We start from the raw sequence: 115,343 nt of genomic DNA on the forward strand, positions 1-115,343 counted from the left end.
TTGGATAGCGATCAAGCGTAAGCCGCAATATGGCATCACTGTAGCTTTCCTGCTCGACTGGAAAAATAATAAAGCCTTTCACACCACTATGGCGAAAGCGCTCAATTGCCTTGCTTTCCTCAAGCGCTGACTCGCGTGATATACTGACTATTATATTCAGCTCAGACTTGCGGCAATAGTTTTCAATACCGTCCAGCAGCCTCTGATCAATCTTTGTTTTCATCGAAGGCAAGATAAGTGCTACAACATCAAGCATTGGCTTGTCCCGTTTCAAGCTGTCTGGTATAGCTGCAGGCTGTGTCTCCTTAACAAAGGTTCCTTTGCCACGCAGCCGTTCGACATACCCTTCCGCAGCAAGCAAATTCAATGCATGCTTAGACGTAATTTGGCTCACACCATAGCGCTGCGCCAAATCCTTCTCCGTTGCAATATAATCTCCCGCCTGTAATTTTCCTTCTTGTATTTGAGCAATAATATCCTGCTTAATACGCAAATACAATGCCTCGACCATTAATTAACCCTCATCTCATCCTGTTTATTGTATATTTAGTATATCTTAATTTTACAAGGTACGAAACGCTTAGCTATAATTAAGAGGGCTGCGAACGATCATAATTAAGAAGCCAGGTGCTGGGGGAGTGTGGTTGATCATGAAACGCCTAAAAATTATTATATTAGTCGTGCTGGGGATCATTTTCATATTAGCTGGAACGCTTTGGCTGCAATATAAAAAGCTGAACGCTTATCAACTATCTCCTGAGGAAGCGATGCAGGTAATGGAGCAATTTGTAGCCGAATCAGATTGGAGCAACGGGGAAAGCATTCTGCAAGAAAAGCTCTATCATCTAAACAATAAAGTGAATGCGTACCTGTTTGTTCATAAGGTGGCTGGAAATACGACGCAGTATGTCATTATTTCAGCTTCCAAAACGACCCCGCCTATACTTGAATACAGCGCTAATCTACCACCTGCAAAATCAGACCCAAGCTTGAAGGGCTTTTATATAGCACCAAATATCGTATATGAAAAGTCGGCATTCACTTTGATAAGCAAAAGAATCCATATGCTTCCTTTCTTGATTCCGCGCTTGTTTGAATGGAATATAGAAAAAAGAGCACAGAAGTACAAGCCCAACTGGGATTATTACTTAACGGTGGACAGTTGAGCTGAGCCACGACCTATAACGCAGCAACGATGTTCAAGCAAATGTCAATAATCCTTCAAGGTTTTGTGCTTTTTTTGCAGCAAATCGATATGTACAGTGCTGCGTCGTTACGTTAATCTTAAACATAATAGAATTGCCAAGGAAGGAATTGAAAGGGGAGAGAACAGTAAATATGGTAATGCCGATCATTTTAGTAGGATGCTTTATCGCTTCACTTGCCGTGCTTATGATCGCCGGAAAGCATATCATCGCTGAAGATGAAAAAGGCTAGCATGTTGCACAAGCAGCACTAAAGGCGGAGCCTGGAGAATACTCCTTGCTCCGCCTTTATGTTTATCGATTGAGTAAGCTGCCGACATAACGCAGCAGCTCATTGGCGCATACCGGGCAGTAGCTATGCTCGTCAATCAGTCTTGCTGACACTTCATTAATTCGCTTCAACTGGTTTTCATCAGGAGTTTTCGTGCTTGTCGTAATTTTAACGATATCCTTCAAATCAGCGAACAGCTTTTTCTCAACCGCTTCACGCAGCCGCTCATGGCTTGTAAAATCAAACTTTTTCCCTTTGCGCGAATACGATGAAATCCGAATCAATATTTCTTCACGAAACGCTTTTTTTGCATTTTCCGATACGCCGATCTGCTCTTCAATTGAACGCATAAGCCGTTCATCCGGCTCCATCTCTTCCCCGGTTAACGGATCTTTAATTTTCGCCCAATTGCAATACGCCTCGATATTGTCCAAGTAGTTTTCAAACAACGTTTTGGCAGATTCCTCGAACGAATATACGAACGCCTTCTGCACTTCTTTTTTCGCCAGATTATCATATTCCTTGCGGGCAATCGAAATAAAGTTCAAATAGCGCTCGCGCTCCTCCTTCGTAATCGAAGGATGCTGATCCAGCCCATCCTTAAGCGCGCGCAGCACATCGAGCGCATTGATGCAGGCCATATCTCCTTTAATAAGCGCACTGGAAATACGGTTAATGACATAGCGCGGATCGATGCCTGACATGCCTTCTTCCACATACTCATTTTGCATTTCCTTCAAATCCGCTTCCTTGAAGCCTTCGACCTCTTGCCCATCGTACATGCGCATTTTCTTTACGAGATCCATGCCTTGCTTTTTTGTTTCCTTCAAGCGCGTTAAAATCGAGAAAATCGCTGCGGCACGCAACGCATGTGGCGCAATATGCACATGCTTCATATCGCTTTGAGAAATAAGCTTGCTATATATTTTCTCTTCCTCTGTCACATTCAGATTATACGGAATCGGCATTACAATCATGCGCGACTGTAATGCTTCATTTTTTTTGTTGCTAATGAACGCCTTATATTCGGTTTCGTTCGTATGGGCTATGATCATCTCATCTGCTGAAATAAGCGCAAATCTGCCCGCTTTGAAATTACCTTCCTGTGTCAAGGATAGCAAGTTCCATAAAAATTTCTCATCACATTTCAGCATTTCCTGAAATTCCATAATGCCGCGATTGGCCTTATTCAGCTCGCCATCAAAGCGATAGGCGCGCGGGTCCGATTCGGAGCCATATTCAGTAATCGTGGAGAAATCAATGCTGCCTGTCAAATCAGCAATGTCCTGCGATTTCGGGTCAGATGGGCTGAAGGTACCGATTCCGACACGATTATCCTCGGAAATAAATACCCGCTCCACGCGCACCTCTTCAATGTTGCCATTGTACTGCTCTTTAAGGCGCATTTGGCAGCTCGGGCATAGATTGCCCTCTATGCGAACCCCCAGGCTTTCTTCAACCTCGCGCCGCAGCTCAGTTGGAATAAGGTGCAGCGGCTCCTCATGCATCGGACAGCCTTCAATCGCATACACGGCGCCTCTATTCGTCCGCGAGTAGCTTTCAAGGCCTCGCTTCAGCATCGTCACTAGCGTTGATTTGCCGCCGCTAACAGGGCCCATCAGCAGCAATATGCGCTTGCGCACATCCAGGCGTCTTGCAGCCGAATGAAAGTATTCCTCCACCAGCTTTTCAATGGCACGATCCAGTCCAAATATTTCCTGCTCGAAAAATTTGTACCGTTTCACTCCATTTTCTACTTCTACCCCGTGCGACTCGATCATCTCATAAATTCTTGCGTGTGCCGTCATGGCTGGAGAGACATCGCTTTTTAGCAGCTCCACGTACTCCTTAAAAGTACCTGACCAGGCTAATCGTTCACTCTCTGCCTGATACTCCGATATTCGTTTGAATATATCCATCCTTTGCCTCCTCCCAATCACATTAGACGCGATTCCTTCTATTATCTCCGCTTGAGAGATCGCTTTGCTGAACTTCTTAAAGAGCGCATTCTGGACTATGTTTAAAGTGTATGCTTCGTACAGGTGGATATTGCCCTTTTTTTTGAGAAATAGCGCGAGCTATCCAATACTGGGACAAGCTTTGCTATAATAGAAGGGAATGATTTAAGGTGGGAGTCGGAACATGGCCATTGATAAAGAAGCTCAACTATATGAGCCAATCAAATTATACTTTACGGCAAAAGGGTACGAGGTGAAGAGCGAGGTCAACCATTGCGATTTAGTTGGCGTTCATCAGCAAAGCGGCGAGGTTATTATCGTAGAAATGAAAAAAACGTTCAACCTGGCCCTGCTGCTGCAAGGAGTAGAACGTTTGCGTCTCGGCGCTACTGTTTATTTGGCGGTAGAGCGAAACCGAAAAAAATCGGGTGCGGTTAATCAGCGCTTCTCGGATCTGGCCGAGCTATGCCGCAGACTTGGCATCGGGCTGCTGACTGTTATTTTTTATGCGACCAAGGCTCCTGTTGTTGAGCTGCTCTGCGCCCCTGGAGATGCTCCAGTACGCGGCAACAGGCCGAGCAAGGGCAGACGGCTAATCTACGAGTTTAAGGAGCGCAGCGGCGATTATAATACCGGAGGCAGCCATGCGCAAAAGCTCGTCACCGCTTACCGCGAGCGCGCACTGCGCTGTGCCGAGGCGCTGTACCGTGTGGAGCAGGCCTCTCCATCCCAGCTCACGAGACTGACTGGAGTTCGCAGTGCGGGCAATATTTTGCGGGACAACCATTATCACTGGTTTAAGAAGCTTGAACGCGGCATTTACGGCTTGACTGATGAAGGCAAGCAGGCGTTGCAGGATTACAAAAATGTGATCGAGGGCTGGACTAGCTTCTCCCCGTAAACTCACCGATCAGCTCATCCAGCTCCTCAATAAATGTCTCGAGCTGCTGGTCAGCCAGACCGTGGACGTCCAGCTCCAGCTGCGCAGGCTGCTGCGCTGCTTCAGCCAACCGTTCAGCACTGAGCGCCTTATATGGCCGATCATTCCTTTGCAGAGCTCTTAATAATAGCGTGCTGGGCAGCGCCTCAGGCAGCTCTACCCAAAGCCGGGCATCCTGCTGTCTTAACGTCGTTATATGCTTGCTTTTGGCGCACGCTTGCTGCAGCTGACGATAGGTACGCTGATGTTGCTCATTTGCGACGCTTCGATTGGCTGCTGGCGATGAGGCCTGCGCCTGCTGCTGGTCTAATGGGACGGCTGCTTCCTTTTGAACTACAGCTTCGCCATTTTGTTTGCCGGCAGCTGCTGCTGGTTTGCTGGTCGCGGCTCGCCGTACTTGACGCTTGCGTGCAGCTGCAAGCTGCTGCTTCCTCTTTTGCTTAGCTTGATCCTTTTTTGCCAAGTTATTCACCTTCCTTTCCTTACTATACTCATATCCAAATCTATCCATAATGTTCTTACTTTTTGAAGTTTTCTTTTTGGAACACCTTGGTTATAATAAGGGTAGGTTATGGAGGTGCTAACAAAATGACGTTTTGGATTGTGATGACTGTTCTTGTTTTATTTTTGACCGCGATTCTTACGAGCTCTTATAATGATGATAAAACAAGCGGTCTGTAAGCCTTCATCGAGCAGCAGGGGGCTCCTTGCCCCCACGCTCTCACATTGGATGATGATCTCCCTCTAATATATGTATTTATGCGGCAAATAAGCATATATAAAAAAAGCAACGTCTCTTTGTTAGAAAAGAAACGTTGCTTTTTTTGTTGCCAGCCTAATTATGCCTGCTTCATCTGATCCAGTTCAGCCATGCAAACATTACATACATACTTTTCCTTGAATTCTGCAACCTCTGCCATAGAGCCGCAAAATACACATTTTGGGCGGTAGCGCTCCAAAATAATATGATCTCCTTGGACGAAAATCTCCACTGGATCTCCTTCGTTCATCAAATAGCGTTTACGAAGAGATTTAGGAAGAACGATCCGTCCTAGTTGATCTACCTTTCTAACCACTCCTGCTGGTTTCATCATGTCACCTCTCTTATGTCTCATTTTGCAAGTATTTCGAGGGAAAACCATGCTTTTTTCTTTTTCGACAAATATAAACAAAATCCTTCAAGTATATTAAAATAAGTTTTACCAAATTTTTATTTTAAATTATGAAATCCAGTTTGCCGCAGTGCCTCGTATAAAATCGCGCAGACGGAATTGGACAAATTCAAGGAGCGAACCGCATCCGTCATCGGCATTTTCATGCATGTATCGAGATTGCTGTAGATCAGCTCCTCCGGCAGCCCTTTCGTCTCCTTGCCAAACACTAAAAAATCTCCGTCCTTGTATGTGAAGTCGGAATAATATTTTTTGCCTTTCGTGCTGGCGTAATAATAGGTCGCATCTGGATATTTGCTTTGCAGCTCGGCAAATGAGTCATGGTACTCGATATGTACAGCATGCCAATAATCCAAACCAGCGCGCTTCAGCTGCTTGTCATCCGTGCTGAAGCCAAGCGGACGCACCAAGTGCAGATGGGCGCCGGTAGCCGCACAAGTCCGCGCAATGTTTCCTGTGTTAGCTGGTATTTCTGGTTCGACCAGAACAATATGAAATGCCATGTTCCATTCTCCTGTCTCTGTTCATATTCTCTTTACAATTCAAGCTTTTTTTACACTTACTTTACAGAACGTTAATTCTTAGCAGATTGTTATCCCTCATAATGACTAATAATACGTGTTTCATGTATCTTCAATAGTGTCAATGAAAGTTCATCCTCTTGGATGTAAAGGAGTGCTTCCCATGCAAAAAAAAATATTGATCGTGGATGACGAGCCTTCAATCTCCAAACTAATCGAATTTAACTTAAAGCTCGCTGGCTTTGAAGTCATGTGCGTAGAAGATGGAGAGGCTGTTTTTCGATCCTTGCGAACGTTTCGCCCTGATTTAATTATACTCGATTTAATGCTGCCAAAAATGAGCGGTATTGAAGTATGCCGCATGCTGCGCGACCAAAACAATGCTGTTCCCATTATTATGCTAACCGCTCTACACGACGTTGCCGACAAAATCAACGGATTAGATAACGGCGCTGACGATTATATGACAAAACCGTTTAGTCCGCAAGAGTTAATTTCACGAATTACGGCAATTTTCCGTCGTCTTGACACATTGCCAAGCTCAATTAAAGAAGAGCAGTATCAAATTGGCCAGCTTCTTATCCTTGCCGATCAGCGACAGGTCTATTTGAACAATGAAAGTGTTGAGCTGACGCCTAAAGAGTTTGAACTGCTGCTATTTTTATGCAAGCATGAAGGCAAGGTGCTAAGCCGTCAGCAGCTGCTGCATGGCGTATGGGACTATCATTTCTTAGGAGATACCCGAATTGTAGATGTCCATATTAGCCATTTGCGCGAAAAAATCGAGCGCAATGCACGCAACCCGGAATATATTACGACCATTCGCAACGTCGGCTACAAGCTGCAGCGGCCGCGCATCAATGCCAGCTCCATAAGCTGATTTCAAGTAAGCCAAGCACACAAAAGACCGCTTAGTCTCGATGAGATAAGCGGTCTTATTATATCATATCAACTTAGGCATTGCGTGCCTGGAATTCTTTCATAAATTTAGCTAGCGCCTCACAGCTTTCCAGCGGAACAGCATTATAGGTTGAAGCGCGCAAACCGCCAACATCTCGATGGCCTTTCAAGCCAACAAAGCCAGCAGCTTCGGATTCCTTAACAAATTTTTTCTCGAGCTCTTCGTTTTTGCCTTGAATGCGGAATGTAATATTCATAGGAGAGCGATCTTCTTTATTGGCACAGCCTTCATAGAAGCCGTTGCTTTCATCAATCACATCATAAATGAGCTTTGTTTTGTTAAGGTTGTATCGCTCAACTTCCGCCAAGCCGCCTTTAGCCTTAATCCATTTCAATACTAAGCCGACCATGTAAACCGCAAAGGAAGGCGGTGTGTTGTATAAAGAATTTGCTTTCGCGTGCGTGTCGTAACGAAGCATGGTTGGAATGCTCTTAGGACTTTCGGCGATTAGATCTTCACGTACAATAACTACAGTGACACCAGAAGGACCAAGATTTTTTTGTGCGCCTGCATAAATTAAGCCGAATTTGCTAACATCTACCGGACGGCTCAAAATATCGCTGGACATATCCGCAATTAGCGGTACATTGCCTAGCTCAGGGAATGCTTTATATTGCACGCCGCCAATCGTTTCATTGGATGTCACATGCACGTAGGCTGCATTTTCCGGAACAACAATTTCAGAAGCTTGCGGAACTCGCATGTAGCTGTCTTCTTTCGAAGAAGCCGCTATTACCGCCTCGCCGACCGTTTTAGCCTCTTTGATCGCTTTGCCAGCCCATGCGCCTGTATCGACATATGCGCCGACTTTACCCTCGGATAGAAAGTTCATTGGAATCATAGCAAATTGTGTGCTTGCTCCGCCTTGCAAAAATAAAATTTTATAATTGTCAGGAATGTTCATCAGCTCACGCAGCAGATCCTGCGCTTCTTGATTTACTTTTTCATACGTTGCACTGCGATGAGACATTTCCATCAATGCCATGCCAGCGCCATCGTAGTCGATGAATTCGGCCTGTGCCTGCTGAAGCACCTCTAGTGGTATTGCCGCAGGGCCAGCGTTAAAATTGTAAGCACGTGTCATTAACTTTCATCCTTTCTAAGTAACACCATCAATATCTTAAACTATATCAACTTTGCTTCGTTCCATCAAGTAGAAACGTCTCACTCTATCAAAAAAACTCGAACATATTTCGATAAAGTTGTGTAAATATTCGTGTTTTAACGTGAAATTATTCACATGTTTTAGTATAATACAGGAATGATGTTTTGTGAAGCGTTAATGTTGCGATATAGATCAAACGATGAAATGGCGTTATAAAAAGAAAAAGGGGCTGCCAAAAAAGCCAGTAAAGCTGACTGAGTTTCTTTATGATAGTATTCCATGACTGCATTCAATCGACTCATTGCCTTTTCCCGCTTTTCCCCTCTCGTTCCAGTCAATCTTTCTTAACAGATACTGTCACTGATGCTCTGTTTCGAGTCTCGCAGCACTTTCCAGTATCCTCTTCCGATTCATCTTTACATCAAACAAACATGAACTGCAAACGAATTTCCCGGAAAAGTATGACAGTTGATCGGTCGATTCACAAAACAAGCATTGCTGCGCTCGATATTTGCATAAGGCAATTATTTGCCGTTGTTCATCGACTAAAATTTCGACCGCATCTCCTTCCTGCACCCCTATGACACGTCGCAGTTCAATCGGCAAAACAATTCGCCCCAATTGATCAACTTTTCGGACAATGCCTGTGTTCTTCAATTCATATCCCTCCAAAATAACGAACAATTTTGACCCTATTATTAAGACGAGCCTTTTATAAGTTTCATAACGCTTTCCAAAAAATTTTTCTTTTTTTCATCTGCCACTGGATATGATTCATATTTGTCTTAATGCTCCGATTCCATTACTATGATAAGTAAGAAGGTTCCCAGCATTTTTATAAATTTACAATTTATTTCGGGTAATATTTTAGGGGGTACAAATGGAGGAACAATGGTGGCTATTATTTGAAACAGAATTCGATGCCTTAAGCTATGATCTTCAGCGTTATCTATACGATTCGTTTTTCCAATTTGCCTATAAAGAGATTATCTATTTGCTCAAAGATCATACACTTGCAGAAGACATCATCCAGGAAGCGTTTTTGAAAGCAACTGCCAAGCGCCACCAACTTAAAAATGCAGCTTCCGGCAAGCAATGGGTCCGGCGGATAATCCGTAACCAGATGCTCGATTCGATAAAAAGCAAAAAAAATCGTCATTGGACGAACCTGGAGGACGTCTATAAAGTAAATGTAAAAGATACTTCCACTTTGGAAGCAGCCGCCAGCGTCGAGAACGACGTTGAAGATGCATTGCGAAACCAAATGCTTCACGAGGCTATCATGGAGTTGAAGGAAGAGTATCGCACCCTACTTATAAAATACTATATGGAAGAAAAGCCATATAAGGAAATTGCCCTTGAATTAGGGATCAGCGAACAAGTCATTGCGCAGCGCCTATTCCGTGCCAGAAAAAAATTACTTGGCCAATTCTCAAAAAAATGGGGTGATAACGATGGAGAATGAAAAGTACGAAAAATTACTGCATGACCTGCAGCAAGACATTGAAGTTCCGGACAGTACACCATCATGGAATGCGCTCCAACCAAAACTAGAACGCCGGAAGCGTCGAAAGAGGCTTATCCGACGCATGAAAACTGTAACCGGACTTGTCTGTGCCTCTTTGATCGTCAGCGTATTGATTGGCGGCGGACCTCAACGGACATATGCCTACATTTCTGAGTTTTTTAACGATGTCATTCAGATTTTCTTGCAAAAGTCCGCTGATGATCCGGCTTCTGCCCTTACCGTGCCCCCACCAGCATTTGAAGAAAATCAGAGCGGCAGCGGCGACGCCGAATTAGCGAAGCCGGAGAAGGTTACATTGGAGGAAGCAAAGCAAAAGCTGGCCTTTCCCCTCCTGTTGCCGTCTTATGTGCCGGAACAGCTAGAGCTTTCAGACATCCGGATTTTCAAAGATACCGACGGCCAGTTCCGTGCAGCTTACCTGGAATATGCGAATGCGGCTGGAGCGTTAGTGAAAGTCAATCAACGCCTGATTACAAACAACAGCTCCATTATGATGGAGGTTCAGGAAGGGGCCGGAACGATTAAAGACGTTATGATTGGCGAGCAATACCCGGGCATTCTTGTCGAACTCTCCGATGGTTCAGTTTTTATGGAATGGATTGCATCGGACATAAAAATGCTCCTGTCCGGGCCATTAACCGAAACGGAAGCATTGCAGTGGGCCGAGGCCTTCCACTAGGGCGTGTAGGATACACGCCCTAGTAAAAAAGCCAAGCAGTTTATGACTGCTTGGCTTTCATTTATAGTGGAAGCAAGAGAGAACCAGAGTATCGCGTACCTGATTCGTACACATCACCATGAGTAATCCAGTGTGATGATTTTGTCCTGTAATAGTATCCCTTGGCCACCGAAGTGAGAATATGCGACTGGTACGTATAAGCCGAATCGCTATCGATAGCGGGCGTCCCACTAATGACATCGATCCATACCGATCCCGTCCATCGTTGCAGAGTCAATCCAACTCCGATTTCATCCACATGAACGGTAGCGGCCGTATCGCCCCAAATGTTTAACCTACCGTTGGATAGCTCCGATATGTATCCTGCCCCCCGTTCCAGATACGAAAAATTAGGATCAAATAGCGTCAATGGCTGAATTAGACCAGGCGGCGGAGCTGTTAAAGCTCCCGGCTCAATGTGTGAAGCAGCTTGGCCTTGGATCGGCAAAACGATCAGCCCTAGCAAAATAAGTGAAAGCCCTAGCATTGCAATCTTCTTCATAGGTCCATCCCCTTCTAAATTTCTTTCTATATATAGACGATGGATGAATCACGAATATGACTAAAACTAGAGAAAAAAAATGCTGAACGAGAAAATTTGGGTTTCCTCGTTCAGCATTTTTAATTACACGTTGAAGTAAAGGTTGAATTCATGCGGATGAATACGAATTGCAACTTGCTTCGCTTCATTGCGTTTGAATGCAATGTAGTTCGCGATGAAGTCTTCAGAGAATACGCCGCTTTCTGTCAAGAAGGCAGAATCGGACTCAAGCGCATCCAGTGCTTCTTCCAACGTACCAGGTACGCTGCGGATTTCTTTTTTCTCATCATCAGACAGCTCATAAATGTTTTTGTCGAATGGTCCGTAGCCAAGTGCAACTGGATCAAGACCTTTCTTAATTCCGTCAAGACCTGCTAACAGCATTGCAGCAAATGCAAGGTAAGGGTTAGCAGTAGAGTCTGGCGTACGGAACTCAATGCGGCAGCCTTTTGGCGAAACAGCAGCAATTGGAATACGTACTGCTGCAGAACGGTTGCCTTTAGAGAATACCAGGTTAACTGGAGCTTCATAGCCAGGAACCAGACGCTTGAAGGAGTTTGTACTTGGGTTAGTCAACGCAATTAGCGCTGGTGCATGGTAAAGAATACCGCCAATATAGTTCATTGCAAGCTTGCTCAGGTTGCCGTAAGCGCCTTTTTCGTAGAACAAAGGAGTGTCGCCATCGAAAATGGAGCTGTGAACGTGCATACCGCTGCCGTTGTCGCCAAATAGCGGCTTAGGCATAAATGTAGCAACCTTGCCCCATTGCTTCGCAACGTTTTGCACGATGTATTTATATTTAATAAGATTGTCAGCTGTTGTAGTCAATGTGCTGAAACGGAAGTTGATTTCAGCTTGGCCTGCAGTAGCAACCTCATGGTGATGACGCTCAACCTTAAGGCCCGTTTCTTCCATAATACGAACCATTTCAGAACGGATATCTTGCTGAGCATCAGTAGGTGCAACTGGCACATAACCGCCTTTAACAGCTACTTTGTAGCCAAGGTTTCCGCCTTCTTCTTTACGGCCAGTGTTCCAGGCAGCTTCCTCGGAATCAACAGAGTAGAAAGAAGAATTCATATTGTTTTCGAAACGAACATCATCAAAAATGAAGAACTCGGATTCTGGAGCGAAAAATGCTGCAGTACCTACGCCGGATTTTTGTAGATATTCTTCTGCTTTTTGTGCAATACTACGAGGGTCGCGGTCATAACGCTCACCAGCAGGTGTAAAAATATTACACATAATGTTAAGTGTTGGATGAAGCGTGAAAGGATCAACAAATGCAGATTCAGTATCAGGCATCATTACCATATCGGATTCTTCAATTCCACGGAATCCAGGGATCGAAGATCCGTCGAATGCTACACCGTTCTCGAACGTTTCTTCGTTAACCTCGCTAACTGGCAATGTGATGTGATGAACTCCGCCGTTAAGACCGATAAAACGGAAATCCACAAACATGATGCTGTTCTCTTCAATTGTTTTAAGAATTTGTTGAACTGACATAAATAAATCCTCCATTTCCGAACAATCAGATGTAAATTTTTAATAATGTTCAATTTCTCGTTTACTTATGTTGTCATTATAAAACTCTGAAAAAACATCGTCAATACTCATGTAAGGTATTTTTTACGCAGATGTTAGCTTTATTCACAAACCTAACATGGACAGAAAAATCCCGTAAAATCAACACTTTTCACGCTTTAACCCTCTTTGTAAGCGTTACCTTTCATTCCACTTTGCACAAAAAATATGTGTAAAAGTACAAACGAAAACGTATACATTAGACACTTAAAAATAGCAAACAAAAACGCTGTCTCCAGGAATCCCCGGAAACAGCGCTGCAAGCTCAGTCTAATTCTCTCTTAAATGGTTATTTTTGCTTTGTCTTTTCCTTGTGCGTAGTCAATCATTTCCTTATAATGACCACCAAGCTTCAGCAGCTCCTGATGCGTGCCTTGCTCGATGATTTCCCCTTTGCTCATTACAATAATTTGATCTGCGCCCATAATGGTAGATAAGCGATGGGCAATAACAATTGTCGTACGCCCTTGTGAAACAAAATCAAGCGCTCGACTAATTAATTGCTCAGTTTGCGAATCAAGATTAGCTGTAGCCTCATCCAAAATAAGAATGCGCGGCTGAAACACTAATATTCTTGCAAATGATATCAATTGCCGCTCGCCCGCTGACAAACCGCTACCCTTCTCTGACAGCCGCGTATCATAGCCCTCGCTCATACGCTCAATAATGAGATCTGCGCCAATAAAGCGGCAAGCTTCAATCACTTGCTCACGTGTTATTGATTCGTCAAAAAGCCGAACATTATCCAGCACGCTGCCTGTAAACAGATAGGGCTCCTGCTGCACCAGACCAACGATGCGATGCAGCTGCTGCTGCGGCAGCGATTTGATCGAAATTCCGTCAATTGTAATGTCCCCTTGCTGCACATCGTAGAAGCGGCAAAGCAAGCTGATTAGCGAGCTTTTGCCTGCGCCCGTCGAGCCCACGACACCAAGCATTTGTCCACCTTTAATCGTTAAGTTTAACCGCTTAATGACTGGCTCGCCTTCCTTATAGGCAAATGATACGTTGCGAAATTCAATTTCACCTTTAGCTGCCTGTTCGGATAACGGCTTAGCTGCTGCCGCATCCTTAATTTCAGGCTCAACCTCCAAAATGCTCCATATCCGCTGAATCGCGACAGTCGCGGCTTGCAGCGTATTCCATTGCTGCGTAATCGTATTAATAGGCTGAAAAAACATGCGGATATACGTAATAAAAGCATACAGCACACCAAAGGCCAGCGTCTCGCCTAAAACCGCTTGCCCGCCAAACCAGACAATGCATGCAATCGCAACATTGTTCAGCACCTCAAAGGTGCGGTTGAATAACACATTCGTGCGAATTTCCCGCAAATTGGCGCGAAAGTATGAATTATTTTTCTCGTTAAACTGCTTGCTTTGTTCACTTTGCTGATGAAATACTTGAATCAGCGGCATCCCTGCCAAATTTTCCGCTGTAAAGGCAACAAGGCGAGACAATCTCGTTCTGGCCAGCTGATACGTTTTGCGCATATAGGTCCGAAAAGCGATGGCGATTACCGCAATCACCGGCAACAGCAGCAAGCTGTACAGCGTCAGTGTCACATCCAGCTGAAACATCATCACCAAAATAAATACAAGGGTGAAGCCATCTCTAACAATGCTCTGCACGACTTGATGGAAAAACTGGTTAACCGCTTCCGTATCGCTCGACACATGTGTGATAAGGCTGCCGCTTGGCACACGGTCAAAATACGACATTGACAGCTTCGTAATATGCTTGAACAAGCGCTTGCGAATACTTGCCACAATGCTTTGACCTGCTTTTTGCAATAAATTGTTGGAAATATAAGAGAACAGCAGGCTCGTAATCGATAGCAGCAAGTAGAGACCGCCAATCAGCAGCAAGCTGCGAAATTCAGCTTGCCCTGCCATTAAATGATCGTCGATTGCCAGCTTTAGCAAATATGGCTGCAGCAGCTCGCCGCCAATTGCGATCAACGTACAGATCGTAAAAGCTAAAAAGGTATACTTGTGCTCCAGCATGTAGCTGGACAACACTCGAAAGCTGGAGCGGTATTTAGGCTTTTCCTTCGGCTCGTTCGCATCCGTCTTTTGATCCATTTGCCAATTACGAATCTCTTGTGCCATTACGCGTCCCCTCCTCCTGCAGCTCATACAGTGTACGATACAGCCCTTCCTGCTGCACAAGCTGCTCATGCTTGCCTTGCTGCACAATGGTTCCTTGATCGAGAACAATGATCTGGTCAGCCTGCTTCAACGCGCTGACCCGGTTGGCGATTATGATCGTCGTACGGCCTTTTCGCTGCTTGGCGAGATTATGCAAAATCTCGGCCTCCGTAATGGAATCCACTGCGCTGACACTATCATCAAGAATTAATAGCGGAGCCTTTTTAATCATCCCTCTCGCCAGGCTGGTGCGCTGGCGCTGCCCGCCAGACAGTGTAATGCCTCGCTCCCCTAGTGTCGTGTCAAAGCGCTTGGGAAACTCCATAATGTTATCGTAAATTTTCGCCTGCTTCGCCGCCTCGATTACCTCTTCCTGCTCGATGTCGCGCTTGGAAAAAGCGATATTTTCCCGAATGGTCGTACTAAACAAAAAGCCGTCCTGCGGCACGTAGCCGATATTTTCCCGCAAGCTGGACAGCTTGAGCTCGCGAATATCTTGCCCGCCATAAAATATCGTATTAGGCGGCGGGTCGTAGAGGCGCAGCAGCAGCTTCATCAGCGTCGTTTTCCCGCTTCCTGTCCGCCCGATAATGCCGAGCGTCGTGCCTGCTGGAATCGATAAGGCGATGTTGCGCAAAGCCATATGCCGATTGCCGGCATAGCTGCGCTCTTCATCATTCACTTCTTCCTCAGCAGCCAGCTCCTCATAGCTGAAGGACAGGCCGCGCAGCTCAATGCTCATATTGTCCAGCGGCAGCTCCTTCGCATCCTCAAGCTGTACAATTTCCTTCTTTTCAGCCAACAGCGCATTAAGCCGCTCAAGCGAGGCTCGCGCCCGCTGCACAACATTAATGACATTGCCCAGCTGCTGCAACGGCGTCATCAGCATTCGCACATAAAGCGTTAGCGCAACAAAGCTGCCGAGCGTAATCGTACCCTGCAGCGTCAAGTAACCGCCATATACCATCGCTACAATTAATGAGAGCGAGCCGAGAAAAGGAATCGTCGCTTGAAACAGCGACGACATTCTAACGAGCCGCAGCTGCCGATTGCGAATCGTATCGACCGTTTCGCCAAAGCGCTCATTCATGATCGATTCGACGGCAAAGGTCTTCGTAACCCGTATCCCGGCAAACTGCTCCTCGGCGCTTGCGGTCATCGCGCTTAGCGCTTCCTGTACCTTCATCGAACGGCGCTTGATGATCGGCCCGATCCATACAACAATAACCGGAATAAGCAGCAGCGGCACAATACAAATCATCACTAGGTAAAGCGGTACGTTGGACATCAGCAGCATCGTAATTGTTGAGATCAACAGCATCGTCGCATTCGCTGTCTGGTTGATACCTTGAGAAATCGATTCACGCACGGCAGTCACATCATTCATAAAATAGCTAAGCAGCTTGCCAACCCCGTGATTCGCATAAAAGCGCTCGCTTAAATCAAGAAAATGATGATACAGACGCCGGCGGTTCATAAACTCGAAATATCTGCCTGTGTACATGACCAAATACTGCGCAATGCCCCCGAGTACCGTAAAGCAAACTCCGATCAGCAGCAGCGCCCAGCCAGCCTGCACGATGCCCTCCCATGTCAGCTGTTTAAGCTGCAGCTGATCTGTAAACTCTCCCAGCACACGCGGAAACTGCACATGCACAAGGTTAGCCAGCCCATGCAATACAATCGAAATTACGTAGGCAAGCCATGTCTTCTTGAAAAACTGGGCAATTATGCCTTGAGAATCCAATTCTACATCACTTCCTAAGCTCGTATTGACATCCTATCTTAACTGGTTCGAGAAAGGTACGCACACTTCCTTCTCATATTTATTCATAGTTAAGTATATTTATTTCATACGAGTCTCATGATTGCAGCTCTTCCTGTACGGACACGTCAATCTCTATGCATGCTCCTTTGCATGATCTGTCGTATACAGCTGCTTCATTACGGCCTCGATTGGCAGCGCCTCGATCGCCATATCCAATATGCCGTAGCTTTCGTTAAAATGCGAAATAAACGGCTTAAGCGGCAGTACATCTGTATCAATTTCCAGCTCAAGCTCGAGCGGCCCGCTCCTTTGCAGCAGACGCAAGCCAGGCGGCAGCTCGTCTGGCACAGGCTGCTCGGTTGTAAGACGAACCGATTTTTTCGCTCCTAATCGGCTTCTCAGACCGCTCAGCGCATCATCCACGACAATTTTGCCATGATTAATAACCATGACGCGCTCGGCCAGCAATTCAACGTCCTCCAAATCATGAGTGGTCAAAATAAAGGTAATTTTCCGCTCGTTCATCCTTCGAATAAAGCTGCGAATGCTTTCCTTGGCGATCATATCCAGGCCAATCGTCGGCTCGTCCAGAAACACAAGCTCTGGCCGATGCAGCATCGCCATTATAAACTCGCATTTCATACGCTCGCCCAGCGACAGCTGCCGCGTCGGCTTTCTCATAATATCGCCAACCTGCAGCAGCTCGACCAGCTCATCCAGCGTCTCGTTATACTCCTTGTCCGGCACGCCGTAGATCGCCTTATTCATATAAAAGGCATCGGATGGCGGGATGTCCCAAATCAGCTGTGATTTCTGACCGAACACCGCGCCAACTCTGCGAACATATTGTCTGCGCTGCTTCCACGGCACCAAACCAAGGCAGGTGACCTCTCCTGCCGAAGGATGCAGTACGCCTGTCAACATTTTCAATGTTGTCGATTTGCCAGCGCCGTTGGGTCCCAAAAAAGCGACCATTTCCCCTTGCTCGATCGTAAAGGAAATATCGTCAACCGCTCGAATCTCCTTCATCGGACGATGGACGAGCGTTTTTACAACCTCGCGCAGCGTGTGACCGCGTTCAAAGGTTGTGTAGGTTTTACTCAAATGCTTTACTTCAATCATGTCAACACCCCGTGCCTTCCACAACTACGCACAAGCCGTCAGCCGCCTGCGCTCGTATAATTTTTCAGCATGCGATTCCAGTACCAGATCCCGACCAGCATAAGCAGCGCCGCTGATCCAAGCGCCCACAGCGACCCCCAGCCGCTTCTGCCAAGCAAGGCGCTGGCGGGAACAAAGGCGATCAAGCCAATTGGCAGCACATAGGTTAATATATTTTGCATCGTCTTGGAAAAAATCGTACCGGGATACATGCCAAAGCCCGTCATTGCATCAAAAATATCAAATACTCTGCTGCTGCCCACCCAGCGAAACAGCAAGCCGGATAGAAAGAGAGACATCGCGCATAAAATGGCAATTGATGCGATAAACAATAATGCAAATTGCAGCCAGGATGTCCAGTGAGGTACGACTACGCCGCTCAGCGCAAAGCCGAACAAAACGGCGCCGCTCAGCAGGCGGCCAAAGTCTTCGGGATCAAAGCCAAGCAGCATCGCCATAAGCATAGCAGGCCTTGGACGCAGCAGCAGCAAATCAAAGGTCCCTTCACGCACTTGAGAAAGCGTAGTGCCGATCATTCCGAAGAAGAAAGGAAAGGCAATCCCCTTCGCCAAAACAAAAACCGCCTGCACAAGCAGCGCTTCGTGCAATGACCAGCCCGGGAATGAAGCGCCAGAGCGATATACGAGCAGCGTTACGAGCGGCACAACCAGATCACCGATCACGAGCAGCAGTACGCTTAAGGCGAAATGGCTGCGATAAGCCATCTGCTCGGCCAGCTTGACGCGTATGACTGCAGCCCAGCAAGCCAACAATTCCTTCATACGCCAACCCCCGTAAACCGTTTTAATGCCGCATGGTACAATGCAAGCGTTAATCCGGCAGTAATTAGTACTGCGAGAGCCTGCAAGCCTACTGCCTCAGCCAGTGACAGCCGTATGCCTGCCAGCTCGTATTCGCCAATATAAACGCGCGTCGGCAAATAAGTAATAAATTGAAAAGGCAGGAAAAACAACAGCTTCTGCACCACCTCAGGAAAAAAGGAAAGCGGCAGAAAGACGCCAGCACAAACATCCTTCAGCAGCAGGAAGACGCGGCGAACGCCTTCTGCCCGTACAAGCCAGAAGGCCGTTAGCCCAACGCAGTAATTAATAAAAAAGTTCATGAAGAAGCTGAGAACAATAGATAGCAGCGCCCAGCCAGGCGAGGCTGGCATCAAATTAACCTGAAACAAAAATAGAAACAGCAGCAGCACCGGCAGCACCTCCACGCCAAGCGCCAACGAACGGTGGCCCAGCTTTTGCGCCAGTGCAAACAGCCAATGCGGCATCGGACGCAGCGCAAAGGTAACAAATTTGCCGCTGCGCACCAGCATCTGCAAGTTCCAGTCCGCAAAGTCAAAAGAAATATAATGAATGAGCGTGGAAACACCAAAGTATGTCAGCATTTGGGCAAAGGTCAGCCCGTTAATCGTTTCCTTGCCTTCAAACATCGCCTGCCATATAAACACCTGCACAAGAAACAATACAGGACCTACTAGCAAGGAAGCGAGCATATGCGAGCGGAAGGCTGCCCATTCTTTATAAGTGACAAACCCGATCGCACGAATCATCGCAAGCTGTCTTTTCAAAGCCACCCCGCCCCTATAATGTTCTGCGTGCCAATCATCGACTCCGGACACCAGTCTGTATTCGAAGGAACGAAAAACAAAATGACTGCATTGCGCCCTTGATCAAGCAGCAGAATGCAGCGGCCTGCTCCTTCGTGACCGAACGTATTCTCGGACAGCCATTCGCCTGCAGGTATGAGCAGCGGCCCAAGCCCGTACGTTTTATCCTTGATCTTGCCGCCCCAGCTAAAAGCATGAATCCCTTTGTCAAGCACGTTGCCGCTCATCTTCTCTACCGATTTGCGTGATAAAATGCGCACGCCATCCAGCTGCCCGCCGTTAAGCAGCATTTGCCCGAAGCGGAACAAGTCCCACAGCGTAGAATAAAGGCCACCGCCTGCGCGAGGTGCATCATAAGCGCCAAGCTTGCTTCGCTCCAGCCGTTTCATTTCATAGTCGTTAATGATGCAAACCTCATGCTGGAGCTCCTCCGGCACCTCGAAAAAGGTTCGCTTCATGCCAAGCGGCGCAACAATATGCTCCATCACATAATGCTCATAGCGCATGCCGCTCGCTCTTGCAATCACTTCTCCCAGCAATGTGTAGCCTGATGAGGAATAATTCCACTCCTCGCCTGGCCGTGAAAGCGGCTTGCCTGCAAGCAGCGCGCGAATCCACGACGTTTGCTTCTGCTTCTCCAGCTGCTCGGATGGAACTGCTGCGCCATCCTCACCCTCCTCCTCAGGCTCAAATGCAAAGCGAATTTGCCCCCAGCCTACTGGATAAGGCTCCAAATAATAAAAGGGGTCCGCCGCCAAGCCTGACGTATGGGTCAGCAAATGCATAATGCTGATTTGCTCAAACATAGGATGCTTGAACTCCTCGATCCAGTCCGCAACGGGCTGACGCAAAAACAGCTTGCCCTGCTCAATCAATTGAAAAATGGCTACAGCAGTAAACAGCTTTGTAATCGAGGCAATGCGGCGGATCGCATGCTGCTTAAACTGGCTGTCAGGCAGCTTGTAATGCAGCTGCCCGGCTGCTCCATCCGCAAATACTTGCCCATTGCGCGAGAGCAAGTAAGACGCACATTGAATTTTATCGCTCTCAATAAGCTTGGCGAAGTGCTGCTCCAGTCGCTGCACAACATCCTCTGAATATCCCGCTTCCTTGCAGCTGATCCTTGTCGGCTCTGCAGTTATCGTCATCGATAATCCCTCCAATAAAATGAATTAAAGTTCAAATAAGATCCACATATTGCGAGCAATGCCTTTTTTCAAGCTGCTGCTTAGAGCAGGCCTGACCAGACGATTGCGCGTGGCATCAGCACCGATTCATGCGTATAGCCTACAGGTGATGGAGCGAAAAAGACAAATACAAGCTCTTCTACTGGATCAATAAACAAACCGCAATGGCCGAAGCCTTCATGAGAGTACGTGCCCCGACTGCATAGGTCATAGTGCTCAAGTGACCAGCCTAAACCAAATGGATAATTTTTAATGCTGCTGCCCCAGCCCTGATGGGGAATATCGTGCAGATGGTTGGAGGTTTGCAGCTCAACTGCCCGTTTTGATAAAATACGCTTGCCGTTTAGTTCTCCGCCGTTCAGCATCATCTGACCAAATTTCCATAGGTCATCAAGTGTCGAGAATAAGCCGTTGCCGGCCTTTGGCGGAGCGTCACCATTAATGGGTTTGCCTAGCTGCTCAACCTCCCAGCTGTTCGTAGCGCACACTTCATCATGCAGCTCCTCAGGAACTACGAAAAAGCTTCGCTCCATGCCGAGCGGCAGCAAAATCTCATCCCGTACATAATCCTCATAGCTCTTGCCCGACAGCTTGGCGATAATCGCTCCAAGCAGTGCATAGGCACTTGTAGAGTAAATCCACTCCTTGCCGGGCATGCGCTGCAGCGGCCCAGACAATATTACTTTTATCCAGTTCATATCAGTGCCTTGCTTATCAAACTCGCGCACCATCCACTCAAACCAAGGCAGCGTATAAGGTTCATTATGAAAGCCTGGATCGCCGCGCAAGCCTGATGTGTGGGTCAGTAAATGGAAAATAGTAATCGCTCTGTGCTTATCTGTATCGAGCTCCGGCAAAATACTGGCAGCAGACTGGTGCAAAAACAGCAGCCCGCGGTCGATAAGCTGCCCTATGGCAACCGCTGTAAACGCTTTAGTAATAGAGTAGGTTTTACGAATCGAATCCGGCTTCAGCTCTTCACTGTTTTGATCCGGACGGAGCTTGCCCATCGAACAACGAGCAAATACTTGTCCTTTTCGAGAAATTAAGTAGCTGGCGCCTTGCAGCGTACCTCGATCAATCAGCTTGCTATAATGCTGATTCAGTGCTTCCAGCTTTTGTTCGTCATAGCCGACTTCCTCTGGCTTGACATCAATCCTGCCTTTTTGTATTGTAACGATGTTCGACATGCTTTGGCCTCCTTTAGACGAGCTTCGAGGTAGTTCTAAAAGCTGGACTTTGATGACGATGCGATGCTTCGCAGCGGATTCGACGGCGAATATGTCACGCTAGCGTTAAGATTATGCTTCCGAAGTATGTTTCCTGCGGAAACATTTGAGGTGCTCACGTAGCTTTTGCCTCGCTGCGCTCCTCGCTTTCTAGTATCGTGCCATCTTCTTGGTCCTGAAAGCCCTGCTTTTTGAACCTCGATTGGAAACAGTATTGGAATTACTTAGAAAGTATATGAAAATATATCCATTCTGTCCAGATTAATTTTTAAGTTAATTAATTAACATTTATATGCGAATAAAAAAGCTCCAACTCCACCTTAACGTGGAATTAGAGCTATTCTCAACCTTTTTTCACAAATTCAGACTTAAGCTTCATCGCTCCGAAGCCTTCAATTAGTTACTTCTTCCATGTTGCAAAAGCTTCCTGCGGTTGTTTCTCCGTGTTAAATTGCTTGCCTACGAGCGGAGCCAGCTTCTCCAAGTCCTTCAGCAATGCAGCGAATTGATCCGGGAACAGCGATTGAACACCATCGCCTGTCATTGAATTGTCCGGGTCAGTGTGCATTTCGATAATTAATCCATTCGCTCCGGCAGCCAGTGACGCTTTGGACATCGGCTCGACAAGCTCTCTCCGTCCGGTTCCGTGGCTAGGATCGGAAATAACCGGAAGATGGCTTAAGGATTGCAGCACAGGAATTGCAGATAAATCCAGTGTGTTGCGCGTATATGTTTCAAATGTGCGGATACCGCGCTCGCATAGCATAACATTCGGGTTGCCGCCTGCAAGAATGTATTCTGCCGCATTAAGGAACTCGTCGTATGTGGCGCTAAAGCCGCGCTTCAGCAGCACTGGTGTTTTAATTGTGCCCAGCTTGCGCAGCAAATCAAAGTTTTGCATATTGCGCGTACCAACCTGAAGAATATCTGCATATTCTGCACATACATCTACATATTCCGGTGTCATAACCTCAGTGATCGTTAACAAGCCGTGCTTTCTGCCCGCTTCCGCCATCATCACCAGGCCTTCCACCCCAACTCCTTGGAAGCTGTAAGGGCCTGTTCTTGGCTTGAAGGCGCCGCCGCGCAGCACCTGTCCGCCTGCCGCCTTAACGAGTCTGGCGATTTCATCAATTTGCTCCGGGCTTTCAACTGCGCATGGACCGCCCATTACAACGACGTTGCTGCCGCCAATTTTAACGCCTTTAATATCAATAATCGTATCATCCGGATGGAAATCACGGCTTGCCAGCTTATAGGATTTGGAGATTTTAATTACATTCTCAACTCCCTGCATCGACTTAAGCTGCTCGCCAAGCTGTGGATCAGCCTGACCGATAATGCCGATTACAGTGCGGTCGGTCCCTTTCGATATATGAGCCTGCATACCGTCACGGCGCTCGATGAACGCTACAATTTCATTCAATCTTTCTTCTGGCAAATTATTTTTAGTAATGACAATCATTTCAGTTCTCTCCTCACTTCTTCGCTTTGACGCTTATCCGCTTCGACGCTTTTATGCTTTTATTTGATAAAGTAATCATACTTCTTTTGCGCTTTAGTGTCAACCTCAATTTAATGGTTGCAACAAAAAAAAGGCTGCCAGAATCGTCAGTAAATCTGACAATCCGGCAAGCCTCTTGCAGTGCTATTGCTTTACTTTTATTTTCGGCAAAATTTTGTTCATACTGACGGAGCGCTCAATTGGCCAGGTGGACGGATCATTGTGATCGTACTGAGCCAAATAATCAATAACTTCCTTCGTCAATGCCGTAGGAGTGGAAGCTCCTGAGGTGACCGCTATACGGTCGATGCCTTGCAGCCATTCCTGCTTCAGCTCAGACAAATCAGCGATGCGATACGCTTTGACGCCAGCGATCTCCTCCGACACCTGCGCCAAGCGGTTGGAGTTGTTGCTGCGCGGATCGCCAACGACGATGCAGAGCTGCGCTTCACCCGCCTGATTGGCCACTGCTTCCTGGCGTACCTGAGTAGCCAGGCAAATTTCATTATGCACCTCAGCGTGCGGGAATTTTTCCTTCAGCTTTTCAATGATATGACGAATATCCCACTGCGACATCGTCGTTTGATTCGTAATCATGAGCGGCACATCTTCAGTGAAGCTCAAGCCTTCAATTTCATCTTCCTTCTCAATCAAATGAACCATCTCTGGCGCAACGCCGATCGCGCCCTCCGGCTCAGGATGACCCTTTTTGCCAATATAGATCGTATGATAGCCCTCGGCGCTTTTCTCGCGAATCAGATCATGCGTCTTGGTTACGTCAGGACATGTAGCATCCACCACCGTCAAGCCCTTTTCACGAGCTTTCCTGCGCACCTCTGGCGAGACGCCGTGCGCTGTAAAAATAACGGTACCAGAGTCAATTTTGTCTAATATGTCAAGTCGGTTCGGACCATCAAGTGTAATGACCCCTTCCGTCTCAAACGCCTGAGTTACATGCGCATTATGCACAATCATCCCTAAAATGTAAATAGGTCTCGGCAAATTTTCATTTTTCGCCGTTTGCAGAGCAAGCACCATAGCATCTACAACACCATAGCAATAGCCGCGCGGAGATATTTTCACGATTTCCATTCTTTGCACCTACTCTCTAATCATTGCATTGAACCCTCACTATATAAATCCAGCAACAGCATAAAACGCCCTTCCGCTTCAAGCTGTTCTATTCATTATAGACCATTGCAACGCTTAGGAAAAGTCTATCGGCAGCCAGACTATAAATGTCGAGCCTTTGCCTTCCTCTGTTGTTACCTCAACGCTGCCTTGATGCTCATCCAAAATCCACTTGGCTATCGCAAGCCCAAGGCCGGTTCCAGGCGTTACGCCACGCGATTCGTCAGCGCGGTAGAAGCGGTCAAAAATATGCGGAACCTGCTCTGGATTCATGCCAAGTCCCGTATCGCTAATTACCCATGCCATATGAGTATCAGTAGCCTGCACCGACAGTGTTACACTTCCTTGCGGCGTATACTTGAACGCATTTTCAATGAAAATGAACAACAGCTGCTGCAGGAAATCTTCATTGCCATACACATCGATGCCTTTCAATGCTGCAAGATCGCCCACCTCCCAGTCGGCTTGACGCGGCAACAGCTGCGCGCGGCGCACAACGGCTTCAGTTAGTGACAGCATGTCGACCTTGCTCTTATCCATTACATAACCAGCATCTGCGCGGGCAAGCGCCAGCAAATCATTGACCAGCGTTGACATCCGCTTCGCTTCCGCTGAAATATCCAGCATTGCTTCCTTCGATAGCTGGAAATGATCCTGAGAAAGCGGCACGATGCTCATTCCGTCCTGCTGCAAGCTTTGCTTGGTCTGCGACCACATTTTCTCCAGCAAATCGATATTGCCGCGAATCGTAGTCAGCGGCGTCCGCAGCTCATGCGAGGCATCAGAGACAAAGCGGCGCTGCGCCTTATAAGCCTCGTCCAGCTCGTTATACGCTTTTTCCAGCCGCGACAGCATCAGATTCAAGGTGTTGACCAGCGTGCCAATTTCGTCATTTACCGGAGATGTCGGGATACGTACACTAAGATCGGAGCCATGTTCAATTGTTTTGGTCGCGTCAATTACTTTTTCAATCGGGCGAAGCGCTTGTCTTGCAATGAGCATCCCAACAGAAAAGGCAATCAATACTGATAGCATCGCTGAAAGGATCAAGCTGTTAAGCAGCCCTTTTAGAAATTGCTCCTCATTGTATGGAATCGCCCCAACCTGCAGTAAGCCGACCAGCTCATTATTGCTTAAGACGATCGGACTTTGGTACATAATCATATTGTACTTTTTGGAGTCAATCGTAATCTGGGTTTCGACAAAGCCGGACTGTGGATAGGCTTCAGCCTCAGGATATGGCAAGTAAAGACCTTGATCAACAAGGTTAGTGGAGCGACGTATTTTCCCATTGCTGTAGTTGATTAATTGCACATACATATTTTTGCCTTCAATACGTGATTGACGATCCAGATTCAAGTCCAATGAATTAAACACAAGCGTCCCTGTAACACCGAGCTTTTCAGTCTGTGTACGAACCTCTTCCTTCAGCTCGGAATACGTATTCCAGCTAATAAACAAATACACGATAATACCGAATATTAATAATGCGCCAGCCAGCATTGCTGAATACCATAGCGTTAATCTTAGTCGCAGTGACAATGCTCTAACCCGCCTCTCCTTTAAAACATGTGGGCATAGCGAGAATCTTATTTAAGCACATAGCCGGTACCGCGCACTGTAACAATAATACGGCTTGCTCCGCCTTCCTCCAGCTTTTGGCGAAGCATGGCTATGTAAACCTCCAATACATTCGATTCCCCGCTAAAATCATAGCCCCAAATTTTCTCCATAATGGTATCGCGCGTCAAAACCCGCTTCGGATTTTGCATAAACAGCAGCAGCAGCTCGTATTCCTTAGAGGTCAGCTCGATTCTTCTGCCAGCCCGTATCGCTTCCCGCGCATCGAGATCGAGCACAAGATCCTCGAAGGTCAGCACGCTTTCCTGCTTGTTGCTTCGCTCTGCTTTGCGGCGGAACAAGGCGCGCGCTCTTGCTAACAGTTCCTCGAGCGCGAATGGTTTAACGACATAATCATCAGCACCGAGATCCAGGCCCTTGACACGATCATTAATTTCATCCTTTGCTGTCAGCATTAAAATCGGCACATCGCTGCCGCTTTCGCGAATGCGGCGACATACCTCCATGCCGTCTATATAAGGCATCATCACATCGAGAATAACGAGATCCGGCTCCTTGAGCATAAAGCTTTTCAAGCCATCCGCTCCATTATTGGCTATGCTGACCTCATAGCCCTCAAATGCTAGCGATCTTCTAAGCATCGACGTAATGCGATCATCATCATCTATAACTAATATAGAATGTCTCATCAAGCTCCCCCCTTAAACAAGGACGCAGAGATTACTCCCTGCGTCCTTACATTTTACATAAATTATAAGCCAAATTGGTTTTTGTCGCCAATTTCAATTGGCAGTGGAACCTTTTCACCGTCACGAATTACGGTAAGCTCGATAACATCGCCAACTGCCTTTTCTCCAATATAGCCCGTTATATCCGTTGTCTTTTTCATTTCCTTGCCGTCAATAGAGACAATCACATCATATTGCTTCATGCCGCCCTTATAAGCAGGCGAGTTGTAGTAAACATTGCGTACAATCGAGCCATCTGTGCTGTCGAGACCAAGCTGAGTTGCAAGGTTTTCAGTCAAGTCCTGCAGATCAACCCCAATAAACGGCGATGCGTCAACTGGAAGTGCTTCATTGTTTTTAAGCGATTCAAGCACCTCTGTAATCGTCGAGGTTGGAATCGCGAAACCAATGCCTTGCGCTGTAGAGCTTACTGCAGTATTAATGCCAATGACCTCGCCATTCATATTAAGCAGCGGTCCGCCAGAGTTGCCCGGGTTAATCGAAGCATCTGTTTGCAGCAGGTTTTGATAATGGCGCGTCCCTTCCGAGTCAGGAATATCAATCGGACGCTCCTTCGCACTAATGACCCCTACGGTCAGCGTATGGTCAAAACCATTAGGATTGCCGATTGCCAGTACCCAGTCGCCGATTTTAGTGTCATTAGAATTGCCAAGCGGTAATGTAGGGAATGCTTGATCGCCCTCGATTTTCAATACCGCCAAATCAAGCTCATAGCTTGAGCCTAGCTGAGTTGCAATAAATGGTTCCTCATAGCCTTCAACAATAACCCGAATTTCCTCTGCATCCGAGATAACATGCTGATTCGTCAAAATATAGCCGGATGATTCGAAGAAGAAACCGGTACCCATCCCTGTCTGCTGCAGCTCCTGCGAGTTTTCCTGCTCATTATTAGGTATGGAGTTGCCAAAAAACTGTCTGAAGAACGGATCGTTGAACAGAGAGTTTGCACTATTGCGTGCCGGCTTGGAGAAGGTTTCGATTTTTACAACCGCCGGGCTGGAAGCTGTAAACAGCTCGGATATATTGTCCGGGCGATCCATCGGCAAAGAGCTAGTTGTGCCTGTCGCAGTTCCGCCACTGGATGTTGAACCGCCGCCGCTGCTGCCACTGTTATAGGAATTGTTTTGCGAAACGACAGCTTCGTTGGAGAACCAGTTCTGCACATCAGCCGTATACATTAGCAGACCCACTACTACAACACCAGCCATAAAAGATAAAAACATTTTACCGAAGCCGCCAGAGCGGTTCTTCTCTTTTTTGGCAGATAACGGGTCTCCGCCGCCTGACGATGTGGTAAACGGACGGACCGGAGCAGCTATGGAAGCAGATTGCTGCGCTGCTGCGCTATAACCTGTACCATACTGAGCTGCTGCCCCTTGAACGTTCGCGGCGCCATTGTACGGGCTTGAGCTGTCATGTGCCGGATATGAAGGCTGCACCGTCTGCATCGGACGTGTCTGCCCATAAGAATAATAGGTTGGGCCTTGTGATTTTATAGGCTCTTGTTTTGGAACGCTGCTATTGTCAATTGGCGTATACTCGGCATCCTCAATACCAGGCTTGCTTGGCTCTGAATAGCTTGAGCTTGCTGGAGCATACGGCTTCGTATGTTCGTAGTTATCGCTAGATTGCTGCGTGCCTGACTCAGATTGACCGGCAGCATTGGTTTTACCTTGCTCATTTTCAAAAAACTTATCACGGTTATCGTTATTCATAGAATAACTCCTCCTGTCTATGTGAAACATGATCTCGTATTGGATAATTCTATCTTGCACAAACTACCTTAAAACAAACTTAAAAAATGATGAAAATCGAATAAAAAAGCGAAGGAACGCCCTGTACAGCAGCCGCAATTGATTACCCCAACAAGGTATTGCGTCACGTCTACACTAAACTAGGGCAACCATTCGCTCTGTAGAAACTATTATACCAATAAATTATCCATTTTTCTTCAAGATCCGTTTGCGAACAAAGACGAAGCCAAAGACAACCAGGCTTAATGCTAAAAGAATGTACACTACATTAGAATAAATGTCCATATAGCTTACAATTGATTCCCAGGATGCGCCAACTGCAGCGCCAATATAGACAAGCGCAATATTCCAGATTAAAGAGCCCAGCGTTGTAAGCATCAAAAAAGGGAGAAAGCTCATACGCGTACTCCCTGCCGGGATGGAAATCAGGCTGCGAATCAACGGCACCAAACGCCCAAAGAACACTGCCCTGGCACCATATTTATCAAACCAGGCATGGGCTTTCCGGATATCTTCAGGCTTCAGCCGCAAAATTTTGCCGTAGCTTGTAATAATCGTTTCCAGACGGGAGACAGACAGCATTCTTCCGACGCCATAGAGACAGATGGCACCAACAACCGAACCCGCTGTTGCAGCCAAAATGACCCCGATTATTGTCATGTTTGATGTAGTGGTCATAAATCCGCCAAACGTCAAAATAACCTCTGATGGAATTGGGGGAAACAGATTTTCCAACGCAATCAGCAAAAATATGCCTAAATACCCGTAAGTGTCCATAATCTCAGTAATCCAATGCTCCATTCGTAAACTCACCCCTTATCTTTTAAGAGAAATAGTTCTTAAGCTTTCTGTAAATAAATTTGTCCAATATTTTGTACAGAATCCGTAAAGCGATAAGACAAATGCCATAAACCGCAAAGACAGTTTCCAATATAAACAAATAGAGCGAGAATGAATTCGTAGCCTTCTCAATCAATATAAGGATTAGAACCGCTGCTAAGGACAAGGAGCCGTAGCCAAGCAAATAATGGTGACCATGGGATTCGAAAGGACTTGTATGCTTGGACATAGACAGGAACTCCTTGACTTTAAACTGATTAATCGCCTCCGTAGCGGCTTCCTCCTTGGTTTTCCCTTGCAATTCGAGATCGGCCGCAAAATCCTCCAAGTAATTCAACAGCTCTAGCTTGTCGTCCTTGCCTAATGCAAGCTGGTCAACATAGGCTTGAATATCCTTCTGCTTCCGATATAAGCTGTTGATTCGAAAATGCCCGACGTAATTCATCCCTCCCCAAATGGTTGCCAGCGCAAATGATGTGAAATAGGCAATAGATAACCAGAATTGGTCACTCGGATTAAAATGTTCGTCAACATAGAAGGTGAATATACATAGCATCGCGGAAATCAGCAATAGCCAGGCATATTTTAGCTCCTTCAAACTGAAGATTTTTCGCAGCAAATTCGTCATACTATCACCCCCATCAAATAAAACGATTTACGATCTCGGCTGTCTTTTCCCAATCCGCAATCATTTTTTTCAGCATGCTTTGACCTTCTTCTGTTACCGTATAATATTTGCGGCGTCCTCCATGGCTTTGATCTCCCCAGTAGGCCGAAATTGCCCCCTGCTTCTCCAGCCGTTTCAAGGAAAGATAAAGTGTAGCCTCCTGAATTTCGAACTCCCCTTCTGTTCGTTCCTTGATCGCTTTCGAAATTTCGTAACCGTAATTATCTCGCCGTACAAGCGCAGACAGAATGAGAAGATCGATCGTACCTTTCAGCATTTCAGCATTCAAAGACATTACCTCCAACTACTCAATTTAGTTGAGTACTTTGTTATCATAAGCTATATTACTTAATAATGCAAGGTACTAAATAAAATTACATTGTTTTCAATTAAATTTCTAGCATATAATAGCCAAAAGTTCATTTGACTCAAGGTAGGAGTGATCACCATTAGTTTGATGGATAGGATGCCAGATGAAGTAAAGAAAATGCTGCTCCGAAAAACGTTTAATGAAAACGAGACGATTCTTTTCGCAGAAAATGAAAACCATTATGTTTATTTTTTAATGGAGGGTAAAGCCGAAGCTTACGTGCCTAATCTGCATGGCACCTTTGTAAATATACATCTTTATGAACCAGGAAGTTTTTTTGGGGAGTTGGAACAATTCTATGTGGGCAGAAAGCCTGTAGAAATTTCTGCTATGACGCCTTGTGTGGCGTATGCGCTTCACAGAGAGGACTTTTTTGACTGGATGAAAAAAGATTTTGAGGTTACAAAGCTGATTATAAAGGAAATTGCATATAAGCTAATCACAAACAGTGAATACATAGAGGAGCTTTCACTTTTAACGGTCAAGGAGCGACTGTTGCGCTGTGCAGCTAACCATTATCGCCGAGGAGATATAGACAAGCTCACCAAGGAGCAATTAAAAAAGGAAATTAACGCTCCCATAAGAAGCATTAATCGGGTAATAGCAGAGTGTGACCGGCAAGGGATACTATCTTATAAAAATCAACAATTAAAAATTTTAGACATAGCAAAATTGCAAGCTTACTTGCGTTAAAGCTATATTGTTAATGCAAGCCTTCCAATAAGCCCATTGCTAGATACATGGACTCATTGGGAGGCTTGCTTTTGCAGCTGCTGTTAGTGGACTAAACTGTACATATAAGCATCAAGAAACTGCCCGTTCTTATACACAGATTTTCTCAATAATCCTTCCAATACAAAGCCGCATTTTTCTACGATTTTGCACTTAACAAAAGAAACCGATCCAGGCCGACTCCGCTTATTAAGCAACGTTCTTTTTTACTGCCGAGCATTTGGCCAATCCAATCAACAAATCCACCATCGCCAATCATCATTTTTTCATGCTCAGTCTCCATATATATTTGAAAATTGATGCCCTGATAATACTTGTTGTCTACATCGTCATAATCAAAGGAAAGCGGCGTATCAGGAAATGATGTTTGTACCACTTCAGTCATTTTGTCGAAAAAGCCATCACCGTCTGTATATCCGCCTCTTTTCCGTAAAACGATCGATAACGTTGCATTGAAGTGTTCTTTGAGCAACTCTTTGTAAAATTGCAAATGCTTCATAAGAAGCTGCTTCTCACAGCTGTAAGACCCTGTATCTTTCCCTGAAGATACCATGCAAAAAAGACCAAAATGAGCAAAAAAACCTTTGCCCGAAAACGCTTGTGCCCGAACAACTCTTCCTGTTGTAGCATAATGCACGGGGGGCGTATTACTCTCGATCCTCCGCTTTATTCTGTCAGCAATAATGATAGCCACCATATTGGAGGGGTCGGACAACGTTTCCGTTCCACGCAATGCGCTTACAACATTGTATTGGTCGACGCAGCCAAAAGCACTGCAACTGCCAAGAGGCGCAGAGGGTGAAAGCAGAACCGTTTGCATATTCATTTTCTGTGCTGCGGTCAATAGCTGTGCTTCTAACGCATGGAATTTGACAGGGTCAATATCACTGGGCTTAGAGAAACGGTTAACTTGATACGCTTTTAAGATATCCACAGGGGTCATCTTATCCGTTTGCTTTTCAAACAGTTCTAATAATAGCGAATTTAAGTCTGCCTTTGAAAGAGAAAGAAGCTTCTCTATCATTTTCTGATCGTCAATTTCCTGCAAAATTCTTTGCAAAATTTTACTCATGGGCACCACCTTCATTTCGGACTATAATTTGTATATTCAAAATTATAGTCCGTAAGGCGTGTACAGTTAAGGTCAAATGACCAAAGCATCCTTAGTGTGCCATTTTTTATTCCTTAAGCGCACCGATTAATACACCATGCACAAAGTACTTCTGAAGGAAAGGATAAATTAACAAGATCGGCAGTGTAGAGACAATGATCGTTGCATACTTAATCGTGACGCCTATATCTGCACGATCGCTAGTTGCAGCTCCAGTCATCATATTATCCGTGCTATTAGAAATTAATATTTCTCTAAGAATTAATTGAAGTGGAAACAGCTCTCGATCACGCAGGTAAATCAATGCGCTAAAATAGGAATTCCAATGTCCTACGGTATACCATAATATCATGACCGCAATAACCGGGAGAGACAACGGCAAAATAATTCTAGTCAGGATCACCCAATCATTCGCTCCATCTATCCGCGCGGACTCCTCTAAGCTAACCGGTATACCTTGAAAAGCGGTTCTCATAATAATTAAATTGAATGAATTGATCGCACCGGGCAACAGAAGTGCCCAAGCGGAATTCAAAAGTCCAAGACTATTTACAAGCAAGAAGGAGGGAATAAGACCTCCGTTAAACACCATCGTTATGACGATTAAAAACATTATAGGATTTTTAAGCAAAACGCCTTGTCGCGATAACGCATATGCACCCAGCGTAGTCATAACCAGGTTAATTGCTGTACCAATTACGACATAATAAAGTGTATTACGATAGCCTACCAGAATCATCGGGTTCTCCAATACCGCTTTGTACGCTTCTAAACTAAATCCTTTAGGAAATAATAACAAGCCGCGAAAACGAGCCATTTCCGTTGGATCGCTTAGAGAAGCGAATAGGATGTAGATGAACGGATATAATGTAACGGTACATAATAATAGCATGAAGCCGACATTAAACCATGAGAATATAGACTCGCCAACAGAACGTTTATAGGTCACTCTTCTGCTCCTTTCTTCTCCTTTACCACAGCTTATGATCACTTACAGCTTTACTAATCGTATTGGCTAACATAATTAGGATGAAGCTAACAATCGAATTGAATAATCCCACTGCAGCCGAATAACCAAAATCAGCACCTAAAATTCCTTTTCGATATACGTAAGTGGAGATGACATCAGCCGTTTCGTACGTTAACGGATTATACATTAGAATGATCTTCTCACTGCCTACAGACATCATCGAACCTATATTTAGGATAAGTAAAATAACGATCGTTGGCATTATTCCCGGGAGCGTGACGCTCAGTGTCTGCCGCCAGCGTCCTGCACCATCTATACGAGCAGCATCATAAAGAGAGGGATCGATCGTGGACATTGCTGCTAAATAAATAATCGATCCCCAACCAACACCTTGCCATACACCAGAGGATATATATAAGGAGCGAAACCATCCAGGCTCCTGCAAAAATGCAATTGGCTCCATGCCAAACATCGCTAAAATATTGTTAATGAGACCATCTCGTGCCACAAAATCTACAAGCATCCCAACAACAACGACGATGGATATGAAATGCGGTAAATAACTAATGGTCTGGACAACTCTTTTAAAGAATTTTAGGCGAAGCTCGTTAAGCAGCAACGCTAAAATAATCGGTGCAGGAAATGCAAACAGCAATTCGTACAGGTTAATTAATAGCGTATTGCGAATAAGACGCCAAAAAAAATGATTCTCAAAAAAACTTTGAAAGTGAGCAAAGCCAACCCATGGGCTGCCCCATACTCCATCTGCTAATCCATAATTTTTAAACGCAATTAGTAGTCCATACATCGGACCATAATGAAAAATAGCGTAATATACAATAACCGGCAGCAGCATAAGGTAAATGTAGCGATTGCGAATCAAATCTCTTCCCAACACGGTTAGCTTGCTGTCCTTCCGATCTCTCGCAAGTAACGATGCCCTGTTTTTGTTCAAGCTTGACATGAGGCGGCCCTCCAATTTCCCTCCAGAATAGCCAGCTTGATCACTACCTATTCTGGAATTGGTGATTCTATCTGTTGTTATAGCGTTCTAATGCTGCTTGCTGAATTTGTATAGCCTCTTCAATGCCAAGAGCCTTAATCGTCTCTACAAATTTATCGAAGTTATCCAATGATTCAGCACCCATAATGAACTTCAGGATCATCTCATCCTTGTACGTATTGATATCCGTCATTATCGAAGCAAATCTACTGCTATCCTCGATGGCAATGCTGACAGGAGGAATTCGTTTTTCATGCGTTGGACTAGACCATGCCTGCATCGCATCCTATTGCTCAGGCTTCGTCGTATATTGCATTGAATGGCGAATATCCTGAACGAATGGACCCGAAGTAGCTCCCATTATATGCTTTCTGAATGATTGAGAGATAGGTAATCCATCCGGGTTTTTCAACACCTGCTCCGTATAAACAGGCTCACCATCGACAAGTGTAAATGTTTCTCCCTCTCTGCCAAAATTCATAATAAGCTTTCCTTCGTCGCTGTATAGATAATCCAAAAACTTCACAGTTTCAACCACATTTTTATTACTTCCAGTTATCGTTGCAAAAATACCTGTCACCGGATTATCAATATGACCGAATACTGGCTGTACTCCCGCATTTAGAGTTGGATACGTTGTTCCTGCAAGCTTGAACTCTGGTTGTACGTCCGACATCAAATCCATGTATTTACCTATTCCGCCATTAAGAAATAACACTAATGAACCCATTTGATTGCCTGTAACCTTGGCATCTACCATCTTGCCGTCGTTCGTAGCAAAATCCCGATCAAGCAGCCCCTCGTTATACCATTGATTCATTGTAGCCAAATATTGCTTAAAGCCCGGCTCAATTGGGCCATATTTCACCGTATTATTTTCCTGGAAGAAATCATTTGGTGTACCAAAAGCACCCGCAAAGGCCAGCTCACCCGCTACAATATGAATCGGAATTTCATCTGCTTCACCGTTTCCGTTCGGATCCTGCTCCTTAAACGCTTTCAAAACATGGTACCACTCGTCAATCGTTGTAGGAGAAGACAGCTTAAGCTTATCTAGCCAGTCCTGGCGAATTGCAGGACCGAGAAATACTTGCTGCGTAACCTCCTCACGAATGAACGGGAAGCCGATAATATCGCCATCATCGGTGGACGACATTTTTCTCCATTCCGGATTTTCATCCAATAATCTCTTGAGATTAGGTGCGTAATCCAAGTAATCATTCAATGGAATGATCTTTTTGTCAGCAATTGCCTTCATAGCGCCACCAGGATAGGCATTCCAGCCATAGACAATAACATCCGGTAATTTATTCGAAGCGACCATCAAATTAAATTGTTCGCCAAGCTGACCTTGTGCGGGATGCTGGAACTCAATATCGACACCTGTTTTTTCTTGAATCACCTGCCATGCCGTCACTTCATCATAGCTTTTCATAATCGCAGCAGCATCTGGAAATAGCTCAATCCAAAACGATAGCTTTGTTAATGCTGGAGCATTTTCTGATGAATGCTGATCCCCTTCCTCCTGCTTATTAGTCGTGGCATTTCCCGAACTGCAACCGACAAGTGCTGTTAAAATGAGAGTCAAACAAATTGCGAAACCTGTAAACCTTTTAACGTTCATTAGTAGTGACATACAACACTTAACCTCCTATTTTTTCATGTAGGTCGTGAGGTAGCTCATTCCCCACGTCGATGAGTATATCGAGAAAGCTGATCTGCGAATATAATCTAAACTTTGACTGCATTGACTTTAGTTAAGATTAACGGCTAACCATTTTTAAATTGGGGTTACAATTTTTAAACTTGCTCCATTTACTTCGCTAATTTACGATATTCCGTTGGCGAGATGCCATTTCGTTTTTTGAACATCTTACTGAACTGATATACATCAGAATGACCGCAGTCAATTGCGATTTGCGATATCGGATCTCCTGTATGCTTAAGTCTGAGCAGTGCATGCTCATTTCTTAGATTTTCAAGATATTCCTTTGGGCTGCATCCATATCGTGCTGAAAAGCATCTCCGCAAATATACTGGTGAAAAGCCGGATTGCTGAGCTAATTTCGTTATTTTAGTATCGGAAGCAAAATGCTCATCCAACATGCTTTTAAACCAGCGTACAACTTCAGCAATTCCCTTTTCATTGCTGCGAACCTTGCGATCGTTGATAATCTCCTGTAGTTCAGCAATTAACCGGTACCACTCTGATTTTGTTTTTACCTCCTGGACGTGATCGCCTGGTACCCATTCCCGCTCTAATTGCTGAAACTTGCTGCTAATCACTCCAGCCTGATCCTGTTGAAGCGGTGTCAAAAATGGTAAATTCAATCGTTCTATCGTTTGGGGTGGCTCCCACCCATGCTCACTCTTTATAAGCGAGGCACAATCAAAAAACAGCATCGTCATGCGCAGTGGCAGAGCCTCCGATGATTTCATGTAAAGCTTCAAGCCTGGCCATAAATATACGAATGTATTACCTTCTACCTCGTATTCCTCGCCTTCGCAATAAAAAACACCCTTGCCGCTATGTATGTAATAAAACGTATGTCCAGATGTACTCTGTCGAATATCCTCCCAGCCAGGTATTGCTGGTTTGGCAATAATCCAGTCAATATGAACGGCCAAGCTTCCTAATGCGATTGTCATTCGTATCCCCCTCTACCATAGTATCATTTATGATAAATCTTTTAGATTGTTTTTGCCATTGTTCTACACTCAGGCAGGGTGATATACTCCGTGTCATAATCATTATATTATCTCAAATAACATTGAAGGAGTTGGTCAAAATGATTCGGGCATTTCAGCAGCATCTACTTCGTGATTGCCGTTTTCTGAATGAATTGTGGGATTTCGTTTTTGACAAAGATAATGTCGGATTAACTCAGGAATGGAATAAAAATTTCCCAAGCAGCTTCGATCGAATGCCAGTACCTGCATGCTGGAATAATGAGCTTGGCAAATACAACTATGAAGGAGTAGCTTGGTACCGCACTAATATTACACTAGAAAAGAGCAGTCATCTTCGTATCTTGCTTCATGCTGTGCTTGGTCATGCTGATGTATATTTGGACGGTGTTCATTTAGGATATCATTTCGGTGGCTACACTCCGTTTGACTTTGTTGTTTCTAATGTTGCTGAAGGCAGACATGAGCTGATTATTCGCACAGACAGTACGTTAGAGCACAACACAATTCCTACTCATGTTGTCGATTGGTTTCATTATGGCGGAATTATTAGACCAGTGGAGGTGCAGCTGCTACCGGATGTATCGATTGAAAGTATGAAGATGACTTACGAGATGACAGGGGAAACAAGCTCGAATGTAAAGATTAAGGTGAAGCTGCTTTCGATGGCTAAAGCTGCACTTGAAGTTCCTCTTGCCTTATACTGTGATGGACAATTGTTTTATGAAGACAAGATTATCGTTCAAGCCTCTGGACAGACAGAGGTTAGCATTGAACAAGCCTGGGACAATCTTGAACGCTGGGATGCTGAGAACCCTAAGCTTTATTATATTCGTGCAGCAACCGACCTGGATGATCGAACAGACCGTATCGGCTTCCGCACGATTGAAGTTAAGAACAAACGAATTTTGCTGAACGGTAAGGAGTTGTATCTACAGGGGGTAAATCGTCATGAGGAGCATCCGGAATGGGGCTTTGCATTTCCCAATAAGCTAATGACTAAAGACCTCGATATTATTCAACAGATGGGCTGCAACACCGTACGTGGTTCCCATTATCCGCAAAGCGAATACTGGCTCGACTTACTGGATGAAAGAGGAATTGTGTATTGGAGTGAAATTCCGATCTGGGGAGCATCGATTCCAGCTAAGGTTTTAGCAGACCCCATCTTTATTCAACGAGCAGTGACGATGATGGATGAGATGATTGAGCGCGATCTTCACCACCCTTCTATCTTGTTCTGGTCTGTCCACAATGAAATTGATACACGCTCCAAGGAAGCCTATGATCTTTCTCTTGAACTAATTAAGCTTGTGCGGAGCAAGGATCAATCACGGCTTGTTGTGTATGCAACGATGCATCCTATGTATGATATTTGTCTTGGATTATTTGACGTGAGCGGCATCAATTACTATGGCGGTTGGTATTTCGGCCATGTTGAATTTGATGAAATGCTTAACGTATTTCATGAACGCTGTAAGGAATACGGCGCAGAGAACATTCCTGTTTTGTTGACTGAATTCGGAGGAGCAGGCATATACGGGGACTCAGGCTGGGAGCCGCGTTTATTCAGTGAAGATTATCAAGCAGAGCTGCTAAGCAATGCATTAAAGCTATTTAGAGCTGACTCCAACATTAGCGGCACTTATGTATGGCAATTCGCCGATACACGAGCAGAACTGCATGGACCGCAGCCACATTTTAGAGATCGTGCACGCTCCTTTAATAATAAAGGAATCGTCAACGAGTACCGTAAGCCAAAGCTTGCTTATCGTGTAGTAAAGGATATTTATACGAACAACACTGACCCTTACTCGATGGGCTCTACGTTAAATTAATTGACAGCTGAAAAGTATGACTACTAAAGCTCAAAACCTCGAAACAACCAGTTTCTTTTATTTGTATCTGAGACTGGTTGTTTATTCCTTTTTACGAACAGTATAAGTTCCAAGAGGTGATGAATGTTGTTTTCGTTCATTCGCAGCATAAATGAAGAGCGCAGTCGTAGAAGTGTCTTCTTTAAGATGATTATTTCCAACTTCATTCTGCTTTTATTACCGCTCGCCTTATGGTTTGCGCTTTATTTAAATATCGAGAAGTACATGATTTCAGATGCGAAAAATTCAAATGCGGCGATGCTGGAGCAATTAAGGATCAATATGGATAACAATTTTGAAGAGGTAGCAAAGCTATCACAGCAAATCGTACTTAATCCAAAGCTGCATTACTTGCTGGAAAACGCAAGTAAAGAGTTATCGCAGCATTATAACCTTGTTGAATTTGCCAGGAATTACTTAAACCCTTATCCAAACGTGCTTCATAACAGCTTTATCTATGATTTTTACCTTTATTTAGATAACAGTGATTCGATTATGAAGCCTGGACTCGTAACCGATTCTCGCAGCTTCTATGAGTATTACTATCACTTTGACTATCTCACTTATGAACAATGGCGTGAGCAATTACGTACCTATCATGGTCAACACTATTATCCGACCTCCAATTTACGGATAAGTGATAATCCTAAGGACAAACCTGTAAAGGTCATCACCTTTTTGCAATCGCTTCCAATCGGAAATATAACGAACATTAAAGGCAGCCTTACGATATTGATAGATGAACAAAAAATTCATGAGATGACCAAGCACATTGAATTGGCCAATCAAAGTTCAATTTACCTCATTTCTCAAAGCCAAGATGTCATTAGCAGTACTGCTGCTGCACCACCTATACCAGCAGCACTATTTGATGAAATGAACGCAGATTCAGGCTTTTTCCGCTATAACTGGAATGACCAGAATGTAATTGTGTCCTATACGACCTCTAAACAGCTAGGCTGGTATTATCTCGCCGTTATTCCAGAAGAGCTATACTTAAAGGAAATGAAAGAAGTTAAGCGCTTCTCATTTGTGATCCTCGTCTTATTTCTTATGACAGGCAGCTTTGCTGCTTATAAAATTGCATACTACAACTACTCACCGATCAAGCGGGTGATTGAGACGATAACAGCAAGCAAAGCGAAGCCCCATCGAGTAGAGACGAATGAGCTGGACTTTATTATGGAAATGGTTAAAGTGTCATGGAATGAGGAAAAAGATATTAAAAATAAACTGAAGCAGCAATTACCCTTACTGCGTTCAAATTACTTGCACCGTTTAATTTACGGTTACATCGAGCCAATTCATCAAAAGAAGCAATCCTTTGAGTTTTTAGAGATAGATCTCCCTTATGCTAACTTTGCTGTTGTGTTGATTCAAATCGAGTCATTGAATAGATTCACCGCAAATCCAAGTGAAAAGCAGTGGGCATTGGCACGATTTATCATCTCGAATTTAGCCGTGGATGCTGCTTATGAGCAGCTAAGCATTTATGCAGTGGAGTTAGAGCGTGAGCGATTAGCGCTGATTGTGAATTTAGTGGAAGAGCCTATCGATGCTCAAACATCCCTTATTCAGAAATTCGTCTCGCAGCTGCAGCATTTACTGGAGAATCGTTTTAAATTAGATACCAGCTTTGCTGTTAGTCAGATACATTCAAGTATTGAACAGCTCTCGGAAGCTTATGTCGAGGCAACGGCTGCCATGGAATATAAGCTAGTCAATGCAAGCTTATCGATCTTCTACTTCCACTCTATACGGCATGAACAGCTGCTATATCAATATCCTGTCGAAACCGAATTTCAACTTATTAACTTCATTCGAAGTGGTGATCGTGATAAGGTTGTTCAGCTATTGACCGAATTGTTCGATAAAAATTTGCGTAATGAAACGGCTGCTCCCGAGCTGGTAAGATGCTTGTTATTCAGTCTGGCTGGAACATTACTGCGAATACTTAATGCAGACTCTGCTTCATTCAAAAAGTTTACGGAGATAGATGCGAATCCTGTTCAGCAGCTACTTTCCTGCCGCACAACAGATGATATGTACTACAAAACGAAAGAGCTGTACTTAATCGTGACGGATTCATTCAAATCAGAACGAAGTGGGCACAATGAGCAGCTGCTTAAACAAATTCAGAGCTATATCGATGATCATTATGCTAATCCCAATATGAGCTTGAATTTATTAGCCGAGCATCTGCAGATTACACCTCAATATATCTCTCAAATATTCAAGAAGATGAGTGGTTTTAATTTTAGCAGCTACTTAACAACTGTACGTTTAAACCATGCAAAAAAGCTTATGGAGGACCCACAGCTAACGAATAGTCAAATTGCAACCATGGTCGGTTATACAAGCGATGTCGTATTTATCCGCGTATTTAAGAAGGCCCAGGGCTGACTCCAGGAAAATATAGAGAGAGCATCGCTCAATGCTCCCATTGATGTGATCCAATTAATCCGATGCATAAGAAACAATGGCGTGGCAATAGCAAAAGGAGCTCATGCTGCAATCCCGAGCTCCTCAGTAATTTTATTATTTATTCGCCCAGCCTTTGCGATGAGCCAGCACCGCAAGCTGGGTGCGGTCCTCGAGCTCGCATTTCATAAGCAGATTGCTGACATGCGTCTTAACCGTTTTGATGCTAATATGCAGCTCATCGGCTATTTCCTTATTGGATAGCCCGTCTGCAACGAGCAGCAGCACTTCCCGCTCCCGTTCAGTAAAGGTTTCATCTCCCTGCTGCGTACGCTGAACGCGCAAGCCGCGTGTAAGAGATTGCGACACCTCAGTCGTCATGACCGGCATCCCCTTCAGCGCACCCTTTAAGGCAAAAATAAGCTCCTCAGCGGATACCGTTTTCAGCACATAGCTAATTGCCCCTGCTTCAATCGAATGATACACTTTTTCATCCTCAAGAAAACTTGTCAGCATAACGATTTTAACTGAAGGATGTGCGGCGCAAATCGCTTTCGTTGCCTCAATTCCGTTCATTTCCGGCATCATCAGATCCATCAATATTAAGTCTGGCAGCTTCTCACAGCCTTGCAAATACTGTATCGCCTCGCGTCCATTGCTTGCTTCTGCTACAACACGAAACGACGGCTCCAGCATAAGGTAGGTTTTAAGCCCCAGACGTACCATATCGTGATCATCAACGATCATAATCTCAATGACTTGCTCCATATTAAATCTTTGGCTCCTTTTCCAGCAATTTCGGAATCGTCACTTTTACGATCGTGCCTCTTCCTTCCTTGCTAATAATCTCGGTATCGCCACTCAGCTTCTGCGCACGCTCCTGCATCGTCGAAAGTCCATACGACTTCCGCGTCAATGCCTCCTGCTTGAATCCTACGCCATCGTCCTCAAGCGTAACGATAACGCGGTTTTCTGTCTCGTATAGTGTAAGCTGACAGCTAGTGCATTGCGCATGCTTGACAACATTGGCCATTGCTTCCTGAATAATAAGAAACAATTGATGCTCCTTTGCTTCTGACAGCGTAGACTGAATCAAGTAGTCAAGGCGACCCTGTATATTATTTTGTCGGCAATAGTCAGGATACCAGTGATGCAGCGCCTCGGACAGGCTGCGATTTTCCAGCTCCATAGGGCGCAAATGTGCAATAAATTTGCGCATCTGCTGCTGTGCGTTGCTCGACATTGTAACGAGCTGCTTCATAACCTCAAGCGCCTGCTGCGGGTTAATTTCCTGCAGCTTTTGCAAGGAAGAAGCGCTCATATGAATCGCAAACAGCTGCTGACTGACGCTGTCATGCAAATCGCGCGCCAAGCGCTTTCTTTCCTCAAATACGGCTGCCTCAACTGAAGCAGCCTCCTGCAATACCTTTGCCTCGCCCAACACCTGAATGTAGGCCAGCTTCTGCTCGGTCTGCTCAAGAAAATCATTGAACTGTCTGTACCATTCCTGGTACGGATCATTTTCATCATATTGCACACGCGCTGAATAATCACCGTTATATGCATCCTTAACTGCATATTCAAGCTTATCCAGCGCAGCCTTTTCATTGCGTATGAACAATTTTGCCAAAATCGCACTTATAATAATGCTGGTGAGCAGCAGGATAATGATGAGTGTAAGCCAATTCAAGTAAGGCTCCAGCACTACATAGAGCACAACCGAGCATGCTGCAGTCAATACTCCGAGCAATATAACGTTTATGTTATAGCTGATACCTGCAATTAACAACTTGTTTTTGCTCATCGTTACCCTACCCTTTTCACTTTTACATCACCAATAAAGGTCGACACTTGAAGAAGCACCTTGCGATCGCATTCATGGTAGTTTGGCGTGCTTAAATCGTAAGAGCCCATTAGCCCCGACTCCTTCTGATCGATCAGCTTCGTATCGCCAATGAACGCATTCATTTGAATGGAAACACCCAGCGTTACATCGTTTGGTATATACACCTTTACATCGCCTATAAAAGCTGAAATTTGAATGCGTGTCTCCCCGTACGGGATATGCGCCTTCGACAGGTCAATTTTCATATCGCCGATAAAGGCTGACAAATTCATTGGCTTAAGCTCCCAGTGCTGCTTGCCGTAATGAATGTCTCCGATAAAAACAGATCGGTCGATGCTGCCGCCTGACGAGCTGTGCTTGCCATAATTATAGTTGTTGTAATCGTATTGTTTCGATTTCGGCCCTGTCTCTTCACCAGGAGGAAAAGAGCTGCCGTATAAAGGACTTTGTGTAGAATTGGCACCCACACCGCTCTTGCCTGGATTTACAGAAGAAAACGGCTCATCCCCTGGTGGCGGTGGTGGTGGCGGCGCCATATTAGGATTGTAATGATCCCATTGCTGTTCTTCATCATTTTTATTGCCATTTTGCCGAATCATTCTTACGCCGTACATCACAATTGCGACACCAACAAGCACCAATATGATTTTGCCGAGACTGATTGATAAGCCGAACTGTCTGGCGATAAACCAGCCGCCGATTACAATGATAACAAGCGCAATGCCGTACTTATCAGAAAATGATTTTTTCATTGTAATGTTCTCCTTTGTTTCATCATTGTTATAGCTTATGTACAAAGTATAGCAAAGGAATGCAAGCTGCTCCCAGCGTCGTGCGATTGAAATTCATCTCGGTCTGCAGACTGAGAAAACCAATCGACGGACAAGAAAATAAGGTGGAAGCCTATTTCCACCTTATCCTCTATTCGTTATTATATTGCCCCATCGAAGATCTGGCAATTAGCTTCGTATAGTCAGATCAATGCCAAGCACGCCAATAATTGCGCCTGCATCGCTATAAATCGGTACAGATAGCGTTTGACATAGCTCCTTTGTAATCGCTGACACGTAGTAGCCTGATTGAAAGCTCTCTCCCGCCATTGCCTGCTTCCACCAATCTCTGCCCTTTGCGTTAAGCAGACCTGCATCTGGAATAGACACAATAAACGAGCCGTCAGCGTTGTTGGACCAGATCGCTTCAACCTCCAGCTGCTGTTTAAGCAGAGCAGTCAGTCTCTCGCGATGCAATTGCGGATCAAGCGACTTGATCGCTGCATCCTGCGCTACAGTCTTCAGCCAGCTCATAATCGATTCTGTACTGGAGTTGGACACCTTGGATACAATATCAATTTCGACAAGACTGATCGCCTGCTTCAAATCGTTGGACGATTTGCCCATATTGCTGCGTATGCGGTCCAGCTTTGTTATTTGATCTCGCTGAATTTGGTTCATTTTCAGTGTGTCCTCGACGGCAACAAGCGTGCTGTTCACATGCTCGACAGCCTTTTGCAGGCGCTCCGTCACATAGTTCGTTTGCTCGGTTTGATTGATGCTAGACTCGCGCATATCATGAACAAGCTGATCCACCTCTACGATTCTCTCCGCAATTATATCCATGCGCTCCCGATTGGCGCCCATCTCTGCAACGCCGCGATCCACCGAATCGCGCTCGCGCTCAACAGCTTCGGTTACAAGCTGCACACCCTGCTCAATTTGAGCAACCAGTTCAGTAGACTGCTTGACAGTCTCACCGCTTTGCTCCGCGAGACGGCGAATTTCATTGGCGACAACAGAAAAGCCGCGTCCAAATTCGCCAGCGTGAGCCGCTTCAATCGAAGCATTTAATGCGAGCAATGAGGTTTGAGAAACGATAGCTTGAATTAATTTGTTCATTTCATAAATTTTCGAGGTATGCTCAATTAAATCCTGTATATGCTTCGTCATGCTGTAATTGTTTTGCTTCAAGTGCTGCATCATTGCTTCCGTCTCCTGCAAGGATTGCTGCATGTCCAGCGTAACCTGCCTGGTCTCGGAGCTTTGCTCAGTCAAGTGCTTGGAAGCATGGCTGATTTGCTCGGCGGCAGCGGACACTTCCTGCAAGGAAGAAAATGCTTCAATAATTTTGCTTGTAGCCAGCTTGCTGTAGCTGGTCAAGGTTTGCTCCTGCTGCTGCGCTTGATCCGCAATTGTGCTGAGCTGAACCATCGTTTGATCCACTTCATCTACAGCCGCTACAAGCTGGTCGGAGATTACGATTGATTCATTATAAAGCCCTTTCATTTGTTCGACGTAACGCGTGTTCTCTTGCTCCGTCTCACGCTTCTTCGCCCATGAAAATACGCTTGCCATATGTAATCTTACCCCCCGCTCGTTGTGATATAAGGTCATTATATATAAATGAAGCGATTAAGAAAAGAGTTAACACTGCACTTTTTGTTATAATTATGTTATATTATCTAACTTAATTTTTGTGTTTTTTTACAATGTTACATGAATAGAACAATAATAAGCGACATCCTCGCAAGCCGATTCATTGCAAGAGATGCCGCCTATAATGGATGACAGGAAGTTAGGGAGCAAGTTCGGGAGAAACTTAAGAGAAGCTGCACCAGCCTATAGCGCATACTCACGCAATAGCTGCTCGGTTGTCAGCTCTTGCTGTTCTTGCCGTTCTAGCTGCTCGTGCAAAAGCTGATGGTCAGCCCAGCAAGCACGGCATTTTTCTTCTGTTTCACAGCCAATCGCTTGCTCGCAATGATAGCACATCGTTAATAAATATTTCGTTACTTCGGTTGTCATCGCAACCACCTCAGCTTCCTTTGTGATGAGTCCAGTATAGCGCATTATTAGCATTCGTTATGTGATTTATTTCACAATATATTCGAGGAGCTGTTGTATTTTATAATCCATCGTATGAAATACGCTTGATATGCAATGGCATCGCCCAGCTCCTCGTTGAAGGCTGGGCGATGGCTGCCTCTTCATGCCAAAGTGATATGAAGCATGTAGCATGAAACGCGCCTTTAGGTCGACTCTTTAGCTTTTGAATTATAATTCGTTTCCAGCTTGGTGTTGTCATTAGCCTTGTCCCACTTTATTACCGATTCCAATACGATCGCCAGCAGTACTCCCATCATAAAGCCATTGCTTACAAGCGGCTGCAAAAGAGATGGCAAGCTTGTAAACAGCTTCGGATCTGCCATCATAATGCTTACCCCAAACAGCACTGGCGCAGCAATCCGATGTATGGTAACAGAATCAAATACATATGGCCGTATATTTTTTAGCGCTGTACCGAACAATTGCAAATAGGCGACAAACAGCACTGCATTCCCCAATGTAATCGGCAGCCGTGACAGCATAATGGCGAGCGAAGGAAACACCCCTAAGGCTACAATCATCGCACCGCCCCAAAAAAATGGCTTTTTCTCATAAATTTGCGTGCTTTCCAAAAAGCCGATAGCCGAAGCAAAGGGAGCATATGCGACCAAACCGAACAGCGAAGCCACTATGCTGTAAGCCCCTGTAAGCATTAATGAGCTGCGATATTGGCGCTTCTCAGGCGTATGCTTGTAAATGCCTGATGCCGCTTGTATCGAAGCAAATGTATTGCAAGCAGGCACGCGATAAATGTAATAATAATAACGCCAAGCTGCAAATTAGGCTGTCCTAACGGAAACAGATGCAGCCCTCCGCTTGCCTCAGCTCCCGCCGCCAAGCCGGTATCGCGTTGAAACAGCAAGCTGTATATCGGCCAGCCTGCTGCAATGCCGATCAGCAGCGAAAAATTGCTTACAACTTTGCTTCCTTTAATTTTGAGCGTTGCAACCACTAGCACAATAACAAGCGAAAATGCTGTTACTGGCACATCCAGCGAGCCGTCCTCAGCAACTCCAAGCATCCCGTCAAAGAAAATGACCGCAAGCTGAACCGAGAGCAGCAGCAAAAATACATTCATCACCATCGGCTTGAAAATGCGCTGCACATAGGGCACCGCTCCACATAAAGCAAGCAGCAACGTAGTTGCGCCAGCTAGCAGCATTCCTGTAGCGATCCCCCCTCCGACCTCCAGCAGTGTCAAGCCAAGGCTAGGCGCTGATGTCCCCAATGTAAGCATCATTCCCCATATCATGCCTGACGGCCCTTCAAGCAGCGGATAGCGATGTCCGATCCAACCCTGCAGTATACAGGCTATTCCTGTGACAATCAGCGATGTGCGCAATATTGAAACGATTTCACTTGCTGGCAGCTCAAAGGCTGCACCTATCGAAATTGGTACAACGACTACATTGACAAAAATAAAAAACATCCACTGCAAAGCTGCAAAAAACGTAACCTTTCCACTTTGTTGCCCCATAATCACCAATCCTATGTTTTCCTGCAAAGCATAATCTGCTCCCTTCGGAGCTACATACACGCCTTGACTTTTTATCAATTCTCCTATCGTACCATAAACTAAAAATAAATCCATACGTCGCATTAAAAATGACTTCAGCAAAACATTAAAAAGGCGATCAGCCCTGTAACAGGTGATCGCCAATAAGTAACGAATTAACGTTGATTGTTATTTGTTTGCTTTTTGAAAGATTGCTTATCGTTTTGTTGCTGTTGTTGACCTAGCTCTTGAGCAAATTCCGCATCTTGAACAGTGTTGAATTGTTGATCTTGCTGTTGTTGGTTTTGCTGTTGTTGTTGCTTGTTGCGTTTAGCCATCGTAATCACCTCCCAAGCTTTAGTATGGTTTGTTTCAACCAACCTATGCGCACTGGGAGATGACCTTTATTTGGCATGTTTGTTCGGCGCTCCGGAGCAAAGCATCCTCCAGTCGCTTTTTAAAGCCTGATGCTACGTTTTTAGTCATAGGTTGCATCAGGCTTTAAAGGCGACACACTTTCGTTTTTCGGATGCTTTGCTCCTTCGCTGTAGCTTTTTTCGTTTTGAGTATGCTAAGATGCGACGCAGCGTCATCAAAGAAGTTTAGCATTTTCAGCGCTACAGAGCTAAGCATCCTCCAGTCGCTTTTTAAATCGTAATGCTCTTATTTGAATTTTTTAAGGTTGCATTACGATGTTAAAGGCGACCCTCTGCGTTTTTCGGATGCTTTGCTCCTTCGCTGTAGCTTTTTGAATGCAGACCAAGAAGATTGGCACGATACTAGAAGGCGAGGAGCGCAGCGTAGGCAATAAGCTACGTGAGCACCGGAGCCTTCGGTAGCGTGACATATTCGCCGTCGACTAAGCTACAACGCACTACATCGTCATCAAAGTCGGATTTTTAAGCTACAACTTCCAATAAGTGTTCAAAAAGCTGGGCTTTCAGGACCAAGAAGATGGCACGATACTAAAAGGCGAGGAGCGCAGCGTAGGCAATAAGCTACGTGAGCACCGGAGCCTTCGGTAGCGTGACATATTCGCCGTCGACTAAGCTACAACGCACTACATCGTCATCAAAGTCCTGCTTTTTGACTACCTCTTCCAATAAGAGTTTAAAAATTCGGCTTTCAGGACCAAGAAGATGGCACGATACTAGAAGGCGAGGAGCGCAGCGTAGGCAATAAGCTACGTGAGCACCGCAGCCTTCGGTAGCGTGACATATTCGCAGTCGAATATGCTACAGAGAAGTCACATCGTCATCAAAGTCGGATTTTTAAACCACCTCTACTGGGCTTTGGTTGCAATTTCCTTTTGCAGAAGACTAATAAACTCCCCAATTGGCATCGAGCCAATATCGCCTTCGCCGCGTTTACGCACTGATACAGTGCCGGCTTCTTTCTCGTTTTCGCCGACAACTAGCATGTACGGCGCTTTTTCGAGCTGTGCCTCACGAATTTTATAGCCAAGCTTTTCATTGCGCAGGTCGCTTTCTGCACGAATGCCTGCGTCAAGCAGCTGCTCGTTGATTTGGCTTGCATATTCCTCGTATACAGTTGAAACCGGAATGACCTTCGCTTGAACCGGTGAAAGCCATAACGGCAGCGCACCAGCAAAGTTCTCGATCAAATAAGCAGTCATCCGCTCCATTGTACTAATAATTCCGCGGTGGATTACGACCGGACGATGCTTTTTGCCGTCGTCACCGATATATTCAAGCTCAAAGCGCTCAGGAAGCAGGAAGTCAAGCTGAGCAGTAGACAGTGTTTCTTCCTTGCCTAGTGCAGTTTTAATTTGCACGTCCAGCTTTGGTCCGTAGAATGCTGCTTCACCTTCTGCCTCGAAGAATGGCAGCCCTAGCTCCTCAACAACCTCGCGCAGCATGCGTTGAGACATTTCCCACATCTCGTCGTTTTGGAAATATTTCTCTGTATCCTGCGGATCACGGTAAGAAAGACGGAAGCGATATTCCTTAATGCCGAAATCCTCGTATACCTTGCTAATCAAATTAATTACGCGGCTGAACTCTTCCTTGATTTGATCCGGGCGGCAGAAAATATGCGCGTCATTCAATGTCATCGCACGCACGCGATGCAGGCCAGTTAAAGCGCCAGACATCTCATAGCGGTGCATCGTTCCCATTTCTGCTATGCGGATTGGCAAGTCGCGGTAAGAGCGCATATCGCTCTTGTAGACCATCATATGGTGCGGACAGTTCATTGGACGAAGCACAAGCTCTTCGTTGTCCATTTGCATAAGCGGGAACATATCTTCGTTATAATGGTTCCAGTGTCCGGAAATTTTATAGAGCTCAACGTTGGCAAGCACAGGTGTATATACATGCTGGTAGCCTAGACGCTCTTCTATATCCACGATATAGCGTTCCATTGTGCGGCGAACCTTTGCTCCGTTAGGCAGCCATAGCGGCAAGCCTTGACCAACCTCACGCGAGAAAGTGAACATTTTAAGCTCTTTGCCAAGCTTGCGGTGATCGCGCTTTTTCGCTTCCTCAAGAAAATGCAAATGCTCGTCAAGCTCGGCTTTTTTCGCAAATGCAGTTCCGTAAATGCGCTGCAGCATTTTATTTTTTGAATCGCCGCGCCAGTAAGCACCCGCTACATTCAACAGCTTGAACGCTTTAATTCGGCCAGTGCTTGGCAAATGCGGTCCACGACATAGATCGAAAAACTCGCCTTGATCGTAAATTGTAATGACCGAATCCGCCGGCAAATCGTTGATCAACTCCAGCTTCAAGTTGTCATTGAACTCAGTATAAATCGCCAGCGCTTCCTCGCGCGAAACCTCGCGGCGGCGAATCGGCAGGTTTTCACCGATAATACGGTTCATTTCCTTCTCAATTTTCACAAGATCCTCTGGAGTCAGCGAATGATCCATATCAAGATCGTAATAGAAGCCATCTTCAATAACCGGACCGATGCCCAGCTTAACGTTAGCATCCTTATACAAGCGCTTGATCGCTTGCGCCATTAGATGCGCTGTACTGTGGCGATATACTTCGAGTCCGTCCTCGCTATCCACTGTAACAATTTCAACAGAAGCATCCGCTTCAATCGGTGTGTACACATCTACGACCTTGCCGTTAACTTTGCCTGCAATTGCATTTTTCTTTAATCCAGAGCTGATCGAAGCAGCGATTTCCTCAGTTGTTATCCCAACCGGATATTCGCGCACAGCGCCGTCTGGAAAAGTGATGTTAATACTGCTCATGTTCAATCTTCCTCCCTACTATTCTGCGTCAAGCAAAAGCTTTGGGAACGCAAAAAAGCACGCGTCCCAAAAAAAGGGACGAGTGCTTGTGATCTCGTGGTTCCACCCTACTTCAACTACATAATTGCAGTCCTCATAGCATCTGATAACGGAGATATCCGGTATTGCTTACTTGAATAAACCGTTCGGCAATACAGCTAGGAAGTGGTACAGCTATGTGCAATTTGGAAGGAACTTTCAGCCTGGATTCCTCTCTCTGAGCCAATGCGGCATAGATGCATGTCTTCGTCACAGCTTTTACATATCAAATAAGAGTCAAGCTCTTAGTATATTCAACATTATAGAGCGATCATTCGCGCGCGTCAAGCTCCTTTACCTGGCTTTAGGCGCGTTCTTTCTTTTAACTACATTCTGCTATTGAAAAGGAATAAGCTCATCGTGGCTTTGGCGGCACATTGGGCACGTGCTGCAAAACTGAGCACGATCGCCAAAAATGGCTTTAACGGTACGAACGACCTGATAGTCGCGATGCTTCGCATGTACGATAATTTTTTGAGGGGATGCGGAAATTAATGAACTGATTACAATATCCTCAATGTTGATTTCGGTTTCCAGCATTTCTGCAACGATTCGATCATGATCATGCTTAATCTCAAGCGGCTGCATCTTATCGTTACAGAGAATAAAGCTGCTGCCTTCCTGCTGCACCATATGAACGAGTTCTGTTTTCGTTTCCTGCAGCTGCACGAAATATTTTAGCAGCGTCATAAATTCTTCATACTGCTGATCCAGTACATATTCATCAATTGCGTATTCGATTACCTCTCGCAGCTCCTGCTTATAGCTTAGCATGCGAAATGTCATATAGCCGGATACATGTAAAACCGTATGCGTTTCAAAGTAATCCGTCAGCTCTTCAACTATTTTATTACGCCGCCGAGCACGGTCCTGCTCGGTAAACTTCTTGCCGAGCGGCTCCCATGGATCATTGTTCAAAATATTGTAGCAATAACGAACCACCTCATCCGGGATTAGTCCGGTATGGCGACAGCGCTGCTTAAGCAAGGCGTGTATAATATTGTTCTCCCATTGCTCAACAATAAATTGGCCAACTGTAAATGCTGCGGCTTCATAAACTGGCAAGCCGTGCTGCAGCAATTGAAACTGCGGCAGCGTGGGAACGATGACGATGCTGCTTGACTGGTCATGCTGCTCAACCTCAATTGGATAGGAAGCTGATTGCTGGCCAGGCTGATCCGGACGATCGTGATTATGTATATCGTCGATCAATTTTTGCTTAATTTGAGCTATATATGGCTTAAAGCAGGCATACTCTTTTTCTGAAAAATGAATCGTTAATAATTTCATCGAATCACTCCTTCCTCCCCTAAAGTATATGGTCAGTGGACACTGTATATACAATGAAGAGTTTGGCATACATGCTATAAATTATCGGGCTAGGTTTATTTGAACACGCACTTAAAACGAAAAAAGCTGTACCTTTGCTCGCCTGAGGCAAACAAACGTACAGCTTTTTGTGAATAAGATGAGCCTATTAATTTTGCAATGCAGCTACTTCCTGCATCGCAAACTTTAGAGCTTGGTCCAGATCTGCAATCAAGTCATCAACATGCTCAATGCCTACCGAGAAACGCAGCAAGCGATCGTCTACACCGATAGCCTGACGGATTTCCTCTGGAATATCAGCATGAGTTTGTACGGCTGGATAAGTCATTAGCGACTCCACACCGCCCAAGCTTTCTGCAAATGCTATTAGCTTGACGGAGCTCAAAATAGGCGCAACATAGCGCGCATCCTTCACTTTAAAGGAGAATATTCCTGTATTGCCGGAAGATTGACCTTGTTGAATGGAGTGACCTGGATGCTCAGGCAAAGCTGGATAAAATACCTCCGCAATCGCCTCATGCGTCTGCAAAAACTTGGCAATCGCTGTCGCATTGCTTTGGTGACGCTCCATGCGCAGCGCCAGCGTCTTCATACCGCGAGCGAGCAAAAAGGAATCCTGCGGCCCCAGCACCGCACCGATCGAATTATGCAAAAACGCCATTTCTGCAGAAAGCTCCTCGCCTTTAGTAATAATCAGGCCTGCAAGCACATCGTTATGTCCAGCAAGATATTTGCTTGCACTATGGATGACGATATCTGCACCTAGCTCAAGCGGACGCTGGAAATACGGCGTCAGCAGTGTATTGTCCACAATTGTCAGCAAGCCCTTGCTTTTTGCCCAGGTCGATACTTTGGCAATATCAGTAATCATCATAAGCGGGTTGGTTGGCGTCTCAATTAAAATTGCCTTCGTATTCGAGGTCAAGCTTGCACCAAGCTGATCCAAATCATTTGTATCCACATAGGTAGCTGTAACGCCAAAGCGCTTCATAATGCGCTCCAGCAGGCGGTAAGTGCCGCCATACAGGTCAAGCGATACAATCAAATGATCACCCGAGCTGAAATAAGCAAAAACCGTTTGCAGTGCAGCCATTCCCGAGCTACAGGCAAACGCTGCATCGCCGCTTTCAATTTCAGCAACCGCTTCCTCTAAAACAGCTCTTGTCGGACTTTTCGTACGAGCATAATCAAAGCCAGTGCTTTCACCAAGGCCAGGATGGCGAAATGCAGTAGCTTGATAAATGGGGAAGCTGACTGCTCCAGTTACAGTATCCTTCTGCGACCCAATTTGCGCTAAACGACTTTCAATTTTCATCACAAAGCTCTCTCCTATTCACCTATAATACATATTCACCGTCGAATCCGCTCCGAAGCAATCGCAGCGGCATCAGCGCTACGGAGCAAAGCATCCTCCAGTCGCTTTTTAAATCGTAATGCTCTTATTTGAATTTTTAAGGTTGCATTACGATGTTAAAGGCGACCCACTACGTTTTTCGGATGCTTTGCTCCTCCGCTGGTGCTTTTTTGAGTGCACGACCAAGAAGATGGCACGATACTAGAAAGCGAGGAGCGCAGCGTAGGCAAAAGCTACATGAGCACCTTCAATGTTTCCGCAAGAAACAAACTTCGGAAGCATTTGCCTTCGCGAGCGTTCAAGATTCGCCGCCGACTACGCTACAACGCAATCGCATCGTCATCAAAGTCCAGCTTTTTGAACTTCCGCTTCCAATAAAGGTTCAAAAAGCTCGGCTTTCAGGACCAAGAAGATGGCACGATACTAGAAAGTGAGGAGCGCAGCGTAGGCACAAGCTACGTGAGCACCGGAACTTTCGGTAGCGTGACATATTCGCCGTCGACTACGCTACAGAGAAGATACATCGTCATCAAAGTCGTGCTTTTTGAACTACCGCTAAATGCCGGCGCCTAGTTCGTATGGCGTTATTTGGTACACATAATAATTCAACCAGTTTGAGTAGAGCAGATTAGCATGCGCTCGCCAGGTTGACAATGGCAGCAAATTAGGATTATCGTTCGGGAAATAATTTTTCGGTACGTTGACGCGCAAGCCTTTGGCTTGATCGCGGTCGTATTCAAATTTTAACGTAGTCGGATCATATTCCGAATGGCCTGTTACAAAAATTTGCTTGCCCCCTTTGGAGGCTACAATATAAACGCCTGCTTCTTCAGACTCAGACCAAATTTCAAGATCGGCGATCTTTTCAATATCTTCCTTGCGCACCTCGGTATGACGAGATTGCGGCACATAAAACTGCTCATCAAAGCCGCGCAGCAACGGAATGTTGCGCTGGCTGAGCGTATGTGGAAATACGCCAAAAAGCTTATCCTCAAGCGGATGCTTTTCAATGCCATAGTGATGATAAAGTCCGGCTTGAGCCGCCCAGCATATGTGGAACGTGGACGTTACATGGGATTTGCTCCAGTCCATAATTTGCGTCAGCTCTTCCCAATAGTTCACCTCTTCAAACGGCAATTGCTCAACTGGTGCGCCAGTAATGATCATGCCATCGAAATATTGCGACTCGACTTCATCAAATGTTTGGTAAAAGCTCGATAGATGCTCGGCAGAAGTATTTTTCGATGTATGTGTCTTAGGATGCAATAGTACAGCCTCTACCTGCAGTGGTGTATTGCCAATTAAACGAAGCAATTGCGTTTCCGTTGTTTCTTTTGTCGGCATTAAATTAAGAATCAAAATTCTTAACGGACGAATATCCTGTTTGTAGGCGATGCTTTCATCCATTACGAAAATATTCTCGCTTGTCAATATTTCTTTGGCCGGCAAATGATCTGGAATTTTAATCGGCATAGTGCTCACTCCCTGTTCGTCGCGATTTTCAAATAAAAAAAGACCCTTCTGATGCGAGAAAAGGTCTATCTATCGTAACCTCTCTCATCTCTCAGAAACCATTGTTTCCGCAAGAATTAGCACCGTACATGGAATGCCGGTTGCCGGGCTTCATAGGGCTAGTCCCTCCGCCTGCTCTTGATAAGAAAGAAATGTATTTAGTTTTAGAGTCTTTATACCCTAACTTTATAGCATTTAGGGCTTGGCGTCAAGCGGGTTTCGCGCGTCTTTTAAGCTTTTGTATACGAGCAAATTAACTGTTGAATGATTCGGATACATCAGAGTATACTAGACAAGTGTTACCCGCAAAAGTATGCTTGAAAACGCTCAGGCCAAAATGAAGAAAAGGAGTGTGGGATCTAATGGGGGACGATCGACCGAGGACCTCAAAACAGCATATCGGGATGCTTCCAGATAGCTTGACTGATGAGCTTGACATAGCTCTCGGCCCACAGCTGCTTCATTTCTTCAAGAGCTGTAGGTCGCAAGCATAGTTACGCTAGACAGCATCCCTTCGAAATGGAAGGAGAAGCTAAGATGAAAATTAGACATGTGAATCAAGGAAATTTTACACTGATCGAGCATATTGAGCAGACGATTAATCCGCCTGCTGAGGGCTTTTACTGGATTGATGCCAATTTGGAAGATCTCGTTACACTGCAGCCTATTTTCCGCATGCATGATCTTGCTGTGGAGGACTGCTTGAATGAAGAAGAGCAGCGTCCGAAAATCGAGCTATATGAAGATCATTACTTTATCGTAGTCAACAGCATTCGCTTTGACGATGAAGAATTTTTTCTGCGCGCCTTGAACATTTTTCTCGGCAAGCATTATATTATTACCGTTACAAAGCAAAAAATTAATGAGCTGCGCCTGCTGAAGCCTATTTTATGGGAGCAGGAGGTAAGCAGACCGGATCAATTCCTATATTATTTGGTTGACCTTGTTATTGACAATTATGCTTTGGTTGGCGATCGGATCGAGCTTAAAATCGACCAGCTGGAAGAAGAAATTTTGCTGCATACCAAAAAAACGCATCTTAACGAAATTTACGGCTTGCGCTCGGAAATTTTATGGTTGAAAAAGGTGCTTGGACCACAGCGTGAGCTCGTCGCTCAACTGATGAAAAAAGAGCTGCGGCTAATTGATGACCAGCTGCAAAAGTATTTTAGCGACGTATACGAGAACGCGCTAAAAACATCGGAGTCATTTGATACGTATCGCGATTTGATGGGCAACTTGCGCGAGGCTTATCAATCGGCTGTAACAAGTCGCGCAAATGAAATTATGCGTGTATTTACTGCAATAACTACGATTTTCATGCCGCTCACCTTCATTACAGGCATTTACGGTATGAACTTCGATATTATTCCAGGCTTGCATTTTGAATATGGAGCCTACGTAGTGCTCGGGATCATGCTCGTGCTTGGCATAGGCATGTATATTATTTTCCGTAAAAAAGAGTGGCTCTAGGGCGTGTCTGAGAACTCCGAGGACAGCCCATTTTACCGAAGCTTCGTTCCGCAAGGATCGCATTTTTGCCCAGCTATAAATTAGCGTCGACTTCTCCTTGCCGGGAAGCGGCGCTTTTTTCTGCTCAACCGCATAATCGGCAAGCAATTGTTGAACTACGTGAGTTTTCTTTGCCCTGTGCGCCCAAGTTCGCTATAATTAACATTAGCTTCATCGGGCAATCCATTCGAAAAGGAGGTTTGACGAAATTGAATATTAGTCAGCTAGAAACCTTGCTAACGATTTCGAAAACGATGAGCTTTCGTAAAGCTGGCGAGCTGCTGAATTTAACGCAGCCTGCAGTATCAGCTCAAATAAAAAGCTTAGAGGAAGAATTCAATACGATTCTTATTGATCGCAATCAGCCCGTTACATTAACGGATCACGGTAAAGTATTTCTTGAGCACGCTGAGCAAATACTAGCCATTGTTGAGGAATTGAAGCAAAAAATGTCCGATCTGAATGACAACCCACAAGGTCATATCGTGCTGGGAACAACCGCTTCAATTGCTGTACAGGTGCTGCCGCGCGTCCTGTCATACTTTCAAAACCAATATCCGCTAATTAAAACAACGATTCATACGATGCCCTCCGCACAAGTCATGAGCGCCGTTGACAATGGAACTGTCGATATCGGCATCACCTATTTGAGTGAAAAATCACCAACGATCAGTTCGTCAACCCTTTATTACGATACCTTTGAGCTCATTGCGGCTCCAGAAAATCCATTGAGCCAGTTTGATTACATTACAATCGAGCAGCTGCAAAATATTCCGTTAATTATGCTTTCCCCTGATACACTTGGACGGCGTTTCGTCGAGCAAATTTTCCGTGAGCATCGTATTCAGCCGAATATCGTCATGGAGCTTTCCAGCAGTGAGGAAGTAAAGCGTATGGTCGAAATTAATTTGGGGGCGGCAATCGTTTCAAAGCTGTCGATTGAGCATGAATTGAAGCTTGGCACTCTTAAGATTATCCGTGTAGAGGATCTGCAGGCAACCCATCCTGTCGGCGTTGTTTATAAGTCGGGGCGATATTTGAATTCGGCAATGCAGCAATTTTTAAGCGATTTAAAAGGAATGCCGGAGTATCAATTTATGAGTACAGAATAATGCTATAGAGAATTATACGAAAGTTACATGAATTGTTTGAGGAGTGATCGTTATGACTACAGGGAACCACGCAATTAAATTCGACCTACATACTCACCATATCCGTTGCGGGCATGCTGATGGCGTTATTGAGGACTACATTCAAGCTGCAATTGAGAAAGGATTTCATGTCATTGGAATTTCTGATCATACTCCATATTTCGCCCATGAAGACGATCAACCATTTCCGGGCATTGCAATGGCGAGAAGCGAGTTCGCCAATTATGTGCAAGAGGTGCTGGAGCTAAAGAAAAAATATGAAGGTAAAATCGATGTGCTGCTTGGCGTTGAATCGGACTTTTTCCCTCAGCATTTCGAGGTGTATAAACAAACGCTGACGCAATATCCCTTTGACTACATAATCGGCTCGGTACATCAGGTGTCAGGCGTCAGCATTTTCAACAGAAACCGTTGGAAAGGCTTGACTGACGGCGAAAAAATTGCAACAAAAGAGCTATACTATGATCTAATTGCGCAATCTGCGCGCACGGGCTTATTTCAAGTATTAGGGCATATCGATGCGATGAAGGGCTACTATCCCGAATTTTCCGATATTCCTGCCCAGCAAAAAATAGACGAAACATTGCAAGTCATTGCCGACTGCAACGTCGCAATCGAAGTAAATACATCCGGCAGCACAAAGGACGCTGGAGGCTGGTACCCATCCCACGATATACTAGAGCGCGCCCATCATTACGGCGTCAAAATATCATTTGGCTCTGACGCGCACACACCGCGCCGCTTCGGAGAAGACTTCGACGAAGTAGCACAAACGTTGCGCGACATCGGGTTCAAGAGCTGGGTGTACTACAAAAACCTGCAAGAAGTCGTCGTGCCTCTATAACTGCATACAGAGCGAGAACAAGCCAAGCTCCCAATCTGCACTAAGCAGACAGGGAGCTTATTCATTTGCATCTATATGCTATACTGGATAAGCTGGTTTACCAAGACAATCAGAAATTACCGAGCGCAGCATAGACAGACCTACGTGAGCACCGGAATTTTCGCTAGCGTTCAAGCTTCGACGTCGACTAAGCTACAACGCAATATCATCGTCATCAAAGTCCAGTTTTTAAACTACCCTTCCAATGAGGTTTAAAAAGCTGGGCTTTCAGGACCAAGAAGCTTGGACGCTAGTAGAAAATGAGGAGCGCAGCGTAGATAATGACTACGTGAGCACCGGAATTTTCGCTAGCGTTCAAGATTCGCCGTCGAATTCACTACGAAGCAATTGCATCGTCATCAAAGTCCAGCTTTTTAAACTACCCTTCCAATGAGGTTTAAAAAGCTGGGCTTTCAGGACCAAGAAGATGACACGATACTAGAGGGCGAGGAGCGTAGCGTAGACAGACCTACGTGAGCACAGGAGCACTCGGTAGCGTGGCATATTCGCCGTCGACTATGCTACGGAGCCCAGCATCGTCATCAAAGTCCAGCTTTTTAAACTGCCTCTTCCAATGAGGTTTAAAAACTGGGCTTTCAGGACCAAGAAGCTTGGACGCTAGTAGAAAATGAGGAGCGCAGCGTAGATAATGACTACGTGAGCACCGGAATTTTCGCTAGCGTTCAAGCTTCGACGTCGACTAAGCTACAACGCAATATCATCGTCATCAAAGTCTAGTTTTTAAACTACCCTTCCAATGAGGTTTAAAAATTGGGCTTTCAGGACCAAGAAGCTTGGACGCTAGTAGAAAACGAGGAGCGCAGCGTAGGCACATGCTACGTGAGCACCGCAGTTTTCGCTAGCGTTCAAGATTCGCCGTCGAATCCGCTACAGAGAAGCTGCATCGTCATCAAAGTCCAGCTTTTTAAACAACCTCTAAGGGGGGAGAATATGTGGCTTAGCCTATCCATCACAAGCGCCCTCATCTTCGGCAGTGCGGGATGGTTCATGAAAATGTCACAAATGAAAAACGGCTCCGTTTCCGTGCTGCTTATTTGGCTCTATATTATAGGGACCATTGGCTTTGGCGTGCATGCCATTGTTGAAAAAAGCTACGCCCAGCTAGCTAACCCGTATATTTGGCTAGCCGGATTCATTATCGGAATCGGCTCTGCACTGGGCAATTATTTGTTTATGAAGGCGCTTGAGCTTGGCCCAGCCAGTCTTACCTCGCCGCTTTCTAACACGAATATTGTGCTCGTTGTGCTAATGGGCACGTGGATGTACAATGAGCCGCTAGGTATTATGCAAATAATCAGCATTGCGCTGCTGCTTATTGCAACTGTGCTAATTACTCAGAAAAAAGAAAGCAGGACGATCACCTCTAACTGGTGGTATGGCTTGCTCGCGCTTGCTGTTATTATGTTTGCTTTGCGCAATGGCGGCCTGAAGGTCACAGCGGAGCTAGGCTTTGAAGCGGCTCCTGTGCTGTTTGTCGCTTATCTGCTGTCCGTGCTGTTTTTCATCTTCCCTGCCCTGCAGGAGCAGCGCCAGACAGACGGTACATTAGCCAGTGCTTCCTTCGATCATCTGCAGCAAACAGCGCCAAGCGCAGTGAGAGCTAAAGCCGATTGGCGTGTTGGCATGCGCTACGGTATGATCAGCGGCCTATGCTCCTATGGCGGACTGCAGCTTTATGCGGTTGCTCTGCAAAACGGCCCTGCCAATTTGGTCGCTCCTATTTTCGCCACGAATGGATTGCTTGTATCGCTGCTCTCCATTCTAATTTATAAGGAGCGTTTGAATAAGCTGCAATGGCTCGCTTTTATCTTTCTACTGCTCGGCTTAGTTACGATTCGCATTACTGGGACGAATTAACCACACCAAATGACTGAACTAGCATTAATTTACAGCATAAGTACACACATACCATTGTGTTATGTACTTACCTTTATTAAGTCTATATGTTACAATAAGAGAATAAGGAAGGTGATTCGAATGGACTACTCAATTATGTGTCCAAGATTTGAATCAGCCACAGATATTCTTGGCAAAAAGTGGACAGGTAAAATTATACACGTACTTCTCGGAGGGCCTAAACGGTTCAAAGACATCAAGGAGCAAATTCCTGAAATGAGCGACAAAATGCTGACAGATCGCATGAAGGAGCTGGAAGCAGTCGGTATAGTAGTACGTAATGTGTACCCTGAAATGCCAGTACGTATTGAGTATGAGCTGACTAAGAAAGGACTTGATCTTGAGCCAGTCATCTGCTCGATTCAAGAGTGGGCTGAAAAATGGATAGATTAATGAAAAAATAGCGCGATTACCAGGAGCACGCCCCTTTCCTGATAATTGCGCTATTGCGTTATTGCAAGTTCAATAAAATAAAGCTACAACGCAATTGCATCGTCATCAAAGTCGTGCTTTTTGAACTTCCCTTTCAATAAACGTTCAAAAAGCCCGGCTTTCAGGACCAAGAAGCTTGGACGCTAGTAGAAAACGAGGAGCGCAGCGTAGAGCAATTGCTACGTGAGCACCTCCAATGTTTCCGCAGGAAACATACTTCGGAAGCATAATCTTTCGCTAGCGTTCAAGCTTCGCCGTCGGTTAAGCTACAACGCAATACATCGTCATCAAAGTCGTGCTTTTTGAACTTCCCTTTCAATAAACGTTCAAAAAGCTCGGCTTTCAGGACCAAGAAGCTTGGACGCTAGTAGAAAACGAGGAGCGCAGCGTAGAGCAATAGCTACGTGAGCACCGCAGTTTTCGCTAGCGTTCAAGATTCGCCGTCGACTAAGCTACAACGCCCATCATCGTCATCAAAGTCGTGCTTTTTGAACATCCTCTATAAAGGGAATACAATCGGTAGGGCTATAACCATCACCATTCCAAGCAGCAATTGTACAGGCATACCGACCTTAACATAGTCGATAAACTTGTATTTCCCTGCCGACATAACGAGTGCATTTGGCGGGGTTGAAAATGGTACAGCAAAGCACATGCTGGCACCAATGGAAACAGCAAACAGGTACGGAACCGGGTTGACGTCCATCGACAGCGCAGCAGCCAATGCGATTGGCGCAAACAAAACAGCACAAGCAGTATTACTTATAAATAAGGTCATAAGTGAAGTAGCGAAATAAATGCCTGCCAGCAGCGCAATCGGACCAAAGCCGCCAATGCTGTTAACAAGCCCCTCTGAAATCATTGCAGCTGCGCCAGTTTTCTCAATTGCGGTCGACATCGGTATCATCGCTCCGATAAGCACGATGCTTTCCCAGTTGACAGTCTTGTACGCTGCCTCCATATTAGGCAAGCAGCCTGTTGCTACCATAAGAATTGCGGCTACCATGACACATACGACAGCAGGAACTACATTAATGATCATCGCTGCAATCATCAAAATCATAATGATCGCTGCAAGCGGCGCCTTGTGGCTAAGCGGTATATTGGCTGCGGCTTCTGCCGGTTGCCCGACAACAACTACATCCTCATGCTCCTGTGCCAGCCTGGAAATATGCTTCCACTCGCCTTGAATTAACAGAGCATCTCCTGCCTTGATCTTTTCCTCCTTCAGCTCATGCAGCAAATATTTCCCCTTACGCTGAATGCCAAGAATATTAACATTGTAATTTTCACGAAAGCCAGAGTGCTTGACAAGTTGATTAATGTGCTTGGAGTTGGATGGAATAAGCACTTCTGCAATGCCGATTTGCGGCGTTGCCAGACTCTCCATTTTGCCATTGGCGTCTTTTTCTACAGCATTCTCTGCCAGCAGCTCAAGCATTTGATCCGCTGCAAAGCGCGCTACATCCTCAAATTCCCCAGTAACATATATGACATCATTGACATGGATCATCGTATTGGGTCCGGCAAATTCCGTATTAATCGTCTTGAAAAATGGATTTTTATTAGACTGACGTCTGCGAACCTCGTGAATATGAACGCGATATTCACTGGATATCGAAAGCTCCTTCAACGTTTTATTAATCATCGGAGAGTTGACGCTAACCTGCAGTCGATATAAATTATTTCCCAGGCTATATTGAGATGCCAGTTCATATAAGGAACGCTGCTTCTGACTTATATCGCCAGTCTGATCATTGCTTTTTAGCAACCATTTGCTAAACAGTGCAATTAGAAGCGTCCCAGCAACAAGGCAAATCAGGCCAATCGGTGTAAATGAGAAAAAGGTTAGCGGCTCGTATCCCGCCTTCTCCAGCGTTTCACTAATGACCATATTCGGTGGCGTGCCAATCAAGGTCAGCATGCCTCCCAAACTGCCGGCAAAGGCAAGCGGCATCAGCAAGCGACCAGTCTGAACGCCGGCGCTTGTAGCGAGGCTTACGACGACAGGCAGCATTACCGCAACTGTGCCTGTATTGCTGACGAAAGCACCAATAAGCGAGGCAGACAGCATCACGGTAAGCAGCAGCCGCGTTTCATTGCTTCCCGAAAGCTGCAGCAGCTTGCCGCTGGCGATTTTAGCCAGCCCTGTCTGAAATATTGCGCCTCCAACTACAAACAAGCCAATCATCATAATAACAACGGAGCTGGAAAATCCAGCAAGCGCCTCATTCGTATCGATTATGCCAAGCATAACGAGCAAGCTTAAGGCGCATACAGCAACAAGATCCGATCGCACCTTGCCGCTAACAAACAATACAGACGCCACTGCCAATATAATAAGCGTCCACAGCATATCGATGTTCATCTTATTCCTCCAATCCCGTAAAGCCTCTCTATGTATGTGCTGCAACTATCACGGTCTGCTAAAGTGCCAGACCATTGTTGATAGTGTAGCATAATTTTTCAAGCATCAGATGTGATTTTCTTTACATTGACAACCGATAAAACTTTAGGTAAACTACTATTGTGATGATGTTGATAATGATTATCAGTGATAATGATTTGATAATAACGAGTCTCAGGCACAAGATTAAGTTTGAATAAAAAAGCGCCAGAATAGAAATCTACTCTGACGCTGCTATTTCAGTCATTGTACTGACTTAACCTATTACACAGTTAGCCATTTTTTGAACAGCTGCTTTGTAGTATCGCGATTCATTGCCGCTATGGAAGTTGTTAGCGGAATGCCTTTCGGACAAGAGCGAACACAGTTTTGCGAGTTGCCGCAGCCTTCAATGCCGCCGTCTTCCATTAGCGCCTCAAGACGCTCTTCCTTGTTCATTTCACCTGTTGGATGGGCATTGAACAAGCGAACCTGAGAAATCGCCGCAGGTCCGATAAAGCTGTTGCGCTCGTTAACGTTCGGGCAGGATTCCAGACATACACCACAAGTCATGCATTTGGACAGCTCATACGCCCATTGGCGCTTCGATTCTGCCATACGCGGACCAGGCCCAAGATCATACGTACCATCGATCGGAATCCATGCTTTAACCTTTTTCAAGGCTGAAAACATGCGTTCGCGGTCAATGACAAGATCGCGCACTACCGGGAATGTACGCATTGGCTCCAAGCGAATTGGCTGCTCCAGCTGATCAATTAGTGCGCTGCATGCTTGACGCGGTTTGCCGTTAATGACCATCGAGCAAGCACCGCAAACTTCTTCCAAGCAGTTGGATTCCCAAACGACGGGCGTCGTTTTTTTGCCTTCAGCCGTTACAGGATTACGCTGAATTTCCATCAACGCGCTAATTACGTTCATATTAGGACGATATGGAACTTTAAATGTTTCCGAATACGCCTGCGATTCCGGCTTGTCCTGACGCGTAATGATAAAAGTAACCATTTTGCTTGCAACAGTTGTTTCAGCCATCGTTATTCTCCTTTCTTCTTGTCTGATGTGTAATCGCGCTTACGAGGAGGGATCAAGCTAACATCTACATCCTCATAAGAAATTTTAGGACCTTCTGGCGTCCAATCAGCGATTGTCGTTTTCAAGAACTGTTCGTCATCGCGATTAGGGAAATCTGGCTTATAGTGTGCGCCGCGAGATTCATTGCGCATTAATGCGCCCAGAGTCATAGCCTCGGACAGCTCAAGCATGTTCCATAGCTGACGTGTAAAGGCAACACCAGCGTTGTTCCATTGCGCTGTATCGTTAATATTAATTTGCTGATAGCGCTGCTTCAGCTCTTTAATTTTATCTATTGTTTGCTCCAGCTTGTCGTTAAAGCGAACGACCGTCATATTGTTCGTCATCCATTCGCCAAGCTCTTTATGCAGCACATATGCATTTTCAGTGCCGTTCATGCCGAGAATACGATCATACTTGGCTTGATGCTCTTTAGCAGCACGGTCAAATACCGATGAAGCAATATCTTCAGCTGATTTGTTCAAGCCTTTAATATACTCGACAGCCTTAGGTCCTGCTACCATGCCGCCGTAAATCGCAGACAGCAAGGAGTTTGCTCCAAGACGGTTCGCTCCGTGGTATTGGTATTCGCACTCGCCAGCTGCGAACAAACCAGGAATGTTCGTCATTTGGTTATAATCGACCCACATGCCGCCCATGGAATAGTGAACAGCAGGGAAAATTTTCATCGGAATTTTGCGCGGATCGTCACCCATGAATTTCTCATAGATTTCGATAATACCGCCAAGCTTAACGTCAAGCTCCTTTGGATCTTTGTGCGATAGATCCAGGTAAACCATGTTTTCACCGTTAATACCGAGCTTCTGATCGACACAAACGCTGAAAATTTCACGCGTTGCAATGTCGCGCGGTACAAGATTTCCGTAAGCCGGATATTTCTCCTCAAGGAAGTACCAAGGCTTACCGTCTTTATACGTCCAAATTCGTCCGCCTTCACCGCGTGCAGATTCACTCATCAGACGCAGCTTGTCATCGCCAGGAATGGCAGTCGGGTGAATTTGAATGAACTCGCCATTTGCGTACTTGACGCCTTGCTGATATACAGCGCTGGCTGCTGTTCCTGTATTAATAACGGAGTTCGTCGTTTTACCGAAAATAATGCCAGGTCCGCCGGAAGCCAAAATGACCGCATCACCGCGCATCGTTTGCACTTCCATTGAACGCAGATTTTGTGCTGCGATTCCGCGGCATACGCCATCATCGTCAATTACAGCGCCTAGAAACTCCCAATGCTCATATTTGGTAACCAAGCCGGCAGCTTCCCAGCGACGCACCTGCTCATCCAGCGCGTAAAGCAGCTGTTGACCAGTCGTCGCACCTGCGAACGCTGTACGGTGATGCTTTGTACCACCGAAGCGGCGGAAATCGAGCAAGCCCTCGGATGTACGGCTGAACATAACGCCCATACGGTCCATCAGGTGGATAATGCCTGGCGCAGCTTCACACATCGCTTTAACTGGAGGCTGATTGGCAAGAAAGTCTCCGCCATATACGGTGTCATCAAAATGCTCCCACGGAGAGTCGCCTTCACCCTTTGTATTTACAGCACCGTTGATCCCGCCTTGGGCGCAAACGGAATGAGAGCGTTTAACGGGAACGAGAGAAAACAAGTCGACATGCGTGCCAGCTTCTGCTGCTTTGACCGTTGCCATAAGCCCAGCTAGTCCGCCTCCGACTACAATAATTTTATTTTTAGCCATTATTATTCGCTCCTTGATTTATATTGCTTGTTCAAAAGCTCGGCTTTCAGCTCAGAGCTTCTTCATTAATATTAAAGCAGTGAGCGTACTGCCGTAACGGCATCAGCCACTTCTTTGAATTCGTCGCCTCTGAAAGCAACAAGCGATAAAATAAACAACGCCGAAACAAGTAAGAAAATCGCCATACAAATTTTAGAAGAAACACGCTGAGCACGTTCGCCTACTGTGATCCCCCAGCTAATCAGAAAGGCCCATAGTCCGTTCGCAAAGTGGAACGAAGCAGCGAGCACCCCGATTACATACAGTGTAAATACGAGCGGGCTGGAAGCAATATGATTCATTGTTGAACCTAGCTCTTCATGTGAGATATTGCCCATGTACACTTGAAAACGAGTCTGATAAACATGCCAGAATACAAAGACAAAGGTAATGACGCCAGTAACCCGCTGTGCTGTAAATGCCCAGTTGCGCCCGTACTTAAAGCGGCCTAGATTGGAATTGGATTGATAAGCTACATATAATCCGTAAATGCCATGGAACAGCAGCGGTATGTAGATCAAAACGAATTCCAGCACTGGCAGCAGCGGCAAGTTATTAATAAAATTTACCCCGTTTTGAAATCCTTCTGGTCCTCGCTCGAAAGCTTGGAAATTCGTCAAAGCGTGCACAATGAAAAAACCGCCCAGTGGAATAATACCGACTAGCGAGTGCAGCTTACGAGAGAAATAGCTATTTCCCTTCATTTTGTTGTTTTCTCCTTTCAAACTGTAAGTGCTTACTTATCCTTTTGAAACCAAACCAAATTTTACCCCACGCACCTAATCTCGTCAACTTCGTTCAAGGATACGTCAAGCATAAAACGACACAGTTCTGCCATAGTTTTATCCTACTCCTTTTTCGCTTATAATGGAATTGCATATTTATTATTAAAACTTATAACAATATAGCATAAGGAGATATGATGAACGAAGCTTATTCGATTTTTAAGTCTATTGTCGATCAATCAAGCATGAATAAAGCGGCACAGCTATTAAATTTGTCACAGCCGGCCTTGTCTCGAAAAATTAGCAAGCTGGAGCAGGAAATCGGCGCTCCGCTATTTCGGCGGGTCGGCAAGCGCCTTGAGCTGACGAGAATCGGCCAGCTTACTTACGATTACGCGATTTCTGCAGAAAAGCTTCATTTGCAGTTTTTACAAACCGTTGCCGAATTCAAGGAAACCGGGCGCAGCCTGCTGACGATTGGCGCTAGTCTGACGACGCTGCAATCGACACTGCCGGATCTGATTGCACTGCTGAGAGAAACCCATCCTGAAATTGATATTAAAGCGGTGACCGGCAAAACCCATGAGGTTGTCAATTTTGTAAAGGAGCATAAGGTTGATCTTGCAGTGATTGCGTCGCGTATTGATGATCCGTATGTTCACTGCACGCCATTATTCGATGACCATCTTATTCTTGCTCTGCCGCGCACACTTATACAGGATGAGCAGCGCTATTTGCAGCTGCATGATCTTAACCAAATGCCGATGATCCTGTTTACGAAAGGAACCTGGTATCGTCTGCTGACGGATGAGCTGTTCGAGGCCTATCAGCTGACACCGGACATTTGTATGGAAATCGATTCATTTGAAGCGATTTTGCGCTTGCTGCACACCTTTCGTGCCGGGGCCTTGCTGCCCAAATCCTATTTGCGGCCCGAGCTGATTGCCGACAATGAATTGATCACCTACCATATCCCTCAATTGGAGGCGACTAAAAGAACAACATCATTAATTCATGCTGACCCGAATACACTAGATGCAGCTGTGAGGGATTGTATAGTGCAAATCGCAACGCACTACCAAGCTAAAACGTAGTAGAGGGTAGTTCAAAAATTCGACTTTGATGACGATGATATTGCGTTGTAGCTTAGTCGACGGCGAATCTTGAACGCTAGCGAAAACTGCGGTGCTCACGTAGCTTTTGCTCTACGCTGCGCTCCTTGTTTTCTAACTAGCGTCCAACCTTCTTGGTCCTGAAAGCCGAATTTTTGAACCTTCATTAGAACCGGTAGTTCAAAAATCCGACTTTGATGACGATGTACGGCTTCGCAGTGGGCTCGACGGCGAATATGTCACGCTACCGAGTGCTCCGGTGCTCACGTAGCTTTTGCCGCAGCTAGCGCTCCTCGCTCTCTAGTATCGTGCCATCTTCTTGGTCCTGAAAGCCGAATTTTTGAACCTTCATTAGAATCGGTAGTTCATTGTCAGTCAGATTGTTTCCCCTACACTCGTGAGGTATACTAAAAAGACATCAGTTAAAGAGGTGAATTATGGTTAACAACATTTCACGGAAAACGTGGGTGACTACAAGTGTGCTGGCCATTGTTGCTGCGATCGTCTTTATTGTAATCCAGCTGATTTCAGGTCTGTCCTATGATACTGACACAACTCAGAGACCGATTAGCAAGGAAGCGGCGATTGAAAAGGCTACTCAATTTGTAATTGAGCAGACCGGGCTATCTGTGACTGAAGCCGAAGCCTATCATAGCTCCAACAAGGATTATACCGGCTATCTCGCCAAGTACAAGCTGAACGAGGAGCATAAGCAAAAATTCGAAAAGTATTTGCCGGTTGATCAGTACATGATCAATGTTTTATTCGATGGAAACAACCGGGGCAGCGTCTATCTGAACCTGTATACAGGTGAAATTATAGGCTGGAATTTTAAGCTGCGCGGAACTCAGGTGGAGCAAGCGACAGCTTATGAAGCACTGAACAACTTGCTTGCCGAGCGTAATTTCCCACTTGGAGACAAGACGCATATCGATACATATGAGCAGATTGAAAACTTCGATATTTTTGGCACAGAGCGCGTAACGACTACAGGCTACTACGTGTCCAATGATGATTTAACGATTAAGGATGCTGTATTCCAATTCGATTCAAGCGTTATCGTCTACGGCGACAACGTTATTGTCAGCAAGCTGATGCCTGATTTTATTTTGCCAAGTGATTATGTCGAGCTTGTTGAAAAGCAGGATATGTATGCGAATATATGGACCTACGGTGTCTATATGGCGATTACGTTCGTGCTTGGCATTTTGGCGATTATTTATGCGGTTCTGTACCGCCGTCACACATCCTTCAAATTCGGCATTTGGCTAACGGTAATTGCGACGATTATATCTGCCATTATTAATTTGGGAATGATGAAATCGCAGCTTGGCCTGCAGGGAGATATGCTGTCGGGCTCAGATCTGTTCACGAAAGCATTTTTCATAGCGATTATTATCGTAACGATCATTGCCGGCACAGTCAGCTATTACTTCTCCTTCGTAGCTGGAGACGGGCTATGGCGGGCGCAGGGCTTCCAGCTATGGCCGCGCTTTAGAGACGCCCATTATGGCAAGCATGTGTGGGATTCGATGAAAATCGGCTATTTGATGGCGATTATCGGACTTGGCGTGCAAAATGTAATCTTTCTAATTTTAACAGTAACGCTAGGCACATGGTCTGCGAATGATACATCACAGTCGCTGCTTAACTTTGAATTTTCCTGGCTGTATCCAGCAATCGCCTGGTTCGCTGCGATTACTGAGGAAGCAGTATTCCGCTTCTTCGGGGTTGGAATTTTCCGCCGCTGGTTCAAAAACACTTGGATTGCTGCGTTAATTCCGACCATTGCCTGGGCTGCAGGGCACACGCTTTACCCGCTCTACCCGGCATCAACACGCGTTATTGAGCTGCTTATCATCGGCTACTTGTTCACTTGGGTCATGATCCGTTTTGGCTTGATCGCTGCAATGTTTATGCATGCAAGCTTCAATACGATTTTGATTGGCATTTCAATGATTATAAGCGGTACGACTGGCGACGTCGTCTCGGCCTGCATCTTCCTTGTGCTGCCGTTCATTATCGCCTTCGTGATCAAATGGCTGCATGATCGCAAAAAGAATACTGGAGACGCTAATGGTCCCCAGTATCCTCCCGTAATGCCGCAACAATAGTGGCAGCAAGCTTTTCACCTATGCCAAGAGGCTTGAAGTCTTCGACTTCGGCCTCTTTTATTTTTTTCAGCGAGCCGAAGTGCTTCAGCAGCTGATTGCGGCGCTTCTCCCCTATGCCGGGTATCGCATCCAGCTTCGATTCAACCATTGATTTGGCGCGCTGCTGTCTGTGGAACGTAATCGCAAAGCGATGCACCTCGTCCTGTATCCGCTGCAGCAAGTAAAACTCCTGGCTATCGCGCGCAAGCGGCACGATTTGCGGCGGATCGCCACTCATCAGCTCAGCCGTGCGATGCTTTTCATCCTTAACGAGACCGCAGACAGGTATAAACAAATTCAACTCATCCTGCAATATTTCCTGGGCAGCAGATATTTGCCCTTTGCCGCCGTCGACCACGATCAAATCCGGAAGCTGCGACCCTTCCTTCAGCACACGCTCATAGCGGCGTCTAATCACCTCACGCATCGTGCCGTAATCATCCGGCCCTTCAACGCCCTTCACCTTATATTTGCGATACTCCTTGCGGTCCGGCTTGCCATCGGTAAACACAACCATCGCCGAAACCGGATTGCTCCCTTGAATGTTGGAGTTATCGAACGCCTCAATCCGCCGCAAATTGTCTATGCCAAGCGCTTTGCCCAAATTGCTCGCAGCAACAACGCTGCGCTCCTGATCACGCTCAATCAGCTTAAACTTTTCATCGAGCACATTTTGTGCATTTTGCACCGCCAACGCGACAATTTCGCTTTTTTGCCCGCGCTGTGGAATGACAACCTTAACCTTAAGCCATTCCTGCAGCCAAGTCGCGATCTCTTCACCCTTCATGCTGCTGCTCTCATGCGGAATCGGTAGCAAAATTTGACGCGGCAGTGCAGGGTTGTCGCTGTAATATTGCGTAATGAAGCTCATGAAATCATCATATTCATCGCCATAGTATGGAAAGGCTGTGCCGTGTCGCTCAATCAGCTTGCCCTTGCGCATATACATAATTTGCACGCTCATCCAGCCCTTGTCCACCGCATAGCCGAAAATATCGCGGTCGAGCGCATCGTTTAATGTAATTTTCTGCTTCTGCATAATGGTATCAATCGCGACAATTTGATCACGATATTCCTTCGCCTTCTCAAACTCGAGCCCTTCTGCTGCCTGCTCCATTTTGCGCTCCAGCTCCTGGCGCACAGAGTCCTCTCCGCCGTTCAAAAAGCGTGTAATTTGCGTAATCATATCGTCATATTGGCTTTGCTCCACCGGAAATTCGCAGGGCGCAATGCATTGCCCAAGATGATAATAAAGGCATACCTTATCCGGCAGCTTGCCGCATTTGCGCAGCGGATAGAGCCTGTCCAGCAGCTTTTTCGTTTGCTGAGCGGCGTAGGCGTTCGGATATGGACCAAAATATTTCGCCTTATCCTTCGTTACGCGGCGAGTAATTTCCAGCTTCGGGTGCTTTTCGTTTGTAATCTTAATATAAGGAAACGTTTTGTCGTCCTTCAGCAGCACATTATAGCGCGGATGATGCTGCTTAATTAAATTACATTCCAAAATCAACGCTTCCATATTGCTGTCCGTCGTAATAAATTCAAAATCAGCGATTTCGCTAACGAGCTTTTGCGTCTTCGCATTATGACTACCTGTAAAATAAGAACGAACCCGATTTTTCAAAATTTTCGCTTTACCGACGTATATAATAACTCCTTCGCTATTTTTCATTAAATAGCAGCCAGGCCGGTCAGGAAGAAGCGCAAGCTTGTTGCGAATATGCTCTTTTACAGCCGTATTTGTTGGGTTATGCTGGAATGACGTCACCTTACTTCCCCCTTTTTGCGACAACATCCTATGTCCAATCTATAAATCGTATCCATTTCATATTGTAGCATATTTCAAGCATGCTGATGTTGTCGCTTTTTTGTCACAATCGCTTTAACTTACTTTACAATTTGGCAAACTATTGGGTATACTATGTACAGCAATTGGTCGCCAAGGAGGACTTCAAAATGGAAAATGTTCAAGATCCACGCCAACATATTAACGAAGAACCACGCGACGATCTTAAAGACGTTGTGGTAGGCTTTGCTGTAATGCTTGGCTTTATGACCGTTGTGTTCGCTGCTGCTGTAATTGTGAAGGCATTAATGTAATTACATACCGCAGCGCCAACAGAAAAGCCCGCAATCTCACGGTTATAAACCAGGAGACTGCGGGCTTTTCGCTTTTATTTTAGATGGATTTGATCTTTTTTTGCTCAGCAGCTTCCTGCTTGCCGGCAGCATGGTTGGAGGTGAGTGGATAGCGAGTGCGTTCCATACGATCGATTTGCACAATTTGGCCATCATGAACCGTTACAATTACTTGACCATACTGCAGCCCATCTAGCTGCTTTGCAATGCGTTGCTGCCATATTGCATCTGTTTCTTTTGTCATCTTCATCATTCCTCCTACAACTTTTCATGATGTGATACCTCTTGCATACCTTTCCGGGTCATGAAAAGTTTCTTCGAAAGCGTACGCTTAACTTTTCATGATGTGATACTAACTAGCGCCTTAATGCGATGGCGAATTTCGCTTTAACTGATTCTGCTCCTTCCATTCCACGATCGCTTTCACAATCAAGGTCACGATGGCGAGCAGCATAAGCAGCGAGGCAATCGCAAAGGCTGCGGAAAACTGGTACTCATTGTATAAAATTTCTACATGCAGCGGAAGTGTATTCGTTCGCCCTCTAATATGGCCTGAGACTACCGATACGGCGCCAAATTCGCCCATCGCCCGCGCATTGCAAAGAATGAGTCCGTAGAGCAAGCCCCACTTAATATTCGGCAGCGTGACCCGCCAAAAAACTTGAAAGCCTCTTGCCCCCAGGCTGACGGCAGCCTCCTCCTCTGTAATGCCCTGCTGCTGCATAAGCGGGATAATTTCGCGCGCTACAAACGGAACTGTAATAAATAGCGTAGCAATAATGATGCCGGGAACCGCAAAAATGATTTTTATATCATGCTCTGCCAGCCACGGTCCGAAATACCCTTGTGCGCCGAACAAAAGCACAAACACAAGTCCGGCAATAACAGGCGAAACGGCAAATGGCAGATCAATCAACGTCATGAGCAGCTGCTTGCCGCGAAACTTGAATTTGGAAATCGCCCAGGCTACAAGTAGACCGAACACGGCATTAAGCGGCACTACGATAAGCGCAGTCAGCAGCGTCAGCTTCAAGGCGGCCATCGCATCCGGGTGGCTGATTGCATCAAAGTATACGCCAGCGCCCTTTTTCAAGGACTCGGCTATGACGACGGCGAGCGGCAAAATAATCATCAGTCCTATAAACAGGACGGCGATGCCGATCAGCAGCCAGCGGACAGCAGGCGCTTCGTTAATATGCCGCTCGCGCACTGCTGTATGTGAGCTGCGATGATAGCTTACGACTCCAGCCATGATGCTTCCTCCTTCAGGAATTCGCCGTCATGCGACGGTTCATTCTCCACTGTAATAGGTTGATCAGCAGCAACAGCAGGAAGGAAACGATTAGCATTACTGCCGCAATTGCTGTTGCGCCCGCATAATCATATTGCTCCAGCTTCGTCATAATGAGCAGCGGCGAAATTTCTGTTACCATCGGCATATTGCCGCTAATAAATACAACCGAACCGTATTCACCAATGCCTCGCGCAAAGGCTAGGGTAAAGCCTGTCAGCAGCGCAGGATACAAGGTTGGCAGTATGACTTGAAAGAAGGTGCGCAGACGGTATGCGCCCAGCATAACCGCCGCTTCCTCCATATCCTTCTCCAAATCCTCGATCACAGGCTGAACGGTGCGAACAACGAACGGGATGCCGATAAAGGTTAGCGCGATAATAATGCCAAGCGGCGAATAGGCCGCCTTAATCCCGAGCGGCTCCAGCAAAGAGCCGATCCAGCCATTTTTCGCATAAAGCGCTGTGAGCGCAATGCCCGCTACCGCAGTCGGCAGGGCAAATGGAATATCGACAACCGCATCCAGCAGCTTTTTGCCTGGAAATGAATATCGTACAAGCACCCAGGCTACAATCAAGCCAAACACCGTATTGATCAGCGCTGCACATAATGCCGTAATAAAGCTGACCCGATAAGAAGCAACGACACGCGGATTCGTAACGGTGCTCCAAAATTCGGCTGCGCTAAGCTCAAAGGATTTAATAAAAATAATTGCAAGCGGAATGAAAACCAGTATGCTCAAATAAAACAGCGACAGTCCCAAGGTTAGACGAAAGCCCGGAATGATCGAACGTTTAGCCATTGCAGTTCTCCTTTAACACAGCAGGCTGGCGATCAGCTTCCCGGTGTATAGATTTGGTCAAATATTCCGCCATCCGCAAAATGCTTTTCCTGTGCAGCTTGCCAGCCGCCAAAATCTTTATCGATTTGCAGCAGCTCCAGCTCAGGGAATTGATCCTTGAATTGCTCAGCAATTTCCGGAGTCGTAGGGCGGTAATAGTTTTTGCCTGCAATCGTTTGGCCTTCATCGCTGTACAAATATTGCAAATACGCTTCTGCAACCTCTCTTGTTCCACGCTTGTCAACGATTTTATCGACAATCGCCACTGGCGGCTCAGCCAATATGCTCAGCGAAGGGTATACAATATCGAATTTATCCGGTCCAAGCTCGTTAATCGATAAATACGCTTCGTTTTCCCACGCAAGCAGCACATCGCCAATTTCACGTTCAACAAATGTTGTTGTGGAGCCTCTGGCGCCTGTATCGAGTACCGGCACATGCTTGAACAGCTCAGACACAAACTGCTTGGCTGCTTCCTCGTCATTGTTGTTTTGCTTCAACGCATAGCCCCAGGCTGCCAGGTAATTCCAGCGCGCGCCGCCTGAAGTTTTAGGATTCGGCGTAATCACCTCGACTCCATCCTTAATCAGGTCATTCCAATCCAAAATATTTTTCGGGTTGCCCTTGCGAACTAAAAACACAATCGTTGACGTATAAGGTGAGCTATTATGCTCAAACTGCGACTGCCAATCATCCGTAAGTAGACCAGCTTCGACAATCGCATCGATATCATAGCCTAACGCCAATGTAACGACATCCGCCTCCAATCCGTCGACAACTGCACGCCCCTGCTTGCCCGAGCCGCCATGCGACTGCTCAATGGTAACCTCCTGGCCTTCCTTCTCCAGCCAATACTTTGCGAAAGCCTCGTTGAACTCTACATACAGTTCACGCGTTGGGTCATAGGAAACATTCAGCAATTTTACAGGATCTTTTTTATCGCCTGAATTGCTGCCAGCTCCTTCATTCGTTTGCTTGCTATTGGAATTGCTATTATTAGTTGTGGCAGGCGTCTCAGTACTTCCGTTTCCATTTGAATTTCCATTGCTGCTGCCGCAAGCCGCCAGCACACCTACAAGCAAAGCCAGCACAATTGTTAAAGAAAGTTGACGAATAGACCACTGTTTCATACATAAATCCCCCTTAAAATAATTGGGATAGGCTAACGTTCATTCCAGTGGTCTGGTCATTAATGATTATTCCTATCAATTTAGTTGGTTATGTGGTGATATTATCAACGGTTGCCATCCTTTGTCAATAGTTTTTTTTATATAAATTATCATTTCCCCTTATAACCGCCAAAATGAAGCCTCCACCAAAGCACATTTGTTAAAGCAAAGGGGCTTATCCCCACACAATAGCTTGCCACAGTACATATGGATAACATGTACCACCTTATTCATGCATATCGAGAAGCTGCATTCTTCGAATTGAGCTTCTAAGGAGGTGATGACACGCCCCTACAAAACTTTATAGGTTTCTGTCGGACAAGCAAGTAACCAGAGTCGAGGGTATAAAAACTTAAACTGAATTATTACTGCTCGATTCACCTCGGCCAATGCCGAGAGTCTATTTGTAAAGGAGTTTGGTGGATATGACAGCAAAAAAACGTAATTCGCAACACCAGCAAGAGGTCGGGCAAAGCGGTTCGACTAGCTCTCAAAGTGGTTTAATGGGATTTTCGTATGCATATTTATATTTTACATTTCCAGGGGCAAATGACCCAATCCCTCTTGCGCCTCAGGAAAGCTTTGGGGATTATATTACGTGGAGTTTAGAAATGAACCTCGACGGCACTACGTTATATGAATCTTTTTCTTTAAAAGCTGGATATTTCTACTCTATTTTTTATCGTGCCTTTGTTCAAAGTAATGATCAGATGTATGAGCCTACTCTAGGAATAGCGAATAATGAAGGTATCTTCATATCTGACAGTCTAATTGCAGCACCTGCCGTTGCGAATAAACCAGTTCTATTGCGAAATAACATCATCATTTTTTCAGAAAATAGCAATGATAATTATTATCTATATTCGTTAAGTTCTGCAACAGTAACCTCAGAAGGCCTGAACGCAGGAGAGATAGAGATGTATCCTGCATCGATAACAATAACTGTTATCGGTGAAGCATAAACCATGAACTAGACGAACGCTATAAGTCAGAATACTGCACCTAAAGTTTGAACAAAGGAAATTTGGACTTAACAGAAAACGGATGTTTGATTCGTCTATGCAATACCGAGAGTCATTTTGTAAAGGAGTTTGATGTATATGACAGCAAAAAAACGTAATTTGCAACGCCAGCAGGAAATCGAACAAGGCGGTTCGACTAGCTCTCTAAGTAATATATTGGGGGCTTCGTATGCAACCTTGATGGATCCTGTTGATTCGGAATTCACCAACAATATTACTACTATCCCATTAGCTCCTCAGGAAAGTTTTGGGGATTATGTAACGTGGCAGAGTCCGATTTCTATCAATGGCAATCACTACTATAAGTCTTTTTCTTTAAAGGCTGGATATTTCTACTCTATTTACTATCATGCCTCTGCCCAAAATTATGATCACATTAATGATCCTAATGTGGGAATTTTGCTTAACAATAACTTTATACCTGACAGTCTGATTGCAGCACCTGCCGTTACGAATAAACCAGTGCTGTTGAGCAATACCATTATCATTTCATCAAAAGATAGCAATGATGTTTATCAGCTATGCTCGTTTAGTAAAACAATAGTAACCTCTGTGGGCCTTAATACTGGTAATATAGCGCTGGATCTTGCTTCGGTAGCAATAACTGTTATAGGCGAAGCATCAACAATAAATCAGAATAGTCCCAGGGCATGACAGGGAAACATTTTGTAAAGGAGTTTGATTGATATGACAAAGGAAAAACAAAATTTGCAGGGCCCACAAGAGGACAGATCAGCTAAACTGATTATTCCCTCAGGTACTGTTGCTCCAGGGGCAGCATATGCAACTTTGAACGATCCGGTTCGAGTCTATAGCAACACGTTTATCCCACTGGCTCCTCTCATAAATTTTGGGGATTACGTAACGTGGTCTACTCCATATTTTGCAGGCCCTAATCAATACTATCGGTCCTTCCAGTTAAAAAGCGGATATTACTATTCCATTTTCTATCGTGCCTTGATTCGCAGTACTGGCACAGTGGATCCTGGCTTAGAAATATTACTGAATGGAAATCCACTTGATAACAGTTTGATTGCGGAACCTGCCGTTTCAGGTAAAGCGGTACCGTTAAGCAACAGCATGGTGGTTTATTCAGATGATGATACTGCTACGTATCAATTGGCTTCGATATCAGCTGGGATAGTAACCTCTCTAGGCTTAAGCATTGATGAACAGCTTGCGCTTGCATCGGTAACGATCTCTGTTCTTGGTGATGATTCATCGTTTTTGAACATGCCCCGCCGTTAAGAAACAGCAGCACATTTCTTAAAGCATATAAAAAAGCGATGCAGAGCTAGTTCCTGCATCGCTTTTTTATCCTCTTTGGAAGCTTAGGTCGATTTCTTTCTGCTCATCATCAGCACGAAGCCGGCAAGCACCAGCACAATCGCCAATATCGGTTGACCTAAAAACGTTTCACTCATCAGATTGCCGATTGAGAAGACAACGAAGAATAGCATCGAAAGAATCGTTAAAATATAAATCGGGATCAGCAGCCATTTGTTGCGTCCGCCGAACCAGTATAGCTCAAACAGCCCTGCCGCTGCTGCAAGCAAGAAGCCAGGCCAGATGCTACCCCAGTTGTTCATCAGCATTGCGATTTGACAGAAAATCCCTGAAACAAGCAGGATGCCGCCAGGAACGAGCAAGCCTACACCTTTGCGAGACAGCATTGAGAAGTGCATCCAATGAAAAAACAAGCCAAGCGGAATGACAAATAATGTCGGCCAGAAATGTGCGAATATGTAGCCTGGGCTCATTTCACCTGCCGGGTTCAACAAAAAGTATAGCCCGATCAGCAGCAGTACAGGGCCGATAATTGCCTTTTTCACCATAAATTTCTTCCTTTCGTTTCCAGAGCAAGCTTCCCTGTTGCATCTGGACATGTTTGATCTATTCACTATTATGAGCTTATCATAGCTTTTTCTGAAATTCATCATGCCCCAGGGATAGGTTGCACCTAGACTTAGGTCTAGAATTATTAGTGTCGCAGGCCAGAGCTACAGCTTGCCGCGCTTGTTTTTCCCGGTTACGACCAGCTCATCTACATACGGAGCAACGCGGTTCATAAGCCGTCTTCCCTTATGATGCTCCTCGCCATCCTTGTTCGTAAAGCTGAAGTGGCTTTCCAGATCGGCCAAACGATAATTAGACGTGTAGAAGGTCGGCTTGCGCTCCATCCGATAATTTAAAATCGCGCCCAGCACATGATCACGAACCCACGGGTTCAAATTTTCGGCGCCAATATCATCAAATACAAGTAAATCGGTCTCCTTCATCAAATCAACCGTTTCCTTCAGCTTGGCAGGCTCATGCATAAGCACCTTCAAATCCTCAACAAAATCAGGCATGTAAACAATGACGCCTGAATAGCCGGATTTAGCCAGCTCCTGTAATACAAAGCACATCAAATACGTTTTGCCTACGCCAAAATTTCCCGCCAAATACAAGCCTTTGGCAGTAAGTCCTTCCGTCTTGGTGCGGTCGATATATTTCAGCAGCTCGCCGACCGATTTGGCTCGCTCCAGATCATTGCCAATAATTTCATCAGCAGAATAATTGCGCTTTAACGCCTTGTCATCGACATAGAAGCTGCGAATGCGGCTGCGCAGCTGATTTTCATGCTGTCTGGCGCGCAGCTTTTTGCAGGAGACCTTTTTGTCAATAATTTGAGCTGTTCCATTCATATCTTCAACCTGCAGCATCGTATAATGCCCTGCAAAATCATTGGGACATTGATCAAGGCCAGGACATTGACTGCAATTGCGATGCTCGCTTACATACTGATGCAGACGGTTCATATTCACGTTAATCGCTGCATCCGTCAGAGCAGGATGCTTTTGCCGCAAGCTAATGATAAGCGGGTCCTTCAGCAGCTCAGTGCGCTTCTGTTCAGCAATGCGCAGTATTTGCTCGCCGCTTGGCCAAGCCTTTAATATATCACCTAACGACTCCATCCTTCATCACCTCATTCCCAGCAATTACGACTGCTGATCAAATTTGCGAGCCAGCTTGCGCAGCTCCTCAAGCTCCTCCGCTGTAATTTGCGAGGCAGCCACCTGTTCATTGTTAATAATCGGTATAACGGGCTTCTGGCGGTATCCATTGCGTGCCCGATTAGCGCTGCGGGCATTGTAGCCGCCTTGTTTGGCAGCTTGAGCTATTGGCATAGCAGTAGCTCCAGAATCTTCCTTGCGGCGTTCTATGTCGCGTTCAAGCTGCTCTTGCGCGCGAACGTAGTGAACAGCCTTCTCAAAGCTGTCCACGCCCTTCATTAGCATATTGGAAGCGATCGAGTCCAAATAAGCCTTCGTCACTCTGCCGCTTTCGTTCATGCCAATGCCATAATGGATGAGCACATTAATAACTGGCGGAGCAAGCTTATAGTGCAAATCAATACGCTCAAATACATTCAGAATCCAATCTGGCACCTGTCCAGGGAAATATCGCTTCAAAAACTGGATATGCGGCTCATTGCGCATTAAAGCGTTATATTGCTGGATATCGCAATAGCCAGCGAGAAGCTTGGGAACCGGCAAATAATATTGCTCGTCTACATCGACCTCTGCTTCCTCCTGACGCTGCTGCTGGCTATCCTCCTCTGCCTCTGAAGCAGAGTTGAATATTTCCGTACGGGATAAAATTTTCGTTCGCTGCTCATCATGCTTTTTATCCTGGCGAAACAGCTGAACGGCGATGCGCTGGATATGATCCAAATCAATTTCCCCGCTTACGTCAAACACGCCGTCCTCATCAAGCAGGCGCGAAACCTGCGTGAGCGAAAGATCATATTTGTAGGCGACATAATTAATTTGCGCCAGCTGTTCGGTACGTGTACGCAGCTGTTCAACAAAATAGCGGTTGCTGGAATGGCGCGGAAAACGCATAATAATTTCACCGTATGTATAGCCAGCCGATGCTGTCGGTACAATAGCCGTCTTACTCCTCGCCGGCGCGACCTCGCGCAGCGCCTGCTCCAGCTCATCGTCTACAATCGAGGCGTTCAGCTTGAATATTTCATAGAATGGCACAGATAAATTTTCTTTATCGTAGCTTTGCTCGACAAGCTCTGCCGGCTGCGGAGCATGCAGCTGCTCACGAATATGAATAACGGCGTATTTGCCCAGCTTGTCCCGCAGCAGCATCGTAAAATGGATGTTCTGGAAAAACTCATTGGGCGGCAGTGGACTTATCAGCTCATATTCATAAATATAATCGCCCTGCTCCTCCTGCATAAAGCGCGAGCTTTGCAGCAGGCCAATCGCCTCCAGCAGCGAAAGCTGCTCCAGCAAATAGCTGCGGCTTTGATCATTCAAGGCAAGGCCCAGACTAAGCAGCAAGCGACGATGAGGCTCGAGCTGCGAGAAGCCCGTTTTCCCCTCCGGAACCATCATACATAGCTGCTCATACAGCGATATAGCGAATGCGCCGACAAGCGGCTTATATATAAGTGCGAGCATACGATAATCTATCGCGCTTAAGGAAAAATCCCGAAAGCAGTAAAATTGATGATGCTCGGTATATTCAAACAAATGCTGGATCCGCATTGAATCGACTCCATCCTCATAATAGGTTTTCGACATCAAAGTCGAACCTTCTATCTATTTTAACATAAAACTAGCCCTCTCGCCTGAACGAAAACTTGGCAGCGCGAGAATATAAAAATGGCTGCCGAGACGTTCTCGACAGCCTGAAGAGCTTTAGCAAGGAAGCTCTTACATGTGCTAAAACATTTTGTATCCGCCTTTGCGCAGCGCTCTGATCGCGTAGCCGCTAATGATGGCGCCTGCAATCGCACCAATGACAGGAATAAAATCAATGAAGGTGTAATTGGCAATCACATCTATCAGCTTCTCGTCATTACCGCTCCAAGGAGCCCAGAACGCCAACACGATGATCAACACAATAAAAAAGTATGTCGGAAACCATGTTGTTTTAATAAGCATATTTACAATAAAGCCGATGCCGAACGTAATTACCATAAACAGCATAGTCGCAAAAATAACCTGTAGCACCGCTTCCGTCCTCCCTATTTACCGTTTCCACGTAAAAACAACGATTAGTATGTATACCAGCTTTAAATAGTTTAATGAATCAGACTTGCAAAGTCAATTGATCGCCTTGCTTTTGTCACAAGTCCGCCATTTGCTCCTTTGACCGCCATTGGGCTACAATGAAAGCATGTACAATCTATTTGGATGTCATTTTGAACACCACTTAAACTGAAAGGGGTATTAAATAATGAGTGAAGCAGCACAAACCTTGGAAGGCTGGTATGCCTTGCATGACTTCCGTATGATCGACTGGACAGCGTGGAGACTTGCCGATGAAGCCGAACGCCAAAAAGCGACCGACGAGCTGCAGCAGTTTCTTAAGGAATGGAGCGCTGTTAGCGAATCGCGCACAGGCAGCACCGTTGTCTACTCAATCGTTGGGCAAAAAGCCGATCTTGTCTTTATGCATTTGCGCGAAACATTGGAAGAGCTGAACGAGCTTGAGGTTGCATTCAACAAAACGAGCTTTGCTTCCTTTACATACAGCGTATATAGCTATGTTAGCGTCGTTGAGCTTAGCAACTATTTGGCAAGCGGCAGCGGCGATCCGATGCAAAATCCAGAGGTTGTCGCTCGCTTGAAGCCAGCGCTGCCAAATGCGAAGCATATTTGCTTCTATCCGATGAACAAGCGTCGCAGCGGCAATGACAACTGGTACATGCTTGGCATGGATGAGCGCAAAGCGATGATGCGCAGCCACGGCATGATCGGCCGCAGCTATGCAGGCAAGGTAAAGCAAATTATTACCGGCTCAGTCGGCTTCGACAATTGGGAATGGGGCGTAACGTTGTTTGCGGATGATCCGCTGCAATTCAAAAAGCTCGTCTATGAAATGCGTTTTGATGAAGTGAGTGCTCGCTACGGCGAATTTGGCGATTTCTATGTCGGCAATCAGCTGGATGAGGAAAAATGGAGCAAGCTGCTGTCTGTGTAACTACTAGCTATTTAATCGCAGCTGTTTAATCAAGGCGCAGCAGACAGACATACAAAGGGGATGCTCAGAAAGTCATGAATAAATGACAATCTGACATCCCCTTCTCTTTGCTTATGAAATGATTAATCCTCGTCTTCCTCAGCCGCAAGTGCGGCAAGCTGAGCATCCATTTCCGCTTTGCGCTTCTGCTCCAAATATTCAGCAGTTGCAGCATCGCGAGCACGGCTTTTTTCTTTAAGGCGCTCGATCGCTGGCAAAATCAGCAAATCCACTTCCTTCTGCACGACAGCAGAGAGATCATGCCGCATTTGCGATTCCAAATAACTGCCGACCTCCATCAGCGCGTTATAGCGATCCAGCTCATCACGTGTTAACAATCCTCTTACTTGAACACTGCAATGTCTCATTATAAAAATTTACCCTTTTTCAGCACGAGTGGAATTCCACCGATAATAAATAAATAACGAATATCAATCAGCTTTTTCAGCCATGCTGCTTTACGGCCTGTATATTTTTTGCCAAACGCCAGCCCAATCGCTTCTCCCTTGCCGAGTGAAGCAACTGTTCCTTTGTTGCTGAATTCAAACTTCGTCAAGCTTTGATTGCGAATTGACGCTACCAAATTATGCGCACATGCGACGCCTTGCTGCATCGCCATTTGTGCAGTTGGCGGATATGGTCTGCCTTCCTCGTTAAACACTAACGAGTTGTCGCCAAGCACGTAAATATGCTCGGTGCCAGGACAACGCAAATATTCATCAACCTTGACGCGACCACGCATCGTTTCAAAGCCAGCTTCCTCAATTAGACGATTGCCGCGAATGCCACCTGTCCAAATGACTGTTGCCGACTTGATTTCCTCTCCTTCACCGATTACGACACCCTCGGAGGTGCACTCCTTGATGGCTGTGCCAAGACGGAAGGTAACGCCTTTTTTCGTCAGCACATCCATCGCATATTCGACAAGCTCAGGGTCAAAGCCTGGCAGTGCGGTTGGCGCCGCTTCAATATTGTAAATTTTAACAAGCGCAGGATCAACATCATAGAACTTGCACAGCTCAGGAATGCGATCAGACAGCTCGCCGACAAATTCGATGCCGGTAAAGCCCGCTCCGCCAACAATAAAGGTCAAATAATCAAGACGGTGTGGCTCGCGCTTGTAGCGGGCAAATTGATACTCAATATGCTCGCGAATCAGCCTGACCGAGTTAATGCTGCGTATATTCATAGAATTTTCCGCCAAGCCCGGGATGCCGAACGTTTCCGGCTCACCGCCCAAGCTGATGACGAGATAATCATAGGATAATGTACCGTCTTCAAGAATAATCTTCTTATCCTGCGGACGAATTTGCACAACCGTTGATTTGACAAAGTCAATTTTAAACTCATCAATAAGCTTGGAAATATTGACTCGCGCATTTTCTGGTTTATCTGTACCAGCTGCCGGCATATGCAAATGTGTTGTAAAGTAGTGATAATCATGCTTGTTCACTAACGTTACATCCGCCTCGTTGTAGTTTAATTCCTTTTGCAACCTAAGTGCGGTTAAAATGCCTCCATAGCCTGCCCCGAGAATAACGATTTTCGGTATGTTGCTCATTGTAGAATCCCATCCATTCATTTATCTTTTCTGTGTAGTTGGACCCCAATATACGGTATAAAGTTTCTCTCTCTGTTTATTATTCAAAATCGAATGTATCGATATGGATACTGTTGTTATGACATTGTTGTTCGTTCTCTTATCTCCCAATATGTGAGAAAAACCTCTATCGAAGTCCTTCGAAATTGAGCGACCGCGATTAGAGGCAGCTGTTGCCCATAAAGAATTTTTAGCTTTTGCAAGGCTCGGCTTTAAAATTCTTATATGGTAAAAAAATAACACAAGCACCAACGTTGTGTTATTGATGTTCATATCGGAATTGAGCAAATCTCCAGCGCAAGCAAGCTTCTCGCCAGCAGGAACGCAAAAAGAGACAATGTTCTTCAGATTTTCATATATACATCAGACATGATACAGATTTTCAAGAACATTTTCAAGGTTATTTTATACGAAAATGTTCGGCATACTGCACAATTTATTCATCTTTTTTTGTGAAGCGCACTTTCTTTTAGCTCCTATTATTGTCTATAATGAAGAAGTACTTATCATTTGAAAGTTGGAGGTAAACCATGACGAACTCAGTAAGCTCAACAGAAGCTGTAGATATACTTATTATTGGCGGCGGCCCTGCTGGCATGTTCGCAGCATTTTATGGCGGTATGCGTCATGCTTCTGTTAAAATTGTTGAAAGTATGCCTCAGCTAGGGGGACAGCTGGCTGCCCTTTACCCTGAGAAATATATTTATGATATTGCAGGATTTCCAAAAGTAACAGCGCAGGAAATCGTTGATCGCTTGAAGCAGCAGATGGCCCTGTTCCAGCAAGAAATTTGCCTTGAAGAAAAGGTCATCAACGTGAAAAAGCTGGAAGAGCGCTTGTTCGAAGTCACAACAGACAAAGCTGTTCATTATGCCAAAGCAGTCATTATTACAGCTGGAGTCGGCGCCTTCTCTCCACGACGTCTCGAGCTTCCTGAAGCTGAGAAATTCGAGAAAGCCAACCTTCACTACTTCGTTGGCGATCTGCAAAGATTTAAAGATCAGCGCGTGCTTATTAGCGGCGGCGGCGACTCTGCGGTTGACTGGGCGCTTATGCTTGAGCCAATCGCGAAAAGCGTAACCCTTGTTCATCGCCGTGATAAATTCAGAGCACATGAGCATAGCGTAGCACAGCTAATGAGCTCTTCCGTCAACATTATCACTCCAACCGAAATTACAGCGCTGCATGGCGAAGATACTATTACTAGCGTAACGTTGACGGATGTAAAAAGCAAGGAAGAGCAAATTGTTGACGTAGACGCTGTAATCGTCAACTTCGGCTTTGTCTCCTCGCTTGGACCGATCTCCGAATGGGGCATTGAAATCCAGGGCGGCTCCATCGTCGTAGATACGCGCATGGAAACCAACATTCCTGGTATTTTCGCTGCTGGCGACATTACAACCTACCCTGGCAAATTAAAGCTGATTGCAGTAGGCTTTGGCGAAGCACCAACCGCGATTAACAATGCGAAAGTATACGTTGATCCAACCGCCAAGCTGTCTCCAGGCCATAGCAGCAATATGAAGCTGTAATATCAACGAGCATGCAAGTAAGGGGCTGTCCAAAGTCAGTGCAAACTGACCTGGGCAGCCCCTCTTTGTGTGGCACATCGCTTCGGAACGAAGCATTGCTCCAGTCGCTTTTTAAATCCAAATGCTCTTATTTGAATAGCTACTAAAGACGCATTTGGATTTAAAGGCGATCCGCGTTCGTTTTGCGGAATCGCTTTGTTCCATCGCTGCTGTTTTTCAGTAGTTGGCATGATGTAACTTTCAATCCACGCATCCGTTTAGGATGCGACGTTATGTCCTCTGTAAACGGAACATCATGGCAATTGAATTTCAATCCACGTATCCGCGTAGGATGCGACAATTGAATGGTGTCTTGATAACACGTCTCCCAATCGAAATTACAATCCACCATCCACGTAGGTTGCGACCCAATATCCGGATCCTGTGCAAAAAACCCTAGCTCCCATTTCAATCCACGCATCCGCGTAGGATGCGACTTCCATAACTTTCAGCAAGTTGAGATGTTGTTACTTTCAATCCACGCATCCGCGTAGGATGCGACACCAAAGACCACATATAACCAGTTGCCCTCTGTTTGCTTTCAATCCACGCATCCGCGTAGGATGCGACCATGGGCTAGCATCATGATCTGTCCATCCTGCTCTTTCAATCCACGCATCCGCGTAGGATGCGACATTTACATTACTCAATAACAATTGATTAACTAAGTCTTTCAATCCACGCATCCGCGTAGGATGCGACTCAGCAATGTTGGAGTCAGCTGCCAAGTACCACTCTCTTTCAATCCACGCATCCGCGTAGGATGCGACAGCCCACACTTTTCGCCCTTGCATAGCAAGGCTTTGCAAACGCTTTAGTGCGGATCGCTTTAAATGTACCATATTTTTGAGATATTTTCACCCTGAATTTGCCGCAAACCCTTATTTTACGCGTGGTGCGGATCTCCCGGGGTTTTTATGTGAGCTTCCGATCCGCACCAATATTACGATTTAATAAGTACTCTACTTCCATATTAGATTCTGCTATACTATTGCTAAAACATAGAAATTGAGGCTGTCCCCTAGTCTTACGACAAAGGAACAGCCTCATTCGATTGTTTTTTATCTATATCGACATTCTAACCTTACCAATATAAGTTGGAAATCTTTCTGCTTCTTCTAGAGTACATCTGCTTATGCCGTATATTGGCGCTCCGTTAATTCCGATTTAGGTAAGTGAGATACTAACCCTCGTCGTTGTAGCTCAAGAACAATAAGCTGGATAAAATCACTATCAATGTTTTTGGATACTGCTTCCAAATATAGCTCCTTCATTTGCTCATCATTCAATGTTCTCACTACAACCACCTCCTAAATATTGGATTACTACAATACTAGCATCTATTTGCTAATCCGACAAGAGTTGCCAATATTAACAGTAATCTGTGGATATTCTGTGCATCCATTGTGCACATTCGTCATTTTTCCACTAAATTCTAACGGTATAATGTGGATATTGTTATCCACAGGCTGTGGGTTGGCAGACCTATAAAAATAATTAATAGAAACTTTCTTTCTATTAAATTAGCCTATCAGACTATTTACTCTATAAAGAGATTTAGTGCGGGTTCGTATTTACTTCAAACAGCCATATTTTCCCGCTCTTATCTATGCCATAATCATAGCCCAAATGAGTTAATCCTGGATACGCCGAAACGAGCACCGAGGTACAAAGCTCGGTCAGCTTTCTCATTTCCGCTTTTTTCCGTGCAACGGCTCCACTGCCCATTGTAGCGGCTATAGCAGCTCCACCTTTCAGCAGACTGCCGCCTTGCGTCAAGTTTGTAACCGCCAGTCCGTGTCTCGCTTTACGGCCTACAATGGCGCGATAGCTCCAGCGGCCGTATTCCTTTACATATTTTACACGATAATCAACGGCGCAACCGTTAATTTTCAGCAAATCAATTCCTTTTTGAATCATATGCGGACGCTTCTTCATTACTTTTTTCAAGCTGTTGAACATCGCATCAAAGCTGGCGAACCGATAAATGTTGCTGCGTATATGAAAGGCATAGCCATTCGCAATCTTTTTAACCTGAATAACACCTGCGCCTCCTGATCCAACGACCGGCTTAACATAGACCATACTATGTTGATTAAGCATTTGCTGCAGGTGCTCATAGCTAAAGCTTCTAGTCGGAGGGATATGAGAAGCAATTCGAGGATGGGAAAGCAAGACCGCCTGCTTGACCGTTTTACTCGCTATTTTACGACCTGTGTGTGTAGACATAAACACCCATCTCCTTTAATCATTTTCGAGCATCGCTTACATGGTTATACTATGCTAGCTTCTCTATAATTCTTGTGTAATAGTCTACTAGATTGCAAGAAACTGTGAATCACTTAATCTACCAGCTGCTAATACCGATAGACCTACCAAATATAAGAACATATGTTCTTTACAATGGAATCTCTTTATAGTAAGATAATTCCAGAATCTCATTTTAATGTAGCGGAGGAGAGTTGTATGAGCTCGAAAGCAGTTCTTAGTTATCAGGAAACAACTAAAGAAATCGCAATGCTTAAAAATGTGGAAGAACAAAAAATGCTTGATTCTGTTAAAGAAGGAAAATGGTCAATTAGAGAAATAATTGGGCACCTGCTCTATTGGGATAAATTTATATTAGAACAACACATCCCTTTCATGACGCAAGGAGCAGCTTTAACTGCATTCCCTGATCATGATTCACACAATAAAGAAGCCATTCAGTATATTAGTAGGTTCGAAAATATCGCTTCTTTATTTGACGAGTTTATACATACTCGCAACCAATTATTTAACGCTATTGAGAGCATCGATCGTGATGTACGATTCACGATTGGTTCGGGAAAACGACCGTTTTCTATTGAAAGCTACATGACTATATTTTCAAAGCATGATATTCATCATTTAGCTCAAATCAGGAATAAACTATCTCATTAAAAAAGCAGCCAGCCCAGGCATATTCCTGAACCAACTGCTTCTGTTATACAACTGAGCTGAGCTCAATCACTTTGATTGTTTAGCTCACTCCGCCAATCTATTATTGCTCATTTTGCTGCAAGGCCGCCTTCAGCTTCTCGGCCAAACTATTGCCAAGCCCGCTGTTATCTTTGCTATATTGCTTTAACAGCTGTGCTGCTTCCTTGCGATTAACGCTTGCCTTGCCTTTATCTTCAAGCTTCTCGATAACGTTGCATGGACGGCATTGCGCATATTTGCCTGCCTTGCCTTCATGCAGCTCCATCTTTTTGTGACATTGCGGACAGCGCTTATTAATTTTAATCGGCTCAGCCATGCGCTTGTACTCGCATTCGCGGCTGGAGCATACATAGCGCTTTCCTTGCTTGCCCTTCACTTCAAGCAGCGGCTCTCCGCATTGCGGACAGCGAGAGCCTGTCAAATTATGCGGCTTGTACTCTTTGTTTTCCCGCTTCACCTGAGCAACCCATTGCTCGGCCTGCTGGCGAATTTGCCCCATAAATTGCTTGGCATCGCCGCGGCCGCGAGCGATGTCCTCAAGCTGCTGCTCCCATTTGGCGGTAAGCTGCGGGCTCTTCAGCTCATCGACGACCAGCTCGATCAACTGCTTGCCCTTGCCTGTCGGGTAGAGGCTATGTCCGCGGCGCTCAATCGTTTCGGTGGACAGCAGCTTCTCGATAATGTCTGCTCGCGTTGCCGGCGTGCCAAGACCGTGCTTTTCCATAACAGACAACAACGACGCCTCGGTATAGCGCGAAGGTGGCGTTGTGATGCCTGATTTAAGCTGACAGCCGCGCAGCGGAACCTGCTCGCCTTGGGTTAACGATGGCAGCAGGCTTAGCTCCTCTTCCGCTTCGTCCTGATCTCTTGATACGGTATAAATGTCGCGCCAGCCCTTTTCCTTCTCGACTCTGCCCTTGGCGTAGAAGCGCTCATTATTGATCGTCAGCTCAACACTCGTTTCATCATAGCGATATGGACCGCTAAATAGCGCGAGGAAGCGGCGTACGATTAGATCGTACAGCTTGCGCTCATCCTGGCTTAGCGCATTGAGTTGCACCGGCTCATCCGTCGGAATAATCGCATGGTGATCGCTTACCTTGCTGTCATCGACAATTCGTTTCGTAATGACGAGCGGCTTGCGCAATATTTGCTTCGCATGCTCGCGATACGGACCTACAGCGATTCTTTCCATGCGTCCTTTTAAGGTAGCTGCCATATCGCTTGTCAAATAGCGTGAATCTGTACGCGGATACGTAACAAGCTTATGCTGCTCATAAAGCTTTTGCAGCACGTTGGAGGTCATTTTAGCTGAGAAGCCGAGCTTTTTGTTGGCATCGCGCTGCAGCTCGGTCAAGTCATAAGCAAGCGGATGCGGCTCCTGCTTCTCGCTCGTTTTCAAGGCTGTTACCTTGGCTTGCTTCGCATCTTTTACTTTCGCCAGCTGCTGCTCCGCCTGCTCTTTATCCCAAATGCGCCCATCATGCGAGCCCTGCTGTCTCCAGCTTGCTGTAAATCCGGCGAACTGCGCCTGCAGCTGCCAGTACGGCTTGCCCTGAAATCCGTTAATTTCCTGCTCGCGCTCCATCAAGATTGCCAGCGTCGGCGTCTGTACACGGCCGGCAGCAAGCTGAGCGTTATATTTACAAGTTAGCGCCCGCGTCATATTCAAGCCAATCAGCCAATCAGCCTCAGCGCGGCATACGGCTGAGCGATACAAATTGTTGTATTGCGAGCCTGGCTTTAGCTTGCTAAAGCCGTCACGGATTGCCTGATCGGTTTGCGAGGAGATCCATAGCCGGAAAAATGGCTTTTTCCAGTGAATCAGCTCCATAATCCAGCGGGCAACAAGCTCGCCCTCCCGTCCTGCATCAGTTGCAATTACGAGATCCTTAATGTCATTGCGCTTGGCTAAAGCAGCGATTGCTTTAAATTGATGGGAGGTTTCCCGCATAACGCGAATATTCATGCGCTGAGGCAGCAGAGGCAAATCCTCTAACGCCCACGTTTTATATTTTTTGTCGTAGGCTTCCGGCTCAGCCAGCTCAACCAAATGGCCCAGCGCCCAGGTCACTACATAGTTAGGTCCTTCAATATAGCTCTTGCTTTTGTTTTTACAGCCAAGTACGCGAGCAATTTCTTTAGCTACGCTCGGCTTTTCTGCCAATACTAATGATTTCATTGCATTAACCCCAATCTATAGCATATGCTCCAACATATCATAACCCGCGCAAACTGGCAAACGAAAAGGTGCTGACCCAACAGATCCAGCAGCAAAACCATTTACCGCCCTCACTTCGTCATGCCGCAAAGCAGTGCTCAGCAAGCGAATGTCAAACACCGCTACAGTTTCCGTACAGGTAAAAAAGACAGGCTAATATAATGAAAACTAGACGCTTGCCTGAGTCAATTATGAGCATGCGCGTATATATTACTGTAGGACTTCAACTAAAAATAGAAGGTAGTGAATGCGGTGCAGCATGGATCAGCAAGACGATCATCACGACGGCTGCTGGCCATATCAGACATTCATGGGCAACGACAAGGCTTCCTCTCTCTGCTGGAAGCAGCACAGTACGACGCGAGCAAGGATCAGCTTGTCATTTTGGGGGACTTTATAGAAGCTGGGGAACCGATCACTTGGCGTCTTGTCGATACTGTGCATCAGCTAGTGGATAAAGGAGCTGTAGCCTTACCGGGCAATCATGAGCTTAAGCTGGCTACTCTGCGTCGAGGAAGTGCAGCACATCGACTGCGTTATTTACGATTTATTCGCAAGCTGCCGCTGTTTTACAAAGCAAGTGGATATCTGTTTGTTCATGCGGGAGTAAGACCCGGCTTGCCGTTAAGCTTGCATCCCGCTCGCGAGCTGACAGAAATTCGCGAATCATTTACGCGTCATCCACTTTCGACATTGCGAGCCAAGCTGGATTCCGATGCAGAAGGTACTGCAGGACAACGAATTGTATTTGGTCATACACCAACCTTCAAGCTTGGAGCCAACCCCGGCTCGCTTTATGTGGATGATTGCCGAATTGGCATCGACACTGGAGCAAAGCATGGCTACCGACTTTCGCTTGTTGATTTCACCAACAGTTTATGCTATTCCTGCTCCACCAACGCGGAGTATCGTGCAGGCGATGTGTACGTCTATCACGTTCCTGGCCTGCGGAAACGCTAGCAGCAGCTTATCGTTTACTATGTTCTGAATGGTCGCTTTCATTACATCTCCTCCTCAAATAGTGGCAAGTCCAAACAAGAACCCTTTCGCAGCGCCTACAACGTATATAGTATAAAAATGGGCTTATCCAGAATGTCAGTGAACACTGAAAATCTGAATAAGCCCTCTTCTCGTCTTTAACATCGCTTCTCTGCTGCTGAAGCGACAGCTTACATGGCAGCAGTAGCTGCTCCTTTGCGAATGCTGTGCAAATAACTGCGGCTGGCAATCAGGAAATAAATCGCCTGCATCGCTACATAAATGCCAAACACGACGAAAGCGTATATCCAGCCAGATCCATTTAGCAGTCGATTAAGCGCCAGCATCGCAAACAGAGCGTGCATAATGCCGACCAAGCATGGCAGGAAAAATATAATCGCAACCTGCGTCACAATAACCTTTCTCATTTCCTTGAAGGTAATGCCGATACGGCTTAAGCCTTTGAACATCGACACATCCTCGTCCCGCTCTGTAAACAGCTTGAAGTAAATGAGCGAGCCTGCCGCTACAAAAAATAGCAGGCAAACAAACAACCCAACAAAAATCGTTAATGAGGTTGACTGCATAATTTCTTCATAGTCGATATTGCGGTAATAATCTATCGAGCCTACGGTCTCATCCGAAACGCTGCTGCGCAGCTCTTTTAGCATAGGGACGCTGCTTTTCCAGTTGCTGAATTCGATGCCATGCAAAGTAAAGGCTGATGTCTCATCCCCTTGCGCCAAAAGCTGTTCATAGCGTTCGTCAGTGACAATGATCGGCATAGAGTTCCAATCGTAGATAATATTCATAAAGCGCTCTACGGTGACATCGACCAATTTCAGCTCAACATCCGCATTTCCAACCTTCCCTGTAACAGTACCGGTTCTTTTTTTATAATTGTCCATAAAGATTTCAACCAAAGCCGCTTCATCATTCGCAAGCTTCAATTCCTTGCCATCAATGCGATTTTCATTGTAGACAGAAAGAGGAATGATCATCGTAGACTGTTCCCCTTTGCCAAATGAGCGATTGGACTGGTCGTAGCTGATATTGTACTGCTCCAGCTTGAGTCCCGCTATTTGCTCCTCCTTGCTAATTTGCAAGCCGTGCTTTGCAATCAGCTCATCCAGCTTGGCCCGATCCAGCTGGGCGACATTTTCGTCCGCAGTCTCAATCCATGCTACCGAGTAAGGCGTTGCAAGCAGCTGCTGCTTGATCATATTTTGCAAGACATAGATCGTTCCCATTGCCGTCATGACGACAGCACTTAATATTGTAATTGTAAATAGGACGCGAGCGTTGTCTCTAATTTTATAGCCAAGCTGGCTAATGATCAGCATATTGGATTTTTTATAATACAGCTTATGGCGGCGTTTTAAGAAATTCAGGATCACAACACTTAGCTGAGTATAAAGCAAATACGTGCCTAAAACCACAAAGCCGATTATAGGCAGTGACGTAAGAAGAAAGGTCATCATCGTCATTGTGGCAGCCAATGCATAACCGATAAGTAAGCTGATCGCGCCGATAATGACTTTGAATTTGGAGAAGCGCAGCTCTCCTTTAGGCTGCTTGTGGGCTTGCAGCAGCTCAATAATTTGCCCTTTGCCGATCCGCAGCGTTATGTACAGTGTAATGACGAGGAAAATTCCGATAAAGACGATCAACGTCAAGCTAACAGCCTTTAACGGCACAACAAAGCGAATTTGCTCCTCCACCTTGAGCAATGCGCCCAAGCCCATAAGGAACAGCTTGCTGAATAATATACCGATGCCGATGCCAGCTACAGTAGAAAGCAGGCCAATCAGCATATTTTCAACAAATACGAGCTTGCGCAGCTGTCTTCTCGTCATGCCAAACAATGAAAACAGGCCAAATTCCTTCTTGCGCGATTTTAGAAACGAACCGCTTGAATATAAAATGAATATAAAGCTGAAAATTGAAATCAAATAAAGGCAATATTCCAAGCCGAGCTTAACCTTGCCTGCTGCGACAAGGTTTCCGTTAATGACGTCCGGATGCACCACAAACGCATAATAAATGTAAAAGATTGCGACGGAAAACAAGCTGCTGAAAAAGAATGCGCTGTAGGAGCGCCAATTTTCTTTAATATTTTTAAGCGCGAGGGAACGAAATGTCATCAAAATCCCCTCCTAGCATGCTTTGCACGTCCAAAATTTGCTGAAAGAAAATTTGCCGGTTGGAGCCGCGATTAATTTCAGTAAACAGCTGTCCATCCTTGATGAAGATGATGCGCTGGCAATAGCTTGCTGAAAAAGGATCATGCGTTACCATTAAAATTGTGGCGTTCATTTGTTCATTCATCTGCTTTAAGGTGTCCATGACATCCTTCGCTGCTTTGGAATCAAGGTTCCCTGTCAGCTCATCGGCCAGCAGCAAGGACGGATCATGAATAATCGCCCGGGCAATCGCGGTACGCTGCTTCTGTCCGCCTGAAATTTCATAAGTGCGCTTTGCCAGCAAATCCTCGATTTGCAGCATTTGCACGATAGGCTTTAAGCGCTGCTCGATTACTTTCGGCTTAATTCCTTCCATAACGAGCGGCAAAATAATGTTCTCCTTCACATTTAGCGCGTCGAGCAAATTGAAGTCTTGAAATACAAAGCCGAGCTCTCTGCGGCGAAATAAAGCCAGCTTATGATCGTTTAGCTTCGTAGGGTCAATGCCGTTAATTTCCAGCTTGCCGCTAGTTGGCTTGTCTATCGTCGACAGCAGGTTGAGCAGTGTCGTTTTACCGCTGCCGGAAGGCCCCATCACGCCGACAAATTCTCCCTTCTCCACTTCTATATTTACGCCCTGCAAAGCGGTGTACAAAATATTCTTTTTAGATCCGTATACTTTGCCAAGACCTGTCGTTTTTAGTACGCTCATCTCCAAAACCCCTTTAAATCGATTGTTTGCCTTTGATAGGTTTTATTATATCGAGCGCCCTTCCATTAAGTAATCGATCTAGCTTTCAACCTACCTTACAATGTTGTCACCTTTCAGAACTGCCGCCTACGCCTATTGCATATGGTGTATGCCAACATGCTTTAACGCAAGCGTGAAGGTCGCGCCCTGCTGTTCAACAGAGCTGGCACTTAGCGAATAGCCGAGCCGCTGGCATACCTCTTTAGCCAGATATAGCCCCATACCCGTCGATTCCCCCACCATGCGGCCGTTTTGCCCTGTAAAAAATGGATCAAAAATTCGTCTCAAATCTGTTTGGGCAATCCCGATTCCTTCATCCTGCACCGTAATCGTTGTTGTATCTCCCTGCTGCTTTATCGTGATGTGCAGCTCCTTGCGGCCTTGCTTTAGCTTGCTGTATTTGATCGCATTAGTAATAAGCTGGTTCATAATGAAGCCGAACCATTTCTGGTCAGTCGCTACGACCGCTTCCCCTACCAGCTTTGGATAAATCGAATATTGAATGAGCAGCTTTTTGTAACGATTGATATTATCGCGAATAATCCGATGCAGCTCTACCGGTCTAATATGCAGATCAAGCTCCAGCTTTTCCAATCGAGCGGAGCTAAGCATCATCTCCAGGCCGCCATGCAGCTTCTCCACTTCCTCATTCATGCTGCGATAAAACGCCGCTTGATCAGACAGCGACCACGTACCAGACTGCTTCAATTGCTCATCTGCCTGCTGCAATTGCATATCGAGTACCGATAGCGGTGTTTTCATCTGATGCACCCATTGCAGTGTAAAATGATGCTGGATTTCCCGCTTGCGCTCCAGCTCAGCTATCCGGTCCTGGTAAGCTTTTTGCTGGTTCATTAGCATTTGCTTGATCAGTCTGTGCTCGTTAAGCACCTCGCCCTGCACAATATAAACCGCCTCCAGCGCATCGTCGCTTTCGATAGCCTCATACAACGAGTGGTAGTACGTTTTCACACGCATATATTGCACAATATTCCAGACAACGATACAGACTAGCGCGAGCACAATGTAATAATACATGCTCGCCAAATCAATTAATTCAGCATGCCGGTAGCGCTCAAGCAAAAAGATGCCCGCTCCCAGGCAAACGAGTCCAAGCTGTACAGCAATATTATATTTTTGATCATCCAAAAACAGCAGCGGCTTGTTCATCAGCTTTCCTCCAGCTTCAGCTTGTAGCCTTGACCGCGAATCGTTTCAACCGCATGCGGCAAGCCCAGCTCTGCCAGCTTTTTGCGCAATCTGGTCATGTTGACAGTCAAGGTGTTGTCATCTACAAATTGCACATCGTCCCATAACGCCTCCAGCAGCAAATCGCGTCCAACCACCTCTCCGTGATGACGCATCAGATTTTCCAGCAGCAGCAGCTCATTGCGCGTCAAATCGACTTGCCGCTGCCCATAATGAAGCTCGTTGCGATTCAGCCACAGCACTAGGCCGCTGATCTCCAGCTTCACGGTCTCCTGCTCATTGGCCGCATGCTGTACATCCTGTTCTCCACCCGATTGAAGCGCATATTCGCCAAAAACTCGTCTTAAATGAACCTTCACCTTGGCCACAAGCAGCTCCAGCTGCACAGGCTTCGTAATATAATCATCGCCGCCGTTTTCCAGCGCCATAACCTGATCCATTTCCCCTTCTCTCGCTGATATGAATATAATCGGCGCATTGGATGCTTTGCGAATTTGTCTGCACCAATAGTAGCCGTCGAAATACGGCAAGTTTATATCAAGCAAAATTAAATGCGGCTTAGCCGCTTCGATCTCTTCATAAATGTCGCGAAAATTTTCAGCAACCAGCACATCATAGGAATATTGCTCCAGCTTCACCTTCAGCAGCTGAGCGATCTTAACATCATCTTCAATAATCGCAATTCGATACATCTTCAAGGCCCCTCTCTATATTGCAAGCAAACCGTATTCCGCATGCGGAACAATGTAAGTACATGAAAAAAAGCGCAGTCCGCTTATGGACTACGCTTTCCATTGTATCATGCCCGTTGAAATGTTTACCATCGGCCGCCTCTTAGCTGCTCAATAATCGCTTTTAGATCGCCGTCGTGCTGGGCTTTTTCTTCTCCGCCCTTGTACTCGATTTTAGTAATATCAAGCTTGTAGGTTTCCTTGCTGTTAGTTGGAGCGAAAATAAGCTCCTGCTCATCCACCAGCTTTACATGGTAGCCTAGCTGGGCAAATGCCGCAATAAAATCTTTAATGCTAGGCTGACGGTCATCAGGCAGGAAGATGAGCGCTCGCAGCATTTTCGTCTGCGGTCCATCGATGAATTTGAAGTGAAAAATGCATTCTCTAAGTGACATTGCCGTAATTAGCCCCTTTCTATTGGTTACAACCAGCATACAACGATTTTGCCTAAGAAGCGAGCCGGCCTTTTCTTGTGAGCCCGTAGCTGCTCCAGCCTAGGTACAGCTTCAAGCGGAGCTGCGCATGAGTGTTGCGTTATGCTACACCGTTTTCGTTTTTAGTTCTGCGCCTTCTTTTTTCTCGCGTTTCAGCTTCGCCCATAGATGGGTTTTAAGCCAAGGAGCTACAAAGTAGTCGCCGCCAAATTTGCCAGCATTACCTGCCGCCAGCAAAACGAGGAAGCCAAGCAATACCATTTTCGGATTCGTGCTCACTGTGCCAGCGAACATGAACATAAAGTTCATCAGCATTCCGAAGAATACGGCCGGCAAGGTTAAAATTCCTGTAATTAAGCCTATCCCTACAAGCAATTCGCCCCAAGGAATAATGAAGTTTATGACATCGACCATCGGCAACGCCACATGCTCGATAAATGCATTATACATCGGGTACAGCACCTCGTCGCCTTTAGCTACCGGATTCGTAATCGCATTCGTCAGGTAGCCGCTAGCATCAAAGCCTCCCCCTGTTAACTTGCCCCAACCGCTTGTTATCCATTGATAACCTAACACAACGCGGATAATCGTTACAATCATTGCAGCATATCGATTCTCTCTCCAAAACTTCAACATATGAATCACTCCCTGTTCTTTATGGCTTTAGTATAGCCTTGTTCTAAATTAGAGTATGTGATTTTTATCACAAATAACGTGATTTTTTTCACATTCTTTAATATTATTGTACGTAGTCAGCTGCAAGCAGTCAAATGCTAACCTAGACAAAAAGCGCTGTGGCAGCGCTTTTTGCTTCATTGTTCACAGATTTTTAATAATAGGGAGCTTTGCGTTTATTTAATATCAACCTCGATTGTGTTTGCCTTTGCATCATATGTAACCTTGCCGCCTAGCTTTTCTACAATAGAACGAATTGGCGCATAGGTTGTATTTCGATATGAAATGATGTCGTTGCTGCTCAGCTTGAAGGTTACGCTTTTGTCACTGCGTGTTAATGTAAGCTCCGTATTCGCATCATTAAAGCTCAACTCCGCAGCAATGGCTTTGGATACTTCACGCACAGGGAAAAAGGTTTGATTATTTTTTACAAGCGGTTTATTGGTTAAATCAATTACAGTACCATTTACAATTAATACAACTTCAGAGGTTTGATATGCAGGTTTAGTTGAAGCTGATTGCTTAGTGCCAGATGAGCCTTGCTGCGTAGTTGATTTTTTGGATGAGCTGCTTTTGCTTGAGCTGGAGCTTTTTGACGTACTGCTTTTACTGGAGCTGCCGCTGTTATGATAGTGGTAGCCTGTGCATAGTCCCTTTTCCTTCGACTTCTGCGAGCAATTATGGCCGCCATTAGCATCTGTGCGACCAGAATGCGCAGATGCTGCGGAGGTGAATGCTAGACATAGAATTAGCGATAGAACGATTAGCTTTAGCGATTTAGACTTAGTCATATTATCCCATCCTCATTTGCTTTTTCTCTTAATCTAGCACAGCTTCCAATATTTATCCACAAGTTATTTTTTCGCTTTTCTGCTTGTAAATCTGCGTACATTTTGATAGGAGCGCTCTAGCCTTGGCACATACACATCAAAGTATTCACTGACAAGACCGACGAACAGTACATCGACCAAATGAAGCTGCGCCATCCGCGATGCCATATCGCCACGGCGCATTCCAGCCTCTGACGATGATATGAACAAGCTGATTTCGGCTAGATCAGCGAGCGTGCTTGTCCCGTACTTCGTAACCGCAATTGTCGTTGCCCCCTGCTCCTTGGCGCTATTAAGCGCTTCGATCGTTTCGGGCGTTTCTCCGGAATATGAAAAGCCGATTGCCACATCACCCGCTTCAAGCGAAGCAGCCGATGTTTGCTGCATATGCGGGTCTGAAAAGACGGCTGCTGCTTTACCGATTCGAATCAGCTTTTGATGCAAGTCCTCAGCGACAATGCCGGAGGTCGCGATCCCGTACAAATCAATGCGCTTGGCATGATGCAGCGCTTCAATCGCTTTTCTCAGCTTGCCATAGTCAAGCAGCTTGGCTGTATCAGACACTGAACGGACATGATTTGCTGTTATAGCCTGCACAATTTGGTCGAGCGGTTGTCCCGCCACAATATCCTGATAAGTATCCGTGCTCGCTTCTCCTGTCAAATCAACCGCAAGCTTAAGCTTAAATTCGGAGAAATTGTCAGCCTGAAACAAGCGGCTAAACCTCGAGATCGTCGAGGTGCTGCAGCCTGACAGCTTGGCCAGCTCGGTGATCGACATTTGCACCGTTTCGTGTGGGTGCTGCAAAATATAGCTGCATAAATTTTTTTCTTGCGGCGTCAATCCCTCATACCGTTCCTTTAAAGCTGCGATAATACTCAAATTCGTCGCCTCCTAAGCTTTGCAGCGCTCCGGAGCAAAGCATCCTTCAGTCAGCGCTACGGAGCAATGCATCCTACAGTCGCTTTTTAAAGCGTAATGCTCTTATTTTAATTTTACAAGGTTGCATTACGATGTTAAAGGCGACTCACTTCCGTTTTTCAGTGCTCCGGAGCAAAGCATCCTACAGTCGCTTTTTAAATCGTAATGCTCTTATTTTAATTTTTATGGTTGCATTACGATGTTAAAGGCGACTCACTTCCGTTTTCCGGATGCTTTGCTCCTCCGCTGGTGTCTTTTTGTATGTAAATCCAAGAAGCTTGGACACTAGTAGAAAACAAGGAGCCCAGCGTAGGCCAAAAGCTACGTGGGCAACGCAGTTTTCGCTAACGTTCAAGATTCGCCGTCGAATCCGCCACAGCACAATCACCTCGTCATCAAAGTCCAGCTTTTAAACCATCCGCTTTCAATGAAGGTTTAAAAGCTGGGCTTTCAGGACCTAGAAGATAGCATGAAGCTAGGGAATGAGGAGCGCAGCGTACGGGTTTGGTACGTGAGCACCGCAGGCTCCCGATGAATGCTATATTCGACGTCGAGTACGCTCCAACGCGTTACATCGTCATCAAAGTCCTGCTTTTAAACTATCCGCTTGGTTTCGCCTGCAATAAACACCTGCTGCAGCTCAAACCTCTCATCCATAAGCAGCAGATCGGCACGCTTGCCGATTGCGATGCTGCCATATTGTTCAGCGATGCCGAGCACGCCAGCCGGATTCAAGCTGGCAACACGACTTGCTTCGCTTAGCGTCAGCCCCGCCTGCTCAATAAGGAAGCGGAAGCCTTCGATCATCGTCAGTGTGCTGCCTGCCAGGCTGCCATCCCGCTGCAAGCGAGCTACACCTTGTTCTACAACTACTGGCAATCCGCCTAGCTCGTAGTCGCCATCTGCCATGCCTGCCGCTGAAATCGCATCGGTAACAAGCACGGTACGATCTGCTCCTTTCGCTTTAAGCAGCAGTCTTACAGCAGCAGGATGAACATGAATGCCGTCAGCAATAATTTCAGCAGTAATTTGCTCGTTAAGCATTACCGCGCCAAGCGTGCCTGGCTCGCGATGATGCAAGCCTTTCATCGCATTGTACGTATGCACGGCATGACGTAAACCGTGCTGGACTGCTGCTTCGATTTGCGCAAAGGTAGCGTCTGTGTGCCCGCAGGCTGCTACTATGCCGTAGCGGTGCAGCAGTTCAATATAGGAATATGCTCCTTCGACTTCAGGCGCCAGCGTTTGCATTTTAATTAAGTCAGGATAGCGCTGCTGCCATTGCTCGAGCCATTCTGGCTGCGGCTCGATCATATAAGCTTCATTTTGCGCACCTCTCCACTTCGGATTGACAAACGGCCCTTCCAAATGCACGCCCAGCAATTGCGCATAAGGCATGCTGTTTTGCCGATAGCTGCTTACAGCGTCCAGCACATCTGTCAATTGCTCACGCGAGCCCGTTACAGTGGTTGCGAGCATCGCGGTTGTGCCATTAGCCATATGAAAACGGGTAATGCCGTCCAGCTCAGCTTGCTTTGCATGCATGAAATCATAGCTTGCTCCGCCATGCACATGAATATCAATAAAACCCGGCAGCAGGTAGCTTCCTTGCCCATCAAGCACGAGCCAGTCAGCCTGCTGTTGAGGCAATTGATCCTTGCCAAAGTCGGCTATCTGCCCATCCTGCATGACTAGCCAGCCGTTGTCGATTACTTCATTCGGCAATATTAGTTTTACGTTATAAATTAAAGTTTTTGTTGGCTTCATACGAGTTTGCTCCCCGCTGCTTCATCTACCAGCACAGTCAAGCTGGGGTGCGTTTGCAGCAGCGATGCCGGGCAATCGGTGCTGACTGGTCCTTGCAGCGCGCGCTGCACAATATCCGCTTTATCTGCTCCTTTCACGACGAGCAGTATCATTTTCGCTTTGAGAATGGAGCCAACGCCCATCGTAATGGCTTGCTTCGGCACCTGATCTTCAGATGCGAAGAAGCGAGCGTTGGCGAGGCGAGTTGCCTCTGCGAGTTCGACGACATGAGTACCGCTAACAAGTTCCTCTGCCGGTTCATTAAAGCCGATATGTCCATTATGTCCGAGTCCAAGCAGCTGAATATCCAGCTGGCCTGCTTCTGCAATCGCCTCATCATAGCGCGAGCATTCCGCCTGCAAATCCGCCGCCTTGCCGTTCGGTACATGCGTTCGTTCCGGCGTCACATCAACATGCTGGAACAAATGCTGCTCCATATAGTAGCGATAGCTTTGATCATGGCTCGCATCAATGCCGACATACTCATCCAAATTAAAGGTGGTTACGTCCTTGAAGCTAACAAGACCAGCCTCGAATTTTTTCACAAGCTGCTTATAAATGCCGATTGGCGTCCCGCCTGTAGCCAAACCGAGTACAGCCTGCGGCTTCGTCTGTACGATGCCGGCAATAATACCAGCGCCTGCCTCGTTAAGCTTCTCTTCTGAATTAAAGGTTAAAATGTTCATGAGCTGCCCCTCCCGTTATCCTGCAAATTGACTTACTCATTCATGAAAAACATGCCTGCCGCGCCCAACACGGCGATTTCCTTGCCAAGATTCGTACGGCGCAGCTCAACCTGCTTGCGCATATCCGGCAATGCCCGCTGTTCGACGATCTGCTTCATGAGTACAAACAACAAATTTTCACTGCTCATCACTCCGCCGCCAAAAATAATTTGCGTCGGATTAAACAAATGAATTAATGTCACAATGCCATTGCCCAAATAAAAGGCTGCCTGCTGCACTAGCTCCAGCGCGCCCAAATGTCCAGCATCTGCTTGCTCCAGCACCATTTTGCTGGTCCACGGCTCTTCCCGCTTCTCAAGCCGCTCGTTGGCAATATGCGCAAGCGCTGTGCCGGAGCTATAATTTTCAAGGCAACCGTAGTTACCGCAGCGGCAACGCTCTCCGCGAAGGTCTACGCTTATATGTCCAAATTCGCCTGCGCTGTCGGATATCCCTTGCAGAAGCTGACCATTGCTAATTATTCCGGCTCCGACCCCTGTGCTTACCGTTACATAAATAAGATGCTTGGCCTGCTTTTGCGTACCCCATACGTATTCGGCCACTGCCGCCAGGTTTGCATCATTGCCTAATATAACCGGAACTCCAAAGCGCTCCTGCAAAATCGCGCCAAGCTTGAAATTATGCCAGCCCAAATTCGCTGCATACACGATGCTTAGCTCGGCTGCATCAATCACTCCCGCAGAGCAAATTCCGATTCCTTTCAATTTTCCCGCTTCAGGCATGCCTGCAATTAACGACAGGATGCTTGCCTCAATTCGGCTAATGAAGTCCTCCACTCCCTGCTCCGGCAAGGTAGCAAACTGCTGCTGCTGGACGATTGTCCCGTTGCCCTGAACAAGCGCCAGCAGTGTTTTAGTTCCACCTATATCAACGCCAATTGCATATTCATTTTGCTGGTCAAGCATTGTCATGCATCAAGCACGCCCTTTCTCTTAAGAAAATAATTTTCATAAATAATATAACAATTTATTAAATAATTTTCAATAAATCATTTTTATTTGCGCCAAACATGGTAAAATAGAAATTGAGATAGGCATTCAATACGTCAGAGGAGGACGGCTGGCATGAGCACACCACAATCAAATATTACGGTTTCTAACCACGCCTCGCGCGAGCAGCTAGAACGCATTTTTGACATTTTAGGCAACGTATTTTCAGTAGGACGCGCATTTTTCCAGGAACGATTGGACAACGAGCCAACCTATGATCCCGCCAATACATGGTTTGCCACAGTAGATGGCGTTATTGCCTCTACGGTACAAATTTTCCCGATGCCGTTGCGCGCTGGTCAAGCCGTGCTGAAGGTAGGAGGCATGGGTAGTGTTGGTACAGACGAAAATTATCAGGGCAAAGGGCTCGCGTCTCGCATTCTTAGTGCGCAAACCGCGTGGATGGAGCAGCAGGGCTATCATTTAAGCATGCTGCTGGCGAGCAGACACAGCTTTTACTCTCGCTCCGGCTGGCAGCTGCTGCCTGAAACGATGCTTGTATTAAACAATAGCGCATATCAAGCTTCAAATGATACAGCATCAACACAAGCTTCAGCAGATACTGGTTCTGAAAAACTGGCACATATGCAGACGCAAGCTCCACTGCAAGCAAACGCTGCAGAAGGCTGCTCCATTACTCCTTTTTCCCTTGAACATATAGAGGAAATGAGCAAGCTTTATGACCGCTTTAATGCAAACCGCACGGGCAGCTATGTAAGAAACAAAACCTACTGGAACAGCCTGGTGAAATGGCCTACCTGGAAAGAAGCTGAATGCTTGCTGCTGTGGCAGCAAAACAAGCTGATCGCCTACGGCATTATTGCGCACACGAGCAATAAGCAGGCAATTTTGCGCGAATTTATATATGACCCGCAGCATGAAGCTGATGTAATGCCGCTTTTTGCAGCGCTTTGCGAGCTGCGAAAAGATGCGAAGCAAATTTTGGCGAAGCTGCCTGGCGATCATATGCTGTTTCCGCATTTTAAGGAGCAGGGCTCAGGCTCGATTGAGCTGAACGTGGCGATGTGGAAAATAATTGACGGCGCTGGCTTGTTTGATGTAATGCATGAGGAGCTGCAAAATCGCCTGCAAAGCAATCAAGCATTGTCCGAGCAAAGCTTCGAGCTGGGCTTGCAAACGGAAAAGCTTAGCATTCACTTCAGCTATGCCGACAAGCAGCTGCAAATCACGGTTAGTGCTGACGAGTCACAGACTAGCATGGAGTCCAGCAGCAGCACTGACACTGACACTGACGCTTCGCTTAATGGGATCACAGTGGATACAAGCGAAATCACGCTGATCAAATGGCTGCTTTACGGCTATCAAGCCGATGATGGTAAAGCCGTTGCTGCCAGTGACAGAGCAGGCTTTGATGCTGAATCCGATCTGGAAGAGAAAGCAGGTGCTATTCTACAGGCACTTTTCCCTGAGCAGCCATATGCTTTCTACATCACTGATTATTTTTGATCAATTATTGTTAACGACAAAAAAGCCTCCAGCTCCGCTTGCTTGGCAAGTCGGAGCCCGGAGGCTCTATTTTTGAAGGCTCACATATTTTTGAACAAGCACATTTCCGAACAATTACATTTCTGTACAATCATATTTTTAATGAAGCTACATAACGTTATTTCAGGTATTAGTCGCTTTTTGCAATGTAACGAATATGAGACACGCTATATTATCATGTCCCTGCCAAAGCCAGCAATAACATGCGAATAACGTTATACAGATTCATTACAGCTAAAATAAGCAGCTGTGGTCGAAATAACGATACACCGCTTCATTAGAATTGTACATTACACCTTCCTTACAGCTCTCCTGCTTCGCTCAGCTTGGAAGCAGCAAGCAAAACAGCGCCATAGGCTGCATCCGCTAGCGGCAGCTTTAGCTCTGCCTTAGGATAATGCGCATGCAGCTGCCGCTCCAACGCTTGCTTGACGTATGGTGATTTTTGCAGCACGCTGCCAGCAATTGCAATCGCACCGTCCTTCATGTCAAGTCGCTCCATTACTGGCACAAGCAGCTTAAACAGCTGTTCGCCGCTGCGCTTGGCAATTTCCAGTGCCTGCTGGTCGCCATGCTCGCAAGCAAAGGTCAAAATTGGAGCAAGCTTGGCGATATCCTTCTTTGTTGTTTGTTTATTGTAAACATAGCCAATCACTTCCTGAACAGTGCGCAACTGCAGCTGTTCATATACGAGACCTGGTATAATACTGCCGCTTAAGCGGCCATCCTCAGCCTGCACTAATGCAGAGAGCAAGTCGCGGCCAATACTGTAGCCGCTGCCTTCATCATCGATCAAATGACCAAAGCCGCCCGTACGATGCTGTTGGCCTTGCTTGTTAACGCCAAAGCAGATCGAGCCTGTTCCCGCGATAACAATAATGCCCTCCAGCGCTTGCTGAGCCCCGTAGAGCGCTGTCTCCTGATCGCCCGTAATAGTCAGCTTTCCAGGATAGCCGTTATCTCTCACCTGCTGCTGCAAAAAAGCGGAAACCTCAGGATTGCTAATGCCTGCTGCACCAATACAGATATGGGCAACAGCGTTAGGCGAGCCGCAAACCGTTTCGATTTCGGCAAACATTTGTCTAAAGGACTCCGCTATAGCCAGCTTGTCGCCGCCGTTCACATTGATCGCCCCGGCGGTAAAGCGATGGATAATCTCAATATGCTCATTTGCAATCGTGACTGCTGTCTTCGTACCACCGCCGTCAATGCCAACAATGTAGCCCATAATGGCTCCCTCCTGACTCGTTAATGTTGCAGTGCTCCGGAGCTAAGCATCCTACAGTCGCTTTTTAAATCGTAATGCTCCTTTATTTAATTTTTATAGGTTGCATTACGATGTTAAAGGCGACTCACTTCGTTTTCGGATGCTTTGCTCCTTCGCTGTAGTTTTTTGTTTTGAGTGTACGCTACGAAGCGAGCTTAGTGTATCAAAGTCGAGATTTTAACGTCATTTCAGCGCTCCGGAGCTAAGCATCCTACAGTCGCTTTTTAAATCGCAATGCCTTTATTTAATTTTCATAGGTTGCATTACGATGTTAAAGGCGACTCACTTCGTTTTTCGGATGCTTTGCTCCTTCGCTGTAGTTATTTTGAGCAGGACCAAGAAGCTTGGACGCTAGTAGAAAACGAGGAGCTCAGTGAGGCAAAAGCTACGTGAGCACCTCAATTGTTTCCGCAGGAAACATACTTCGGAAGCATAATCTTTTCGGTAGCGTGACATATTCGCCGTCGAATACGCTACAACGCGCTACATCGTCATCAAAGTCGTGCTTTAGAACATTCTCTTTCAAAAAAAGTTTAAAAATTCGGCTTTCAGGACCAAGAAGATAGCATGAAGCTAGGGAATGAGGAGCGCAGCGTACGGTTTTGGTACGTGAGCACCGCAGGCTCCCGATGAATGCTATATTCGACGTCGACTATGCTACAACGCAATTACATCGTCATCAAAGTCGAGCTTTAGAACATCCTCTTAATTGGGAGTTTGGCTGTTGTTTGATGCATACCTTTTAACACCGGCAACAGTGAATCAAACGCCTCTGCGGAATACTCTAACAAGGCGAGGCTGCCGTGTGCACCTTCGATTAAGGCCAGGTCATACGGTCTGCCTAGTGCGACAAGTGTTGTCTGTATGCCTTTGTCGATCAGCTGCTTGGCAAGTGCGAGCTGGCCTTTGTTTTCTCTCGCGTTGAACAAGCCAAGCACGACGTGTTCGCCGGCCGCTACGTTTGCAATGCAAGCCTCAATCTGTGCTTGATCCGGATCAATCGCAACCGCCTGATGCTTTACCCCGAGCCTTTGCCCGATATATTGCGCAAAGCTTAGCTCATCGTTGACGCTGCTGGAGGCCATGTCGGAGCGATAGGCATAGGTTCCGATAATGTGCACAGTGCTATCCTGCTCAGCAATTGGAGTCAGCTCCCCTTGCACGAGACAAATGGTCTCGCTTCTCATCAGCGCATTTGCAGCGCGATGGGCAGTCGAGCCAACAAGCTCAAAGCGTGGCGGCTCGACTTTGGCGTACTCAGCTTTATAAGCCAATATTTTGCGCACCGCCTCGTCAATGATTGCTTCCTCCAGCTCTCCAGCTGCAACGGCCGCTTCTATTTCGCGCACCGCTTCGATTACCAACGAAGGCGTATGACTAATAAAGATGAGATCGACGCCTGCTTTAATCGCGCCCACTGCACCTTTAGCTGTGCCGTAAAAGCGTTTGATCGCATCCATTTCCAAACAATCCGAAATTACTAACCCTTTATACTGCAAACGATTTTTTAACAGCTCGGTAATGATCGTCCGCGACATCGTAGCTGGTACGTTTAACATCTCTATCTGAGGAAATAAAATATGAGCGCTCATAATTGCCTGCGCCCCTTGCTCAATTGCCGCCTTGAACGGAAGCAGCTCCAGCTGCTCAAGCTCCTCCAGCGTCTTATTGATCGTAGGCAAGCCGATATGGGAATCAACGCTCGTATCGCCATGGCCAGGAAAATGCTTCAGCGAGGAAAGCACGCCGCCATCAAGCAAACCGCGCATCATCGCAATGCCGTATTCCGCCACCGTTTCAGCGGTATCGCCGTAGGAGCGAACATTGATGACCGGGTTGAGCGGATTGTTGTTAATATCCATCACAGGCGCAAGATTGAAGTTTATGCCGAGCGCCTTAAGCTCTCTTGCTGTTATTCTGCCAGCAGCATAGGCATTTTCCGCTCTTCCTGTTGAAGCAATCGCCATAGCACCAGGAATATTGGTAGCATCCTTAGGCATCCGTGTGACACGGCCGCCCTCCTGATCGATCGTTATAAAGCCGGCAACTCCGGTATGAGCAACAAACTGCTGCTGCAGCTCGGCAACGAGCGCGCCAAGCTGATGCTTATCGGCGATATTATGCGAAAACAAAATACAGTTGCCGATGCTGTAATGCTCTATCAATTCCTTCATTTCCTGCGACAGCTCCAGCGTTGGAAAGCCTGTAACGATCATCTGTCCGATTTTTTGCCGCAAGCTCATTTGTTCAACTGTTTTCACTTGTCCCATTCACCGCCTTACGTATATAAATGATACTGCTGCTTTATGCCAGCAAACTTTTCGCTTTCCTCTGCAAACTGCTCGAGTAGCTTGCCCGCTTCCACCTGCGGCTCACGGTATATACTATCCCCTGCAAGCAAATCGATAAATGGCCGCGAGCCTTCCTTAATCGGCGGCAGAAATGCAAATTGCTCATACATATCGCGAATTGCAAACAACAGCTGCACGCCGATCTCCAGCGGCTTAATCCGCTGCGCATCAAGCACATAAAGCTGAACACCGCCGCATAGCTCGCCTGCATGCTTCGAGGCGCTTGGCTTAAAATGAACAGGTCGGAAACGCACGCCGTCAAGCTGCTTGGCGTTCATCACCTGCGCGAGCTGCTCGGCATTGATGTAAGGCGCGCCGATCATTTCAAATGGAAAGGTCGTACCGCGGCCCTCCGAGCAATTGGTCCCTTCAAACAAGCAGGTGCCCGTGTACAGCAATGCTGTTTCGTAGCGCGGCATGCCAAGCGACGGATGCACCCAGATCAAGCCGGTATCAGGAAAATGCATCTTGCGCTGCCAGCCTTCTAGCCGCACCACATGGAGCTCGGCATTCCACTGCTGCTGATCATTGGCCATCGTTGCGATCTCGCCCGCGGTCAAGCCGTATCTCACCGCCAGCTCATAATTGCCGACAAAGGATTGATAGCCCGGCTTCAATATATTTCCTTCAACAGTTGTACCGTCAAGCGGATTGACGCGGTCCAATACGACAAACGGAATCCTCGCCTTGGCGCAATCCTCAAGCGCATACAGCATCGTATAAATGAATGTATAATACCGCACGCCTACATCTTGAATGTCATATACGATAATATCAACCTGCTCCAGCATTTGCGGCGTTAATCGCTTCGAATCCTTGCGATACAGGCTGTAAACCGGCACGCCTGTTTGCGGATCTGTATACGTATCAACGATCGCCCCTGCATCAAGATCTCCCCGCACGCCATGCTCAGGCGAAAACATTGCCGCCAAATGAAAATGCTCATGCAAGATTGAAATCGTCGATTGGAAGTCGCGAGCAAGACCGGTTGGCGCAGTAATTAAGCCTACTCGCTTGTTTTGCAGAATATGCTTGTATTTCAGTATCGAATCAATGCCGTTTAGCACCATTGTCCTTGCCCTCCTGGATGATGGAATGGTCCATAAGTCAATGTTTCAAGCATTTACCACAGCGACGATTGACGCAGCTTCATCGTTTCAGGAGCGACCATAAATGCTTCGGCATAGCTCTTTCTAGCCTCGCAGCCGCGCACGACGGCAAGCGCCTTGTAGTAATCCATATATTTGAACGATTTGCTGTTTGTTACGAACCAGTGCTTGCCAAGCGCTTCAATCCATAAATCAAAGGCAGCCTGATCAAAATCTACATAAACATACGGAACAAATTCAACCGCATCCTCCCAGTTTTCCGAATAGTACAATCTTGCCGCAAAATGGTTGGGCAGCTCGCGCTCAAAGGTTGGCAGCGAGGCATAGTAGCGCGCATCGTTAACGATATGATGCGTAAGCGCATGATCCTTGTGCATGCTGTTTTTCCAGTGTGTAATAATAATGTTCGGCTTAACGCGGCGGATGACATCGCAAACCTCGAAGCGAACCTGCTCATTGTCGGGAATTTCTCCGTCCTGGTAGTCGAAGACAATCGCTTCACCGCCAAGCATTTCGGCAAACACATTAGCCTCCGCAACCTTTTGCTTGCGGTACTCCGCCATATCCTGTCCGGCCGGAACACCTCGCTCGCCTGCAGTAAGCGCCAAGGTGACGATTTTATCTCCCTTCAAGCTGTGGCTGGCAAGCACGCCTCCTGAAGCGAGCTCAACATCTCCTACATGAGCTCCGACTGCTAGAATTGTTAGTTTCTCGTTAGACATTTGTCTCTAGCTCCTTTCGCAATATTGCAAATTGTTTCTCCGTTTTGAAGCCAGCCTTTTCATAAATGCGAAGTGCTGGATTGTTTTCTCCTGTAAAAAGCGTAATATAGTCGCAATTTGCTTCCTGAAACGCCTCAACCATGCGGAAAAATAATACGCTGCCCAACCCGTGCCCCTCATGGGCCGGGTGTACGCCCACGCCGCAGAAAAACGCGCGTCCGTTCTCCTGCCTAATAATCGGACCTGCAAAGCCGACACATGCCCCCTCATAAACAGCAACAGGCAAGGGAACTCCTTGCTCTGCATAGCGAGCGACATCTGTTATCCACTGCGGATTTTGCAGTCCCTCCAGCATTTCCGCAAGTCCAGCATGCTGCGCGGCATTATAGCGAACAACGCTGTAGCCTTTTTGCTTGGCCTGCTCTTCCTTGCCTAGAATCGATTCCGGAATTTCAAAGCTTCCCAGCTGCAAATGCATGCCGCACTGTGTTGCGCGATCCGCGTAGCCTCTGGCAAGCAGCCGCTCATAAAGCGGCATCGCCCGATCAATGCCCGGTGCGTTGTTATGCTCATGTCCAGGCGCGCTTGGCATCGTCCAAATTAATTTGACCGGATTGAAAAACAACACCTCAGCTTGCACTTTGCCCAGCTCGGCAAATCTCGCTTCCAGCCGCTCAATCATGGCGTCCATCTGCTCGGCTGAAGCATTCTCGTTCATGATTACGGTTGTAATGTAGCCAGCAAGCTCGCCGAGCGGCAAATCATCACCTGTGCAGCCTGCCGCAAAGCCTACCACCCGATCTTCCTCTACCGCAACAAAGGTGCAGGCAGCATCATAATAGCGCTGATCGATAAAGGTCGAGTAAAATTCCTCTTCTGTTAGCGGCTTGTAATGAAACTTGGTCGCTTGCTCATTCCATAGCGCCGCAGCTTGCTTCGTATCTGACGCTATAAATGGTCTTACTTCCATGCTCGTCGCCTCCTAATCGTGGATTTAAGCGGTCTAATAAGGGGATGGCCAGCTAATTTTCCCCATTACGACTGGTTTGCTGGCTCCTGTTACACTAGGCATATTGTTGGGAAGCCGCTGCATCGTATAATAAGCGAGCAGCGCAAATGCAACCGCTTCCTTTGCATCGCTGCTGCCGCCGATATCCTCCTGCGTCAGCGTCTCAATCCCGTGCGGTGCAAGCAGCTCGGTTATATGCTTAACCAGCGTTTCATTGTAGCTTCCTCCGCCGCCAATCAGCATGCGCTGCGCCTTATAGCGCGGCAAAACGAAGCGCTCATAGCTATCGGCAATCGACCATGCCGTCGCATAGGTCGCCGTAGCAAGTACATCATGCTTCTGCCACTTGTGCTGGTCCATCATCTCGACTATGCGAGCTGTGTACTGCTTGCCAAAGCGTTCCCGTCCGGTTGATTTAGGCAGCGGCATCGCATAGTAGTCGTCCAGCTGCATCCAACTGAGCAGTTCAGGAATAATCGCTCCCGAGGCTGCCAGCCTGCCTCCCGCATCCATCGTTAACGGTGGAAACAGCTCGGCAGCAAGCGCGTCGATAATCATATTGCCCGGCCCTGTATCAAAGGCGAATACTTCGCCAAGATTTCCGCCTGCCGGCAGCACGGTTACATTGCCAATGCCGCCGATATTTTGCAGCAACAGCGTTTCATTTTGCTCGGCAAACAGCAAATATTCTGTAAACGGAACGAGCGGCGCTCCTTGACCGCCAGCCGCCATATCAGCAACCCGAAAATCGGATACGCACGGAATGCCCGTTCGATTGGCGATGACCGCGCCTTCTCCGATCTGAACCGTATAATGCAGGTTAAAGCCATCTATCCAGTTCGGCTCTGGCGCGTGATAGATCGTTTGGCCATGTGATCCGACAGCAGCAATTTGCTCGCTGGACAAGCCAGCTTGCTTCATAATGGAATGTGTGGCTTGGCTATATAATTCGCCAAGCCACACATTCATTGCTCCTACTTTATCGATTGTTGCCTGCTGCGGATCAAACAGCTCAAATATTTGCGCCCGTACATGCTCAGGGAATGGCGTATTGGCAAATGCGAGCAGCTCAATTTGCGGCTTGGCAGCGTGCAGACCCTTTGCCTCGCCTGGATGCTGGTCTGTAATTTTAATTAGTGCAGCATCAATACCATCAACTGAAGTTCCCGACATTAGCCCTACATAATAAGCACCGTTTTTTGCTTGCTGCTTCATTAGCCCTTCACCGCTCCTACCGTTACCCCCTCAAGGAAGTATTTCTGCAGGCTGAAGAACAGAATGAACATCGGCACAGCGGAAATCGTTGCTCCCGCCATCATAGGCGCGAAGTAGGTCGTGTTGGCAAAGCGGAAGTTTTTCAAGCCGACTTGAATCGTTTGCATATCCATTGTGTTCGTGACAAGGAACGGCCAGAAAAATGTATTCCAGCTTTCCATAAAGGTTAAAATCGCCATGACCGCCATGACCGTTTTCGACAGCGGCAGAATAATGTAGCCAAATAGCTTAGGCTGAGAGCAGCCTTCGATTTTAGCCGCCTCCAAAATTTCTTTTGGAATCGAGGACATAAACTGCTTAACCAGGAAGATGTTGTACACGGTGACCAGGCTTGGTGCAATTAGAGCGGTATACGTATTTTGCAGATCGAAAATGTTAACGATCAAAATATACAATGGAACCTGTGTCACTTGATATGGAATCATCATTGATCCTAGCAAAAGCGCAAATAGCACATTTCTGCCCTTGAAATCAATTTTGGCGAAAGCGTAGCCTGCCAATGTTGCAAAAAACACGTTGGACACCATCGTGACCGTTGCGACAATTAGCGAGTTAAGCAGCCAATCATAGGAATGAGGGCTAAAATCGAAAAAGAATTTATAAGATTCAAAGGATATTTTCGTCGGGAAAATCGAATAGCTCATTGCACCAGCCTCGACCGGATCACCAAACGAAGAAATAACCATAAAGTAAATCGGGAAAATGGTAGCCAACGCGAACAGAATCAGGAACGTAATAATAAGACCGTTACGAGTGTACAGCGACCATTTGCTTCTAAAGTTGTTATTAAACAAAGCCATATTCTCCGCTCCTTTTCCTAGTATTCTACGTCGTTGCCAAAGAACTTGAATTGAATGAATGAAATGATCGCAATAATGAAGGCAAGAACAAGAGATTGTGCTGCCGCCTGACCAAATTCGAAATATGTGAACGCGTTGTTAAAGATTAACAGCCCTACCATCGTTGTCGCATGGTCTGGTCCTCCACCTGTCATCAAGTACGCATTTTGGAATACCTGGAAGGAACCGATTACCCCAGTGACAAGCAGGAACAGCGTTGTTGGCTTAAGGAATGGAATGACGATGAACCATAGTTTTTGAAAAAAGTTTGCCCCGTCAATATCAGCAGCCTCATAATAGCTTTTATCAATTCCAAGCAAAGCAGCTAAGTAAATGATGATCGCTGTACCGTGACTGGACAGCCATGACATAAGTACGAGTGAGAACATCGCCGTTGAACTGGAGCCAAGCCAGTTTTGATTACCGATGCCAAGCATGCTGATCAGTTGATTGGCAATCCCTGATTTAAGCGGATCGAAAATCCACAGCCATACAACCGCAAGCGCGACGCCTGAGGCAACAGCTGGCAAATAGTAGATGGCTTTAAATACCGTTTGCGTTCTCTTTTTGAACGGCAAAATCAAGATAGATACAATAAAAGCAAGAAAAATATTGACTGGCACAGTTAAAATTGTATAAACAGCTGTGTTTTTCACAGCCTTCCAAAACAATTCTGAAGCAAAAGAGTCTTTAAAGTTTTCTAGCCCAACGTAGGTGGAACCTAGTGGTCGATATTCCTGCAAGCTGATAATAAAGGCACTGATCACTGGATATGCAGTAAATAGACTAAACACTACTAGTGCTATTGCAATAAAGGCATATCCCCAAGCTGAATCACCTTTGATTTTTATTCTTCGTTTCGTTGCTAGTGTTTGATTCATTGGGCGGCACCTCTCTTCTTGGAACAATCCATACGTTATCCTTCATCGTTATATGCTGAACAATTTTGCGGTCATCCAGCGCTTGGGAGCAAAGACTTCCTCCAGCCGCTTTGCAAGCTTCGGAATCGCTTTGCTCCCTCGCTGTTTATTCGTTTAGTGACTGCCCTTTAGCATGGGTAGCAAAAGAGCTTAGTCTACAACGACTCCATCTTCACCGAATGATTTGACTGCTGCAGCTTTCACCGCATCATACATATCTTGAGGTGTAATTTCTCCAGCCAATAGCGCTTGAAGCTTAGGGATAATAACTTCTGTTTCGATTTTAATCGCTTCAGCAGCAAGCTCAGTTGGAATATCTGTGCGGTTTGGCAGTGCATGAGACATCATAATTTCGTCAGCCTTCACGTTGTCTTCATTGCGCTCATAAACTTCAACCAGCTCAGCAGTGCGTGCAGATTTCGTAATAGGCGCAAGGAACAGCTCGTTGTTGGCATTAGCGGCTACTTTACCAGAAGCCAGATAGTAGGTCGCAAGCGCTACGTTTTTCGTATGCTCTTCAGTCGGCTCTTTTTTGCCGCGGAACGTTACATATCCGTCAACAACTGTAGTTGGCACATAGTCTGCACCGTTAAAGGACGGTACTGGAAGCGCGATATATTCAGCTTCAATCGAATCTGCTACTGCAGAGCCGTCATTCGCTTTAATTTTTTCGTTGTTCAAGCGAGCAGAGTTTTCAAAGCTTGCAAGACCTTTACCAGTAATCATCGTTTGACCAGTCAAGAACATATTCCAGCGTTTGCCGGCATCAATCGAGCTAAGCTCTTTCGGCATGGAACCATCGTCGATCATTTGACGAATCGCTTCTAGCAGGCCAAGGAAGTTTTTGCTTGTGTACGTAAATTTCAAATCTTTGTCGAAGTAGTCTGGAAGACCAGCGGATTTCGCCATAATGCTCAAATAGTCTTTCGATGTAACACCTGCTGTTGCGAATACAAAGCCGTAACGCGTAGTGTTGCCGTTAGCATCTTTTACAACACCAGCTTTAATCGCTTCGCGGAACTCCTCGTAGGTCCAGCCGTTTTGTTGTACGTTTTTCCAGTCAATGCCTGCTTCTTCAAGGAATTGCTTGTTGCCGCCAATGGAATGGACAGCCATGTATGCCGGCAAGCCGTATTGCGCATCGCCAAGCGCCATGTATTGATATGGAACCTCATCAAAATCTGCCTTCATTTCATCAGTCAATGCGTTGCTGATATCAAGCAGCATGCCCAGGTTCGCATATTTGGAAATTGAAGCGGAACCGATATAAGCGATATCTGGTGGAGATCCTGCATTCACTTGTGTATCAAGCTTTTGTGTCATGTCCTCCCAGCTCGCCGGCTCGATTTTCAACGTCAAATGCGGATAAAGCTCATTGAATTCCTTC

At 46.1% G+C, this 115,343-nt stretch carries 102 protein-coding genes, 1 pseudogene, 1 CRISPR repeat array, 1 riboswitch and 1 other annotated feature (2 of these 106 cut by a window edge); of the genes and pseudogenes, 24 read left to right on the top strand and 79 right to left on the bottom strand.

Features of this window, described 5'->3' with window-relative positions; all coding sequences use genetic code 11:
• A protein-coding gene (locus tag KJS52_RS06105; RefSeq protein ID WP_213513875.1) for a LacI family DNA-binding transcriptional regulator crosses the window boundary here: on the bottom strand, positions 1 to 511 show its start. Its footprint begins 545 nt before the window's first position; the window shows 511 of its 1,056 coding nt (coding positions 1–511); it begins with the start codon at positions 509 to 511; its stop codon lies off the left edge, out of view.
• Between the two features lie 139 nt (positions 512 to 650).
• Here KJS52_RS06105 and KJS52_RS06110 point away from each other — a divergent pair, with 139 nt between their 5' ends.
• Complete coding sequence (locus tag KJS52_RS06110) at positions 651 to 1,166, top strand: Spi family protease inhibitor (protein ID WP_213513876.1); 516 nt, start codon at positions 651 to 653, stop codon at positions 1,164 to 1,166.
• A 333-nt stretch (positions 1,167 to 1,499) separates the two neighbouring features.
• On the opposite strand, the gene prkA is transcribed toward KJS52_RS06110, so the two are convergent.
• Positions 1,500 to 3,395: a PrkA family serine protein kinase gene (gene prkA / locus KJS52_RS06115; RefSeq protein ID WP_213513877.1), complete on the bottom strand. Its 1,896-nt coding sequence runs from the start codon at positions 3,393 to 3,395 to the stop codon at positions 1,500 to 1,502.
• 223 nt (positions 3,396 to 3,618) lie between these two features.
• Between prkA and KJS52_RS06120 the strand changes: the two genes are divergently transcribed.
• Positions 3,619 to 4,335 (top strand): DUF2161 family putative PD-(D/E)XK-type phosphodiesterase, encoded by a 717-nt coding sequence (locus tag KJS52_RS06120; protein WP_213513878.1) that lies wholly within the window; start codon positions 3,619 to 3,621, stop codon positions 4,333 to 4,335.
• Here the strand turns inward: KJS52_RS06120 and KJS52_RS06125 are convergent.
• From KJS52_RS06125 to trmL, 3 genes are all read right to left on the bottom strand, one after another.
• A complete protein-coding gene (locus KJS52_RS06125; protein ID WP_213513879.1) occupies positions 4,319 to 4,837 on the bottom strand; it encodes a hypothetical protein in 519 nt (172 codons plus the stop codon). The genes KJS52_RS06120 and KJS52_RS06125 overlap by 17 nt on opposite strands.
• Before the next feature lie 376 nt (positions 4,838 to 5,213).
• Positions 5,214 to 5,465: an AbrB/MazE/SpoVT family DNA-binding domain-containing protein gene (locus KJS52_RS06130; RefSeq protein ID WP_213513880.1), complete on the bottom strand. Its 252-nt coding sequence runs from the start codon at positions 5,463 to 5,465 to the stop codon at positions 5,214 to 5,216.
• 119 nt (positions 5,466 to 5,584) lie between these two features.
• Complete coding sequence (trmL, locus tag KJS52_RS06135) at positions 5,585 to 6,049, bottom strand: tRNA (uridine(34)/cytosine(34)/5-carboxymethylaminomethyluridine(34)-2'-O)-methyltransferase TrmL (protein WP_213513881.1); 465 nt, start codon at positions 6,047 to 6,049, stop codon at positions 5,585 to 5,587.
• A gap of 181 nt (positions 6,050 to 6,230) precedes the next feature.
• On the opposite strand from trmL, the gene KJS52_RS06140 reads away from it, so the two are divergent.
• On the top strand, positions 6,231 to 6,947 hold the full coding sequence (locus tag KJS52_RS06140) for a response regulator (RefSeq protein ID WP_213513882.1): 717 nt from the start codon (positions 6,231 to 6,233) through the stop codon (positions 6,945 to 6,947).
• Positions 6,948 to 7,020: 73 nt separating this feature from the next.
• On the opposite strand, the gene serC is transcribed toward KJS52_RS06140, so the two are convergent.
• Positions 7,021 to 8,112, bottom strand: a complete 1,092-nt coding sequence (gene serC / locus KJS52_RS06145) for a 3-phosphoserine/phosphohydroxythreonine transaminase (RefSeq protein WP_213513883.1) — start codon at positions 8,110 to 8,112, stop codon at positions 7,021 to 7,023.
• A gap of 378 nt (positions 8,113 to 8,490) precedes the next feature.
• Complete coding sequence (locus KJS52_RS06150) at positions 8,491 to 8,790, bottom strand: AbrB/MazE/SpoVT family DNA-binding domain-containing protein (RefSeq protein ID WP_213513884.1); 300 nt, start codon at positions 8,788 to 8,790, stop codon at positions 8,491 to 8,493.
• 223 nt (positions 8,791 to 9,013) lie between these two features.
• Between KJS52_RS06150 and KJS52_RS06155 the strand changes: the two genes are divergently transcribed.
• Together KJS52_RS06155 and KJS52_RS06160 are read left to right on the top strand one after the other, a co-directional pair.
• Positions 9,014 to 9,598, top strand: a complete 585-nt coding sequence (locus tag KJS52_RS06155; RefSeq protein ID WP_213513885.1) for an RNA polymerase sigma factor — start codon at positions 9,014 to 9,016, stop codon at positions 9,596 to 9,598.
• On the top strand, positions 9,588 to 10,340 hold the full coding sequence (locus KJS52_RS06160) for a DUF4367 domain-containing protein (RefSeq protein ID WP_213513886.1): 753 nt from the start codon (positions 9,588 to 9,590) through the stop codon (positions 10,338 to 10,340). The genes KJS52_RS06155 and KJS52_RS06160 overlap by 11 nt, the downstream gene beginning before the upstream one ends.
• A 61-nt stretch (positions 10,341 to 10,401) precedes the next feature.
• On the opposite strand, the gene KJS52_RS06165 is transcribed toward KJS52_RS06160, so the two are convergent.
• The 17 genes from KJS52_RS06165 to KJS52_RS06245 form a co-directional block, all read right to left on the bottom strand.
• Positions 10,402 to 10,881: a hypothetical protein gene (locus KJS52_RS06165; protein WP_213513887.1), complete on the bottom strand. Its 480-nt coding sequence runs from the start codon at positions 10,879 to 10,881 to the stop codon at positions 10,402 to 10,404.
• A 123-nt stretch (positions 10,882 to 11,004) separates the two neighbouring features.
• Positions 11,005 to 12,429 carry a type I glutamate--ammonia ligase gene (gene glnA / locus KJS52_RS06170; RefSeq protein WP_213513888.1) on the bottom strand — a complete coding sequence of 475 codons (1,425 nt, stop codon included), beginning with the start codon at positions 12,427 to 12,429 and terminating at the stop codon, positions 11,005 to 11,007.
• 359 nt (positions 12,430 to 12,788) lie between these two features.
• The gene (locus tag KJS52_RS06175; protein ID WP_213513889.1) at positions 12,789 to 14,618 is read right to left on the bottom strand and encodes an ABC transporter ATP-binding protein; all 1,830 of its coding nucleotides are present in this window, start codon (positions 14,616 to 14,618) and stop codon (positions 12,789 to 12,791) included.
• Positions 14,599 to 16,404 carry an ABC transporter ATP-binding protein gene (locus KJS52_RS06180; protein WP_213513890.1) on the bottom strand — a complete coding sequence of 602 codons (1,806 nt, stop codon included), beginning with the start codon at positions 16,402 to 16,404 and terminating at the stop codon, positions 14,599 to 14,601. Before KJS52_RS06180 ends, KJS52_RS06175 begins: the two co-directional genes overlap by 20 nt.
• A 153-nt stretch (positions 16,405 to 16,557) precedes the next feature.
• Positions 16,558 to 17,547 carry an ABC transporter ATP-binding protein gene (locus tag KJS52_RS06185; RefSeq protein ID WP_213513891.1) on the bottom strand — a complete coding sequence of 330 codons (990 nt, stop codon included), beginning with the start codon at positions 17,545 to 17,547 and terminating at the stop codon, positions 16,558 to 16,560.
• 38 nt (positions 17,548 to 17,585) lie between these two features.
• Positions 17,586 to 18,368, bottom strand: a complete 783-nt coding sequence (locus KJS52_RS06190) for an ABC transporter permease (protein ID WP_213513892.1) — start codon at positions 18,366 to 18,368, stop codon at positions 17,586 to 17,588.
• Positions 18,365 to 19,174 (bottom strand): ABC transporter permease, encoded by an 810-nt coding sequence (locus KJS52_RS06195; RefSeq protein WP_213513893.1) that lies wholly within the window; start codon positions 19,172 to 19,174, stop codon positions 18,365 to 18,367. The genes KJS52_RS06190 and KJS52_RS06195 overlap by 4 nt, the downstream gene beginning before the upstream one ends.
• On the bottom strand, positions 19,171 to 20,361 hold the full coding sequence (locus KJS52_RS06200; protein WP_213513894.1) for a serine hydrolase domain-containing protein: 1,191 nt from the start codon (positions 20,359 to 20,361) through the stop codon (positions 19,171 to 19,173). The genes KJS52_RS06195 and KJS52_RS06200 overlap by 4 nt, the downstream gene beginning before the upstream one ends.
• 80 nt (positions 20,362 to 20,441) lie before the next feature.
• A complete protein-coding gene (locus KJS52_RS06205) occupies positions 20,442 to 21,590 on the bottom strand; it encodes a serine hydrolase domain-containing protein (RefSeq protein ID WP_213513895.1) in 1,149 nt (382 codons plus the stop codon).
• 439 nt (positions 21,591 to 22,029) lie between these two features.
• A complete protein-coding gene (gene aroF / locus KJS52_RS06210; RefSeq protein WP_213513896.1) occupies positions 22,030 to 23,094 on the bottom strand; it encodes a 3-deoxy-7-phosphoheptulonate synthase in 1,065 nt (354 codons plus the stop codon).
• A 183-nt stretch (positions 23,095 to 23,277) separates the two neighbouring features.
• Positions 23,278 to 24,225, bottom strand: coding sequence for a 4-hydroxy-3-methylbut-2-enyl diphosphate reductase (locus KJS52_RS06215; protein ID WP_213513897.1), 948 nt, complete (start codon positions 24,223 to 24,225; stop codon positions 23,278 to 23,280).
• Positions 24,226 to 24,339: 114 nt separating this feature from the next.
• On the bottom strand, positions 24,340 to 25,806 hold the full coding sequence (locus tag KJS52_RS06220; protein WP_213513898.1) for a sensor histidine kinase: 1,467 nt from the start codon (positions 25,804 to 25,806) through the stop codon (positions 24,340 to 24,342).
• Between the two features lie 47 nt (positions 25,807 to 25,853).
• Positions 25,854 to 26,534 carry a response regulator transcription factor gene (locus tag KJS52_RS06225; protein WP_213513899.1) on the bottom strand — a complete coding sequence of 227 codons (681 nt, stop codon included), beginning with the start codon at positions 26,532 to 26,534 and terminating at the stop codon, positions 25,854 to 25,856.
• Positions 26,535 to 26,596: 62 nt separating this feature from the next.
• Positions 26,597 to 28,309, bottom strand: a complete 1,713-nt coding sequence (locus KJS52_RS06230; protein ID WP_246563216.1) for a S1C family serine protease — start codon at positions 28,307 to 28,309, stop codon at positions 26,597 to 26,599.
• Between the two features lie 222 nt (positions 28,310 to 28,531).
• On the bottom strand, positions 28,532 to 29,149 hold the full coding sequence (locus tag KJS52_RS06235) for a DedA family protein (protein ID WP_213513900.1): 618 nt from the start codon (positions 29,147 to 29,149) through the stop codon (positions 28,532 to 28,534).
• Between the two features lie 22 nt (positions 29,150 to 29,171).
• A complete protein-coding gene (locus KJS52_RS06240; RefSeq protein ID WP_213513901.1) occupies positions 29,172 to 29,816 on the bottom strand; it encodes a hypothetical protein in 645 nt (214 codons plus the stop codon).
• 13 nt (positions 29,817 to 29,829) lie between these two features.
• On the bottom strand, positions 29,830 to 30,150 hold the full coding sequence (locus KJS52_RS06245) for a PadR family transcriptional regulator (RefSeq protein ID WP_306433574.1): 321 nt from the start codon (positions 30,148 to 30,150) through the stop codon (positions 29,830 to 29,832).
• A gap of 171 nt (positions 30,151 to 30,321) precedes the next feature.
• Here KJS52_RS06245 and KJS52_RS06250 point away from each other — a divergent pair, with 171 nt between their 5' ends.
• Positions 30,322 to 30,918 carry a Crp/Fnr family transcriptional regulator gene (locus KJS52_RS06250; protein ID WP_213513903.1) on the top strand — a complete coding sequence of 199 codons (597 nt, stop codon included), beginning with the start codon at positions 30,322 to 30,324 and terminating at the stop codon, positions 30,916 to 30,918.
• Between the two features lie 178 nt (positions 30,919 to 31,096).
• Here KJS52_RS06250 and KJS52_RS06255 read toward each other — a convergent pair whose 3' ends face one another.
• The 6 genes from KJS52_RS06255 to KJS52_RS06275 form a co-directional block, all read right to left on the bottom strand.
• The gene (locus KJS52_RS06255) at positions 31,097 to 32,029 is read right to left on the bottom strand and encodes a hypothetical protein (protein WP_213513904.1); all 933 of its coding nucleotides are present in this window, start codon (positions 32,027 to 32,029) and stop codon (positions 31,097 to 31,099) included.
• Between the two features lie 106 nt (positions 32,030 to 32,135).
• The gene (locus KJS52_RS06260) at positions 32,136 to 33,017 is read right to left on the bottom strand and encodes a carbohydrate ABC transporter permease (protein ID WP_246563218.1); all 882 of its coding nucleotides are present in this window, start codon (positions 33,015 to 33,017) and stop codon (positions 32,136 to 32,138) included.
• 22 nt (positions 33,018 to 33,039) lie between these two features.
• Positions 33,040 to 34,002: an ABC transporter permease gene (locus KJS52_RS06265; RefSeq protein ID WP_213513905.1), complete on the bottom strand. Its 963-nt coding sequence runs from the start codon at positions 34,000 to 34,002 to the stop codon at positions 33,040 to 33,042.
• Between the two features lie 67 nt (positions 34,003 to 34,069).
• Entirely contained in the window at positions 34,070 to 34,321 is a 252-nt protein-coding gene (locus KJS52_RS27320) for a hypothetical protein (protein WP_246563220.1), read from the bottom strand.
• Positions 34,322 to 34,327: 6 nt separating this feature from the next.
• The gene (locus tag KJS52_RS06270; protein ID WP_246563223.1) at positions 34,328 to 35,677 is read right to left on the bottom strand and encodes an extracellular solute-binding protein; all 1,350 of its coding nucleotides are present in this window, start codon (positions 35,675 to 35,677) and stop codon (positions 34,328 to 34,330) included.
• Between the two features lie 179 nt (positions 35,678 to 35,856).
• Positions 35,857 to 36,690, bottom strand: coding sequence for an AraC family transcriptional regulator (locus KJS52_RS06275; RefSeq protein ID WP_213513906.1), 834 nt, complete (start codon positions 36,688 to 36,690; stop codon positions 35,857 to 35,859).
• Between the two features lie 140 nt (positions 36,691 to 36,830).
• Between KJS52_RS06275 and KJS52_RS06280 the strand changes: the two genes are divergently transcribed.
• Together KJS52_RS06280 and KJS52_RS06285 are read left to right on the top strand one after the other, a co-directional pair.
• Positions 36,831 to 38,567, top strand: coding sequence for a glycoside hydrolase family 2 protein (locus KJS52_RS06280; protein WP_213513907.1), 1,737 nt, complete (start codon positions 36,831 to 36,833; stop codon positions 38,565 to 38,567).
• Between the two features lie 321 nt (positions 38,568 to 38,888).
• Entirely contained in the window at positions 38,889 to 41,009 is a 2,121-nt protein-coding gene (locus KJS52_RS06285; RefSeq protein WP_246563225.1) for a helix-turn-helix domain-containing protein, read from the top strand.
• A 135-nt stretch (positions 41,010 to 41,144) separates the two neighbouring features.
• On the opposite strand, the gene KJS52_RS06290 is transcribed toward KJS52_RS06285, so the two are convergent.
• From KJS52_RS06290 to metA, 11 genes and pseudogenes are all read right to left on the bottom strand, one after another.
• Positions 41,145 to 41,795: a response regulator gene (locus KJS52_RS06290; RefSeq protein WP_213513908.1), complete on the bottom strand. Its 651-nt coding sequence runs from the start codon at positions 41,793 to 41,795 to the stop codon at positions 41,145 to 41,147.
• Position 41,796: 1 nt separating this feature from the next.
• Positions 41,797 to 42,831, bottom strand: a complete 1,035-nt coding sequence (locus tag KJS52_RS06295) for a sensor histidine kinase (RefSeq protein WP_213513909.1) — start codon at positions 42,829 to 42,831, stop codon at positions 41,797 to 41,799.
• A gap of 2 nt (positions 42,832 to 42,833) precedes the next feature.
• Positions 42,834 to 43,625, bottom strand: coding sequence for a cell wall-active antibiotics response protein LiaF (gene liaF / locus KJS52_RS06300; RefSeq protein WP_213513910.1), 792 nt, complete (start codon positions 43,623 to 43,625; stop codon positions 42,834 to 42,836).
• A gap of 207 nt (positions 43,626 to 43,832) precedes the next feature.
• Positions 43,833 to 45,221, bottom strand: coding sequence for a methyl-accepting chemotaxis protein (locus tag KJS52_RS06305; protein WP_213513911.1), 1,389 nt, complete (start codon positions 45,219 to 45,221; stop codon positions 43,833 to 43,835).
• 264 nt (positions 45,222 to 45,485) lie between these two features.
• Positions 45,486 to 45,716, bottom strand: a complete 231-nt coding sequence (locus tag KJS52_RS06310) for a hypothetical protein (RefSeq protein WP_246563244.1) — start codon at positions 45,714 to 45,716, stop codon at positions 45,486 to 45,488.
• A gap of 179 nt (positions 45,717 to 45,895) precedes the next feature.
• Positions 45,896 to 47,352 (bottom strand): annotated as a pseudogene (locus KJS52_RS27885) (uracil/xanthine transporter).
• Positions 47,353 to 47,423: 71 nt separating this feature from the next.
• Positions 47,424 to 47,585, bottom strand: a complete 162-nt coding sequence (locus KJS52_RS06320; RefSeq protein ID WP_213513912.1) for a hypothetical protein — start codon at positions 47,583 to 47,585, stop codon at positions 47,424 to 47,426.
• A 944-nt stretch (positions 47,586 to 48,529) separates the two neighbouring features.
• Positions 48,530 to 50,470 carry a threonine--tRNA ligase gene (gene thrS, locus KJS52_RS06325; RefSeq protein WP_213513913.1) on the bottom strand — a complete coding sequence of 647 codons (1,941 nt, stop codon included), beginning with the start codon at positions 50,468 to 50,470 and terminating at the stop codon, positions 48,530 to 48,532.
• Between the two features lie 71 nt (positions 50,471 to 50,541).
• Positions 50,542 to 50,771 (bottom strand) — a binding site (T-box leader).
• A 113-nt stretch (positions 50,772 to 50,884) separates the two neighbouring features.
• On the bottom strand, positions 50,885 to 51,838 hold the full coding sequence (gene ytxC / locus KJS52_RS06330; protein ID WP_213513914.1) for a putative sporulation protein YtxC: 954 nt from the start codon (positions 51,836 to 51,838) through the stop codon (positions 50,885 to 50,887).
• A gap of 187 nt (positions 51,839 to 52,025) precedes the next feature.
• Positions 52,026 to 53,192 carry a PLP-dependent transferase gene (locus tag KJS52_RS06335; protein ID WP_213513915.1) on the bottom strand — a complete coding sequence of 389 codons (1,167 nt, stop codon included), beginning with the start codon at positions 53,190 to 53,192 and terminating at the stop codon, positions 52,026 to 52,028.
• A 594-nt stretch (positions 53,193 to 53,786) separates the two neighbouring features.
• Entirely contained in the window at positions 53,787 to 54,704 is a 918-nt protein-coding gene (metA, locus tag KJS52_RS06340) for a homoserine O-acetyltransferase MetA (protein WP_213513916.1), read from the bottom strand.
• Positions 54,705 to 54,785: 81 nt separating this feature from the next.
• Positions 54,786 to 54,891: riboswitch (SAM riboswitch) on the bottom strand.
• Positions 54,892 to 55,280: 389 nt separating this feature from the next.
• On the opposite strand from metA, the gene corA reads away from it, so the two are divergent.
• From corA to KJS52_RS06365, 5 genes are all read left to right on the top strand, one after another.
• Complete coding sequence (gene corA, locus KJS52_RS06345) at positions 55,281 to 56,216, top strand: magnesium/cobalt transporter CorA (RefSeq protein ID WP_213513917.1); 936 nt, start codon at positions 55,281 to 55,283, stop codon at positions 56,214 to 56,216.
• Positions 56,217 to 56,464: 248 nt separating this feature from the next.
• Entirely contained in the window at positions 56,465 to 57,367 is a 903-nt protein-coding gene (locus KJS52_RS06350) for a LysR family transcriptional regulator (RefSeq protein WP_213513918.1), read from the top strand.
• A 73-nt stretch (positions 57,368 to 57,440) separates the two neighbouring features.
• Complete coding sequence (locus KJS52_RS06355; RefSeq protein ID WP_213514432.1) at positions 57,441 to 58,250, top strand: histidinol-phosphatase; 810 nt, start codon at positions 57,441 to 57,443, stop codon at positions 58,248 to 58,250.
• A gap of 990 nt (positions 58,251 to 59,240) precedes the next feature.
• Entirely contained in the window at positions 59,241 to 60,167 is a 927-nt protein-coding gene (locus KJS52_RS06360; RefSeq protein WP_213513919.1) for a DMT family transporter, read from the top strand.
• Between the two features lie 120 nt (positions 60,168 to 60,287).
• Positions 60,288 to 60,599: a winged helix-turn-helix transcriptional regulator gene (locus KJS52_RS06365; protein ID WP_213513920.1), complete on the top strand. Its 312-nt coding sequence runs from the start codon at positions 60,288 to 60,290 to the stop codon at positions 60,597 to 60,599.
• 538 nt (positions 60,600 to 61,137) lie between these two features.
• On the opposite strand, the gene KJS52_RS06370 is transcribed toward KJS52_RS06365, so the two are convergent.
• From KJS52_RS06370 to KJS52_RS06385, 4 genes are all read right to left on the bottom strand, one after another.
• Positions 61,138 to 63,006, bottom strand: coding sequence for an SLC13 family permease (locus KJS52_RS06370; RefSeq protein ID WP_213513921.1), 1,869 nt, complete (start codon positions 63,004 to 63,006; stop codon positions 61,138 to 61,140).
• A 303-nt stretch (positions 63,007 to 63,309) separates the two neighbouring features.
• Positions 63,310 to 64,074, bottom strand: a complete 765-nt coding sequence (gene sdhB / locus KJS52_RS06375) for a succinate dehydrogenase iron-sulfur subunit (protein ID WP_213513922.1) — start codon at positions 64,072 to 64,074, stop codon at positions 63,310 to 63,312.
• A gap of 2 nt (positions 64,075 to 64,076) precedes the next feature.
• Positions 64,077 to 65,834, bottom strand: a complete 1,758-nt coding sequence (gene sdhA / locus KJS52_RS06380; protein ID WP_213513923.1) for a succinate dehydrogenase flavoprotein subunit — start codon at positions 65,832 to 65,834, stop codon at positions 64,077 to 64,079.
• Between the two features lie 71 nt (positions 65,835 to 65,905).
• Complete coding sequence (locus tag KJS52_RS06385) at positions 65,906 to 66,577, bottom strand: succinate dehydrogenase cytochrome b558 subunit (RefSeq protein WP_213513924.1); 672 nt, start codon at positions 66,575 to 66,577, stop codon at positions 65,906 to 65,908.
• 218 nt (positions 66,578 to 66,795) lie between these two features.
• On the opposite strand from KJS52_RS06385, the gene KJS52_RS06390 reads away from it, so the two are divergent.
• Positions 66,796 to 67,692: a LysR family transcriptional regulator gene (locus tag KJS52_RS06390; RefSeq protein WP_213513925.1), complete on the top strand. Its 897-nt coding sequence runs from the start codon at positions 66,796 to 66,798 to the stop codon at positions 67,690 to 67,692.
• 455 nt (positions 67,693 to 68,147) lie between these two features.
• Positions 68,148 to 69,824, top strand: a complete 1,677-nt coding sequence (locus tag KJS52_RS06395) for a CPBP family intramembrane glutamic endopeptidase (protein WP_213513926.1) — start codon at positions 68,148 to 68,150, stop codon at positions 69,822 to 69,824.
• Here KJS52_RS06395 and uvrC read toward each other — a convergent pair.
• Complete coding sequence (uvrC, locus tag KJS52_RS06400; RefSeq protein WP_213513927.1) at positions 69,784 to 71,658, bottom strand: excinuclease ABC subunit UvrC; 1,875 nt, start codon at positions 71,656 to 71,658, stop codon at positions 69,784 to 69,786. The genes KJS52_RS06395 and uvrC overlap by 41 nt on opposite strands.
• Positions 71,659 to 71,819: 161 nt before the next feature.
• Between uvrC and KJS52_RS06405 the strand changes: the two genes are divergently transcribed.
• Positions 71,820 to 71,963: a YqzM family protein gene (locus KJS52_RS06405; RefSeq protein WP_213513928.1), complete on the top strand. Its 144-nt coding sequence runs from the start codon at positions 71,820 to 71,822 to the stop codon at positions 71,961 to 71,963.
• Positions 71,964 to 72,042: 79 nt separating this feature from the next.
• On the opposite strand, the gene KJS52_RS06410 is transcribed toward KJS52_RS06405, so the two are convergent.
• From KJS52_RS06410 to KJS52_RS06425, 4 genes are all read right to left on the bottom strand, one after another.
• Positions 72,043 to 72,246: a YezD family protein gene (locus KJS52_RS06410; RefSeq protein ID WP_306433572.1), complete on the bottom strand. Its 204-nt coding sequence runs from the start codon at positions 72,244 to 72,246 to the stop codon at positions 72,043 to 72,045.
• A gap of 120 nt (positions 72,247 to 72,366) precedes the next feature.
• Positions 72,367 to 73,254, bottom strand: coding sequence for a sulfate ABC transporter permease subunit CysW (cysW, locus tag KJS52_RS06415; RefSeq protein WP_213513930.1), 888 nt, complete (start codon positions 73,252 to 73,254; stop codon positions 72,367 to 72,369).
• Positions 73,255 to 73,267: 13 nt separating this feature from the next.
• Positions 73,268 to 74,095 carry a sulfate ABC transporter permease subunit CysT gene (gene cysT / locus KJS52_RS06420; RefSeq protein ID WP_213513931.1) on the bottom strand — a complete coding sequence of 276 codons (828 nt, stop codon included), beginning with the start codon at positions 74,093 to 74,095 and terminating at the stop codon, positions 73,268 to 73,270.
• A 32-nt stretch (positions 74,096 to 74,127) separates the two neighbouring features.
• Complete coding sequence (locus KJS52_RS06425; RefSeq protein ID WP_213513932.1) at positions 74,128 to 75,264, bottom strand: sulfate ABC transporter substrate-binding protein; 1,137 nt, start codon at positions 75,262 to 75,264, stop codon at positions 74,128 to 74,130.
• A gap of 464 nt (positions 75,265 to 75,728) precedes the next feature.
• Here KJS52_RS06425 and KJS52_RS06430 point away from each other — a divergent pair, with 464 nt between their 5' ends.
• The 3 genes from KJS52_RS06430 to KJS52_RS06440 all read left to right on the top strand — a co-directional run bounded on the left by KJS52_RS06430 (position 75,729) and on the right by KJS52_RS06440 (position 77,573).
• Positions 75,729 to 76,265, top strand: a complete 537-nt coding sequence (locus KJS52_RS06430; protein ID WP_213513933.1) for a hypothetical protein — start codon at positions 75,729 to 75,731, stop codon at positions 76,263 to 76,265.
• A gap of 138 nt (positions 76,266 to 76,403) precedes the next feature.
• A complete protein-coding gene (locus tag KJS52_RS06435; RefSeq protein WP_213513934.1) occupies positions 76,404 to 76,979 on the top strand; it encodes a hypothetical protein in 576 nt (191 codons plus the stop codon).
• A 33-nt stretch (positions 76,980 to 77,012) separates the two neighbouring features.
• Entirely contained in the window at positions 77,013 to 77,573 is a 561-nt protein-coding gene (locus tag KJS52_RS06440; RefSeq protein ID WP_213513935.1) for a hypothetical protein, read from the top strand.
• Positions 77,574 to 77,656: 83 nt separating this feature from the next.
• Here KJS52_RS06440 and KJS52_RS06445 read toward each other — a convergent pair whose 3' ends face one another.
• The 4 genes from KJS52_RS06445 to KJS52_RS06460 form a co-directional block, all read right to left on the bottom strand.
• Positions 77,657 to 78,160, bottom strand: a complete 504-nt coding sequence (locus KJS52_RS06445; RefSeq protein ID WP_213513936.1) for a hypothetical protein — start codon at positions 78,158 to 78,160, stop codon at positions 77,657 to 77,659.
• A gap of 165 nt (positions 78,161 to 78,325) precedes the next feature.
• The gene (dnaI, locus tag KJS52_RS06450) at positions 78,326 to 79,282 is read right to left on the bottom strand and encodes a primosomal protein DnaI (protein ID WP_213513937.1); all 957 of its coding nucleotides are present in this window, start codon (positions 79,280 to 79,282) and stop codon (positions 78,326 to 78,328) included.
• A 24-nt stretch (positions 79,283 to 79,306) separates the two neighbouring features.
• Complete coding sequence (locus KJS52_RS06455) at positions 79,307 to 80,908, bottom strand: replication initiation and membrane attachment family protein (RefSeq protein WP_246563253.1); 1,602 nt, start codon at positions 80,906 to 80,908, stop codon at positions 79,307 to 79,309.
• Between the two features lie 141 nt (positions 80,909 to 81,049).
• The gene (locus KJS52_RS06460; RefSeq protein ID WP_213513938.1) at positions 81,050 to 81,340 is read right to left on the bottom strand and encodes a YuiB family protein; all 291 of its coding nucleotides are present in this window, start codon (positions 81,338 to 81,340) and stop codon (positions 81,050 to 81,052) included.
• Between the two features lie 226 nt (positions 81,341 to 81,566).
• Here KJS52_RS06460 and hemQ point away from each other — a divergent pair, with 226 nt between their 5' ends.
• Positions 81,567 to 82,313 (top strand): hydrogen peroxide-dependent heme synthase, encoded by a 747-nt coding sequence (hemQ, locus tag KJS52_RS06465; RefSeq protein WP_213513939.1) that lies wholly within the window; start codon positions 81,567 to 81,569, stop codon positions 82,311 to 82,313.
• Between the two features lie 122 nt (positions 82,314 to 82,435).
• Here hemQ and KJS52_RS06470 read toward each other — a convergent pair whose 3' ends face one another.
• Positions 82,436 to 82,720: a hypothetical protein gene (locus KJS52_RS06470; protein WP_213513940.1), complete on the bottom strand. Its 285-nt coding sequence runs from the start codon at positions 82,718 to 82,720 to the stop codon at positions 82,436 to 82,438.
• Positions 82,720 to 83,913, bottom strand: a complete 1,194-nt coding sequence (locus KJS52_RS06475) for an NAD(P)/FAD-dependent oxidoreductase (protein ID WP_213513941.1) — start codon at positions 83,911 to 83,913, stop codon at positions 82,720 to 82,722. Before KJS52_RS06475 ends, KJS52_RS06470 begins: the two co-directional genes overlap by 1 nt.
• A 569-nt stretch (positions 83,914 to 84,482) precedes the next feature.
• On the opposite strand from KJS52_RS06475, the gene KJS52_RS06480 reads away from it, so the two are divergent.
• Positions 84,483 to 85,484 (top strand): NAD(P)/FAD-dependent oxidoreductase, encoded by a 1,002-nt coding sequence (locus KJS52_RS06480; protein ID WP_213513942.1) that lies wholly within the window; start codon positions 84,483 to 84,485, stop codon positions 85,482 to 85,484.
• A gap of 444 nt (positions 85,485 to 85,928) precedes the next feature.
• Positions 85,929 to 86,293: a CRISPR direct-repeat array (repeat unit 32 nt; unit sequence CTTTCAATCCACGCATCCGCGTAGGATGCGAC).
• Between the two features lie 363 nt (positions 86,294 to 86,656).
• Here KJS52_RS06480 and sda read toward each other — a convergent pair.
• Entirely contained in the window at positions 86,657 to 86,821 is a 165-nt protein-coding gene (gene sda / locus KJS52_RS06485) for a sporulation histidine kinase inhibitor Sda (RefSeq protein WP_213513943.1), read from the bottom strand.
• A gap of 259 nt (positions 86,822 to 87,080) precedes the next feature.
• Positions 87,081 to 87,752 carry a YheC/YheD family protein gene (locus KJS52_RS06490; protein ID WP_213513944.1) on the bottom strand — a complete coding sequence of 224 codons (672 nt, stop codon included), beginning with the start codon at positions 87,750 to 87,752 and terminating at the stop codon, positions 87,081 to 87,083.
• A 237-nt stretch (positions 87,753 to 87,989) separates the two neighbouring features.
• Between KJS52_RS06490 and KJS52_RS06495 the strand changes: the two genes are divergently transcribed.
• The gene (locus tag KJS52_RS06495) at positions 87,990 to 88,445 is read left to right on the top strand and encodes a DinB family protein (RefSeq protein ID WP_213513945.1); all 456 of its coding nucleotides are present in this window, start codon (positions 87,990 to 87,992) and stop codon (positions 88,443 to 88,445) included.
• Between the two features lie 100 nt (positions 88,446 to 88,545).
• On the opposite strand, the gene KJS52_RS06500 is transcribed toward KJS52_RS06495, so the two are convergent.
• Positions 88,546 to 90,666, bottom strand: a complete 2,121-nt coding sequence (locus KJS52_RS06500) for a DNA topoisomerase III (RefSeq protein WP_213513946.1) — start codon at positions 90,664 to 90,666, stop codon at positions 88,546 to 88,548.
• Between the two features lie 282 nt (positions 90,667 to 90,948).
• Here KJS52_RS06500 and KJS52_RS06505 point away from each other — a divergent pair, with 282 nt between their 5' ends.
• Positions 90,949 to 91,665 (top strand): metallophosphoesterase, encoded by a 717-nt coding sequence (locus KJS52_RS06505; protein ID WP_213513947.1) that lies wholly within the window; start codon positions 90,949 to 90,951, stop codon positions 91,663 to 91,665.
• Between the two features lie 209 nt (positions 91,666 to 91,874).
• Here the strand turns inward: KJS52_RS06505 and KJS52_RS06510 are convergent, their stop codons facing one another.
• From KJS52_RS06510 to KJS52_RS06560, 11 genes are all read right to left on the bottom strand, one after another.
• Complete coding sequence (locus KJS52_RS06510; protein ID WP_213513948.1) at positions 91,875 to 93,827, bottom strand: ABC transporter permease; 1,953 nt, start codon at positions 93,825 to 93,827, stop codon at positions 91,875 to 91,877.
• Positions 93,802 to 94,578: an ABC transporter ATP-binding protein gene (locus tag KJS52_RS06515; RefSeq protein ID WP_213513949.1), complete on the bottom strand. Its 777-nt coding sequence runs from the start codon at positions 94,576 to 94,578 to the stop codon at positions 93,802 to 93,804. Before KJS52_RS06515 ends, KJS52_RS06510 begins: the two co-directional genes overlap by 26 nt.
• 132 nt (positions 94,579 to 94,710) lie before the next feature.
• Complete coding sequence (locus tag KJS52_RS06520) at positions 94,711 to 95,787, bottom strand: sensor histidine kinase (protein WP_213513950.1); 1,077 nt, start codon at positions 95,785 to 95,787, stop codon at positions 94,711 to 94,713.
• Entirely contained in the window at positions 95,787 to 96,518 is a 732-nt protein-coding gene (locus KJS52_RS06525; RefSeq protein ID WP_213513951.1) for a response regulator transcription factor, read from the bottom strand. Before KJS52_RS06525 ends, KJS52_RS06520 begins: the two co-directional genes overlap by 1 nt.
• 125 nt (positions 96,519 to 96,643) lie before the next feature.
• Positions 96,644 to 96,952, bottom strand: a complete 309-nt coding sequence (locus KJS52_RS06530; RefSeq protein ID WP_213513952.1) for a hypothetical protein — start codon at positions 96,950 to 96,952, stop codon at positions 96,644 to 96,646.
• A 144-nt stretch (positions 96,953 to 97,096) separates the two neighbouring features.
• Positions 97,097 to 97,627, bottom strand: a complete 531-nt coding sequence (locus tag KJS52_RS06535) for a DoxX family protein (protein ID WP_213513953.1) — start codon at positions 97,625 to 97,627, stop codon at positions 97,097 to 97,099.
• Positions 97,628 to 97,842: 215 nt separating this feature from the next.
• Positions 97,843 to 98,457 (bottom strand): copper amine oxidase N-terminal domain-containing protein, encoded by a 615-nt coding sequence (locus KJS52_RS06540; RefSeq protein ID WP_213513954.1) that lies wholly within the window; start codon positions 98,455 to 98,457, stop codon positions 97,843 to 97,845.
• Positions 98,458 to 98,520: 63 nt separating this feature from the next.
• Positions 98,521 to 99,378, bottom strand: coding sequence for a MurR/RpiR family transcriptional regulator (locus tag KJS52_RS06545; RefSeq protein ID WP_213513955.1), 858 nt, complete (start codon positions 99,376 to 99,378; stop codon positions 98,521 to 98,523).
• Between the two features lie 633 nt (positions 99,379 to 100,011).
• Positions 100,012 to 101,184 (bottom strand): N-acetylglucosamine-6-phosphate deacetylase, encoded by a 1,173-nt coding sequence (gene nagA / locus KJS52_RS06550; RefSeq protein ID WP_213513956.1) that lies wholly within the window; start codon positions 101,182 to 101,184, stop codon positions 100,012 to 100,014.
• A complete protein-coding gene (gene nagB, locus KJS52_RS06555; protein ID WP_213513957.1) occupies positions 101,181 to 101,909 on the bottom strand; it encodes a glucosamine-6-phosphate deaminase in 729 nt (242 codons plus the stop codon). The genes nagA and nagB overlap by 4 nt, the downstream gene beginning before the upstream one ends.
• Before the next feature lie 32 nt (positions 101,910 to 101,941).
• Positions 101,942 to 102,874 (bottom strand): ROK family protein, encoded by a 933-nt coding sequence (locus KJS52_RS06560; RefSeq protein ID WP_213513958.1) that lies wholly within the window; start codon positions 102,872 to 102,874, stop codon positions 101,942 to 101,944.
• A gap of 159 nt (positions 102,875 to 103,033) precedes the next feature.
• Here KJS52_RS06560 and KJS52_RS06565 point away from each other — a divergent pair, with 159 nt between their 5' ends.
• Positions 103,034 to 104,425 carry a GNAT family N-acetyltransferase gene (locus tag KJS52_RS06565; protein ID WP_213513959.1) on the top strand — a complete coding sequence of 464 codons (1,392 nt, stop codon included), beginning with the start codon at positions 103,034 to 103,036 and terminating at the stop codon, positions 104,423 to 104,425.
• Between the two features lie 340 nt (positions 104,426 to 104,765).
• On the opposite strand, the gene KJS52_RS06570 is transcribed toward KJS52_RS06565, so the two are convergent.
• The 9 genes from KJS52_RS06570 to KJS52_RS06610 form a co-directional block, all read right to left on the bottom strand.
• Positions 104,766 to 105,692, bottom strand: coding sequence for an N-acetylglucosamine kinase (locus KJS52_RS06570; RefSeq protein ID WP_213513960.1), 927 nt, complete (start codon positions 105,690 to 105,692; stop codon positions 104,766 to 104,768).
• A gap of 731 nt (positions 105,693 to 106,423) precedes the next feature.
• Positions 106,424 to 108,001, bottom strand: a complete 1,578-nt coding sequence (gene nagZ / locus KJS52_RS06575; RefSeq protein ID WP_213513961.1) for a beta-N-acetylhexosaminidase — start codon at positions 107,999 to 108,001, stop codon at positions 106,424 to 106,426.
• Positions 108,002 to 108,009: 8 nt separating this feature from the next.
• Positions 108,010 to 109,152, bottom strand: a complete 1,143-nt coding sequence (locus KJS52_RS06580; protein WP_213513962.1) for an exo-beta-N-acetylmuramidase NamZ family protein — start codon at positions 109,150 to 109,152, stop codon at positions 108,010 to 108,012.
• Between the two features lie 53 nt (positions 109,153 to 109,205).
• A complete protein-coding gene (locus KJS52_RS06585) occupies positions 109,206 to 109,913 on the bottom strand; it encodes a PIG-L deacetylase family protein (protein ID WP_213513963.1) in 708 nt (235 codons plus the stop codon).
• The gene (locus KJS52_RS06590; RefSeq protein WP_213513964.1) at positions 109,906 to 110,883 is read right to left on the bottom strand and encodes a GNAT family N-acetyltransferase; all 978 of its coding nucleotides are present in this window, start codon (positions 110,881 to 110,883) and stop codon (positions 109,906 to 109,908) included. The genes KJS52_RS06585 and KJS52_RS06590 overlap by 8 nt, the downstream gene beginning before the upstream one ends.
• A 33-nt stretch (positions 110,884 to 110,916) precedes the next feature.
• On the bottom strand, positions 110,917 to 112,137 hold the full coding sequence (locus tag KJS52_RS06595) for an anhydro-N-acetylmuramic acid kinase (protein ID WP_213513965.1): 1,221 nt from the start codon (positions 112,135 to 112,137) through the stop codon (positions 110,917 to 110,919).
• On the bottom strand, positions 112,137 to 112,997 hold the full coding sequence (locus KJS52_RS06600) for a carbohydrate ABC transporter permease (protein ID WP_213513966.1): 861 nt from the start codon (positions 112,995 to 112,997) through the stop codon (positions 112,137 to 112,139). The genes KJS52_RS06595 and KJS52_RS06600 overlap by 1 nt, the downstream gene beginning before the upstream one ends.
• A gap of 17 nt (positions 112,998 to 113,014) precedes the next feature.
• Entirely contained in the window at positions 113,015 to 113,917 is a 903-nt protein-coding gene (locus tag KJS52_RS06605) for a carbohydrate ABC transporter permease (RefSeq protein ID WP_213513967.1), read from the bottom strand.
• Positions 113,918 to 114,106: 189 nt separating this feature from the next.
• A protein-coding gene (locus KJS52_RS06610) for an ABC transporter substrate-binding protein (RefSeq protein WP_213513968.1) crosses the window boundary here: on the bottom strand, positions 114,107 to 115,343 show its 3' portion. 236 nt of this gene lie beyond the right edge of the window; only the last 1,237 of its 1,473 coding nucleotides appear in the window; the start codon falls outside the window, past its right edge; its stop codon occupies positions 114,107 to 114,109.

Source organism: Paenibacillus montaniterrae, from assembly GCF_018403185.1.
Taxonomy (GTDB): domain Bacteria; phylum Bacillota; class Bacilli; order Paenibacillales; family Paenibacillaceae; genus Pristimantibacillus; species Pristimantibacillus montaniterrae.

Coding starts and splice junctions, on each gene's coding strand:
- KJS52_RS06110 (WP_213513876.1), top strand. CDS start 651: ATGAAACGCCTAAAAATTATTATATTAGTCGTGCTGGGGATCATTTTC.
- prkA (WP_213513877.1), bottom strand. CDS start 3,395: ATGGATATATTCAAACGAATATCGGAGTATCAGGCAGAGAGTGAACGA.
- KJS52_RS06120 (WP_213513878.1), top strand. CDS start 3,619: ATGGCCATTGATAAAGAAGCTCAACTATATGAGCCAATCAAATTATAC.
- KJS52_RS06130 (WP_213513880.1), bottom strand. CDS start 5,465: ATGAAACCAGCAGGAGTGGTTAGAAAGGTAGATCAACTAGGACGGATC.
- trmL (WP_213513881.1), bottom strand. CDS start 6,049: ATGGCATTTCATATTGTTCTGGTCGAACCAGAAATACCAGCTAACACA.
- KJS52_RS06140 (WP_213513882.1), top strand. CDS start 6,231: ATGCAAAAAAAAATATTGATCGTGGATGACGAGCCTTCAATCTCCAAA.
- serC (WP_213513883.1), bottom strand. CDS start 8,112: ATGACACGTGCTTACAATTTTAACGCTGGCCCTGCGGCAATACCACTA.
- KJS52_RS06155 (WP_213513885.1), top strand. CDS start 9,014: ATGGAGGAACAATGGTGGCTATTATTTGAAACAGAATTCGATGCCTTA.
- KJS52_RS06160 (WP_213513886.1), top strand. CDS start 9,588: ATGGAGAATGAAAAGTACGAAAAATTACTGCATGACCTGCAGCAAGAC.
- KJS52_RS06165 (WP_213513887.1), bottom strand. CDS start 10,881: ATGAAGAAGATTGCAATGCTAGGGCTTTCACTTATTTTGCTAGGGCTG.
- glnA (WP_213513888.1), bottom strand. CDS start 12,429: ATGTCAGTTCAACAAATTCTTAAAACAATTGAAGAGAACAGCATCATG.
- KJS52_RS06175 (WP_213513889.1), bottom strand. CDS start 14,618: ATGGCACAAGAGATTCGTAATTGGCAAATGGATCAAAAGACGGATGCG.
- KJS52_RS06185 (WP_213513891.1), bottom strand. CDS start 17,547: ATGATTGAAGTAAAGCATTTGAGTAAAACCTACACAACCTTTGAACGC.
- KJS52_RS06190 (WP_213513892.1), bottom strand. CDS start 18,368: ATGAAGGAATTGTTGGCTTGCTGGGCTGCAGTCATACGCGTCAAGCTG.
- KJS52_RS06200 (WP_213513894.1), bottom strand. CDS start 20,361: ATGACGATAACTGCAGAGCCGACAAGGATCAGCTGCAAGGAAGCGGGA.
- KJS52_RS06205 (WP_213513895.1), bottom strand. CDS start 21,590: ATGTCGAACATCGTTACAATACAAAAAGGCAGGATTGATGTCAAGCCA.
- aroF (WP_213513896.1), bottom strand. CDS start 23,094: ATGATTGTCATTACTAAAAATAATTTGCCAGAAGAAAGATTGAATGAA.
- KJS52_RS06215 (WP_213513897.1), bottom strand. CDS start 24,225: ATGGAAATCGTGAAAATATCTCCGCGCGGCTATTGCTATGGTGTTGTA.
- KJS52_RS06225 (WP_213513899.1), bottom strand. CDS start 26,534: ATGAGACATTCTATATTAGTTATAGATGATGATGATCGCATTACGTCG.
- KJS52_RS06230 (WP_246563216.1), bottom strand. CDS start 28,309: ATGAATAACGATAACCGTGATAAGTTTTTTGAAAATGAGCAAGGTAAA.
- KJS52_RS06235 (WP_213513900.1), bottom strand. CDS start 29,149: ATGGAGCATTGGATTACTGAGATTATGGACACTTACGGGTATTTAGGC.
- KJS52_RS06240 (WP_213513901.1), bottom strand. CDS start 29,816: ATGACGAATTTGCTGCGAAAAATCTTCAGTTTGAAGGAGCTAAAATAT.
- KJS52_RS06245 (WP_306433574.1), bottom strand. CDS start 30,150: ATGTCTTTGAATGCTGAAATGCTGAAAGGTACGATCGATCTTCTCATT.
- KJS52_RS06250 (WP_213513903.1), top strand. CDS start 30,322: ATGCCAGATGAAGTAAAGAAAATGCTGCTCCGAAAAACGTTTAATGAA.
- KJS52_RS06255 (WP_213513904.1), bottom strand. CDS start 32,029: ATGAGTAAAATTTTGCAAAGAATTTTGCAGGAAATTGACGATCAGAAA.
- KJS52_RS06265 (WP_213513905.1), bottom strand. CDS start 34,002: ATGTCAAGCTTGAACAAAAACAGGGCATCGTTACTTGCGAGAGATCGG.
- KJS52_RS27320 (WP_246563220.1), bottom strand. CDS start 34,321: ATGCAGGCATGGTCTAGTCCAACGCATGAAAAACGAATTCCTCCTGTC.
- KJS52_RS06270 (WP_246563223.1), bottom strand. CDS start 35,677: ATGTCACTACTAATGAACGTTAAAAGGTTTACAGGTTTCGCAATTTGT.
- KJS52_RS06275 (WP_213513906.1), bottom strand. CDS start 36,690: ATGACAATCGCATTAGGAAGCTTGGCCGTTCATATTGACTGGATTATT.
- KJS52_RS06280 (WP_213513907.1), top strand. CDS start 36,831: ATGATTCGGGCATTTCAGCAGCATCTACTTCGTGATTGCCGTTTTCTG.
- KJS52_RS06285 (WP_246563225.1), top strand. CDS start 38,889: ATGGATAACAATTTTGAAGAGGTAGCAAAGCTATCACAGCAAATCGTA.
- KJS52_RS06290 (WP_213513908.1), bottom strand. CDS start 41,795: ATGGAGCAAGTCATTGAGATTATGATCGTTGATGATCACGATATGGTA.
- KJS52_RS06295 (WP_213513909.1), bottom strand. CDS start 42,831: ATGAGCAAAAACAAGTTGTTAATTGCAGGTATCAGCTATAACATAAAC.
- liaF (WP_213513910.1), bottom strand. CDS start 43,625: ATGAAAAAATCATTTTCTGATAAGTACGGCATTGCGCTTGTTATCATT.
- KJS52_RS06305 (WP_213513911.1), bottom strand. CDS start 45,221: ATGGCAAGCGTATTTTCATGGGCGAAGAAGCGTGAGACGGAGCAAGAG.
- KJS52_RS06310 (WP_246563244.1), bottom strand. CDS start 45,716: ATGCGCTATACTGGACTCATCACAAAGGAAGCTGAGGTGGTTGCGATG.
- KJS52_RS06320 (WP_213513912.1), bottom strand. CDS start 47,585: ATGGCTAAACGCAACAAGCAACAACAACAGCAAAACCAACAACAGCAA.
- thrS (WP_213513913.1), bottom strand. CDS start 50,470: ATGAGCAGTATTAACATCACTTTTCCAGACGGCGCTGTGCGCGAATAT.
- ytxC (WP_213513914.1), bottom strand. CDS start 51,838: ATGAAATTATTAACGATTCATTTTTCAGAAAAAGAGTATGCCTGCTTT.
- KJS52_RS06335 (WP_213513915.1), bottom strand. CDS start 53,192: ATGAAAATTGAAAGTCGTTTAGCGCAAATTGGGTCGCAGAAGGATACT.
- metA (WP_213513916.1), bottom strand. CDS start 54,704: ATGCCGATTAAAATTCCAGATCATTTGCCGGCCAAAGAAATATTGACA.
- corA (WP_213513917.1), top strand. CDS start 55,281: ATGAAAATTAGACATGTGAATCAAGGAAATTTTACACTGATCGAGCAT.
- KJS52_RS06360 (WP_213513919.1), top strand. CDS start 59,241: ATGTGGCTTAGCCTATCCATCACAAGCGCCCTCATCTTCGGCAGTGCG.
- KJS52_RS06365 (WP_213513920.1), top strand. CDS start 60,288: ATGGACTACTCAATTATGTGTCCAAGATTTGAATCAGCCACAGATATT.
- KJS52_RS06370 (WP_213513921.1), bottom strand. CDS start 63,006: ATGAACATCGATATGCTGTGGACGCTTATTATATTGGCAGTGGCGTCT.
- sdhB (WP_213513922.1), bottom strand. CDS start 64,074: ATGGCTGAAACAACTGTTGCAAGCAAAATGGTTACTTTTATCATTACG.
- sdhA (WP_213513923.1), bottom strand. CDS start 65,834: ATGGCTAAAAATAAAATTATTGTAGTCGGAGGCGGACTAGCTGGGCTT.
- KJS52_RS06385 (WP_213513924.1), bottom strand. CDS start 66,577: ATGAAGGGAAATAGCTATTTCTCTCGTAAGCTGCACTCGCTAGTCGGT.
- KJS52_RS06390 (WP_213513925.1), top strand. CDS start 66,796: ATGAACGAAGCTTATTCGATTTTTAAGTCTATTGTCGATCAATCAAGC.
- KJS52_RS06395 (WP_213513926.1), top strand. CDS start 68,148: ATGGTTAACAACATTTCACGGAAAACGTGGGTGACTACAAGTGTGCTG.
- uvrC (WP_213513927.1), bottom strand. CDS start 71,658: ATGTTGTCGCAAAAAGGGGGAAGTAAGGTGACGTCATTCCAGCATAAC.
- KJS52_RS06405 (WP_213513928.1), top strand. CDS start 71,820: ATGGAAAATGTTCAAGATCCACGCCAACATATTAACGAAGAACCACGC.
- KJS52_RS06410 (WP_306433572.1), bottom strand. CDS start 72,246: ATGACAAAAGAAACAGATGCAATATGGCAGCAACGCATTGCAAAGCAG.
- cysW (WP_213513930.1), bottom strand. CDS start 73,254: ATGGCTGGAGTCGTAAGCTATCATCGCAGCTCACATACAGCAGTGCGC.
- cysT (WP_213513931.1), bottom strand. CDS start 74,095: ATGGCTAAACGTTCGATCATTCCGGGCTTTCGTCTAACCTTGGGACTG.
- KJS52_RS06425 (WP_213513932.1), bottom strand. CDS start 75,264: ATGAAACAGTGGTCTATTCGTCAACTTTCTTTAACAATTGTGCTGGCT.
- KJS52_RS06430 (WP_213513933.1), top strand. CDS start 75,729: ATGACAGCAAAAAAACGTAATTCGCAACACCAGCAAGAGGTCGGGCAA.
- KJS52_RS06435 (WP_213513934.1), top strand. CDS start 76,404: ATGACAGCAAAAAAACGTAATTTGCAACGCCAGCAGGAAATCGAACAA.
- KJS52_RS06440 (WP_213513935.1), top strand. CDS start 77,013: ATGACAAAGGAAAAACAAAATTTGCAGGGCCCACAAGAGGACAGATCA.
- KJS52_RS06445 (WP_213513936.1), bottom strand. CDS start 78,160: ATGGTGAAAAAGGCAATTATCGGCCCTGTACTGCTGCTGATCGGGCTA.
- dnaI (WP_213513937.1), bottom strand. CDS start 79,282: ATGGAGTCGTTAGGTGATATATTAAAGGCTTGGCCAAGCGGCGAGCAA.
- KJS52_RS06455 (WP_246563253.1), bottom strand. CDS start 80,908: ATGTCGAAAACCTATTATGAGGATGGAGTCGATTCAATGCGGATCCAG.
- hemQ (WP_213513939.1), top strand. CDS start 81,567: ATGAGTGAAGCAGCACAAACCTTGGAAGGCTGGTATGCCTTGCATGAC.
- KJS52_RS06470 (WP_213513940.1), bottom strand. CDS start 82,720: ATGAGACATTGCAGTGTTCAAGTAAGAGGATTGTTAACACGTGATGAG.
- KJS52_RS06475 (WP_213513941.1), bottom strand. CDS start 83,913: ATGAGCAACATACCGAAAATCGTTATTCTCGGGGCAGGCTATGGAGGC.
- KJS52_RS06480 (WP_213513942.1), top strand. CDS start 84,483: ATGACGAACTCAGTAAGCTCAACAGAAGCTGTAGATATACTTATTATT.
- KJS52_RS06490 (WP_213513944.1), bottom strand. CDS start 87,752: ATGTCTACACACACAGGTCGTAAAATAGCGAGTAAAACGGTCAAGCAG.
- KJS52_RS06495 (WP_213513945.1), top strand. CDS start 87,990: ATGAGCTCGAAAGCAGTTCTTAGTTATCAGGAAACAACTAAAGAAATC.
- KJS52_RS06500 (WP_213513946.1), bottom strand. CDS start 90,666: ATGAAATCATTAGTATTGGCAGAAAAGCCGAGCGTAGCTAAAGAAATT.
- KJS52_RS06510 (WP_213513948.1), bottom strand. CDS start 93,827: ATGACATTTCGTTCCCTCGCGCTTAAAAATATTAAAGAAAATTGGCGC.
- KJS52_RS06515 (WP_213513949.1), bottom strand. CDS start 94,578: ATGAGCGTACTAAAAACGACAGGTCTTGGCAAAGTATACGGATCTAAA.
- KJS52_RS06520 (WP_213513950.1), bottom strand. CDS start 95,787: ATGAACAAGCCGCTGCTGTTTTTGGATGATCAAAAATATAATATTGCT.
- KJS52_RS06525 (WP_213513951.1), bottom strand. CDS start 96,518: ATGTATCGAATTGCGATTATTGAAGATGATGTTAAGATCGCTCAGCTG.
- KJS52_RS06530 (WP_213513952.1), bottom strand. CDS start 96,952: ATGTCACTTAGAGAATGCATTTTTCACTTCAAATTCATCGATGGACCG.
- KJS52_RS06535 (WP_213513953.1), bottom strand. CDS start 97,627: ATGTTGAAGTTTTGGAGAGAGAATCGATATGCTGCAATGATTGTAACG.
- KJS52_RS06540 (WP_213513954.1), bottom strand. CDS start 98,457: ATGACTAAGTCTAAATCGCTAAAGCTAATCGTTCTATCGCTAATTCTA.
- nagA (WP_213513956.1), bottom strand. CDS start 101,184: ATGAAGCCAACAAAAACTTTAATTTATAACGTAAAACTAATATTGCCG.
- nagB (WP_213513957.1), bottom strand. CDS start 101,909: ATGAACATTTTAACCTTTAATTCAGAAGAGAAGCTTAACGAGGCAGGC.
- KJS52_RS06560 (WP_213513958.1), bottom strand. CDS start 102,874: ATGCTTGACCAGCAAAATGAATATGCAATTGGCGTTGATATAGGTGGA.
- KJS52_RS06565 (WP_213513959.1), top strand. CDS start 103,034: ATGAGCACACCACAATCAAATATTACGGTTTCTAACCACGCCTCGCGC.
- KJS52_RS06570 (WP_213513960.1), bottom strand. CDS start 105,692: ATGGGCTACATTGTTGGCATTGACGGCGGTGGTACGAAGACAGCAGTC.
- nagZ (WP_213513961.1), bottom strand. CDS start 108,001: ATGGGACAAGTGAAAACAGTTGAACAAATGAGCTTGCGGCAAAAAATC.
- KJS52_RS06580 (WP_213513962.1), bottom strand. CDS start 109,152: ATGGTGCTAAACGGCATTGATTCGATACTGAAATACAAGCATATTCTG.
- KJS52_RS06585 (WP_213513963.1), bottom strand. CDS start 109,913: ATGTCTAACGAGAAACTAACAATTCTAGCAGTCGGAGCTCATGTAGGA.
- KJS52_RS06590 (WP_213513964.1), bottom strand. CDS start 110,883: ATGGAAGTAAGACCATTTATAGCGTCAGATACGAAGCAAGCTGCGGCG.
- KJS52_RS06595 (WP_213513965.1), bottom strand. CDS start 112,137: ATGAAGCAGCAAGCAAAAAACGGTGCTTATTATGTAGGGCTAATGTCG.
- KJS52_RS06600 (WP_213513966.1), bottom strand. CDS start 112,997: ATGGCTTTGTTTAATAACAACTTTAGAAGCAAATGGTCGCTGTACACT.
- KJS52_RS06605 (WP_213513967.1), bottom strand. CDS start 113,917: ATGAATCAAACACTAGCAACGAAACGAAGAATAAAAATCAAAGGTGAT.